This is a genomic window from Streptomyces sp. NPDC048191 (assembly GCF_040652655.1).
In the GTDB taxonomy this organism is placed as follows: domain Bacteria; phylum Actinomycetota; class Actinomycetes; order Streptomycetales; family Streptomycetaceae; genus Streptomyces.
Genome location: NZ_JBEZMO010000026.1, coordinates 1 through 114,257 on the forward strand (window position 1 = coordinate 1; position 114,257 = coordinate 114,257).

85 protein-coding genes and 7 pseudogenes are annotated in these 114,257 nt (G+C 71.3%); 61 read left to right on the forward strand and 31 right to left on the reverse strand.

All coding sequences use genetic code 11. The features are described from left to right. Positions 1 to 72: 72 nt before the first annotated feature. Positions 73 to 1,704: a S53 family peptidase gene (locus AB0D93_RS31405; RefSeq protein ID WP_362126611.1), complete on the reverse strand. Its 1,632-nt coding sequence runs from the start codon at positions 1,702 to 1,704 to the stop codon at positions 73 to 75. A gap of 121 nt (positions 1,705 to 1,825) precedes the next feature. Then, positions 1,826 to 4,726 (reverse strand): AAA family ATPase, encoded by a 2,901-nt coding sequence (locus AB0D93_RS31410; protein WP_362126614.1) that lies wholly within the window; start codon positions 4,724 to 4,726, stop codon positions 1,826 to 1,828. A 1,143-nt stretch (positions 4,727 to 5,869) separates the two neighbouring features. Between AB0D93_RS31410 and AB0D93_RS31415 the strand changes: the two genes are divergently transcribed. From AB0D93_RS31415 to AB0D93_RS31435, 5 genes are read left to right on the forward strand one after another with little or no spacing between them, the layout of a single operon-like run. Further along, on the forward strand, positions 5,870 to 6,766 hold the full coding sequence (locus AB0D93_RS31415; protein WP_362126617.1) for a TauD/TfdA family dioxygenase: 897 nt from the start codon (positions 5,870 to 5,872) through the stop codon (positions 6,764 to 6,766). Further along, positions 6,763 to 7,656: an ABC transporter permease gene (locus tag AB0D93_RS31420; RefSeq protein WP_362126620.1), complete on the forward strand. Its 894-nt coding sequence runs from the start codon at positions 6,763 to 6,765 to the stop codon at positions 7,654 to 7,656. Before AB0D93_RS31415 ends, AB0D93_RS31420 begins: the two co-directional genes overlap by 4 nt. Further along, on the forward strand, positions 7,653 to 8,384 hold the full coding sequence (locus tag AB0D93_RS31425; protein WP_362126623.1) for an ABC transporter ATP-binding protein: 732 nt from the start codon (positions 7,653 to 7,655) through the stop codon (positions 8,382 to 8,384). Before AB0D93_RS31420 ends, AB0D93_RS31425 begins: the two co-directional genes overlap by 4 nt. A gap of 54 nt (positions 8,385 to 8,438) precedes the next feature. Further along, on the forward strand, positions 8,439 to 9,470 hold the full coding sequence (locus AB0D93_RS31430) for an aliphatic sulfonate ABC transporter substrate-binding protein (RefSeq protein WP_362126625.1): 1,032 nt from the start codon (positions 8,439 to 8,441) through the stop codon (positions 9,468 to 9,470). 38 nt (positions 9,471 to 9,508) lie between these two features. Continuing rightward, entirely contained in the window at positions 9,509 to 10,837 is a 1,329-nt protein-coding gene (locus tag AB0D93_RS31435) for an LLM class flavin-dependent oxidoreductase (protein ID WP_362126628.1), read from the forward strand. Positions 10,838 to 11,253: 416 nt separating this feature from the next. On the opposite strand, the gene AB0D93_RS31440 is transcribed toward AB0D93_RS31435, so the two are convergent. The 4 genes and pseudogenes from AB0D93_RS31440 to katG all read right to left on the reverse strand — a co-directional run bounded on the left by AB0D93_RS31440 (position 11,254) and on the right by katG (position 19,065). Beyond that, on the reverse strand, positions 11,254 to 12,078 hold the full coding sequence (locus AB0D93_RS31440) for a DUF1684 domain-containing protein (protein WP_362126631.1): 825 nt from the start codon (positions 12,076 to 12,078) through the stop codon (positions 11,254 to 11,256). 139 nt (positions 12,079 to 12,217) lie between these two features. Then, positions 12,218 to 12,385: pseudogene (locus tag AB0D93_RS31445) on the reverse strand (LLM class F420-dependent oxidoreductase); the annotation flags it as partial. 137 nt (positions 12,386 to 12,522) lie between these two features. Next, entirely contained in the window at positions 12,523 to 16,692 is a 4,170-nt protein-coding gene (locus AB0D93_RS31450; RefSeq protein ID WP_362126634.1) for a beta-galactosidase, read from the reverse strand. Positions 16,693 to 16,872: 180 nt separating this feature from the next. Continuing rightward, positions 16,873 to 19,065 (reverse strand): catalase/peroxidase HPI, encoded by a 2,193-nt coding sequence (katG, locus tag AB0D93_RS31455; protein ID WP_362126637.1) that lies wholly within the window; start codon positions 19,063 to 19,065, stop codon positions 16,873 to 16,875. 534 nt (positions 19,066 to 19,599) lie between these two features. Here katG and AB0D93_RS31460 point away from each other — a divergent pair. Then, entirely contained in the window at positions 19,600 to 21,843 is a 2,244-nt protein-coding gene (locus AB0D93_RS31460; RefSeq protein ID WP_362126640.1) for an RICIN domain-containing protein, read from the forward strand. 215 nt (positions 21,844 to 22,058) lie between these two features. Here the strand turns inward: AB0D93_RS31460 and AB0D93_RS31465 are convergent, their stop codons facing one another. Next, entirely contained in the window at positions 22,059 to 22,718 is a 660-nt protein-coding gene (locus AB0D93_RS31465; protein ID WP_362126643.1) for an MSMEG_1061 family FMN-dependent PPOX-type flavoprotein, read from the reverse strand. 253 nt (positions 22,719 to 22,971) lie between these two features. Then, a pseudogene (locus AB0D93_RS31470) lies at positions 22,972 to 24,753 on the reverse strand (glycoside hydrolase family 15 protein). Positions 24,754 to 25,021: 268 nt separating this feature from the next. Here AB0D93_RS31470 and AB0D93_RS31475 point away from each other — a divergent pair. The 6 genes from AB0D93_RS31475 (at position 25,022) to AB0D93_RS31500 (ending at position 35,572) form a co-directional block, all read left to right on the forward strand. Continuing rightward, complete coding sequence (locus tag AB0D93_RS31475; RefSeq protein WP_362126646.1) at positions 25,022 to 26,404, forward strand: SigB/SigF/SigG family RNA polymerase sigma factor; 1,383 nt, start codon at positions 25,022 to 25,024, stop codon at positions 26,402 to 26,404. Next, positions 26,401 to 27,555, forward strand: a complete 1,155-nt coding sequence (locus AB0D93_RS31480; protein WP_362126649.1) for an enolase C-terminal domain-like protein — start codon at positions 26,401 to 26,403, stop codon at positions 27,553 to 27,555. Before AB0D93_RS31475 ends, AB0D93_RS31480 begins: the two co-directional genes overlap by 4 nt. A 479-nt stretch (positions 27,556 to 28,034) precedes the next feature. Continuing rightward, the gene (locus tag AB0D93_RS31485) at positions 28,035 to 30,128 is read left to right on the forward strand and encodes a SpoIIE family protein phosphatase (protein WP_362126652.1); all 2,094 of its coding nucleotides are present in this window, start codon (positions 28,035 to 28,037) and stop codon (positions 30,126 to 30,128) included. Positions 30,129 to 30,377: 249 nt separating this feature from the next. Continuing rightward, on the forward strand, positions 30,378 to 31,055 hold the full coding sequence (locus tag AB0D93_RS31490) for a flavodoxin family protein (protein ID WP_362126843.1): 678 nt from the start codon (positions 30,378 to 30,380) through the stop codon (positions 31,053 to 31,055). A 166-nt stretch (positions 31,056 to 31,221) separates the two neighbouring features. Continuing rightward, the gene (putP, locus tag AB0D93_RS31495) at positions 31,222 to 34,806 is read left to right on the forward strand and encodes a sodium/proline symporter PutP (RefSeq protein WP_362126655.1); all 3,585 of its coding nucleotides are present in this window, start codon (positions 31,222 to 31,224) and stop codon (positions 34,804 to 34,806) included. 172 nt (positions 34,807 to 34,978) lie between these two features. Continuing rightward, on the forward strand, positions 34,979 to 35,572 hold the full coding sequence (locus AB0D93_RS31500) for a hypothetical protein (protein ID WP_362126658.1): 594 nt from the start codon (positions 34,979 to 34,981) through the stop codon (positions 35,570 to 35,572). A 61-nt stretch (positions 35,573 to 35,633) separates the two neighbouring features. Here the strand turns inward: AB0D93_RS31500 and AB0D93_RS31505 are convergent, their stop codons facing one another. After that, positions 35,634 to 36,071, reverse strand: a complete 438-nt coding sequence (locus AB0D93_RS31505) for a glutaredoxin domain-containing protein (RefSeq protein WP_362126661.1) — start codon at positions 36,069 to 36,071, stop codon at positions 35,634 to 35,636. A 311-nt stretch (positions 36,072 to 36,382) separates the two neighbouring features. Between AB0D93_RS31505 and kdpF the strand changes: the two genes are divergently transcribed. From kdpF to lysA, 8 genes and pseudogenes are all read left to right on the forward strand, one after another. After that, positions 36,383 to 36,472 carry a K(+)-transporting ATPase subunit F gene (kdpF, locus tag AB0D93_RS31510; RefSeq protein ID WP_037770757.1) on the forward strand — a complete coding sequence of 30 codons (90 nt, stop codon included), beginning with the start codon at positions 36,383 to 36,385 and terminating at the stop codon, positions 36,470 to 36,472. 32 nt (positions 36,473 to 36,504) lie between these two features. Next, positions 36,505 to 38,169: a potassium-transporting ATPase subunit KdpA gene (kdpA, locus tag AB0D93_RS31515; RefSeq protein ID WP_362126846.1), complete on the forward strand. Its 1,665-nt coding sequence runs from the start codon at positions 36,505 to 36,507 to the stop codon at positions 38,167 to 38,169. Next, positions 38,166 to 40,289: a potassium-transporting ATPase subunit KdpB gene (kdpB, locus tag AB0D93_RS31520; protein WP_362126665.1), complete on the forward strand. Its 2,124-nt coding sequence runs from the start codon at positions 38,166 to 38,168 to the stop codon at positions 40,287 to 40,289. The genes kdpA and kdpB overlap by 4 nt, the downstream gene beginning before the upstream one ends. Before the next feature lie 24 nt (positions 40,290 to 40,313). Then, on the forward strand, positions 40,314 to 41,021 hold the full coding sequence (locus tag AB0D93_RS31525) for a potassium-transporting ATPase subunit C (protein ID WP_362126667.1): 708 nt from the start codon (positions 40,314 to 40,316) through the stop codon (positions 41,019 to 41,021). Positions 41,022 to 41,154: 133 nt separating this feature from the next. Next, entirely contained in the window at positions 41,155 to 41,838 is a 684-nt protein-coding gene (locus AB0D93_RS31530) for a response regulator (protein WP_362126669.1), read from the forward strand. Position 41,839: 1 nt separating this feature from the next. Further along, positions 41,840 to 41,967 (forward strand): annotated as a pseudogene (locus AB0D93_RS31535) (sensor histidine kinase KdpD); the annotation flags it as partial. A 319-nt stretch (positions 41,968 to 42,286) separates the two neighbouring features. After that, on the forward strand, positions 42,287 to 42,622 hold the full coding sequence (locus tag AB0D93_RS31540) for an SAV_915 family protein (protein WP_362126849.1): 336 nt from the start codon (positions 42,287 to 42,289) through the stop codon (positions 42,620 to 42,622). 14 nt (positions 42,623 to 42,636) lie between these two features. Continuing rightward, on the forward strand, positions 42,637 to 43,971 hold the full coding sequence (gene lysA / locus AB0D93_RS31545) for a diaminopimelate decarboxylase (RefSeq protein ID WP_362126852.1): 1,335 nt from the start codon (positions 42,637 to 42,639) through the stop codon (positions 43,969 to 43,971). A 137-nt stretch (positions 43,972 to 44,108) separates the two neighbouring features. Here lysA and AB0D93_RS31550 read toward each other — a convergent pair whose 3' ends face one another. Both AB0D93_RS31550 and AB0D93_RS31555 read right to left on the reverse strand, forming a co-directional pair. Next, on the reverse strand, positions 44,109 to 46,079 hold the full coding sequence (locus AB0D93_RS31550; protein WP_362126672.1) for a potassium transporter Kup: 1,971 nt from the start codon (positions 46,077 to 46,079) through the stop codon (positions 44,109 to 44,111). 319 nt (positions 46,080 to 46,398) lie between these two features. Continuing rightward, positions 46,399 to 47,403 (reverse strand): GlxA family transcriptional regulator, encoded by a 1,005-nt coding sequence (locus AB0D93_RS31555; RefSeq protein WP_362126675.1) that lies wholly within the window; start codon positions 47,401 to 47,403, stop codon positions 46,399 to 46,401. A 541-nt stretch (positions 47,404 to 47,944) separates the two neighbouring features. Here AB0D93_RS31555 and AB0D93_RS31560 point away from each other — a divergent pair. Further along, entirely contained in the window at positions 47,945 to 49,024 is a 1,080-nt protein-coding gene (locus AB0D93_RS31560; RefSeq protein ID WP_362126678.1) for a TDT family transporter, read from the forward strand. Between the two features lie 123 nt (positions 49,025 to 49,147). On the opposite strand, the gene AB0D93_RS31565 is transcribed toward AB0D93_RS31560, so the two are convergent. From AB0D93_RS31565 to rpmB, 3 genes are all read right to left on the reverse strand, one after another. Further along, positions 49,148 to 50,560, reverse strand: coding sequence for a YibE/F family protein (locus AB0D93_RS31565; protein WP_362126855.1), 1,413 nt, complete (start codon positions 50,558 to 50,560; stop codon positions 49,148 to 49,150). A 490-nt stretch (positions 50,561 to 51,050) separates the two neighbouring features. Beyond that, positions 51,051 to 51,356: a 30S ribosomal protein S14 gene (rpsN, locus tag AB0D93_RS31570; RefSeq protein ID WP_362126681.1), complete on the reverse strand. Its 306-nt coding sequence runs from the start codon at positions 51,354 to 51,356 to the stop codon at positions 51,051 to 51,053. Beyond that, entirely contained in the window at positions 51,356 to 51,592 is a 237-nt protein-coding gene (gene rpmB / locus AB0D93_RS31575) for a 50S ribosomal protein L28 (protein ID WP_362126684.1), read from the reverse strand. The genes rpsN and rpmB overlap by 1 nt, the downstream gene beginning before the upstream one ends. A gap of 81 nt (positions 51,593 to 51,673) precedes the next feature. Between rpmB and rpmG the strand changes: the two are divergent. The 6 genes and pseudogenes from rpmG to AB0D93_RS31605 all read left to right on the forward strand — a co-directional run. After that, positions 51,674 to 51,790 (forward strand): annotated as a pseudogene (rpmG, locus tag AB0D93_RS31580) (50S ribosomal protein L33); the annotation flags it as partial. Positions 51,791 to 51,843: 53 nt separating this feature from the next. After that, positions 51,844 to 52,101, forward strand: a complete 258-nt coding sequence (locus tag AB0D93_RS31585; RefSeq protein ID WP_362126687.1) for a type B 50S ribosomal protein L31 — start codon at positions 51,844 to 51,846, stop codon at positions 52,099 to 52,101. After that, positions 52,098 to 53,276, forward strand: a complete 1,179-nt coding sequence (locus AB0D93_RS31590) for a GTP-binding protein (protein WP_362126689.1) — start codon at positions 52,098 to 52,100, stop codon at positions 53,274 to 53,276. Before AB0D93_RS31585 ends, AB0D93_RS31590 begins: the two co-directional genes overlap by 4 nt. A gap of 20 nt (positions 53,277 to 53,296) precedes the next feature. Continuing rightward, positions 53,297 to 53,539, forward strand: a complete 243-nt coding sequence (gene rpsR, locus AB0D93_RS31595; protein ID WP_362126692.1) for a 30S ribosomal protein S18 — start codon at positions 53,297 to 53,299, stop codon at positions 53,537 to 53,539. Positions 53,540 to 53,583: 44 nt separating this feature from the next. Beyond that, positions 53,584 to 53,715, forward strand: a pseudogene (locus tag AB0D93_RS31600) (transcriptional regulator); the annotation flags it as partial. After that, a pseudogene (locus tag AB0D93_RS31605) lies at positions 53,682 to 53,905 on the forward strand (hypothetical protein); the annotation flags it as partial. The pseudogenes AB0D93_RS31600 and AB0D93_RS31605, both read left to right, overlap by 34 nt. A gap of 5 nt (positions 53,906 to 53,910) precedes the next feature. Here AB0D93_RS31605 and AB0D93_RS31610 read toward each other — a convergent pair. The 7 genes and pseudogenes from AB0D93_RS31610 to AB0D93_RS31640 all read right to left on the reverse strand — a co-directional run bounded on the left by AB0D93_RS31610 (position 53,911) and on the right by AB0D93_RS31640 (position 60,660). Continuing rightward, positions 53,911 to 54,369 carry a Fur family transcriptional regulator gene (locus AB0D93_RS31610; RefSeq protein ID WP_362126695.1) on the reverse strand — a complete coding sequence of 153 codons (459 nt, stop codon included), beginning with the start codon at positions 54,367 to 54,369 and terminating at the stop codon, positions 53,911 to 53,913. Between the two features lie 13 nt (positions 54,370 to 54,382). Further along, positions 54,383 to 55,267, reverse strand: a complete 885-nt coding sequence (locus tag AB0D93_RS31615; protein WP_362126698.1) for a metal ABC transporter permease — start codon at positions 55,265 to 55,267, stop codon at positions 54,383 to 54,385. Then, entirely contained in the window at positions 55,264 to 56,175 is a 912-nt protein-coding gene (locus tag AB0D93_RS31620; RefSeq protein WP_362126701.1) for a metal ABC transporter permease, read from the reverse strand. Before AB0D93_RS31620 ends, AB0D93_RS31615 begins: the two co-directional genes overlap by 4 nt. Next, a complete protein-coding gene (locus AB0D93_RS31625) occupies positions 56,162 to 57,103 on the reverse strand; it encodes a metal ABC transporter ATP-binding protein (RefSeq protein ID WP_362126704.1) in 942 nt (313 codons plus the stop codon). The genes AB0D93_RS31620 and AB0D93_RS31625 overlap by 14 nt, the downstream gene beginning before the upstream one ends. A gap of 9 nt (positions 57,104 to 57,112) precedes the next feature. After that, the gene (locus tag AB0D93_RS31630; RefSeq protein ID WP_362126707.1) at positions 57,113 to 58,090 is read right to left on the reverse strand and encodes a zinc ABC transporter substrate-binding protein; all 978 of its coding nucleotides are present in this window, start codon (positions 58,088 to 58,090) and stop codon (positions 57,113 to 57,115) included. Between the two features lie 181 nt (positions 58,091 to 58,271). Next, positions 58,272 to 58,562 (reverse strand): annotated as a pseudogene (locus tag AB0D93_RS31635) (SCO5389 family protein); the annotation flags it as partial. Between the two features lie 121 nt (positions 58,563 to 58,683). Continuing rightward, positions 58,684 to 60,660 (reverse strand): heavy metal translocating P-type ATPase, encoded by a 1,977-nt coding sequence (locus tag AB0D93_RS31640; RefSeq protein WP_362126711.1) that lies wholly within the window; start codon positions 60,658 to 60,660, stop codon positions 58,684 to 58,686. 96 nt (positions 60,661 to 60,756) lie between these two features. Between AB0D93_RS31640 and AB0D93_RS31645 the strand changes: the two genes are divergently transcribed. Further along, positions 60,757 to 61,155 carry a metalloregulator ArsR/SmtB family transcription factor gene (locus AB0D93_RS31645; protein WP_362126714.1) on the forward strand — a complete coding sequence of 133 codons (399 nt, stop codon included), beginning with the start codon at positions 60,757 to 60,759 and terminating at the stop codon, positions 61,153 to 61,155. Between the two features lie 218 nt (positions 61,156 to 61,373). Here the strand turns inward: AB0D93_RS31645 and AB0D93_RS31650 are convergent, their stop codons facing one another. Then, a complete protein-coding gene (locus AB0D93_RS31650; RefSeq protein WP_362126717.1) occupies positions 61,374 to 62,621 on the reverse strand; it encodes a S53 family peptidase in 1,248 nt (415 codons plus the stop codon). Between the two features lie 533 nt (positions 62,622 to 63,154). Between AB0D93_RS31650 and AB0D93_RS31655 the strand changes: the two genes are divergently transcribed. From AB0D93_RS31655 to AB0D93_RS31665, 3 genes are all read left to right on the forward strand, one after another. Beyond that, a complete protein-coding gene (locus AB0D93_RS31655; RefSeq protein ID WP_362126720.1) occupies positions 63,155 to 63,997 on the forward strand; it encodes a trypsin-like serine protease in 843 nt (280 codons plus the stop codon). A 433-nt stretch (positions 63,998 to 64,430) separates the two neighbouring features. Continuing rightward, a complete protein-coding gene (locus AB0D93_RS31660) occupies positions 64,431 to 64,919 on the forward strand; it encodes a GNAT family N-acetyltransferase (protein ID WP_362126723.1) in 489 nt (162 codons plus the stop codon). A 766-nt stretch (positions 64,920 to 65,685) separates the two neighbouring features. Then, complete coding sequence (locus AB0D93_RS31665; protein ID WP_362126726.1) at positions 65,686 to 66,030, forward strand: MerR family transcriptional regulator; 345 nt, start codon at positions 65,686 to 65,688, stop codon at positions 66,028 to 66,030. Between the two features lie 142 nt (positions 66,031 to 66,172). Here AB0D93_RS31665 and AB0D93_RS31670 read toward each other — a convergent pair whose 3' ends face one another. Both AB0D93_RS31670 and AB0D93_RS31675 read right to left on the reverse strand, forming a co-directional pair. Continuing rightward, on the reverse strand, positions 66,173 to 67,858 hold the full coding sequence (locus AB0D93_RS31670; RefSeq protein WP_362126729.1) for a ribonuclease J: 1,686 nt from the start codon (positions 67,856 to 67,858) through the stop codon (positions 66,173 to 66,175). Between the two features lie 462 nt (positions 67,859 to 68,320). Beyond that, positions 68,321 to 69,658 carry a PLP-dependent aminotransferase family protein gene (locus AB0D93_RS31675; protein ID WP_362126731.1) on the reverse strand — a complete coding sequence of 446 codons (1,338 nt, stop codon included), beginning with the start codon at positions 69,656 to 69,658 and terminating at the stop codon, positions 68,321 to 68,323. An 88-nt stretch (positions 69,659 to 69,746) separates the two neighbouring features. Here AB0D93_RS31675 and AB0D93_RS31680 point away from each other — a divergent pair, with 88 nt between their 5' ends. Further along, positions 69,747 to 70,370 (forward strand): DJ-1/PfpI family protein, encoded by a 624-nt coding sequence (locus AB0D93_RS31680; protein WP_362126734.1) that lies wholly within the window; start codon positions 69,747 to 69,749, stop codon positions 70,368 to 70,370. Positions 70,371 to 71,152: 782 nt separating this feature from the next. Continuing rightward, the gene (gene panD / locus AB0D93_RS31685; protein WP_362126737.1) at positions 71,153 to 71,572 is read left to right on the forward strand and encodes an aspartate 1-decarboxylase; all 420 of its coding nucleotides are present in this window, start codon (positions 71,153 to 71,155) and stop codon (positions 71,570 to 71,572) included. Positions 71,573 to 72,248: 676 nt separating this feature from the next. Here the strand turns inward: panD and gndA are convergent. After that, positions 72,249 to 73,688: an NADP-dependent phosphogluconate dehydrogenase gene (gndA, locus tag AB0D93_RS31690; RefSeq protein ID WP_362126740.1), complete on the reverse strand. Its 1,440-nt coding sequence runs from the start codon at positions 73,686 to 73,688 to the stop codon at positions 72,249 to 72,251. A gap of 271 nt (positions 73,689 to 73,959) precedes the next feature. On the opposite strand from gndA, the gene AB0D93_RS31695 reads away from it, so the two are divergent. Further along, a complete protein-coding gene (locus tag AB0D93_RS31695) occupies positions 73,960 to 75,162 on the forward strand; it encodes a transglycosylase family protein (RefSeq protein WP_362126743.1) in 1,203 nt (400 codons plus the stop codon). Here the strand turns inward: AB0D93_RS31695 and AB0D93_RS31700 are convergent. Further along, on the reverse strand, positions 75,152 to 76,339 hold the full coding sequence (locus AB0D93_RS31700; RefSeq protein WP_362126746.1) for a DMT family transporter: 1,188 nt from the start codon (positions 76,337 to 76,339) through the stop codon (positions 75,152 to 75,154). The two genes, AB0D93_RS31695 and AB0D93_RS31700, sit on opposite strands and share 11 nt — an antisense overlap. A gap of 230 nt (positions 76,340 to 76,569) precedes the next feature. Here AB0D93_RS31700 and AB0D93_RS31705 point away from each other — a divergent pair, with 230 nt between their 5' ends. The 7 genes from AB0D93_RS31705 (at position 76,570) to AB0D93_RS31735 (ending at position 85,900) form a co-directional block, all read left to right on the forward strand. Further along, positions 76,570 to 77,331 carry a (2Fe-2S)-binding protein gene (locus AB0D93_RS31705; protein WP_362126749.1) on the forward strand — a complete coding sequence of 254 codons (762 nt, stop codon included), beginning with the start codon at positions 76,570 to 76,572 and terminating at the stop codon, positions 77,329 to 77,331. A gap of 40 nt (positions 77,332 to 77,371) precedes the next feature. Then, the gene (gene glgA, locus AB0D93_RS31710) at positions 77,372 to 78,523 is read left to right on the forward strand and encodes a glycogen synthase (protein ID WP_362126752.1); all 1,152 of its coding nucleotides are present in this window, start codon (positions 77,372 to 77,374) and stop codon (positions 78,521 to 78,523) included. A gap of 50 nt (positions 78,524 to 78,573) precedes the next feature. Then, on the forward strand, positions 78,574 to 79,794 hold the full coding sequence (glgC, locus tag AB0D93_RS31715; protein ID WP_362126755.1) for a glucose-1-phosphate adenylyltransferase: 1,221 nt from the start codon (positions 78,574 to 78,576) through the stop codon (positions 79,792 to 79,794). Between the two features lie 33 nt (positions 79,795 to 79,827). Beyond that, positions 79,828 to 80,112: a hypothetical protein gene (locus AB0D93_RS31720; RefSeq protein WP_362126758.1), complete on the forward strand. Its 285-nt coding sequence runs from the start codon at positions 79,828 to 79,830 to the stop codon at positions 80,110 to 80,112. 126 nt (positions 80,113 to 80,238) lie between these two features. Beyond that, positions 80,239 to 82,560 (forward strand): GH92 family glycosyl hydrolase, encoded by a 2,322-nt coding sequence (locus tag AB0D93_RS31725; protein ID WP_362126761.1) that lies wholly within the window; start codon positions 80,239 to 80,241, stop codon positions 82,558 to 82,560. A gap of 146 nt (positions 82,561 to 82,706) precedes the next feature. Next, a complete protein-coding gene (locus AB0D93_RS31730; RefSeq protein WP_362126764.1) occupies positions 82,707 to 84,038 on the forward strand; it encodes a wax ester/triacylglycerol synthase family O-acyltransferase in 1,332 nt (443 codons plus the stop codon). Positions 84,039 to 84,397: 359 nt separating this feature from the next. Further along, positions 84,398 to 85,900, forward strand: coding sequence for an SDR family NAD(P)-dependent oxidoreductase (locus AB0D93_RS31735; protein ID WP_362126767.1), 1,503 nt, complete (start codon positions 84,398 to 84,400; stop codon positions 85,898 to 85,900). Positions 85,901 to 86,137: 237 nt separating this feature from the next. Here the strand turns inward: AB0D93_RS31735 and AB0D93_RS31740 are convergent, their stop codons facing one another. Then, entirely contained in the window at positions 86,138 to 86,533 is a 396-nt protein-coding gene (locus AB0D93_RS31740) for a hypothetical protein (RefSeq protein WP_362126770.1), read from the reverse strand. A gap of 494 nt (positions 86,534 to 87,027) precedes the next feature. Here AB0D93_RS31740 and AB0D93_RS31745 point away from each other — a divergent pair, with 494 nt between their 5' ends. Together AB0D93_RS31745 and AB0D93_RS31750 are read left to right on the forward strand one after the other, a co-directional pair. Further along, on the forward strand, positions 87,028 to 87,201 hold the full coding sequence (locus AB0D93_RS31745; RefSeq protein ID WP_362126773.1) for a hypothetical protein: 174 nt from the start codon (positions 87,028 to 87,030) through the stop codon (positions 87,199 to 87,201). A 62-nt stretch (positions 87,202 to 87,263) separates the two neighbouring features. Then, a complete protein-coding gene (locus AB0D93_RS31750) occupies positions 87,264 to 87,749 on the forward strand; it encodes a GNAT family N-acetyltransferase (protein ID WP_362126776.1) in 486 nt (161 codons plus the stop codon). A gap of 7 nt (positions 87,750 to 87,756) precedes the next feature. On the opposite strand, the gene AB0D93_RS31755 is transcribed toward AB0D93_RS31750, so the two are convergent. Continuing rightward, positions 87,757 to 89,106 carry an amidase family protein gene (locus AB0D93_RS31755; protein ID WP_362126779.1) on the reverse strand — a complete coding sequence of 450 codons (1,350 nt, stop codon included), beginning with the start codon at positions 89,104 to 89,106 and terminating at the stop codon, positions 87,757 to 87,759. Positions 89,107 to 89,335: 229 nt separating this feature from the next. On the opposite strand from AB0D93_RS31755, the gene AB0D93_RS31760 reads away from it, so the two are divergent. After that, positions 89,336 to 91,699, forward strand: coding sequence for an alpha-L-fucosidase (locus AB0D93_RS31760; RefSeq protein ID WP_362126782.1), 2,364 nt, complete (start codon positions 89,336 to 89,338; stop codon positions 91,697 to 91,699). Positions 91,700 to 91,805: 106 nt separating this feature from the next. Here AB0D93_RS31760 and AB0D93_RS31765 read toward each other — a convergent pair whose 3' ends face one another. Beyond that, positions 91,806 to 92,873, reverse strand: coding sequence for a LacI family DNA-binding transcriptional regulator (locus AB0D93_RS31765; protein ID WP_362126785.1), 1,068 nt, complete (start codon positions 92,871 to 92,873; stop codon positions 91,806 to 91,808). A 222-nt stretch (positions 92,874 to 93,095) separates the two neighbouring features. Between AB0D93_RS31765 and AB0D93_RS31770 the strand changes: the two genes are divergently transcribed. The 7 genes from AB0D93_RS31770 to AB0D93_RS31800 all read left to right on the forward strand — a co-directional run bounded on the left by AB0D93_RS31770 (position 93,096) and on the right by AB0D93_RS31800 (position 103,103). Next, positions 93,096 to 94,382 carry an extracellular solute-binding protein gene (locus tag AB0D93_RS31770; RefSeq protein ID WP_362126788.1) on the forward strand — a complete coding sequence of 429 codons (1,287 nt, stop codon included), beginning with the start codon at positions 93,096 to 93,098 and terminating at the stop codon, positions 94,380 to 94,382. 6 nt (positions 94,383 to 94,388) lie between these two features. Then, positions 94,389 to 95,276: a sugar ABC transporter permease gene (locus AB0D93_RS31775; protein ID WP_362126791.1), complete on the forward strand. Its 888-nt coding sequence runs from the start codon at positions 94,389 to 94,391 to the stop codon at positions 95,274 to 95,276. Between the two features lie 5 nt (positions 95,277 to 95,281). Beyond that, positions 95,282 to 96,178, forward strand: a complete 897-nt coding sequence (locus AB0D93_RS31780; RefSeq protein ID WP_362126858.1) for a carbohydrate ABC transporter permease — start codon at positions 95,282 to 95,284, stop codon at positions 96,176 to 96,178. Positions 96,179 to 96,204: 26 nt separating this feature from the next. Next, entirely contained in the window at positions 96,205 to 97,461 is a 1,257-nt protein-coding gene (locus tag AB0D93_RS31785) for a glycosyl hydrolase (RefSeq protein ID WP_362126794.1), read from the forward strand. Beyond that, positions 97,458 to 99,491: an endo-beta-N-acetylglucosaminidase gene (locus tag AB0D93_RS31790; protein WP_362126797.1), complete on the forward strand. Its 2,034-nt coding sequence runs from the start codon at positions 97,458 to 97,460 to the stop codon at positions 99,489 to 99,491. Before AB0D93_RS31785 ends, AB0D93_RS31790 begins: the two co-directional genes overlap by 4 nt. Before the next feature lie 36 nt (positions 99,492 to 99,527). After that, entirely contained in the window at positions 99,528 to 102,548 is a 3,021-nt protein-coding gene (locus AB0D93_RS31795; RefSeq protein ID WP_362126800.1) for a glycoside hydrolase family 38 C-terminal domain-containing protein, read from the forward strand. Positions 102,549 to 102,635: 87 nt separating this feature from the next. Next, on the forward strand, positions 102,636 to 103,103 hold the full coding sequence (locus tag AB0D93_RS31800; RefSeq protein ID WP_362126803.1) for a DUF4231 domain-containing protein: 468 nt from the start codon (positions 102,636 to 102,638) through the stop codon (positions 103,101 to 103,103). A 13-nt stretch (positions 103,104 to 103,116) separates the two neighbouring features. Here AB0D93_RS31800 and AB0D93_RS31805 read toward each other — a convergent pair whose 3' ends face one another. Next, positions 103,117 to 103,821: a FadR/GntR family transcriptional regulator gene (locus AB0D93_RS31805; protein ID WP_362126806.1), complete on the reverse strand. Its 705-nt coding sequence runs from the start codon at positions 103,819 to 103,821 to the stop codon at positions 103,117 to 103,119. A gap of 162 nt (positions 103,822 to 103,983) precedes the next feature. On the opposite strand from AB0D93_RS31805, the gene AB0D93_RS31810 reads away from it, so the two are divergent. The 9 genes from AB0D93_RS31810 to AB0D93_RS31850 all read left to right on the forward strand — a co-directional run bounded on the left by AB0D93_RS31810 (position 103,984) and on the right by AB0D93_RS31850 (position 112,317). After that, a complete protein-coding gene (locus tag AB0D93_RS31810; RefSeq protein ID WP_362126809.1) occupies positions 103,984 to 105,048 on the forward strand; it encodes a sugar ABC transporter substrate-binding protein in 1,065 nt (354 codons plus the stop codon). Next, positions 105,045 to 106,535, forward strand: a complete 1,491-nt coding sequence (locus tag AB0D93_RS31815) for a sugar ABC transporter ATP-binding protein (protein ID WP_362126812.1) — start codon at positions 105,045 to 105,047, stop codon at positions 106,533 to 106,535. The genes AB0D93_RS31810 and AB0D93_RS31815 overlap by 4 nt, the downstream gene beginning before the upstream one ends. Continuing rightward, positions 106,528 to 107,556, forward strand: coding sequence for an ABC transporter permease (locus tag AB0D93_RS31820; protein WP_362126815.1), 1,029 nt, complete (start codon positions 106,528 to 106,530; stop codon positions 107,554 to 107,556). The genes AB0D93_RS31815 and AB0D93_RS31820 overlap by 8 nt, the downstream gene beginning before the upstream one ends. A gap of 35 nt (positions 107,557 to 107,591) precedes the next feature. Continuing rightward, positions 107,592 to 108,932 carry an L-fuconate dehydratase gene (locus AB0D93_RS31825; RefSeq protein ID WP_362126819.1) on the forward strand — a complete coding sequence of 447 codons (1,341 nt, stop codon included), beginning with the start codon at positions 107,592 to 107,594 and terminating at the stop codon, positions 108,930 to 108,932. After that, positions 108,929 to 109,684: an SDR family oxidoreductase gene (locus tag AB0D93_RS31830; RefSeq protein ID WP_362126822.1), complete on the forward strand. Its 756-nt coding sequence runs from the start codon at positions 108,929 to 108,931 to the stop codon at positions 109,682 to 109,684. Before AB0D93_RS31825 ends, AB0D93_RS31830 begins: the two co-directional genes overlap by 4 nt. Beyond that, the gene (locus tag AB0D93_RS31835) at positions 109,681 to 110,652 is read left to right on the forward strand and encodes an aldo/keto reductase (RefSeq protein ID WP_362126825.1); all 972 of its coding nucleotides are present in this window, start codon (positions 109,681 to 109,683) and stop codon (positions 110,650 to 110,652) included. Before AB0D93_RS31830 ends, AB0D93_RS31835 begins: the two co-directional genes overlap by 4 nt. Next, complete coding sequence (locus AB0D93_RS31840; RefSeq protein ID WP_362126828.1) at positions 110,649 to 110,963, forward strand: L-rhamnose mutarotase; 315 nt, start codon at positions 110,649 to 110,651, stop codon at positions 110,961 to 110,963. Before AB0D93_RS31835 ends, AB0D93_RS31840 begins: the two co-directional genes overlap by 4 nt. After that, positions 110,960 to 111,799 carry an amidohydrolase family protein gene (locus tag AB0D93_RS31845; protein WP_362126831.1) on the forward strand — a complete coding sequence of 280 codons (840 nt, stop codon included), beginning with the start codon at positions 110,960 to 110,962 and terminating at the stop codon, positions 111,797 to 111,799. Before AB0D93_RS31840 ends, AB0D93_RS31845 begins: the two co-directional genes overlap by 4 nt. Positions 111,800 to 111,939: 140 nt before the next feature. Continuing rightward, positions 111,940 to 112,317 (forward strand): SH3 domain-containing protein, encoded by a 378-nt coding sequence (locus tag AB0D93_RS31850; protein WP_362126834.1) that lies wholly within the window; start codon positions 111,940 to 111,942, stop codon positions 112,315 to 112,317. Positions 112,318 to 112,372: 55 nt separating this feature from the next. Here the strand turns inward: AB0D93_RS31850 and AB0D93_RS31855 are convergent, their stop codons facing one another. Beyond that, positions 112,373 to 113,794: a lipase maturation factor family protein gene (locus AB0D93_RS31855; RefSeq protein WP_362126837.1), complete on the reverse strand. Its 1,422-nt coding sequence runs from the start codon at positions 113,792 to 113,794 to the stop codon at positions 112,373 to 112,375. Positions 113,795 to 113,924: 130 nt separating this feature from the next. On the opposite strand from AB0D93_RS31855, the gene AB0D93_RS31860 reads away from it, so the two are divergent. Further along, a complete protein-coding gene (locus tag AB0D93_RS31860; protein ID WP_362126840.1) occupies positions 113,925 to 114,212 on the forward strand; it encodes a hypothetical protein in 288 nt (95 codons plus the stop codon). The last annotated feature ends 45 nt before the right edge of the window (positions 114,213 to 114,257 follow it).

Here is a 114,257-nt window from a genome sequence, read left to right on the forward strand (position 1 = left end):
CCCCAGCTCGTTCTGTTCCCGGTGCGGCGGGGGGGGGGGCCCCCCCCCGGCCCACGCTGCGGCGGTCGGTCGTCAGCCGAGCAGCTTGCTCGCCAGCGTCGCGGCGTTGTACGAGCCCCAGCCGCTGGTGAAGTCCCAGCCGGTGGCCGCGGAGTAGGCGCCGTTGCTGCCGCTGGTGATGTCGTGGAAGCCGGTGCCGCTCGCGGAGTAGAGGGCGGGGTTGGCGAAGCCGAGGCCGGCCTTGCCGGCCGCCGCGGCCTGCTGGTTGTAGAGGGCCGCGAACGCCGCCCACTCGGGGGCCGCGGCGCTGGTGCCGCCGACCGAGCTCCAGGAACCCTGCGAGTAGATCGAGACGCCGGGGCTGGGGTTGGCGTGGGCGGAGACGTCCGGCACCTGGCGGTAGCCGCCGCCGGCGCTCTTCTGCACCGCCGTCTGCCAGCTCGGGATCTTGAAGACGGAGGACTTGCCGCCACCGCCTCCGGACCAGGCCACCTCCTTGCTCCAGGTGTTCGACGAGGTCACGGTCAGCTTGGTGCCGCCGACACCGGTGACGTACGGGTCGCTGGCCGGGTAGTCGACGGAGGTGCCGCCGTCGCCCGCGTCGTCGGAGCCGTCGTCGCCGGAGGCCGCGTAGAAGCCGAGGCCCTCGGCGGCGCCCTGCTTGAAGACGGCGTCGACCGCGTTGATGCCGGAGGTGGTGCGGGCGCTCTCGGCGGCGCCCCAGCTGATCGAGGTGGTCGGGATGCCGCTGTCGACGATGGCCTGGTACGTGTCGACCTCGCCCGCGTCGGAGTTGGGGCCCTCGAACACGGTGACGTTCGCCTTGGGGGCGATCGCGTGCAGCACCTCGATGTCCAGCTCGACCTCCACCTGGCCGTCGCCGAGCGCGCCGGAGCCGCCGTCCACCTTCTGCACGGTCGGGGTGGGCGAACCCAGGCCGTAGTGGTTGTCATACGTGGTGATGTTGGACTGCTGGAAGCCGTCGAACTCCAGCAGCGCGATCTTCTGACCGCTGCCGGTGTACGTACCGGAGACGTTGTAGCCGCCCTTGAGCTGTGCCGGCGTGTACCCGCCGCCCGGGCCGTTGTGCGGGCTGACGGTGTGCGGCGTCGCCTGGTGGTGCAGCTGGACGCGGTTGTTGAGGCCCGCCACGTCGCTGACGATCGAGGCGATGGCGGCCGGCAGCGACGGCGCGCTGTCGTTGGCGTAGAAGGAACGCCCGGTCCTGGCGTCCTTCCAGGTGGACAGCCTGGTGCCGAAGGCCTTCTCCAGCTGGGCGGCGGTGCCTTCGGCGTCGACCAGCAGGTTGCCCGAGTGGACCCTGCCGACGGTCACGCCCTGGGCGCGGAGGTAGTCCTTGAGCTGCTTGATCTCGGCGTCGGTCCGGCCGAAGCGTGCGGCGAACTGACGCTTGGTCAGGTAATGGCCGTAGGAACTCGAGTGCGGGTCACTGACTTTGGCGACGAAGGTGTCGAGCGCCTTGCCGCCTCTGGGGGTCAGGCTGATCGCCACCGATATCCGCTTGCCGGCCGCGACGCTTCCGGTGCGGGCCGCGCTCTGCTTCAGGCCCGGAAGGACATCTCCGGCGACGGCGGCACGGGTCGCGTGCGGCTGCGCGGCGTTCGCGGCATAGGCGGCCGGGACGACGGCGGTGACCAGGGCGGGCGCGGCGATCAGACCGAGCAGTTTCAGACGTGACTTCACTGAAGTCCTCCGGGGAGTGGGGGAGTTGTTCCGGAAGCGGAACGACTTCACCGTAGAAAGACCGGCCCCACCCCCATAAGCGGGGGAACCCTTGCCTCACGTGTTAACAACCGGTGTCACGTCAACGGCGTGTGTCGAGAGCACCCCGGGCCTGCGAACGGCTGGGCGGGCTCACCAGCACGGCCCGCTCCGGGACATCCGCCCGGCCGTCGTCGCCGGCGTCCACGACGGCCCCGGAGGCGAGGACCGCGACCGCCATCGCGTGGGCGAGCGCGGTGCGCGAACGGACCCCGACCTTGCGGTAGACCCGCGACAGTGTCCCTTCCACCGTCTTGACGCTGATGAACAGCTTCGCGGCGACCTCCCGGTTGGTGGCCCCGCCCCCGACCAGCTCGGCGACCCTGGCCTCGGTGGGGGTGAGTCCGGGTCCGCCCGCGCCCGCCTCACCGCTGCGCTCTCCGGAGTCCAGCCGCGACAGCTCGTCCCTGGCCCGTGCCGCCAGCGGAGCGGCGCCGATCCGGGTGGCGGTCTGAAGCGCCTCGCCGAGGGCCGCCCGCGCCGCGCTCCTGCGGCGCGAACGACGCTCCACCGCGCCGAGCGCGATCAGAGTGCGCACCAGCTCGACGGGCAGGGGGAGTTGACGCAGACGGTCCACGGCGGCCCGCAGCCGCGCCGCCCCTTCCTTCGCCCGGCCGATCCCCGCCTCGCGCAGCCCCTCCGCCCGTTCCAGAGCCGCCAGTACGCTGCCGGGCGTATCAGCGGTCACCCGGGCGCAGGCCTCGCGGACGACGGCCTCGGCCTCGTCCGGCTCCCCGAGGAGCACCAGCGCTTCGGCCAGGTCGCCGTACCAGTGCAGCAGGGGCGGGTCGGCGGCACACATGGCGTCACCGAGTTCTCTCACGCGCTGCAGCGCCTCGACCGCGGACGCGGCCCCCCGTGGGTCGCCGGCGAGCAGTTCGGCCTGCCCGAGCACGGCCAGCGCGCGCAGCAGGAACAGCCGGTCGCCGTCGGCCTCCGAGGCGCGTACCGCCCGCTCTGCCAGCTGCCGGGCCTCTTCGGCGGTGCCGCCGGCGGTGGCCGCGAGCGCGGCCGCGTACAGCGCGGGGGCCGCCTGGGCCATGGCGCGTGAGCAGCGCGCCGCGGTGTGCAGTGCCTCGCGGCAGTGTCCGGCGCGCACCTGGATCCGGGTCAGTGACACCAGCGTGGCCACGACCTCCTCGACGCCGGCGAACTCTCCGATCGCGTCGAGGAGTTCGGCGACCTGCTCCCGTGCCTCGGTGACCCTGTCGGCGTCCAGGGCGAGGATCGCCCGCATCCGGATCAGCCGCCAGCTCTGCGGACCACCGTCGGTGCCGCCGGCCAGCACGAGCGCCTCCTCCAGCGCGGCGTCCGCCGCGACCGGCTCGCCGGCCAGGGACCGCACCCGGGCGTAAGTGGCGAGTGCCCCGATCCGGGTCTCCGTGTCGCCCGCCACGGCCGCCTGCCGTGCTGCGCGCCGGGCATGCGCGGCCGCCTCCTCCAACTCCCCGCAGAGCAGGCCCCGTACGGCTGCCCAGTGGTGCAGCCAGGCCTCGGCCTCCGGATCGCCGGCGGCGTCCCGGAGGCCGTCCTGGATCAGCGCGTGGGCACCCTCCAGCGCCTGCCCGGCGTTGCGCAGCAGGATCAGGCGGGCCCGCACCCGACGGCGTGCCGAGCCCGAGGCGGCGAGGACCGTCTCGGCGGCTTCCGCCGCCTCGTCCAGTTGTCCGGCGTCGCACGCGTACTCGGCCGCGGCCAGCAGCCGGTCGTCCCGGTCCGCCGACCGGTCGCCGGGGGTACGGCGGGCGGCCAGCCCGGCCAGTTCGCACGCGGTGCCGAGCGCGCCGTCGCGGCGCGCGGACTCCGCCGCGGACATCAGGGTCCGGGCGGTGTCCTCGTCCGGATGCGGGCGGGCGTGCGCCAGATGGCGGGCCTGTTCGACAGGCTCGCTGATCGCGCGGGCCAGCAGTGCGTGCGCCTGCCGGCGGTCGTGCTCCGGGGCGTCGGCATAGACGGCGGCCCGGAGCAGCGGGTGCCGGAAACGTATGGTTCCGCCGGCGTCGGTCGTCGCCACGCCGAGCCGTTCCGTCTCCGCCAGGTCCGCTGCGGGCTCGGGGAGCCCGGCGGCACGCAGCAGGGTGAGGTCGGGGCGGGCGGCGGCGCTCATGACCAGGAGCGTGCGCCGGGTCGTCTCCGGCAGCGCGCGCGCCCGGCCCAGCAGCAGGGTGCGCAGTCTTCGGGGCACGGGCAGCGTCGGTCCGAAGGCCGTGGACGCCGGCCCGCGCAGCGCGGCCGCCCGGCCCAACTCCAGTGCGTACAACGGGTTTCCGGCCGCGGTGTCCAGGACGGCCCGCAGCGTTCCCGAGGGCAGTTCGGCACCGGTGCCGGCGCGCACGAGGCGGGCCACCTCGTCGTCCGTCAGCGGCGGCACCGGGAGTTCGGTGGTGCCCGGCGGGCAGCACCGCAGTCGCTCGGGCTGTTCACCGTCCACCACCCGCTCGGCGGCGACCACCCGCACGTCCAGGGCGCCGAGGCGGCGTACGACGAAGGCCAGCACGTCGGCGGTGCACTCGTCGAGCCACTGCAGACCGTCGAGGACCAGCACGACGGGGCCGGCGGCGGTCAGATCGCGCACCACTTCGAGGAAAGCGAGTCGCACAGCGAGGCGGCCGCGGCCGTTCGCCGGTTCCGTACCACGCAGCAGGGCAGCCCTCAGTGCCGCACGGGGTTCGGGTGCGAGGGTCTCCAGGCAGCTCTCCGGCACCTGTGCGAACAGGTCGACGAGTCCGGCGAACGGGAGCCGGGCGTCGTCCTCCGCGGGCGAGCAGTGCAGCACGGTGGCGGCCGACGGGGCCTGCGCGGTCAGTGACGCCGTGAGGGCTGCCACGAGTGTGGACTTGCCGATCCCCAGGGGGCCGTGGAAGAGCACTCCGGGACGGGCCGTCAGTTCGGCCCGGGCGACGTCGAGCAGCTCGTGGCGGCCGGTCAGTGGCCGTGCTGCCACGTCAGCCGCCCACGCATGGCATCCGTGGCTTTCGTCCTCGGTCCGTCCGGCGCCGGGTTACACCCGGGGCCGAGCGCACAACCATCGGTACGGCGAGTGCGGCGGGCCCCGGGACGCATGATCATGTGTTCATGACAACTCGGGCGGATACGCCTTGTCAATGGCCGCTGGGGGCGGCACGCCGCTGTCCCGGCAGACGATCAAGGCCGCCGGCCCCGACCGTGGGACGAGACGGCGGCGGGCCCGGGTTCCCGCCCGGCCGCGTCTCGATGTGCACGCCCGCCGCGACGTCTTGACACGTGTCGGTGTCCAGGCGCGATGCGGGGGCGGGCCGGCCGGGGTCGCCGCGCAGGCTCCGGCGGCTCCCGGACCGGTCCCCGCGCGTGCGGTTCGGCCGTGTGCCGCGAAACGGCAGCCGCACTCAGCCCCGTCTCCCGGATGATCGCGGTGCGAGCCGGCGGTCCCCGGTGCAGTACGGCACGCAGCACGGCAGCCGCGCCGTCGAGCCGCTCGGGAACCGGATGCCGGCCCGGCGTCCCGATGAGCGCCGGCACCATCGGTGATCCTTCGTCCGGAGTCGGCCACACGGCGGCGCGGCAGCCCCGTACCGGGGGCCGACCGGGCCCGGGGACATGTCGACAACGTCGTGCCCCGATGCTGACAAGCACCACGGACCCGGTCAATGGACCAGCGTTACGGGCGCATGGCGGTTCTGCGAAGCGCCGGGCGCCCGTGTCCGCGATGCAAGACTCGTCCGGGAAGCCCTTGACCGGCGCGACGGACCTCTGCTGAACTCCGGTCCCATGAACCCGCGCGTGGACCTCACTCGGCGGCGCCACATCGATCTGGCGCACGCCTCCAGCGCGTTCTGTTGTAGCTGAGCCGGCACACCGTCGTACGGTGCCCTGCGGGACGGTCGGGTCCGCTCCCTGACCGTCTCCTTCTCCGGTCCTTCTCCACGATCGGATGAGCGGTCGGCCTGAGCTGCCTCCGGCGCTCTCAGCGCCTTCGTTCCGTCCCTCCCGCATGGCGACCTGACGACCACCGCGATCCCGGTGGGCCGGCCGCGCGCGTCACCCCTTCACCGCCACTTCTCACCCAGCCCCCCTGTGCTGCGCCCGCCCCCTCCAGAAGGACTTCCGCATGCCTGTGTCCATCCGCAAGCTGACCGGCCGTATCGGCGCGGTCGTCGAGGGCGCCGACCTCACCGCGCCGCCCGACCCGTCGACTGTCACGACGCTCCGTCAAGCCCTCAACGAACACAAGGCCATCGTGTTCGACCGCGTGAACCTCGACGACGCCGGTCAGGAGCGCGTGGCCGCCTGGTTCGGCGAACTCACCACCGCCCATCCGACCGTTCCGGCGGCCGACGGCACGACGAACGTGCTCGCCGTCGACAGTGAGACGTCCAAGGCCGACGAGTGGCACACGGACGTCACCTTCGTGGTGAACCCGCCGCAGGTCACCACCCTCCGGTCCGTCACGGTCCCGCCGTACGGCGGCGAGACGCTCATCGCGAACGCGGCGGCGGCCTACCGCGACCTGCCCGGACCGCTCCGCGCTCTCGCGGACTCGCTGCGCGTCGTGCACACCAACCAGTACGACTACGCCCGGCCTCCGGCCACGACGGCACTGCGCCAGGAGTACGACCGGGTCTTCGTCTCGACGCCGTACGAGGCGGAGCACCCCGTGGTGCGGGTGCATCCGCTGACCGGTGAACGAGGCCTGTTCATCGGCGGGTTCGCCCAGCGGATCGCCGGCCTGCCGAGCGGCGACTCGGCCGATCTGCTGCGCATTCTGCAGTCGTACGTGACGCGTCCGGAGAACGTCCTGCGCTGGACCTGGTCGCCCGGGCAGCTGCTGATCTTCGACAACCGGATCACCCAGCACTACGGGGTGGACAACTACGACGACCACCCGCGTCGCCTCCACCGGGTGACGGTGGCGGGAGACGTGCCGGTCGGGGTCGACGGCCGCCGCAGTGAGCAGCTCGTCGGCGACGCCTCGCACTTCACCGGCGTCCTGGAGGCCGTCGCATGACCGGGATCCGCATCGCGGCGTCGGCCGTCACCACGACCGCCGAGGCCGAGCCGGCGAGCGCGCGGGAACGCGAGGTCTTCCTGCCCCGCGGCGCCCGCCGCCGGACGCCGTTCAGCACGCTCCGCGAGCGCCTGCGCTGGCCGCTCGGGATCTACACGACCCCGGTGGTGGTCCTGCTTGCCTGGGAGGTTCTCGCCAGGGCCGGTGTGCTGGCGAAGACGTACGCTCCGGCGCCGACCTCCATCGTGAAGTCCGCCGCCGACCTGTGGCAACAAGGTGTCCTCGGCCCGGACGTGGCCGTCTCGCTGCAACGGGCCGGCATCGGGCTCCTGCTGGGCCTGACCGTGGGCATCGTGACGGGGGTGCTCGGGGGGCTGCTGCGCAGCGGTGAGTACCTGTTCAACGGCGTGGTGCAGGTCTTCAACACCATCCCGCTGCTGGCGGTGCTGCCACTGATGATCGTGTGGTTCGGCATCGACGAGCTCACGAAGGTGCTGCTGATCTCGTTCGGTGCCGGCGTCCCGATGTATCTCAACCTGTTCGCCGCGATCAGGGGCGTCGACCAGCGCCTGATCGAGATGGCGCGGACGACCGGCGCGGGCACGTGGCGCGTCGTGACGCGGGTGCTGGTGCCCGGGGCCCTGCCGGGCTTCCTGGTCGGACTCCGGTTCTCCCTCGCCTACAGCGTTCTGGGCCTCGTCGCCGCCGAGACGGTCAACGCCGACAAGGGCCTCGGCTTCCTCATCACTCAAGGGCAGACCTATCTGCAGACCAACCAGGTCTTCGTGGGGCTGGTGATCTACTCGGTCCTCGGTCTGCTCGCCGACCAGTTCGTCCGGGTACTCGAGCGGGTGCTGCTGCGGTGGCGGCCCAGTTATGAGGCGTCATGAGCAGCGCAGTCGCGACCGAGCCGGGTCGGCGGACCGGGGTCGTCGCCGAGCAGGTCGTCCGCCGGTTCGGAGACCGGGTGGTGCTCGACCACCTGGACCTCACCATCGCGGAGGAGGAACTGGTGATCCTGCTGGGTCCCTCCGGCTGCGGCAAGAGCACCCTCCTGAGACTGCTCGCCGGCCTGGACCGGCCCGACGGCGGGCGGGTGGAGGTCCCGGCGAAGCGGGCGATCGTCTTCCAGGCCGACCGGCTGCTGCCCTGGCAGCGGGTACTGCGCAACATCACGCTCGGCCTGTACGGGCCCGATGCGGAGCAGCGAGCCCGCGACGTGCTCGCCGAGGTCGGACTCGCGGGTCGCGAGAGGGCATGGCCCAAGGAGCTGTCCGGCGGCGAGGCCCAGCGGGTGTCACTCGCCCGGGCACTGGTCTCCGAACCCGAACTCGTGCTGCTCGACGAGCCGTTCGCGGCCCTCGACGCCATCACCCGGCTGCGCATGCACGACCTCGTACGCGCGCTGCGCAGCAAGCACCACGCGGCCATGCTGCTGGTCACCCACGACGTCGACGAGGCGATCGCCCTGGCGGACCGCATCGTCGTGATGCGCGACGGGCGCATCGGCGCCGCACATCTCGTCCACCTCTCGGCAGCGGACCGCGAAGCGAGCGTCGCCCGTGAGGAGCTGCGTTCCGCGCTCCTGAACGACCTCGGTCTCGCCGGTCACCACTGACGTCCTCCACCACCGCACATCAAGCCGGAGAAAAAAACCATGCACGGAAGAACCATGCCTCTCGTCGGCGCCGTCGGCCTGTTCGCCCTCACTGGCACCCTCGCCGCCTGCGGCGCGTCGTCCCAGGCGGCGCCGCTGAGCAAGTCGAGCGGCAGCGCGTCCGCGCACCCCGAGTGGAGCAAATACACCTTCACCATCGGCGACAACGGCGGTGACGGCAGCCAGGCACTGGCGAAGATCACCGGGGCGTTCGACGACGCGCCGTACAAAGTGAGGTTCGCCCGGTTCACCTACGGGCCGCCGCTGGTGCAGGCCGCCGCGTCGGGCGACATCGACCTGGGTGCCGTCGGCGACGTACCGCCGATCACCGGCGCCGCGAAGGAGTACGGCTTCAAGATCGTGGCCGTCAACCGCTCGCTCACACCCACCCAGTCGAACGAGAACATCATCGTCCCGAAGGGGTCGGGCCTGAAGACACTCGCCGACCTCAAGGGCAAGAAGATCGCCGTACCGCAGGGCAGTTCGGCCCACGGCCTGATCCTCAACGCGCTGCGCAGCGTCGGCCTCGGCCCCAAAGACGTCCACCTGGTCTTCCTCGACCCGGCGGCCGGCGCCACGGCGTTCAACACCGGCAAGGTGGACGCCTGGTCGATCTGGAACCCTCAGTCGGCGATCGCGGTCAGGAACGGGGCACGGATCCTGGCCAAGGGCCTCCCTCCGATCGACCAGACGAGCAGCTACTACATCGCCAGTGAGAAGTCGCTCGGCGACAAGACCAAGAGGGCAGCCCTGACGGACGTACTGCAGCGACTGGCACGCGAGTTCGCCTACGCGGTCCGGCACGAGGACAAGTACGTGCAGGCCCTCTCCGAGGAGGAGGGCATCCCGCCGGCCGACGCCAAAGCGTCCCTCAAGGCCTTCGAGACCCGGGTGACCCCGATCGGGAAGCCGGACATCGCGGCGGAGCAGAAGCTCGCCGACGCGTTCCTTCAGGCGGGCCAGATCACCAAGAAGGTCGACGTCCCGTCGATCACCGACAACCTCCTCCCGTCCGGCTACGACAGCTCGAAGCTGACGCTCGGCTGAGTTCCGCCGTTCACCTCGACACGCAAAGGAGACAGACCATGAGCACCGGACGGCGGCGACTCCACCTCAACGCCTTCCTCATGGAAGCGGGGCACCACGAAGCGGCGTGGCGGCTCCCCGACAGCAACCCGCGGGCCGACTTCGACCTGCGGCACTGGATCGAGCTGGCCCGGCTCGCCGAGAGCGCCAAGTTCGACTCGCTGTTCCTCGCGGACGGACCGGCCCTCACCGGAACCGGTGAGTTCCGGCCACCGGGCCAGCTCGAACCGCTGACGCTGCTGACCGCGCTGTCCCAGGCGACCAGCAGGATCGGCCTCATCGCGACCGTGTCCTCGACGTACAACGAGCCGTACGACCTCGCTCGTCGACTCGCGTCCGTCGACCACGTCAGCGCAGGCCGCGCCGGATGGAACATCGTCACCTCCGCAGGGGCCGACGAGGCGGCCAACTTCGGCCTCGACGACCGTCCCGGCCACGCCGAACGCTACGCCAGGGCCGACGAGTTCCTCCGGGTCGCCAAGGCACTGTGGGACAGCTGGGAGTCCGAGGCCGTCGTCGCCGACAAGACCACCGGGCGCTACGCCGATCCCGCCCGGCTGCATGGACTGGGCCACCGTGGCCGGTACTTCAAGGTGGCCGGTCCGCTCAACGTCCAACGTCCTCCGCAGGGCCACCCGCTGCTCGTCCAGGCCGGTTCCTCCGAGGACGGCAAGGACTTCGCGGCCCGGCACGCCGAGGCGATCTTCACCGCGCACACGACGTACGAGCGAGCCGCCGCCTTCTACGCCGACATCAAGGCACGGACCCGGGCCGCGGGGCGTGACCCGGACGGCGTGATCGTCCTGCCGGGAATCGTCCCGTACATCGGGTCGACCGAGGCCGAAGCGCGTGCGCTGGCCGACCGGTTCGACCGCCTGCGCATCCCGGAGTACGGACTGCGTCAGCTGGCCGCGGTCTTCGAGACCGAGCCGTCGGTCTTCCAACTCGACGAGCCGCTACCGGACTTCATTCTAGCGCGGCCGAAGCTGGAGGGGTCGCAGAGCCGTTCCGACCTGATCATCGAGCTCGCGGTGCGCGAGAAGCTCACGGTGCGGCAGATCATCTCCCGACTCGGGGGCGGACGCGGGCACTTCGAGTTCGTCGGCACACCCGAGCAGGTCGCGGACACGCTCATCACCTGGTTCGAGGGCAGCGCCGCGGACGGGTTCAACATCATGGCGCCCGCCCTGCCGTCGGGCCTGGTGGCGTTCATCGAGCAGGTGCTCCCGATCCTGCGTGGCAAGGGGCTGTTCCGAGAGGAGTACGAGGGCACCACCCTGCGCGAGCACTACGGTCTCCCGCTACCGGCGAACCAGTTTCACGCCTGATCCATCCGAATCGCCTCGTATTCCGCTCCGTGCGCTAGGGCAACATGTCGACCTCGTGGCGGCGCCGGGCAAAACCTGGTGCCGCGGCCGGGACGCCTCCGTCCCCGAAGGTGACCGCGCCTCGGCATCCGAACTCTCCGCCGGAGGTGCTACGCAAGACCCGGCCGGGCGGGGGAAGCACGGCTGCCGGCCGTCGTCACCTCGGCCACGGGCCGGGCGACCTGGCGGCGGACCGGCGGGCCGGGCACCGGCGGCCGGGCGGGGCCCGTCGCGGACGCGCGGCCGACGACGTCTCGCCCGGCGCAGCGCCGCCGGAGGCATCGCCGCCCCCGCGTCACCGTCGGCGCCCCTCCGCCCCAGCCGGCCGGCGCCGAGCCGTCGACGGCATGCGAGGTGCGGTCCGGGGGCCGAGCGCCTCAGGATCCGGCGCGCTCGCGGGGGATCTTCTGACCCGCCTCGATCGCCACGGGCAGCCGGTTCTCGGCCGGCGGCAGTGGGCAGGTGGCCAGGTCCGTGTAGGCGCACGGCAGGTTCGCGGCGCGGTTGAAGTCCAGGAGGACCGTGCCGTCGGCGGCGGGTGGCTCGACCGCCAGGACCCGGTTGGCGGCGTAGGTGGTGACCCCGGAGGTGGCGTCGGTGAACAGCACCATCAGCCGGCCCGTACCAGGTCCGGGGAACGCGGTCAGGGACAGTCGGCGCCCGTGCAGCTCGAACTCGATCCTGCCCGGAGCGTCGTACACATGCTCAAGGCCCTCGACGGCCGCGCCCACGGTGGTCGGCCGCGGCTCGTCGAACGGGACGTACCGGCCCGTCACGGCCCAGCGCGGGTCGGGGGCGTAGGCGGGTGTTCCGGTGAAGGCCGTGCGCAGCGGCGCGTCCGGGTGCCGAGGGCGCACGATGTCGTAGCCGCCCCGCTTGGCGACCTCGATGACGGCGTCTCCCCAGAGGGCGTCGACGCTGCCGCGCTCGGGAAGCACGCCGAAGTGGTGTTCGCCGCGCACCGGCGTTCCGTCGACGGTCAGTTCCTCACCGTCGTCGAGGTGGACGACCACCCCGTCGGGGCCGGTGTGCCACGCACCGGGCGCGTCGGGGAAACGCTGCGGCCGGTCGTCGAGCCAGTGCAGGCCGGTGATGGCCAGGAAGCCGTGCGGGTCGGCGAGCCTGGCCTCCTGGGCGCGGTGCCAGTCCAGCCAGTTCTCGGTGAAGGCCTGGAGGTCTGTCGTGGTGGCGTCAGTGGTCATGCGTTCTCCTTGGTCACGTGAGACTCGGCCTCGCACGGTGGTGCGTCGGCGTTCCGCGTCTCCCGTTCGCCGGCTCACCGCTCACCCGCAGCGCCTGCGGCCCCATCGCGGAGACCAGCACGGGTACGCCGTTCTCGGCGCCCGGAACACGCCCGACGATCGCGGCGAGCTGGGGCGAGTCCGCGCCGAATGCCGGGCCGAACCAGGCCGACCGCAGACCGGCGGCCGCGGCCTCCTGGGCCAGCTGCACGGTGGCGTCGACGTGGTTCCGCGCGGCGGACGCGTCGAGTACCACTCCCACGGTCATGCCGGTCAGAACGGTCGTCGGCCGGATGCGCATTCCGGTCCGCGTGTGACAGCTTCTTGTCAGTCATGTGTACAGGAGCCGGCATGCGCGGCCGGGGCGGGGTTTCCCCACGCCCCCGCCGTTCGTCAGCCGCGCCGCTAGCCGCACGTCAGCGTCGGCACGCCCCAGTCGCCGTGGTCGTTGCCGTTGCCGTCACCGGCGTCACCGACCTTGAGGTCGACCACCTGGGCGCCGCTGACGTCGACGTCGACCGGCACCGCGGCCTGTTTGCCGCGGAGCACCGGCGTGGTCACCAAGGTCCTGCCGTCGGCGATCACGGAGAACGTCACCGTTCCCGCGCCACCGGTCTCGTCGTCGACACCGACGGCCGCCGTCAACCGCGAGCACCTGCCGGCGAGGTAGAGCTCGACGTCGCTGACCGAGTTGGTGCCCAGACCCTTGGCGTAACCGACACCGGCGATGCTGATCGGACGGCCGTCCCCGGCCGCCTGCTCGCCGACGCTGCTGTTCCGCTCCACCGGACCCCACCCGTTGGTGGACGACAGGAACGGCAGGTCGCTCACGGCGGTCTTCCCAGCCGGCGGAGCCGGGGGGATCCCCACGACGACGCGCTCGTCACCGCCGGCGGCCTGCCGTCCGTTCTGCAGGTAGTGCACGGTGGCGGTGAGTGCCGAGGCGGACGGCAGCTTCCCGTCCGGCGGCTGGACCTTCCACGTGAAGGTGGCCGTTTCGCCGGGTTGCACGCGCTCGACCGACGTGGGGCTCGTGGCACTCACGCTCCAGCCGTCGGGAGCGGCGAGCGAGGCCGTCAGCCGGGAAGCGGACGGGCGGTCCTCCGGCACCCGCACCGCCGCCTCGGTCGTGAAGGCCTGGCCCGACTGCGCGGTGTTCGGCACGTCCAGGGTGACGTCCGCTCCGGGACGCTGCGGCATCGCGTACTTGCGGTGGTCGTAGCGGGGGCTGTCGTTCTGCGCGACGCGCAGGGACGAGGCATGGCTGCCGTAGTCCGTGAGCGAGACCCGGCCCAGCCCGCCGGTGCTGCCGTCCAGGTTCCACACGGCGATGGCAATGCTGTTCCGGCCGTTCGGATTCAGGATCCCGTCGGGAACCGGGAAGGTGCTCTGCGGACCGAGGTAGTTGACGTAGTTGCCGACCTGCCAGCCGTTCACGAAGAGCGTGGCACGGTACTTGCGCGACGGGTCGTCGGTGAAGGTCAGCCCCAGCGAGGTGTCCTGACCGCGCGGCAGGTCCAGGTTCACGTCGGTGCGGTACCAGGAGACGCCGGGACGCGTGTCGGTCGTCGGCAGGGACACCTGCTTCCAGTCGCCGTCCGGGTATCCCGGCAGAGACCAGCCGGCGCGCTCGCCGTACAGACCGCCGGTCGAGAGCGGGCCGCGCACCGGGTCCTGCAGGCCCTCGCCGCCCCGTACGCCCTGCAGCCGCCAGGTGACGGAGGTCAGCGGCGCCCCGACGAGGGAGGCGCTGGTCAGGCCGCGCGGGGTCTTGTTGCCGTTACTGGAGTCGTAGTCCTCCTCGTGCCCCATGTTCACGGTGAGCACGGAGATGACGTTGTCCCCCTTCGGCTTCACCGATCCGTCCGGGAAGGTGAAGTCGGCGCTGCCGGTGGTGGAACTGCCCAGGAAGTGGCCGTTGAGCCAGGCGGAGAACGCCTGCGCCTTGCCGCCGGAGTCCGAGACGAGGTGGATGCCGGTCTCCTTGCCGGTGGCGCGGAAGCGGCCGCGGTACCAGGTGTTGCCGGTGTGGAAACCGTAGTCGTCCGCGTAGAGCACCGGCAGCGAGTTGACGCCGGAGACGCTGTTGGTGGTGGTCTTGTCGGCCACCTGCCAGCCGGAGTCGTCGAAGGCGGGGGCCGCTTCGGGGGACTCCTCGGCGTGCTTCCAGTTCGTCAGCGTCGGCAGGTGTACCGGGGCAGCCACCGGGATCCGACCGGTGAGGCTCCCCGTGCCGGTGGCCCGGGTGGCCAACGTCCTGCCGTTCCAGGTGACATGGTCGGCGGAGGTGAACACCTCGATGTTCGGGTCGTCGGCGTTGTCGCCGGTGAGCGCCACGGTGTGGCCGCCGTCCAGGCCGGCCGCCGTGCGCAGCAGGTGGGTGCCGCGCACGAGCACCGGGCCGGTCGCCGTGTCCTGACGCCAGAACGTCTCCGCCGTGGCCTTGTCGCCGACGAGCAGTTGCAGCGGACGCTTTCCGCCGCCGCTGACGCCGATGCGGACCAGACCCTTGTGCGTGTAGTTCAGCCGCAGGTCACCGGTGGCCTCGTCCCAGGTGGTCGTGACCGTGCCGCCGCTGCTGGTCACGGTGGGCCTGGAGGAGTAGCGCAGCACGGTCTCGCCGTCGCTGCCCGGGTCGCCGTAGAGCACGGCGACGTCCCGGTCGCCGATGGCCGCGTGGGTCATGATCTCCGACGTCGAGTACTGCAACTGGGAGCCCCCGAGCCGGTAGTCGGCCACGACGACGTGCGAGTCGCGTCCGTCGAGGGTGATCGCGGTCCCCGGCTGCTGCGGTACGACCGGGTAGGTCGGCGTCGCGGTGGCGGCCGTCGGTACGTCGATGGCGTCGATGGACACGTAGTTGTCCGTGGACCCCGAGCCGTGGGTCCCGTTGACGACGATCTTCAGCGTGTGCGCCCCGGGTGCCAGGCCGGACTTCTGGAAGATCACCGCCTGGTCCTCGCCGCCGGAGTCGTCGGCGGTCGCCACCTTGGCGCCGTCGAGGTAGACGTCGGCGTTCCCGTGGTTGTTCGTCTTCGAGCCGATCCAGCGGATCGCGGTGCCGTCGAAGGGGACGGTGACCGAGTCACCGGCCTTGTCGGAGAACGACTCGGTGTGCTTGTAGTCGCCGCCGGTGTAGCTCTGGTCGGCCACGTGCGACCACGAACCGGTGTACTGCACCGCGGAGTCGGCGTCGTCCCAGGTGTAGGTGGTGTCGGCGGACGGCTGGGCGTTGAAGTCCAGCGAGATGTGGGTCCTGTCGACCGCCGTGGACGTGGAGTTCCCGTGCCGCAGGACGTGGAACTGCGTCTTGGTGTCGGGGTTCATCCGGGCGGTGTCGACGACCGCGGAGTCGTCCGGTGGTGTCGCCCTGATCGCCTCGGTCTTGGTCAGGGGGGCGACCGACTGCGTGAAGTACCCGATCAGCTTGTCCTCGTAGTACTTCGGATCGAGCTGGCGGTTCTCGCGGATCGCGGCCCCGTAGTCGTACGACGTGTAGTTCTCCGGCATGCCCAGCCAGCCCCAGTTGGTGCCGCCGTAGGTCATGTAGAAGCTCTGCGCGGTGGCGCCGACGGCTATGTTCTGCTTGTAGAAGACGTTGGCGAACCGGTCGTTGATGAGCTGGGCGCACTTGTCGTAGCCCGGCCCGCCCCAGGGGTCGAAGGCGCCGCCCTGGAACTCCGGTGAGTACAGCGGCCTGCCGTCCGGGTGGTCGTAGCCGATGTCGGGAACGCCGTTCCACTTCGAGGGGTTCGAGCAGTTGAAGCCCTGCGGGTAGGAGTCCGGACCGTCGACGTCCAGGGCGCCGGTACCGGAGTTGAAGGTGCCGTTGTTGTTGCCGGTCAGCGGTACGGTGATGCCGTCGGCGCGGGCCTTGTCCTCCAGGTGCTTCATGTAGGAGCGGCCGGCGGCAGAGCCGTTGTAGTACTCGTTCTCCACCTGGTAGGCGATGACCGACCCGGTGCCGTTGGTCAGCTGGTGACGGGCGATGATCCGGTCGATCCGCGTGAGCCACTCGTCCGCGTACTTCAGGAACTGCGGGTCGTCACTGCGGTTGTGCCCGGCCTTGGTGGTCAGCCAGCCCGGCAGGCCGCCGCTGTCGACCTCCGCGTTGATGTACGGCGCCGGGCGCGCGATCACGTAGAGTCCCGCCTCCTGGGCCATGTCGAGCAGCTTGTCGACGTCACGCACCCCGCTGAAGTCGTACACACCCGGCTTCGGCGAGTGGTAACCCCAGTCGAAGTACAGCGAGGTGGAGTTGAACCCGGCGGCCTTCATCTTCTGGAAGATGTCGCGCCACAGGTCCGGACTCGGGAGCCGGAAGTAGTGGAACTCGCCGGACCACAGGTAGGTGCGCCTGCCGTCGACGAGGAACGAGTAGCCGTCGAGACTCACCGTGTGCGCCCCCGTGCCGGCGGACGCGGCGGCGGGTGCCCGCCCGCCGACGTCCCGCGCCGCGGCGGGCGCGGTCATGCCCGCGGCCAGGGCGACGGTCGCGGCCGTGGCGAGGACGGCCCTCCACCACGGGCGGCGTCCGGGTCTCGCACGTTCTGAACCGATCCGATCACTCCGCACTGCGGCCTCCATACCGACTGAGCAATCAGCATCAAACAGACTCAGGCAAAGTCGAACAGTATGGGGGCACACGGCACAACACAATGGGGCGGGAGCACACGAAAGGGCGCGATGCGCAGAGGGGCGACATGACTGACTGGCGGTCCCGGTCGGCCGCTGTGGCCGACCGGGACCTCGGGGTCAGGCGAGGTCGAACCGGTCGAGGTTCATCACCTTGTTCCACGCTGCCACGAAGTCACGTACGAACTTCTCTGCGGCGTCCTGGGCCGCGTAGACCTCCGAGACGGCTCGGAGCTGGGAGTGCGCACCGAAGATCAGGTCGACGGCGGTGGCGGTCCACTTGAGCTCGCCGGTGGCGCGATCCCGGCCTTCGTACACGTTCTCGTCCGTGGCCGACGCCTTCCACTCCGTGCCCATGTCGAGCAGGTTGACGAAGAAGTCGTTGGTCAGGACTTCCGGCCGGTGGGTGAGGACACCGTGGGGAGTCCCCCCGAAGCCGGTGTTCAGCGCCCGCATGCCGCCGATCAGCACCGTCATCTCGGGAGCGGTCAGCGTCAGCAGGTTCGCGCGGTCCAGCATGAGGGTCTCCGGCGACAGCTTCTCGCCCGCCGGAAGGTAGTTGCGGAAGGCGTCCGCCTTGGGCTCCAGCACGGCGAACGACTCCGTGTCGGTCTGCTCCTGCGAGGCGTCCGTACGCCCCGGTGCGAATGGAACCGTGATGTCGTGCCCGGCGTTCCTCGCGGCCTGCTCGACGGCCGCGCACCCGCCGAGGACGATCAGGTCGGCGAGGGAGACCCGTGTCCCGCCGGTCTGGGAGAGGTTGAAGTCCTGCTGGATCCGCTCGAGCGTGCGCAGTACCTCGGTCACCTCGGGGAGGTCGTTGAGCTCCCAGTCCTTCTGCGGCGCGAGCCGGATGCGTGCTCCGTTCGCCCCGCCGCGCTTGTCGGTGCCGCGGAAGCTCGCCGCCGACGCCCAGGCGGTGGTGACCAACTGGGGGATGGAGAGGCCCGAGGCGAGGATCCTGCCCTTGAGGGCGGCGATGTCCTCGTCGCCGACCAGTTCGTGATCGACGTCGGGGACGGGGTCCTGCCACAGCTGCGGTTCGGGGATCCACGGGCCGAGGTAACGCGAGACGGGTCCCATGTCGCGGTGCAGCAGTTTGTACCACGCCTTGGCGAACGCCACCGCGAGTTCGTCCGGGTTCTCGTGGAACCTCTTCGTGATCGGGCCGTAGACCGGGTCCACCTTCAGCGCGAGGTCCGTCGTCAGCATCATGGGTGCGTGCCGCTTCGACGGATCATGGGCGTCGGGTACGGCGGTCCTGGCCGCGGGATCCTTGGGGGTCCACTGGTGGGCACCGGCGGGGCTGCTCGTCAGCTCCCACTCGTACCCGTAGAGATTGTCCAGGTAGCCGTTGTCCCACTTGGTCGGCTCGGTGGTCCACGCACCCTCCAGACCACTGGTGAGCGCGTGCGGGCCGGTGCCGCTGCCGTATGTGTTCCGCCAGCCGAGGCCCTGCTGCTCGATGGCGGCGGCCTCGGGTTCCGGGCCGATATAACTGGCGTCGACCGCGCCGTGACACTTGCCGAAGGTGTGGCCGCCGACGATGAGTGCGACCGTCTCCTCGTCATTCATCGCCATGCGCCCGAACGTCTCCCGAATGTCCCGGGCGGCCTCCATCGGGTCCGGGTTTCCGTTGGGCCCTTCCGGATTGACGTAGATCAGTCCCATCTGTACGGCGGCGAAAGGACCGGTGAGTTCCCTGTCGCCGCTGTAGCGCTCATCTCCGAGCCAGGTGTCCTCGGGCCCCCAGAAGATCTCCTCGGGTTCCCAGATGTCCTCCCGCCCGAATCCGAACCCGAACGTCTTGAACCCCATGGATTCCATGGCACAGTTTCCGGCGAAGACCAGAAGGTCGGCCCAGGAGATTTTCCGGCCGTACTTCTGCTTGACCGGCCAGAGCAGACGGCGCGCCTTGTCCAGGCTCGCGTTGTCCGGCCAGCTGTTGAGGGGGGCGAAGCGCTGTGCGCCGCTGCCGCCACCGCCGCGGCCGTCCGCGATGCGGTACGTTCCCGCGGCATGCCAGCTCATCCGGATGAAGAGCGGCCCGTAGTGACCGTAGTCGGCAGGCCACCAGTCCTGGGATGTCGTCATCACCTCGAAGACGTCACGCTTCAGCGCGTCGACGTCGAGGGTCGCGAATTCTTCCGCGTAGTCGAAGTCCTCGTCCATCGGATTGGACCGCGACGAGTGCTGGTGGAGAACCTGAAGATCCAGCTGATTCGGCCACCAGTCCCGGTTCGTCCTGGGCCGCCGAGTCGGTGTGGGCGTCGGTGAAGGGATTGCCGGATTCTCGCTTTCACTGCCGGACATGCCCGTCCTTCTTTCCTGTCTCGGTGTTCCTTCCGCCGGCCGCCGCTCTTGACGTCGTCGGCTTTTCTGGTGTCGAGCGCCCACCGGCTGGAAATGTGCGGTACCGCGTCCGTATGGTCGCGCACCGCAGGCCACACCTCTATGAAACACGCAGAGCACCCCGCATGACAGAGGTGGAGAAGGGGCCGCTTACGGGATACGGGACAATGCGCTCGAGTGTCCGGCGCGGATCCACGGGGAGAAAAGGAGGACGGCGCCGATCACCGGCGTGGCGGAATGGAACGGGGCGCGAGAGTCCGTCGAGGAGACACCGCCGACCCCGCGCGGGCGGACCGCGGCGACGGCTCCGGCCGAGGCGTGCAGGCCGGCGGCGGAGCCGGCCCACGGCGCCCGTCCGTGGGGGCCGGGCTCGCGCAACTCCCCTCTCCCGCCATATATTTCACGCCTTATATTTTGATGAGTATTGACGACCGGACGGGCTGTCCCTACCGTCCGATCCGCATCGCGCCCCACATCGCGACCAAGGAGACACGTGTGACCGACGTTCCCGCCGCGCTCGTCCGCGCACCCCGTCAGCGCAGACGCACGGCCGCCCTCACGACCGCCTTCCTGCTGCCGGCCGCCGCCGGTATCGCGCTGGCTTCCGCCCCGAGTGCCACCGCCGCGACCATCCCCACCGCTCCCACCACCGTCGTCAACGCGGGCAGCGGCAAGTGCGTCGACGCGAGCGCCGGTGCCACCGGCAACGGCACCGCCGTGCAGCAGTACACCTGCAACGGCACCGGCGCGCAGTCCTGGCAGTTCACCCCGACCGACAGCGGCTACTACCGGATCGGCGTCGCCTCCGTGCCGGACCAGGTGTGGGACGAGACCGGCGTCTCCACCGCCGACGGCGCCCCGACCCAGCTGTGGCTCTACGGCGGCGGCGCCAACCAGCAGTGGCTGCCGGTCGCGGAGGCCTCCGGCGCGTACCACTTCGTCAACCGCAACAGCGGCAAGTGCCTCGACGTGCCGTCGGCGTCCACCGCCGACAGCGTCCAGCTGCAGCAGTACACGTGCAACGGCACCGCCGCCCAGTCCTTCTCCCTCTCCGCCGGCGTCACCCCGCCGGTCGGCACCCCGGACTTCGGCCCCAACGTCACGGTGTTCGACCCGTCGATGCCGGCATCCACCATCCAGTCGAAGATCAACTCGGTCTACGGCACCCAGCGGACCAACGAGTTCGGCACCCAGCGCAACGCCCTGCTGTTCACCCCCGGCACGTACGACGTCGACATACCCGTCGGCTACTACACCCAGGTCGCCGGGCTCGGGCTGTCACCGGACGATGTGTCGATCACCGGCGGCGGCGTGCACGTCGAGGGACACACCGGCGACGGCAACGCCACCCAGAACTTCTGGCGCGATGCCGAGAACATGTCGGTGAGCCCCAGCTCGGGCAGCACCATGTGGGCCGTCTCGCAGGCCGACCCGTTCCGGCGCATGGACGTGCACGGCACCATGAAGCTGTGGGACGACACCCACGGCACCAGCACCAACTGGTCCAGCGGCGGCTACATCGGCGACTCGCGGGTCTCCGGCCAGATCAACTCCGGGACCCAGCAGCAGTTCCTCACGCAGGACACCGCCATGAACGGCGGCTGGACGGGCCACAACTGGAACATGGTCTTCGTCGGCGACACCGGCGCCCCGGCGACCAGCTTCCCCAGTCCGCAGTACACCACCGTCGCCCAGAGCCCGGTGATGCGCGAGAAGCCGTTTGTCTACGTCGACGGCTCGGGCAACTGGCAGGTGTTCGTCCCGTCGGCGCGCACCCATGTGCAGGGCCCGGACTGGACGAACGGCACCGCCCCGGGCACCTCGCTGCCGATCAGCCAGTTCTACATCGTCAAGCCCGGTGACACGGCCACGACGATCAACAACGCGCTCGCCGCGGGCAAGAACCTGATCGTCACCCCGGGTGTCTACCACCTGTCCGCCCCGCTGAACATCACCCGCCCCGACACCGTGGTCCTCGGCCTGGGCCTGGCCACTCTCGTGCCGGACAACGGCGTCACCGCGATCACCACCGCCGACGTCGACGGCATCGACATCGCCGGGCTGCTGATCAGCGCGAACACCACCAACTCCAGCACCCTCATGCAGGTCGGCCCGAGCGGTTCCAGTGCCGGCCACACCGCCGACCCGATCGTGCTGCACGACGTGTTCTTCCGCGTCGGCGGAGACATCGCCGGCAAGGCCACCCAGACCCTGGTGGTCAACAGCAACGACGTCATCGGCGACGACCTGTGGCTGTGGCGCGCGGACCACACCAACGGCGTCGGCTGGACGACCAACCCGGCCGCGGGCGGACTGGTCGTCAACGGCGACAACGTCACCATGTACGGCCTGGCGGTCGAGCACTACCAGAAGTACCAGACCACCTGGAACGGCAACGGCGGCCGCACCTACTTCTACCAGAGCGAGACCCCCTACGACGTGCCCGACCAGTCCAGCTGGACCACCAGCGGAGGAGACCTGGGCTACGCCTCGTACAAGGTCGCCAACTCGGTCACCTCCCACGAGGCATGGGGTGTGGGTGTCTACGCCTATCTCCGCGACAACCCGTCCGTCGTACTCGGCCACGCCATCGAGGTGCCCACCACGTCCACGGTGAAGTTCCACAGCATGGTCACCACGGTGCTGGGCGGCGACGGCACCATCAACCACATCGTCGACACCACCGGCAACCAGGTCACCCCCAGCAGCAACGTGGCGTACCTGGTGAGCTATCCGTGAGTCCGGCCCGGCGCCCGTGCCGAGGCGGCCCGGGCGCCGGACCGACATCTCCATTCCGCCGTGTCCGGCGGTCAGCTCGTCGAACATCCGGAACCCGTCGAGGTCGCCCGGCGCCACCCAGCGGCTGTCGCGCCCGCCCGAGCCGCCCGACGCCAAGGGGCGTGCCGCGCCGAGGGTTCGGCCGGCTGCTGGTTCGGCAACCGCTGGTCGGCCGGTTACTCGTACCGGTACTTCAGCGAATCCGCCTCCGCCCGCTCGATGTCGGCGATCGTCAGCTCCGGCATCCTCAGCTGGGCCAGCGTCACCTCGGCCGAGGTCGGCTGGGCGTCCGCCGGCAGCCACTGCTCCGGCTTCCAGGCCCCGCCGCGCAGGAGCGACTTGGGGCAGTGCGGGTAGACCTCCTCGATCCCCAGCACCAGCGCGCTGGCCGGCGGCTTGCCCACGGCGGTCAGCTGCGACAGCAGTTCCGGCCGGGTGGAGACGCAGGCCCGGCCGTTCACCCTGAGCGTCGTGGTGCGCCCCGGGATGACGAACAGCAGCCCGGCCCGTCCGGTGGCGACGACGTTCTGCAGGGTGTCCAGACGCTTGTTGCCGGTCGCGTCCGGTATCGCCACCGTCCGTTCGTCCAGGACGGCGACGAACCCGGCGGGGCCGCCGCGCGGGGAGACGTCACAGTTGCCTTCGGCGTCCGCGCTGGCGACCAGGACCAGCGATGAGCAGCCGATCAACCGCCGGGTCTGCTCGGTGAGTTCTGTCATCTGCTTACGCACGGCCGCGTCGCCGGGGAGTGCGTACACCCGGCGCAACGCCTCCTGGTCGGGCACGGAGTCGAGGCGGAGCGAGTCGAAGGCACTGCCGGCCAGGGGTGGTGTCATGCCCCTGACTCTAATGGGCCGGCCCTGCGATTGATCTTGGTCGGTCAGTGCGGGGGACCGCCGCACGTGCACCAGGCCCAGGGCGCGTGCCAGCTGCACCGACCCGGCAGTAGCGCATGATCGCCAGGTTTCCCTCGACGACGGGGCGCACGGGCGCAGCGTCCACCCGTGGGCCTCCCGGCACCGGCGCCCGCTCGCGCGCGCTCGGCGCCGCCGCGGTCGCGGTGTTGGCCGCCGGGCTGCGGCCCCTGGCTCAAGGGGGCAGCGTCGACGCGTCGTTGAGGCGCACGGCGCACTCCAGCAGGAGGGCGTGGACGAACGCCTGGGGCAGGTTGCCGCGCAGCTGGCGCTGGCGCACGTCGTACTCCTCCGCGAACAGCCCGGACGGCCCGCACGCCGCCCGCGTCCGTTCGAACCAGCGCAGCGCGCCGGTCCGGTCGCCGAGGCGGTCGGTGGCCAGCGCCATGGTGAACCCGCAGAGCAGGAACGCCCCCTCGGCCCCGCCCAGGGGGATGCCCGGGCGACGGAAGCGGTAGAGGTAGCCGTCCTCGGCCAGCTCGTCCTCGATGAAGCGGCGGGTGACCGCGCCGCTCGGGTCGTCGGCGGACGGGCAGCCCCGGGCCAGCGGCGTCAGCAGAGCGGCCTCCGGCCCGTCGTCGTCGGCGGCCCGGCGCCAGCGGCCGTCGGCGCGCAGACAGCGGCGCCGGGTCTCGGCGAGGACGGCCTCGGCGAGGTCGGCGCCGCGCCGTGCCGTCCGCCCCGGGACCACTTCAGCGATCCGGCGCAGACCGCTGACCACGCTCAGCCGGGACTGGGTCCACCACCGGTCCTCCAGTTCCCACAGCCCTGCGTCGGGCCGCTTCCAGTTGCGTTCCACCGCGTCGACCGCGACGGCGACCGCCCGCTCGGCGTCGGGGGTGAGCCGGTCGTGGTGCGCCGCGGCGGCGAACAGCTGGAGCGCCTCCCCGAACGCGTCGAGCTGGAACTGTTCGGCCGCCCGGTTCCCGATCCGGTCGTTGCCTCCCGGGTATCCGGGGAGGGGCAGCCCGCGCTCCCGCGGGACCCGTCCTCCGCCGACGTCGTACGCGGGGTGCAGGCCCTCGCCGTCGGCCAGGATGCGTTCGGTGGTGAAGCACACCGCGGAGTCGAGCAGGTCGTGCGGGCCGTGGGCGGCGACCGCGAGGCCCGCGTAGCTCTGGTCGCGGATCCAGGCGAAGCGGTAGTCGTAGTTGCGGCCGGTGTTCGAGCGTTCGGGCAGCGAGGTGGTGGCGGCGGCGACCATGCCGCCGGAGGAACTGGTCAGGCCGCGCAGGACGGCGTAGGCGTGCCGGGCGTCGCGAGGGGCGGCCAGGGCGGAGTAGTCGGGCACGGCCCGCCGCCAGGCGTCCTCCGTCGCCTCCCACAGCCGATCCGGCTCCAGGCGCTCGGTGCGCTCCCGCTCCGACAGCTCCAGGACGAGGTCGTGGCGCTCGCCCTCGCGCAGTCGGAACTCACCGCGCAGCCCGGTCCCGGGGCTCCACGCGGCTTCGTGGGCGCCGACGAGCCGCAGCCGCAGACCGTCGGCGTCCGCGGTCCACACCTCACCCTCCAGGCGCGGGTCGCGCACCCGGCCGGAACCGAAGCCGGGCCGCGGGTCGAGGGTGAGGCGCAGCACGGCCTCCCCTTGTTCGACGCGCATCCGGCGCAGCAGTACGAGCCGGTCCACCGAGCCCGGCATCGCCAGCGCGTCGCGGCACTCGACCACGGAGTCGGCGGTCACCCATCGACTGACCCGGATCAGCGTGCCGTCCTCGTAGTAGCCACCCCACACGTGCCAGCGGTCCACCGGTTCGACACCGAAGTACCCGCCGCCGCCGATCAGGGCGGAGAACACCGCGTCGCTGTGCTAGCGCGGTGCGCACAACCAGACGATCCGCCCCTCCGGATCCACCACGGCGCCGCGTTCGCCGTCGGCGAGGATCCCGTACTCCCGCAGCACCCACGGCCGGCAGACGCCGTCCGCCGGCTCGGCCCGTTCTCCGGCTCTCTCGTTCATGGCACGGGAGTTTCCCGGCCGCCGTGTCGGAAAACGAAGCGGGCGTCGGCAGGTCATCACCCAGCGCCCGTGCGGTGGGCCGGAGCGGATCGCCGCCGGATCCGCGAGCGCGTCCGGCACGGGGCCGCCGAGCACGCGAAACCGGAATCATCCATTTCCCCCCGCGGCTCCACCCGAAGTCGTGGCCGAGCGGGTGACCTTTGCATGGGCCAAAGGAATCGGGAAACCCATGGTGCAGCCCAGCAAGCCCTCCAGCGCAGAGGCTCACATGAATCCCCCGACCACCCTCCGCCCGCCGGGGAGGCACGAGCCCGACGGCGCGCTCACGTCCCCGCGCATCGACGAGGTCGTCAGGGGGATCGGCCGGCACCCTCCGGGGCGCGAGCGGGACGCGGCCCGGGAGCGGGCCATCCGCACCCTGATCCCCGTGGCCCGCCGGATCGCCGCCAAGTACCGCAACAGCGGCGTCGAGGAGCAGGACGACCTCTTCCAGGTGGCCTGCGTGGGCCTGGTCAAGGCCGTCGACGGCTACGACCCGGGACACGGACACGCCTTTCTGTCGTACGCGGTGCCGACGATCACCGGGGAGCTGAAACGCCACTTCAGGGACCGGACCGGACTCGTGCGACTGCCCCGGGCCGTGCAGGAGGCCGGGCAGCAGGTGCGGCGCGTGCGGCGGGAGCTCGAACAGAGGGGTGGCGGCCGCCCGCCCACGCTCGGGGAGATCGCCCGGGCCTGTGGTCTCTCCGAGGACGCGGTGGCCGAGGCCGTCCGTTCCCAGGACGCGGTGCGGCCCCGCTCGCTCGACGCGCCGCCGGAGGGACGGCAGGGGGCCCTGCCCGCGTTCGGCGAGGTGTTCGGCGACCGGGACGCCCGGATCGAGACCGTCGCCGAGCGAGTGCCGCTCGTCGACGCGTTGAGACGGTTCCCGGAGCGGGAGCGGCGCATCCTGGTGCTGCGCTTCTTCCACGACCGGACACAGCAGCAGATCGCGGCCACGGTGGGCATCTCGCAGATGCATGTGTCCCGGCTGCTCACCCGATGCCTGGCCCAGCTGCGCGAGACGGTCGGGCATCTCGGCCCCGCACGCCCCGCTGAGGGCCGTGCCGGCCCGGAGGCCGCGGCAGAGGGTGCCGGGCACGAACCCGCGCGGGCCGGTGACGGCCACGGCCGTGTCCGGGGCAAGGGGCCCGCCCGCGAAGACGTCGACGGCCGGCGACGACAGAGCGCAGCCTCTCGGTCACGTGGCAGCGGCCCCGGGAGGCAGGAGCCCCTCCGCCTCGCGCGAGGTGTCTCTCGCCGTCCGATCCGGCGGAGCCGCTCGGACGAGCACGTCACCGACCGGACGGGGGAGCCGGACCGCCGGTCGTTTACGTGGTGCCGCCTCGGGTCACCCCCTGCGGAGGGCACAGGTGCGCATCCGAGGGAGCACGTCATGACGCTGGTGGCCGACCATGTACGGCAACGCCTGGAACGCGGGACCGAGCGGGTCTACGAGTGTCCCGGCGACGGGATCGACGGGCTGCTCGGCGCCTTCGACCGGGCGCCGGGCGAGCCGGAGTCCATCCAGACGCGCCATGAGGAGACGGCCGCGTTCACGGCCTGCGCCCACGCGAAGTTCACCGCCGGCAGCCCGGGACGGCACTCATGAGCGGCGCGCGGACCGGCGCCGGACCGGATCCCCTGACCTGCCGCATCGACGCGGTGGACGTGCACGCCTTCAAGGTGCCGACCGACGGCCCGGACGGCAAGGAACAGGACGGCACCCTGGAGTGGGACTCCACCACCATGGTCCTGGTCGAGGTGCACGCCGGAGGTCGCAGCGGCCTCGGCTACACCTACGGGGACGTTTCGGTCGCCTCGTTCGTCGACTCCGAACTCGCGCCGCTGATCAACGGCCGGGCCGTCACGGCACCTTCGGCCCTGTGCCGGCTGATGGGGCGGCAGATCCGCAACGCCGGCCGCCCCGGCGTCGGTGCCATGGCGGTCTCCGCCGTGGACGTGGCGCTGTGGGACCTCAAGGCCCGGCTGCTCGGCCTGCCGCTGGTCCAGTTGCTCCCGGCGTACCACGACCGGGTGCCGGTGTACGGCAGCGGCGGCTTCACGAACTACTCCCTGGACCGCCTCACCGACCAGCTCACCGGGTGGGTGGAGCAGGGCATCCCGCGCGTGAAGCTGAAGACCTCCCGGGACCCCGAAGGCGACCCGCGGCGCCTGGCGGCGGTCCGTGAGGCCGTCGGCGACGAGCCGGAGATCTTCACCGACGCCAACGGGGCCCTCGGCCGCAAGCAGGCGCTGTACTGGGCGGGCCGGTTCCACGAGGAGTGGGACGTGCGGTGGTTCGAGGAGCCGGTCAGCTCCGCCGACCTGGAGGGTCTGCGCCTGCTGTGCGAGCGCGGCCCCGCCCGGCTGGAGATCGCGGCCGGAGAGTACGCCTACACCACGCGGGACTTCGTCAATCTCGTCCAAGGCCCCGCCGTGGACTGCCTCCAGGCCGACGTCACCCGCTGCGGAGGCATCACCGGCGTACTGGAGGTGGCCGGCCTGGCGGCGGCCCACCACCTGGACCTGTCCGCCCACTGCGCGCCGGCGGTCTCGGCCCACGCCTTCTGCGCCGTGCGCCGGCTGCGGCACCTGGAGTACTTCCACGACCACGTGCGGTTCGAGCGGCTGCTGTTCGACGGCACGCTGTCACCCGACGGCGGCGTCCTGCACCCGGACACCTCGCGGCCCGGCCTCGGCCTGGAGGTCAAGTGGGCCGACGCGGAGCGCTACCGCGTCTACGGAACACGGACCACCTGACCAGGCCGGCGAAGGAGAGCTGACGCCGATGGCGAGGCCCCGGCGCCGGACGTCCCGCGAGATCCCGGCCAAGCCCCACCCGCATCCCCGGAGCACCACGGGCCCGCGAGACGCTCCACGTCGGCGCCCTGGAGCGCACGTCGACGCCTCGTCCCCGACACGTCCGGTACACGACCGCACCCCTGCGTCATCGCTCAGCTGTGGGCCCCCGGCGCACCGGCGGCCGAGACCCTGCCGCGGGCAAGGTCTGCGCGGACGAACGGATCGGCGCACGACACGAGTCGTGCGCCGATCGATCGGGTGCGGCGCCTTCTTCTGACAGGCCTCCGGTACCGCTCGACCAGCTCCCCATCGTCTCCTCCCCGCGGGCCGTCTGCGGCGAGGAGGGGTAGGAGTGGAGTGATGACCGAAGCGGAATCGAGGTCGTACTGGTCACCGACATGCCCGGGTGAGGTCAGCAGGTGAAAGGAGCCGGTGCGATGACTTCAGCGGAACAGCGGCCGGACCGACCGGGCCATCCGGACGACGCCGCCTCGGGCCCGAGCGGCTTGATGGATCTGCTGGGCGTCGCTGCGGTGCTGCTGGAGGCCGACGGCCGGGTCGACATGTGGAGCCCGCAGGCCGAGCAGCTCTTCGGCTACACGCACACCGAGGCGCTCGGGCAGTACGCGGCCTCGCTCCTGCTGCACCCGGAACACCGGGATGCGGCGATCATGCTGTTCGCCCAGGTGATGGAGACGGGCCGGGGGTGGGCAGGGGCGTTTCCCGTGCGGCACAAGGACGGCAGCACCCGGATGGTCGAGTTCCGCAACATGCGGCTGACGGACAACGCCGGCGATCACTACGCACTGGGGCTCGCCACAGACAGCACCACATTGCGGAAGGTGGAACGCGGCGTCGCGCTGTCCAGCCGGCTGGTCACCCAGGCGCCGATCGGGCTGGCGATCCTGGACACCGACCTGCGGTACGTGGTGGTCAACCCGGCCCTGGCGGCGATGCACGGCGTCCCCGAGGCCGACCACGCCGGACGCGGATTCGCCGAGGTCCTGCCCGGTGCGCCCTTCCAGGCCGTGGAGGCAGAGATGCGGCAGGTGCTGGCGTCGGGAGTCCCCGTGGTGGAGCAGCAGGTGGTGGGCCGTACGCGCGCCGCCCAGGAAAGCGATCACGCCTGGGCGGTGTCGTTGTACCGGCTGGAGGACCAGCACGGGAACGCGCTGGGCATCGCCAACGTGGTGGTGGACGTCACCGACCGGTACGAGGCGGCCAGGAGGGCCGACCGGGCACAGCAGCGCCTGCGCCTGGTGGCCAACGGCTCGGCCCGCATCGGCACGACCCTGGAGGTGGAGCGGACCGCGCAGGAACTGGCCGACGTCGTCGTGCCCGACATGGCCGACATGGTCGCCGTGGACCTCCTGGACTCGATCCTGCAAACGGGCCACCCGGACATGGGCAAGGGCCCGTCCCTGTTCCGCGCCCTGGCGGTGAAGACCGCGTACCCCACCGCCGCCGCCCAGGCGATCGTGCCGCCCGGCCGGCTCGTCACCTACCATGCCGACCACCCGGCGGCCCATGTCGTACGGACCCGCAAGCCCCACCTGATCAGCCACCTGGACAGCGGCGACCACGGTCGGATCGCCGCCGACTCCGAGGCCGCCCGTCTGTTCGCCGAGGCAGGTGTGCACAGCGACCTGGCGGTCCCCCTCATCGCCCGGGAAAAGGTCATCGGCGTCATGGGCCTGGCGCGCGCCCGCAACTCCCTGCCCTTCGACGACGACGACGTCGCCCTCGCCTGCGAACTCGCCTCCACCGCGGCGCTGAGCATCGACAACGCCGTCCTCCACCATCACATCCGCAGCGCCGCCGAAACCCTCCAGCGCAGCCTGCTCCCGCAGCTCTCGCCCCGGCACCCCGGCCTGGAGGTCGCCGCCCGCTACCTGCCGGCCCAGGCGTTCAGCGAGGTCGGCGGCGACTGGTACGACGTCATCCCACTCGGGGACGACCGCACCGCCCTCACGGTCGGCGACGTCATGGGCAGCGGCATCAGGGCGGCCACCACCATGGGCCGGCTGCGTACCGCCACCTCGACCCTCGCGGGCCTCGACCTCGACCCTGCCCGCATCCTCACCCACCTCGACGAGATCATCCTCGGCCTGGACCCGTACTTCGCCACCTGCCTGTACGCGGTGTACGACCCCCACCACGCCCGCCTGCAGGTGGCCTCCGCCGGCCACCTGCCACCCGTCCTGACGCGGCCCGGCAGACCACCGGAGCTTCTCGACCTCCCGACCGGCGCCCCACTGGGCGTCGGTGGCGTCCTCTTCGAGACCTCCACCCTCGACATGGAACCCGGTGATCAACTGGTCCTCTACACCGACGGATTGGTCGAAACCCGTGGTGACGCCATCGACGAACGCCTGGACGACCTCGTACGTCTGGCACGGCTGGGCCACTCCACGGAAGACACCTGTGACCGCCTGCTGCAACAACTCCGGCACCCCGGAGGCCACGACGACGTCGCCCTGCTCATCGCACGGGCACAAGGACCGCCGACCGTCTCCGGGACCGAGCGGTGACGAGCCCCCCGCGGAGTCGGTGGAACGTCGCCTGCGCAGGTCGCGACGCGCCGGCGGCGATCAAGGCGGAAGGGCCGCTGTGGCCGTTTGGAGGTGTTGTGGTGGCGGCTGCCGCGGTCGGACCGCACGCTGGCGAAGTGAGAACGAGCCGCCATGCACACAGCGGCGGCGGAACTCCGGGAGGACCGTGTGACCACTTCGTCGCCCGACACCGACGCTCCACCGGCCCGGTACGACGACCTGCGCGCGATGGTGATCAACTGCACCCTGAAGCGCTCGCCGGAGACGAGCAACACCCAGGGCCTGATCGACCGCAGCACCGCCATCATGGACGCGCAGGGCGTGCACGTGGACGTCGTACGGGCGGTGGACCACGACATCGCGACCGGTGTGTGGCCCGACATGAGGGAACACGGCTGGGAGACGGACGCCTGGCCTGAGCTGTACCGGCAGGTCATGGCCGCCGACATCCTGGTGCTGGCCGGCCCGATCTGGCTGGGCGACAACAGCTCCGTGACGAAGCAGGTGATCGAGCGCCTCTACGCCTGCTCCAGCCTCCTCAACGAGTACGGCCAGTACGCCTATTACGGCCGTGTCGGAGGCTGCCTGATCACCGGCAACGAGGACGGCGTCAAGCACTGCGCCATGAACGTCCTCTACAGCCTGCAGCACCTGGGCTACACCATCCCGCCCCAGGCCGACGCCGGATGGATCGGTGAGGCGGGTCCCGGTCCCTCCTACCTCGACCCCGGCTCGGGCGGCCCGGAGAACGACTTCACCAACCGCAACACCACCTTCATGACCTGGAACCTGCTGCACCTCGCCCGGGCGCTGAAGGACCTGGGCGGCATCCCGGCCTACGGCAACCAGCGCACCGCCTGGGACGCCGGCTGCCGCCGCGACTACGAGAACCCCGAGCACCGGTGACCTGATGCCGAGGCAACCGGCGGGCGGCCGTCGTGCCCACTGGACGGCACCGGCACCGGCACCGGCCGCCGACGGCGACCGGAATCTGTACATTTGTGCAGTAGGGATCACGACTGTCGGTCGTGAGTTGTAGGCCCGTGCTCATGAACCTCGCGAGCGAGGCAGTATGTCCGACTTGAGTGCGCCGATCGTGGCCACGTTCCTCGTGTACGTGGCCGTCATGATCGGAACAGGTGTCTGGGCCTACCGCCGTACGCACACCTTCGCCGACTTCGCCCTCGGCGGCCGCAGGCTCCCCGCGTTCGTCGCCGCCCTGTCCGCAGGGGCCAGCGACATGTCCGGCTGGCTGTTCCTCGCCTTCCCCGGAGCGGTGTACGCCGCTGGTGTCGGCGCCAGCTGGATCGCGGTCAGCCTGGTGCTCGGTACGTACCTCAACTGGTTGTTCGTCGCGCCGAGGCTGCGCACCTACACCGAGCGCGCGGGGAACGCGGTGAGCCTCTCGTCCTACCTGGAGGAGCGGTTCGAGGACCGCACACGGATGCTCCGGATGGTCTCGGCCGCGGTGACCCTCGTGTTCTTCACCGTGTACGTCGCCAGTGGACTGGTGGCCGGCGGGCTGCTGTTCGGGCACATCTTCGGCGCCGGTTTCCGGCTCGGGGTGGCCCTGACCGCCCTGGTGATCGTCGTCTACTCATGTCTGGGCGGCTTCCTGGCCGTGAGTCTGACGCACGTCATGCAGGCCACGCTGATGTTCCTCGCCCTGCTCGTCCTCCCCATCGTGGGTATCGCGAGGCTCGGCGGCTTCGGTGCGCTTCGTGACTCCCTCAACGACAGGACGCCCAGCCTGCTGGACATGGGCGCCAAAGTCGACTTCGTGGACGGACGGTGGTCGGGAGCCGGCGGATCGCTCGGTGCCGTCGCGATCATCTCGTTGCTCTCGTGGGGCCTCGGCTATTTCGGGCAGCCGCACATCCTGGCCCGCTTCATGGGCATCCGCAGCACCAGTGCCGTACCCGCGGCCCGACGTATCGAGACCGGGTGGGTGGTCGTGGTGCTGGCCGGGGCCACAGTGGTCGGCCTGCTGGGCATCGCGAAGTTCGGCACCCCGCTCCATGACCCGCAGACGGTGTACATCGCTCTGAGCCGGACCCTGTTCAGTCCGTGGGGCGCCGGTGTGATGCTGATCGCGGTGCTCGCCGCGATCATCTCGACCGCGGACAGCCAGCTCCTCGTGTCGTCGGTCGCACTGACGGAGGACTTCTACCACGCGTTCCTCAAGCGGCGCGCCTCGGACGAGGCACTGGTGTGGGTGGGGCGTGCCGCCGTTGTCGCCGTGACGCTGGTGGCCTCCCTGATCGCGCTCAGGGGCGGCGGGCTGCTGGGCATCGTGGGCTACGCCTGGGCGGGCTTCGGCGCCGCCTTCGGCCCGGTCGTCCTGCTGTCGCTCTACTGGCCCCGCATGACCTGGGCGGGAGCCATGGCCGGGATCGTGTCCGGCGCCACCACGGTGCTCCTGTGGCGTGTGGTCAAACCGCTGCACGGCCCCTTCTGGTCGGGCGTCTACGAGATGATTCCGGGCGTCCTGGCCGCCACCGTCGCGGCCCTGATCTTCGGCAGGTTCGTCGGCCGGCCTCCGAAACGGGCCTTCTGGCGGATGCCGGGCGGCGGCGTGAGCCAGCTGATGCTCACCCCCTTCCTCAGCCACGCACCGGTCGGCATCGCCGTCCTCGACACGGACCTGCGGTACGTCTGGGTGAACGAGCCACTGGACCGCCAGATCCCCCTCAAACGACGGCTGGGGCGGCGGATGGCGGAGATCCTGCCGCAGGCCGAGGCCGACGCCTTCGAGGAGAAGATGCACGAGGTGCTCCGGACCGGTGCGCCGGTGATGGACTTCGAGTACCGCGGCGCCGGCTACACGGTGCACGACCGCAGCCGCGCGATCTCCGCCTCCTTCTTCGCGATGAAGGACCGCCACGACCGCAACGTCGGCATCTGGTACATGACCATCGACGTCACCGAGCGATGGCGGGCCCAGGAACGCCTGGCCCTGCTCAACGACGCCGCCGCGCGCATCGGCAGCACCCTGGACGTCACCCGGACCGCGCAGGAACTGGCCGACGACGCGGTGCCGGCCGTCGCCGACTTCGTCGCCGTCGACCTGCTGGACTCGGTCATGCGGGGCGAGGAACCGGCACCCGGGCCGGTCGGCATGGCACCCGTCATCCGCCGGGCGGCCCAGCAGTCGGTCCGCGAGGGCTGCCCCGAAGCGTCACTGGCCGTGGGGGAGACGGTCCGACGCGCGCCCGCAACGCCCGTGACCCGCTGTCTTCTCGAGAGCAAGACCCTGGTCGAACGGGTCCTGGACCGCACCAACAGTCCATGGGTGACCGTGGACGAGACGCTGGGCGCCTCGTTCCTGGACTACGACTTCCGCTCGGTCATGGTGGTCCCCGTGACGGCGCGCGGGGTCACCCTGGGAGTGGCGACGTTCGCCCGGTCCCGGCGGCTGGGCCCCTTCGAGGACGACGACGTGCGTCTCGCCGAGGAACTCGTCTCCCGTGCGGCGGTGTGCATCGACAACGCACGCCGTTTCACCCGTGAGCGCACCGCGGCCCGCTCCATGCAGCGCTACCTGCTGCCGCAGGACCTGACGGGAGGGTCCGCGCTGGCGGTGGCTTCGTGGTACCTGCCGGCGGATGCCCCCAGCGGTGTGGGCGGCGACTGGTTCGACGTGATTCCGCTCTCCGGAGCGAGGGTCGCGCTGGTCGTCGGGGACGTGGCCGGGCACGGCATCAACGCGGCGGCGACCATGGGGCGCCTGCGCGTCGCGGTACGCACGCTCGCCAACCTCGACCTCTCCCCGGACGAACTGCTGGCCCAGCTGGACGACCTGGTCATCGGCCTCATGGGGGCGCACGACAGTGAGACTCCGTCGGCGGCCGAGGGCGAGGCGACGGGCACGGCGTTCCTGGGCGCCACCTGCCTGTACGCCGTCTACGACCCGGTCAGCAGGCGGTGCAGCATGGCCCGGGCCGGTCACCTCCCGCCGATGATCGTCGCTCCCGACGGCGCCGCCGACATCCTGGACCTGCCCGCCGGCCCACCACTCGGCCTCGGCTACCTGCCCTTCGAGTCGATCGAGACCGAGGTGGAGGACGGCAGCCTCATCGCCCTCTACACCGACGGCCTCATCGAGTCCGTCGACCGGGACATCGACGTCGGGCTCTCCCGGCTGGGCGCTGCCCTCGCGGCGCCCCTTCCGACGCTGGCGGAGACCGGCCGGCGAGTGATCGACAGCCTGCTGACGGGCCCGCCCGCCGACGACGCGGCCCTGCTCCTCGCCCGCACCCGGGTCCTGGCTCCGAACCGCGTCGCCTCCTGGGACCTGCCCAGCGATCCCGCTGCCGTCGCGCACGCCCGCGACCTCGCGGCTCAGAAGCTGACGGAGTGGGGCATCCCCGATCTGACGTTCACCACGGAACTCATCGTCAGCGAACTGGTGACCAACGCGATCCGCCATGCGACCGGGCCGGTCTGCCTGCGCCTCATCCGGGACCGCGGCCTGATCTGCGAAGTGTCCGACGCCAGCAGCACCTCGCCCCGCCTGCGCCACGCGCGGACCACCGACGAGGGGGGACGGGGTCTGCTGATCGTCGCCCAGATGGCCCGTCGGTGGGGCACTCGTTACACGAAGACCGGCAAGATCATCTGGACGGAGCAGGTCATTGCGGCGGACGCGATCGGCTAGGGCCGGTCGTTTGGATCAGGTCGCCGGACGGCACCGTCGGCATGACCCGGCACAGCCTGACCGGCATGGGCCGATAACCGCTGCCCAGGTCTTTCGGTCAGCGGCCGCTTTCCTTACGGTTCCGGACAACACCACGGAAGGGTGCTGGTGCTCGCAAGGGGAGGGTCCGTCCATGGCGATGAGGTGGGGACTGCGCGGGACGCTCCGCAGGAGGCTGTGGCGGTGGCGGCGCAGTCCGCTGCGGCGGACCAGTGACCTGATCGAGGCGTGGCTGCTGCTCGTCGCGTGGGTCGTGGGCGTGCTGGGTGGCGCGACAGCGGGCGCATTGGCCGCAGCGGCGGCCGACCAGGGCTTCGAAGAGGACCGCTCCAGCCGCCGACAGGTCGTCGCGGTCGTCCTGGAGCGCGCCAGGGAAGCGGGCCCCACGCACGCGGACGTGAGCACCAACGCCAGCGCGCCGGTCCGGTGGACGACGCCAGACGGCCGGATACGCACCGGCCGGGCCGCCGTGCCCGCGCACACCCCTGCTGGGACACGCGTGCGGGTGTGGACCAGTTTCCGGGGGGACCTGGCCTCCCAGCCTCCGGGCCGATCCGACGCGGTGCTGAGGTCCTCTCTCGTCGGCGCGGGCGCGGCCGTGGCTGCGGGAGGCGCGGTCTGGGGCTCCGTACGCGCCGTACTCGCTCTTCTGGGCCGGCACCGGATGAGGCAGTGGGCGCTGGAGTGGGAGCGCGCGGACGCCCGGCGGGGTGGCGCGACGGCTTGATCCACCGGCCTCGCCGAGCCCGGCCCCCGGTTCGGTGCGAGCAGCGGTTCGGACGATCTGGTCAGGGGGCGGTGGAGAGCTGTTCGCGCACCCATGCGGGATCGGGGTTGGTGTGCGGACGGCCTCCCACGACGACGGTCGGCACGGTCTCGTCGCCGTCGTTGGCTGCCCGCACCGCTGCCGCCCCGGCCGGGTCCCGCCAGATGTCGACCCAGTGCAACCGGTGCGCGCTGCGGCCCAGCCGCATCCGTAGGCGCAGACAGTACGTGCAGCCCGGCCGCCAGTAGACGACCGGCCGGCCGTCGACCGCGCTGCGGCGTCGTGCCTCCACCGCACCGATCGACCTGGGGAAGACCAGGGGCGAGTTCACCACGGCCAGCATCACGAACACCAGCAGGAATGCCAAGGCCGAGCCGGGTTCCTCCCTGAGGACCAGACCGGTCGCAACGGCTGAGCCGCACAGCACGAGCATCAGGGGCGGGAACCAGACGCGCTTCATGGTGACGCAGGCTATCGCTGTGCCCTTCACCGCTCCGTTTCCGGCTGCTGTGAGCCGGCCCACCACCGGTCAGGGCCACCTACTGGCCGGTGCGGACCAGGGGCCGTAAGGGTCCCGTCAAAGGTGACCGGGCGGCCGTAAGAGGGCCGTCAACGGACGACCGGAACCGGCCAGGGACGCGCTTTCCTCTTACACGTCCGTTTCAACCGAACCTCACTCCAGGAGTTCGTGATGGCCGATCTGGCCTTCGTCGTCACCGTGCTCGCGGGTTTCGCGCTGGTGGCCCTTGTCGCCAAGGGGGTGACGAAGCTGTGACCGTCGAAAACGTCGTCGGCCTGGTCGTGGCCGTCGCCCTGCTGGGCTATCTCGTTCTCGCCCTGATCTTCCCGGAGAGGTTCTGACGGTGACATCAGCTGCCACCGCGGCGGGCGACATGGGTCCCGTACTCGCAGGCGTGCTCCAACTGCTGGCCCTGACAGGCGCGCTGGCGCTCGTCCACGTCCCCGTCGGCAACTACATGGCCAAGGTCTACTCCGCCAAGAGGCATCTCCGGGTGGAGAAGTGGATCTACAAGGCCATCGGCGCCAACCCCGACTCCGAGATGACCTGGCCCGCGTATCTGCGCGGCGTGCTGGCCTTCTCCGCCGTCAGCGTGCTGTTCCTGTACCTGCTGCAGCGGCTGCAGGGTGTGCTGCCGGGTTCGCTGCACTTCTCCTCGGTCAACCCGGCGCAGTCGTTCAACACGGCCGTGTCGTTCGTGACCAACACCGACTGGCAGTCGTACTACGGCGAGCAGACGATGGGGCACGTCGTGCAGACCGCCGGTCTCGCCGTGCAGAACTTCCTCTCCGCCGCGGTGGGTGTCGCGGTCGCTGTGGCGCTGGTGCGCGGTTTCGCGCGCTCGCGCACCGGTGAACTGGGCAACTTCTGGGCCGACCTGGTGCGCGGCACGCTGCGCATCCTGGTGCCGGGTGCCGCGATCGCCGCCGTCGTGCTGGTGGCCTGCGGGGCGATCCAGAACTTCTCCGGTATCCACGAGGTCGGTCAGTTCATGGGTGGCTCGCAGCAGTGGAACGGCGGCGCGGTGGCCTCGCAGGAGGCCATCAAGGAGCTGGGCACCAACGGCGGCGGCTACTTCAACGCCAACTCCGCCCACCCCTTCGAGAACCCCACCCCGTTCACGAACCTCTTCGAGATCTTCCTGATGCTGGTCATCCCGTTCTCGCTGACCCGCACGTTCGGTGTGATGGTCGGCTCGGTGAAGCAGGGTTACGCGATTCTCGCCACGATGTTCACCATCTGGCTGGGCTTCGTCGCGTTGATGATGTGGACCGAGTTCGCCCACCACGGCCCGGCGCTCCAGGCCGCGGGCGGGGCGATGGAGGGCAAGGAGGTCCGCTTCGGCGTCGGCGGCTCCTCGATCTTCGCGGTCACCACGACGTTGACGTCGACCGGTGCGGTGGACTCCTTCCACTCCTCCTTCACCGGCCTCGGCGGCGGCATCACCATGCTGAGCATGATGCTGGGCGAGATCGCGCCCGGCGGCACCGGCTCCGGTCTGTACGGCATCCTGATCATGGCCGTGATCGCGGTGTTCATCGCCGGTCTGATGGTCGGCCGTACACCCGAGTACCTGGGCAGGAAGATCGGCGGCCGCGAGATGAAGCTCGCCGCCTGCTACATCCTCATCACCCCCGCCCTGGTGCTGGTCTTCACGGCCGCCTCCATGGCGCTGCCGACCCCGCCGCACTCCGTGCTCAACTCCGGCGCGCACGGGTTCTCCGAGGTGCTGTACGCCTTCACCTCGGCGGCCAACAACAACGGGTCGGCCTTCGCAGGCCTGAACGCGAACACCGACTGGTTCAACACCATGACCGGACTCGCGATGCTGCTCGGCCGTTTCCTGCCCATGATCTTCGTCCTGGCCCTGGCCGGCTCGCTCGCCGAGCAGAAGCCGGTCCCGGTCACCGCGGGCACCCTGCGCACCGAGAAGCCGCTGTTCACCGGCTTGCTGGTCGGCGCGATCCTGATCGTCACCGGTCTGACCTACTTCCCGGCCCTCGCGCTGGGTCCGCTGGCCGAGGGGCTGGCGTCATGACCACCCGAACGGAAAACCACGAGGACTCCATGTCCACTCCCACCCTCGCGCCCCACCAGGACGTACCGACCGGGCACAACCCCGCCGAGGGCCGTGTCGGCGGCGGCCTCTTCGACCCCAAGGCGCTGCTCAAGTCGTTGCCGGAGGCGTTCCGCAAGCTGGACCCGCGGGTGATGGTCAAGTCCCCCGTGATGTTCGTGGTGTGGATCGGCTCGGTCCTGACCACCGTTTTCTCCTTCCAGCACCCCGGTGACTGGTTCGGCTGGACGATCAGCGCCTGGCTGTGGCTGACCGTGGTCTTCGCCAACCTGGCGGAGGCGGTCGCCGAGGGCCGCGGCAAGGCGCAGGCCGACACCCTGCGCAGGGCCAAGACCGGCACGATCGCCCGCCGCCTGGTGGGAGACAGCGAAGAGCGGGTCCCGGGCACCGCGCTGACCATCGGCGACCTGGTCGTCTGCGAGGCCGGCGACCTCATCCCCGGTGACGGTGACGTCGTCGAGGGTGTCGCCTCGGTGGACGAGTCGGCCATCACCGGCGAGTCCGCCCCGGTCATCCGCGAGTCCGGCGGCGACCGCAGCGCCGTCACGGGCGGTACGAAGGTCCTCTCCGACCGGATCGTCATCAAGATCACGACGAAGCCCGGCGAGACCTTCATAGACCGGATGATCAGCCTGGTCGAGGGCGCGGCCCGGCAGAAGACGCCCAACGAGATCGCGCTGAACATCCTGCTCGCCTCGCTGACCATCGTCTTCCTGCTGGCCTGCGCCACCCTGCCGCCGCTCGCGGACTACGCCGGCACCCACCTGACGATGGTCGTTCTCGTCGCCCTGCTGGTCTGCCTGATCCCGACCACCATCGGCGCCCTGCTCTCCGCGATCGGCATCGCAGGCATGGACCGCCTCGTCCAGCGCAACGTGCTCGCCATGTCGGGCCGGGCGGTCGAGGCCGCCGGTGACGTCTCCACGCTGCTGCTGGACAAGACGGGCACCATCACCCTCGGCAACCGTCGGGCCGCCGAGTTCCTGCCGGTGCACGGCGCCACCGAGGCCGAGGTCGCTGACGCCGCCCAGCTGTCGTCCCTCGCCGACGAGACCCCCGAGGGCCGCTCCGTCGTCGTCCTGGCGAAGGAGAGGTACGGCCTGCGCGAACGCCGCCAGGGCGAGCAGGCCGGGGCCGAGTGGATCGAGTTCACCGCCCAGACCCGCATGTCCGGCGTCGACGTCGACGGCCGCAAGATCCGCAAGGGCGCCACCGCCTCCGTCATCGCCTGGGTCCAGGTGCAGGGCGGCGAGGTCGCCGCGGACGCCCAGGCGTTGACCGACCGCATCTCCGAGGCCGGCGGCACCCCGCTGCTGGTCGCGACCGAGGACGCCGACGGCGCCCGGGTGCTCGGTGTCATCCACCTCAAGGACGTCGTCAAGGAGGGCATGCGGGAGCGGTTCGAGGAGCTGCGCCGCATGGGCATCAAGACGGTCATGATCACGGGCGACAACCCGCTGACCGCGAAGGCGATCGCCGAGGAGGCGGGCGTCGACGACTTCCTCGCGGAGGCCACTCCCGAGGACAAGATGGCCCTCATCAAGCGGGAGCAGGCGGGCGGCAAGCTGGTCGCGATGACCGGTGACGGCACCAACGACGCGCCCGCGCTCGCGCAGGCCGACGTGGGCGTGGCGATGAACACGGGTACGTCGGCCGCGAAGGAGGCCGGCAACATGGTCGACCTCGACTCCGATCCGACCAAGCTCATCGAGATCGTCGAGATCGGCAAGCAACTCCTCATCACCCGCGGCGCGCTGACCACGTTCTCCATCGCCAACGACGTCGCCAAGTACTTCGCGATCATCCCGGCGCTGTTCGCGGCGGTCTACCCCGGCCTGGACAAGCTGAACATCATGCACCTGTCCTCGCCCGACTCCGCGATCCTGTCGGCCGTCGTCTTCAACGCGCTGATCATCATCGCGCTGGTGCCGCTGTCCCTGAAGGGCGTGCGGTACCGGCCGATGAGCGCCGACCGGATGCTCCGCCGCAACCTCGGGATCTACGGCATCGGCGGCCTGGTCGCACCCTTCGTCGGCATCAAGATCATCGACATGCTCATCTCCCTCATCCCCGGGCTGTGACTCCGCAAAGGCGTGCTGATCACCATGAACAACTCCGTAACGAACACCGCCCGGTTGCTCGGGGCGGGCCTGCGTGCCCTCCTCGTACTGACCCTGGTGACCGGCGTCATCTACCCGCTGGTCGTCACCGGCATCGCCCAGGGGCTGTTCAGCGACCAGGCGAACGGCTCCGAGATCAGGGCGGACGGCAAGGTCGTCGGCTCGTCCCTGATCGGGCAGTCGTACGACCTGCCACTGAAGAAGGGGCGGCAGACCCCGGACCCGGACCTGAAGTGGTTCCAGGGCCGCCCGGCCAACGGCCTCGGCAGCAACAGCCTGAACACGCGGTACGAGCTGATCCTGTCCGGCGCCACCAACCTGGCCGCCGACAGCGGTGCGGTGAACGGCAAGTGCCCGGCCCAGCCCGCCGACGGCACGCTGTGCGCCCAGGTGCTCGCCGCCAAGGCCGCCGTCGTCAAGGACAATGCGGTCCCCGGCTACACGGTGACGCCGTCCCAGGTGCCCGCCGACGCCGTCACCTCCTCCGGCTCCGGCCTGGACCCGGCCATCTCCCCGGCCTACGCCGAACTCCAGGCCCACCGGGTCGCCGCTGAGAACGGCCTGTCCGTCGCGCGGGTCGAGCAACTGGTCAGGGACCACACCACTGGCCGAACCCTGGGCTTCATCGGCGAGCCGCAGGTCAACGTCCTCCAGCTCAACATCGCGCTCAAGGACCTCACGGCGAGGCGATGACGGCCTTACGCGATCCACGAGGGAGTCGGCGGTCCGGGTGGCATCCCGGTTCCGCCGGCTCCCGCCGCCATGACACCGGCCGCCCCGCTTCCGGCGGCTACGGCCCGACGCACGACAGGAGGGGCACACGCCCATGACCAGGGTGCTCGTCGTGGAGGACGACCCGCAGCTCGTACGGGCCCTCGTCATCAACCTGCGGGCACGTCACTACGGCGTGGACGCCGCCCCCGACGGTGCCACCGCCCTGCGGCTGGCCGCCGCACGTCAGCCCGACGTGGTCCTGCTCGACCTCGGCCTGCCCGACATGGACGGCGTCGACGTCATCAGGGCGCTGCGTGGCTGGACCCGTGTACCGATCATGGTGCTGTCCGCCCGCCAGGCGTCCGACGAGAAGGTCGCCGCCCTCGACTCCGGCGCCGACGACTACGTCACCAAACCCTTCAGCATGGACGAGTTGCTCGCCCGGCTGCGGGCCGCCGTCCGCCGCACCGAGGACACCCCGCTCGTACGGGAACCGACCCTGGTCGGGACGGAGGACTTCAGCATCGACCTGTTCGCCAGGAAGGTCCTGCGGGACGGCAAGGACGTCCGGCTGACCCCGACCGAGTGGCATCTGCTGGAGATCCTGGTGACCAACCCCGGTCGGCTGATCACGCAGCGGCAACTGCTCCAGGAGGTGTGGGGAGTCGCCCAGCGCAACAAGACCAACTACCTGCGGGTCTACATGGCCCAGCTCCGCCGGAAACTGGAAACCGACCCCTCCCACCCGCGCTACCTGATCACCGAACCCGGCATGGGCTACCGCTTCGAAGCATGACATGGCACGCGGCAGGCCCCGGATCCACCTCGGCGCGGCACCGGGCGTCGGCAAGGCCCACGCGCTGCTCTCGGAGGCCACCGCCGTATCGAACGCGGCACCGACCGCGTCGTCGCCTTCGTGGAACACCGCCTCCGCCTTCTGCACGCGCCGGCCGAAGAGACCCCGGTCGGCGGTCCTTCTCGGAACCGCTCCGTCCCACCTCCGTTCCAAGGCCCTCGGACAGTCCACGCGCCAGTTCCTGGCGCCCTTCTGACGCCCCGTCCCATACCCTCCCACCAGGACTGTCAACGTCCCGTCAAGGTCGTCGGGATCCTCGTCAGCGTCCCGTCAGGACCGGTCCGGAAACCGGGGACCCGGGGCATATCGTCGACAGCGAGCCCCGGTCCGCCTCCCCGCGTCCGGGGTCTCCCAGATCCCACGCTCACCGCCTTCACGGAGGCATCCGATGGCAGAACTCCTCTACGGCGACGACCCCGAGCCCTCCGATCGACCCCCGGCCGGCCCTCTGTACGTCCCGGTCCGGCCGGGCCCCTCCGGATGCGCGGCGCGTCTCTTCCGCACCCCGCTCGGCGAACGCACCGCCGTCGCCTTCACCTCCGAGCACCGGCTGACCGCCACCCTCGGCCCCGGCCAGGCGTGGATCCGTCTCGCCGAGCCCGCTCTGCGCGCACTGACCGCCCCGCTCGGCGTCACCGTGCTCACGGTCGATCCGCAGCTCACCGCCCCGGCCGCGAGGCCGACGCCCGCACCGGCACGCGTTCCCGCGCTGCGGACCGCCTGAGAGGGGACACCACGATGACCACGGTTCACGAACCCACCACCGCCGTCACGGCGGCCGACCTGTCGGTCTGGCCGGCCTCCACCACCGAGCCCCGCCCGGGCGACCTCGCCGTGGGCGGCGTACCGCTCGCCGAGGTCGCCGACCGCTTCGGCACCCCCGTCTACGTCCTGGACGAGGCCGAGGTCCGCGACCGCTGCCGCACCTACCACGACGCCTTCCCCGACGCCGAAGTCCTCTACGCCGCCAAGGCGTTCCTGTGCCGGGCCATGGCCCACTGGACGGCCGAGGAGGGCCTCGGCCTCGACGTCTGCTCCGCCGGCGAACTCGAACTCGCCGTCACCACAGGCTTCCCACCCGAGCGGATCGTCCTCCACGGCAACGCCAAGTCCCCGCGCGACATGGACACCGCACTGCGTCTGGGCGTGGGCCGGATCGTCATCGACAGTCCCTCCGAGATCGCCCGGCTGGCCGCGGCCGTCGGACCGGACGGGCACCAGAAGGTGATGGTCCGGGTCGTCCCCGGGATCGGCGCGGGCGGTCACGACAAGATCCGCACCGGCACCGAGGACCAGAAGTTCGGCCTGTCCATCGCCGACGGCTACGCCCAGCACGCCATCGCCCGCATCCTCGACCAGCCGCAGCTGGAACTGACCGGGCTGCACTGCCACTTGGGCTCCCAGATCACCTCCGTGAAGCCCTATCTGGTCGCGGTACGCCGCATGGTCGGCCTGATGAGCCGCCTGCACGAGCAGCACGGCCTGGTCCTGCCCGAACTCGACCTCGGCGGCGGCCACGGCATCGCCTACCGCCCCGGCGATCCCGCCCTCGACCCGACCGCCCTCGCCCGCAAGGTCCGCGCCGAACTCGCCGACGCCTGCACCACGGCCCAACTCCCCGTGCCCCGCCTCGTCATCGAACCGGGCCGGGCTATCGTCGGCCCCGCCGGCATCGCCCTTTACCGCGTCCTCTCCGTGAAGCACACCGGCGACACCGTGTTCGTGGCCGTGGACGGCGGCATGAGTGACAATCCCCGGCCGGCGCTCTACGGCGTCCGCTACGCACCCCGCCTGACCGGCCGGGCCAGTACCGCGCACCGCACGCGAGCGACCGTGGTGGGCCGCCACTGCGAGGCCGGTGACATCCTCGCCGCCGACGTGGACCTTCCCGCCGACGTGCGCCCCGGCGATCTGCTCGCCGTCCCCGTGGCCGGCGCCTACCACCTGTCCATGGCCTCCGGTTACAACCTCGTCGGCCGCCCGCCCGTGGCCGCCGTACGCGACGGCCACGCCCGTCTCCTCGTCCGCCGGGAACTGCTGGAGGACATCCGCCGCCGCGACGTCGGCTTGTGATCCGCCCGCACTCCTGAGCTCCCGGGCGGGCCGGTCCTCCCTCCCTCGCCGACCGACCCGCCCGGGCCGTACCAGGAAGTGCGGCAGCGTGCCGGGGTCGCCGGGCGGGGCCTGTGCGGGCGGTCACCGGCCGGCGCCTACACCTCGATGTGCGAGCCCATGATGACCGTGCGCTCGCGGGGGAGCCCGAAGTACTCGGCGGCGTCCGCGGTGATGTACGAGGTGGCGATGAACAGGCGCTTGCGCCAGGGTGCCATCGTCGGTTCCCGGCCCCGCCGGAGATCGATCTTGGAAAGGAAGTAGGACGCCTGGTCGAGCCGCAACGGCCCTTCGGTCCGGGCCGGTTCGAGCATGGCCAGGGTGCTGGGTACGTCCGGTGTCTCCATGTAGCCGAACCGGCCGGTGACGTGAATGATCCCGTCGTCGGCGTAGCCGAGGTCGTCGACGACGAGCCGCCGGTCGGCCGCGACGCGGGGCACCGGCTCGGTCTCGAGGGACAGGATGACGACCTGGTCGTGCCGCACGTGGTTGTGTTCGACGTTGGCCCGCATGGCCAGGGGCGTGGTCTGCTTGCCCCGGTTGAGGAAGACGGCCGTGCCCGGGACCCGCAGCGTCGGCACCTCGCCACTGCGCAGGCGGTCGATGAACTCGGGCAGCGGGCCCTCCTGGCGCACCCGTTCGGCGGTGACGAGTTCGCGGCCGCGCTGCCATGTGGTCATGACGGTGAACGCGGTGACACCGATCAGCAGCGGCAGCCACGCGCCGTGCACGAGTTTCGTCAGGTTGGCCGCCACGAAGAGCAGGTCCACGAAGAGCAGCACGGTCGCGCCGACGACGATCAGCCACTTGGGCGTGCCCCACTTGGCACGGGCGACGTAGAAGAACAGCAGCGTGGTGATGGTGATGGTCCCGGTGACCGCCATGCCGAACGCGAAGGCCAGCGCCGTGGAGCTGCGGAAGGCGAAGACCAGGGTGAGGACCGAGACCATCAGCAGCCAGTTGATCCACGGCACGTAGATCTGACCGATCGTGGATTCGGAGGTGTGCGCGATGCGCAGCCTCGGCAGATAGCCGAGCTGGGCGGCCTGGGAGGTGACCGAGTACGCACCGGTGATCACGGCCTGCGAGGCGATCACCGTGGCCGCCGTGGCCAGCAGGACCAACGGCCACCTGCCCCAGTCCGGCACGAGCAGGAAGAAGGGGCTGCTGATGTTGCGAGGATCGGCCAGGATCAGCGCGCCCTGGCCGAAGTAGCTCAGAACGCACGCCGGGAGGACGAGGAACATCCAGCCGCGCGTGATGGCCCGGCGGCCGAAGTGCCCCATGTCCGCGTAGAGCGCCTCCGCGCCGGTGACCGAGAGCACGACCGCGGCCAGGGCGAAGAAGGCGGTACCGAAATGGCCGACCAGGAAACCCAGGGCGTACGAAGGCGACAGCGCCCTGAGAATCGCCGGATGGCCGACGATGCCGGTCACGCCGCACGCCCCGATGGCCACGAACCAGGCGACCATGACCGGCCCGAACATCCGGCCCACCGCCGCGGTCCCTCTGCGCTGCACGACGAACAGCAAGATGATGATCACCGCGGTGATCGGGACGACCGCGCTTTCCAGCGACGGCTGGACGACCTTGAGTCCCTCGACGGCGGAGAGCACCGAGATCGCCGGGGTGATCATGCTGTCGCCGAAGAACAGCGAAGCGCCGAAGACGCCGAGTGCGGCCAGCACGGCCGTGGCCCGCCGGCCACGCCGCGAGCCCCACCGCCGTACGAGGGTGATCAGCGCCATGATGCCGCCCTCGCCCTGGTTGTCGGCGCGCATCGCCAGCAGCACATAGGTGACCGTCACAATGATCATCACAGACCAGAACACGAGCGACACCACGCCGTACACGTTCTGGGTGCTGACCGGGACGGGATGCGGGTCGCTCGGATCGAACACGGTCTGGAGGGTGTAGATCGGGCTGGTCCCGATGTCACCGAAGACGACGCCGAGGGCACCGACGACCAGGGCGAGGCGCACCGCGTCGTGCGCGCTCGGGCCGTGATTCTCCGGCTGCCGCGACGCGGATCCGCCGCCCGACGTGGCTCCGTGCCGGGGATCGGCCATGGCATTCTCCTCAGCTCGACCCGCTGTGTCGCAGGCCAGGTACCTTGCGCCGCGACGATACCGATCACATGCACAACCGTTCGCAGCGCACGCCGCTGCGTTCGAACCTGGCCACCTCGTCTGGCCCCCGGTGAGGGTCACAACGAGCGCGAGCAGCGCCGGTGGAGCCGCCGGGCTCGCGGGGCGCGCCACGCGATGCTGGACCACCGGCAGTCGGGCGAACGTTTCCCGGGCTGCGGGACAACACGGCGGGCATCCGGCACGGCCGGCCTGTCGGATTTCGGCGATTGGCTGTGCTCGCCCGGATTACCTCCAGGGCTCAGGCGCCCTTGCCGTCGACTGCGGTGTGCGTGGTGCGGAAGCGTGCCCGGTAGGCGCCCGGCGTGATGCCGAGGTTGCGCGTGAAGGCCCGACGCAGGGACTCCGGTGACCCGAAGCCGGTGCGCCGGGCCACCGTGGCCATGGGGTCGTCGCTGTCTTCCAGCATCGCCTGGGCGGCCTCCATGCGGACCTGCTCGACGTAGCGGGCCGGGGTCGTGTGCATCTCGTCGTGGAACAGGCGTGTCATGTGGCGGGTGCTCACACCTGCCCGGCGCGCCATGGCGGCAAGGGTGTGCGGGGCGGACGGGTCCTCGGCGACCGTGTCCAGGACCCGGCGCAGCATCTCCTGTCTCGCGCGCGGGGTGTGGGTGCGGACACTGAACTGGGACTGGCCGCCCGGCCGCTGCATGAACACGACCATGTCCTTGGCCACGGCGCGGGCGACGTCGGCGCCGAGGTGCTCCTCGACCAGGGCGAGCGAGAGATCGATGCCCGAGGTGACGCCTGCGGAGGTCATGATGTGGCCGTCGCGTACGAACAGGGCGTCCGCTTCCACGGTCACCTTGGGGTAGCGCAGGGCGAGCTGGTCGGCGAAGCGCCAGTGCGTTGTCGCCTTGCGCCCGTCGAGCAGTCCGGCCGCGGCGAGGAGGAAGGCGCCGGTGCAGATGGACGCCGTGCGGCAGCCGCGTGCGTCGAGCTCTCTCATGGCGTCCAGCAGCGCGTCGTCCTTGATGAGGGAGGGCCACTCCGGGCCGCCGGGGATGACGACCACGTCGCTGGCCGTCTGTACCTGCGCGGCAGCGAGGTCGACGCGCAGTCCGGTGCCGGCTGCGGTGACCACGTCGGCGCCGTCAGGGGAGACCGTGCGTACGCGGTAGCGGCCGCCGAATTCGTTGGCTGTCGTGAACACCTCGATCGGGCCGGTGACGTCGAGCAGCCGTACGCCGGGGAAGACCAGCACGGTCACCAGGAGCGGCTTCCTGCCTGACGGCCTGTCCTTCATCGTGCGCCTCCCGGACGGACTGGGGCCCACATCGGAGGACACCATCATCCGCCCGGCGATGCTCTGCCGCTCCCGTGCCGATTGTCGTCCGCGTCCCTGCGGCATGCTGCTGCCTTCCGTGGTGTGGAACGAGGCACCGGGCTTTGGTGCCTCGCCCGTGTTCAGCGGTCGCGTGCCGTCTCGTCATGGCCACAGATGTGGCCACAACACGCTCGGACAAGGACATCGGGGCATCCGGCCGGCACCCGGCAACGGGCCTGCACGGTGCTCGATGTCCTGGTGTGAGGGCGTTATGGCGCGTGCTGTTCTGTGGCGGGAGCCGCGCTTCGCCCTAGCGTCGAGGGCGCCAACGGGCCGACGGTCTCGGCCGCGCCCCTGAGCTGCTGGGTGTGGCCCGGCCAGTCGGCCGGCCCGTCACCGTCTCTGGTCGTGGACGGTGACGAATCCGACCCCCCAAGAGAAGGCACTCCGCGCCGTGACACCCCACCCCAGTCCCAGCCGAGCGGTCCCGTCCCAGGCCGGCCCGGCCCCGGGAACGTCCGTGCATGTACGTGACCAGCCGGACGAGGGGAACGGCAGGGAGCGGAGCCGGCTCGGTCCCGGCTGGTTCGCGGCCGTCATGGGCAGCGGGATCGTCGCCGTCGCCGCGGCCACGCTGCCGCGTGGTTTCCCCGGGCTCGGCGAGGCAGCCACGGTGGTCTGGGCAGGGACCGCGCTGCTGCTGATCGTGCTCGCCGTCAGCTATACCGGGCAGCGGACGCTGCGGGTGCATGCCGGTGATCCGGTACTGGCCCAGTTCTTCGGGGCGCCGCCGATGGCTCTGCTCACCGTCGGGGCCGGGACGCTGCTGCTCGGCCGGCGGCTGATCGGGGAGCGTGCGGCGGTGGATGCGGACTGGGTGCTGTGGTCGGTCGGTACGGTGCTGGGTCTTGCCAGCGCCTGCACCGTGCCGTATCTGATGGTCACGCGGCACCGTTTCACGCCGGACGCGGCGTTCGGCGGCTGGCTGCTGCCGGTGGTGCCGCCGCTGGTCTCCGCCGCGACGGGCGCGCTGCTCGTCCCGCGGGCGCCGGTCGGGCAGGTGCGGCTGGCCCTGCTGCTGTGCTGCTACTCGATGCTCGGGCTCGGCTTGGTCGCCGTCCTGCTGGTGCTGGCCATGGTCTACAGCCGCCTGGTGCACCATGACGCGCCCGGCGGTGCGGTGGTGCCCACGATGTGGATCGGCGTCGGAGCGGTGGACCAGGCGGTAACGGCGCTGGGGACGCTGGCCACGGCGGCGCCGAGCGCGCTGCCCGCCCCGTACGCGCGCGGAAGTGCGGTCGTGGCGCTCCTGGGTGGGCTCGGGATCTGGGGCTTCGCCGTGCTGTGGCTGGTGCTGGCGACGGCGCTGACCGTACGGGAAATCCGCAGAGGGATGCCCTTCGCAGTCACCTGGTGGTCCTTCATCTTCCCCCTCGGTGCCTGCGTCACCGGCACCAGCGCGCTCGCCGCCCGTACCGGCTCGGAGCTGCTCGTCTGGATCGCCGTCGTCCTGTACGCCGTGCTCGTCGCCGCCTGGGCGGTGGTCGCCTGGCTCTCCCTGCGCCACGCTGTCCGGCAGCGTGTGCGCGCCCGCCGCTGACCAGGCCCGTGCACCGCTTCGCATGACACGGAGACAGCGCGAACCCCGCTGCCCGCCGGGGGCAGCGGGGTTCGCGCTGCACCGGCGCCCGTGCCGTCCCTGGCGCGCTTGGGGAGTTGGCTCTCAACGCTTCCGTCGACGTCCGCCCCGACTGACAGGTGCTCGGCCGGTAGCCGGCCCGGCCGCTGCGGCCGGGTCCGTCTGCGGACCGGGCCGGTCTGCTGAGACGACCAGGGCGGCGAGGAGCGTGGTGACCGGCACTGAGGCGACCAGGCCGATCGAGCCGACCAGCGTGCGTACGATCTCCTCGGCGACCAGTTCGCTGTTGGCGACCGTGCCCACGCCGCTCTGGGCGATGGAGAAGAGGAGCAGGAGGGGGAGTGCGGCGCCGGCGTAGGCGAGGACGAGGGTGTTGACCACGGAGGCGATGTGGTCGCGGCCGATGCGGATGCCCGCCCGGTACAGCCCGCGCCAGCCCATCGTGGGGTTGGCTTCGTGCAGTTCCCAGACGGCCGAGGTCTGCGTCACGGTGACGTCGTCGAGTACGCCGAGGGAGCCGATGATGACGCCGGCGAGCAGCAGACCGCTCATGTCGAGCTTCGGATAGAGGCCGTGGATCAGGCCAGTGCTGTCGTCGGTGTTGCCGGTGAGCGCGGCCCAGCCGATGAACGCCGAGCCGAGGACGCCGATGAGCGCCAGTGAGAGCAGGGTGCCGAGCACCGCCACCGAGGTGCGGGCCGACAGGCCGTGGCACATGTACAGGGCGATCAGCATGATGGCGCTCGAGCCGACCACCGCCACCAGGAGCGGGTTCGAGCCCTGGAGGACCGCGGGCAGGACGAAGAAGTTCAGCACCAGGAAGCTGATGGCCAGGGCGACGAGCGCCATCACGCCGCGTAGTCGGCCCACCACCACGACGGCGAGCGCGAAGATGCCGGCGAGCAGGCCCATGGGGAAGCGTCGGTTGACGTCGGTGACCGAGTACTGCAGGTCCCTGGGCGCGGAGGGTTCGTAGGCAGTGACGACCTTCTCGCCCTGGTGCAGCTGTCGTGCCTGGTCGGGCTGCACGATCTCGGTGAAAGTGCGTCCCTTGTCCTTGCCGGTGTCGATCCGGATCGTTGCCTTGTGGCAGGTGCCGTTCGCCTCTTGCTGCGCGGAGTTGCCCTCGGCGGTGGAGGTGTCGCCGGTGGGGGTCTCGCCGGAGGCGTTGACCGACTTGCAGCTCACCTCGAGGACCTTGGTGACCGTGGCCTGCTGGGTCTGCTGGTCGAAGCCGACGCCGGTGCGTTTGTGCGGTGGGGCTCCGCCCGGCCACAGCACGACGAGCCCCACCACGACGGCGGCGGTGAACGGGATCAGGATTGCCGCGATGACCTTGCGCAGGTGTCGGGAAACGGGAGCGGCGGGCCCGTGACTGTGGCTGTGTCCGTGGGTGTGCGCCTGTCCATGACCGTCGGCCTTCGCTCCGGGGCCGTGACCAGAGCCGTGATCGGAGTCGTGTCCGGAGCCGGCCGCTGGTGCATGTCCGTGGCCCATCTCGTGAGAGCGGACGTGGCCGGCGCCGGCATCGGGTCCGTAGCCGGGGTGGGGAATCGACTCGGGAGGATCCCCGTACCCGTACCCGTAGTCATGGCCGTACTCGCTGGCACGACCACCTCTGGGCCGGGGCTCGCCGACCCGGTTCCAGTCCCCGGCGCTCTGCCGGTCAGCGGTTCCCATGCCGTCTCCCTCGCGGTTGTCCGTGCCCCCTCCGGAGCCGGTCCTGCGCGGCGGCTCTGGGGAAGAGTACGGGAACGGCTGTGCCGTGGTCTCAGTCGGAGTGCTGCCGGAAGATCGAGCGTTCTGCTCACCATGCCTGGATCATGAACCTCTTCGCCGGCCGCACTTTCCGCGCGGCTCGGGGTGGGGGCCGCGAGCCGCTGCCGCCGCCCGCCCGCCGTTCAGAGTGGCAGAAGGCGCATGCGAAACCGGGCTCACAACGGGCCGCGTCGCTGACGCGCCCGTTGTGAGCCCCTGGCGTGCCGGGTCACCAACTGCTGTTGGTCACGCCAGGGAGCTCGCCCGCGTGGGCCATCTCGCGTGCGCGGATGCGGGACAGGCCGAAGGCGCGCAGGTAGCCGCGGGGGCGGCCGTCCACGGAGTCGCGGTTGCGCAGGCGGGTGGCGCTGGCGTCGCGGGGATGCCGGCGTAGTTCCCGCTGGGCGGCGGCGCGGTCCTCGTCGGAGCTTCCGGGGAACGCGATGATCGCCTTCAACGCGGCGCGGCGCGCGGCGTATCGGGCCACGACGAGGCGCCGCTGGTCGTTCTTCGCGATCTTGCTCTTCTTCGCCATCAGGCCTTCCCTCCCTGGGCGCGGATGCGGGCCACCGCGGCCTCGATGCCGATGGTGTCGACCGTCTTGATGCCCTTGGCGGAGAGCGTGAGCCGGACGTGGCGGCCTTCGCTCGGCAGCCAGTAGCGCTTGCTCTGGACGTTGGGGTCGAAACGGCGCTTGCTCCGCCGGTGCGAGCGGGAGATGCGGTGCCCGAAGCCGGGCTGTCGGCCGGTGAGTTGGCAGTGGGCGGACATGGCTGTTCCTCCTTGGGGTGGATGCGGCAGTACACTAGCGCTAGATGAAAATGAAAACCAATCTCTTGTATGGTGCTGTCCATGGCCCGTAATGAACTGCGCCCGATCATCAAGCTGAGGTCCACCGCCGGCACCGGCTACACCTACGTGACCCGCAAGAACCGCCGTAACAACCCCGACCGGCTCACCCTGCGCAAGTAGGACCCGGTCGCCGGCCGCCACGTCGACTTCCGTGAGGAGCGCTGAAAGCCGTGAAGCCCGGAATCCACCCCGAGTACCGCCCGGTCGTCTTCCGTGACCGGGCCGCCGACTACGCCTTCCTCACCAGGTCCACGGCTACCAGTGACAAGACCGTCGAGTGGGAGGACGGCAACACCTACCCGGTCATCGACGTCGAGATCTCCTCGGCGAGCCACCCCTTCTACACCGGCACCCAACGGGTCCTGGACACCGCCGGACGGGTCGAGCGCTTCGAACGGCGGTACGGACGCGGTCGGAGCAAGCGGTGAACGGGGACGAGGCACGGCTGCCGGTCGCGATCGTCGGCGGATTGCATGCCGACGCCCGCCGGGCCGCCGTAGAAGAGATCCTGCGTACGGTCCCCGGCTCTGTCGCCCTGCACCACGACCTGACGTCCGCTGTCGACAGCGCGGTGCACTGGACGGTACGCGATGCTGACGGCCTGCTGGGCAGTGGTGACGCACCCCTGGTTCATGACTGCGCGTGCTGCGCGCTGCGCGAGGATCTCGTCCCCGAACTGCTGCGGCTCGCCCAGGACGGAACGTACCGGCTGGCCGTCGTGGAACTGTGGGACTCCGTCGAGCCCCAGGCCATGGCTGGAGTCATCGCCGCCGCCGGCGCACCGCTGGCCCTGACCGGGGTCGCCACCGTGGTCGACCCCGCACTCGTCCTGCCGTACCTGTCCAACGGCGACGACCTGGCCGAGGTTGGCCTGGCCGCGGCTCCGACCGACCAGCGCACGGTCGCCGACACTTTCGCCCGGCAACTGGAATACCCCACGGTCATCGCCCTCGTGGAGGACAGTCCCCACAATGCGGGCGTCGAGGTCGCCGACGACACCGACCACGCGCTGCTCGCCCAGCTCACACCAGGCGCACGAAGCGTACGGGTGGCGAGTGACGATGCCCTGGCGGCAGCGCTGTTGGCGGGCTTCGACGTGGCAGCGGCCGCCGCCCGTGTGCATCCTGCGTGCGCGCTGCTGCCGCAGGAGTGCGACGCACACGGCGTGAGCACCTTCGTCTGGCGGTGCGAGCGGCCCTTCCATCCGCAGCGCCTGTACGCGGCGCTTGAGGACCTCACTTGTGCCGCCGCGCGCAGCCGGGGGCGGTTCTGGCTGGCGGACCGCCCCGACACACTGCTGTCCTGGGAGGCCGCCGGCGGCGCGCTGTGCGTGGAGTCGGCCGGCCCCTGGCTGGCCGCACTGCCCGACGCCGCCTGGGAGATGGTGGCCGCCGAGCGCCGACTCGCCGCCTCCGTGGACTGGCACCCCGAACACGGCGACCGCTGCCAGTACCTCACCTTCACCTCGCCCGGGCTCGACCGCGACGGCCTGTCGGCCCTGCTCGACTCGTGCCTGCTCACCGACGACGAGTACGCGGCGGGCAGGGACCGCTGGCAACAACTCCCGCACACCTTCGACGACTTGCTCGACCCCGTGACCTGAAAGAGAGGACCGACCTCCCCATGACCCGACGCACAAGCATCCGGCGTCAGACCGCCAAGCGTCCGCGCACCAACCCGCTGGACGCCGCCGGCATCACCAGCATCGACTACAAGGACACCGACCTGCTGCGGAAGTTCATCTCCGACCGCGGAAAGATCCGCAGCCGCCGGGTGACCCACATGACGCGTCAGCAGCAGCGGCAGATAGCGCAGGCCATCAAGAACGCACGCGAGATGGCGCTCCTGCCCTACGGCTCCCGATAGGCGGAACAGCCGTACGGACAACCGCGGCTCGTCAACGCTTCTCCGACGGCCGACGCCCCCGCTACGAACTCGCCGATGAACGCCTCGGCCACGCGCTCGACGATCTGCGCACCGCGGTGGTCGCGGTCGAGGGCGACCGCACATGCGTCGATGCCGACGACAAGCAGTGCTGCTGATCACGAGCGCAGAGATGTCCCTGTCCCTCGGCCCGGACCCGGCCAGGCGCGGCGTGCTTGCCCGGCGGATACGGCTGCTGGTCGCCACGACCATCACCTACAACGCCGTCGAGGCGGCCGTCGCCCTCACGGCCGGGACCCTGGCCTCGTCACCGCGTTGATCGGCTTCGGCCTCGACTCGGTCATCGAGGGCGTTCACCGGCGCTCGTCCGCCCCCTGCCGTTGGCCGCAGTCCGGGCACACCCCGGACAGCTCCACCGTGTGCCGGACGTTCGCGAATCCGGAGGTCTGTGCGATGGTGTCGGCCCAGTCCTCCACCGGGCCGGAGTCGACGGGCCGGCTCAGGCCGCAGTCGGTGCAGATGAGGTAGTGGCGGTGTTCGGGGCCGGGGCGGTAGCGGAAGAGGCGTTCACCGCTGGTGTCGCGGACCATGTCGGCCCGGCCGACACCGGCCAGGGCGGTCAGCGTGCGGTAGACCGTGGAGAGGCCGACCGGTGAGCCGGCGGCGGCGAGTTGGTTGTGGAGGGATTGGGCACCGACGAAGCCGTCGGCTCGGATGAGTGCCTCGACCACCGTGGTGCGTTGCTGGGTGAGGCGGCCGATCAGCGTGACGTCGTGCGACGGGGTGGGGGTGCACTGGCGGTCGGGTGCCATCGGGTGCCTTCGCTCATGTGCCGGTGGGGACGGCGGTTCGCGTAAGAGGATCAGCCGTACGAGGGCTGGAGGCGGGCCGTCGTATCAGGAACGTCGCGGCGTATACGGCCGTGGCGGCGGCCATGATGGCGAAGCTCGGCGGCATCTTCGGCACCGCGTACGAGGCGAACAGCCCCGCCCACATCTCCAGTACCGCCAGGCCGGCGGAGAGGGCGAGTGCCCGGTAGGGGCGGTCGGTCAGGCGGACCGCGGCACCCGCGGGGGCTGCGAGCAGACCGAGCAGGAGCAGGGAGCCGACCGCCTGGGTGGCCTCGGCGGCGCTGATCCCGGCCAGGGCGAGGAAGCCGTAGCCGAGCAGCCGGACCGGTACCCCACGGGCCGCGGCCACGGCCTCGTCGAGCGTGGCGAACAGCAGCGGCCGGGCGATGAGGACCACCAGCAGGCCGACCCCGGCTGCCACCAGGGCGGCGACGACCGCGCTGCCGGCGGAGATGCCGAAGACGGAGCCGAACAGCACACTCACCCCGGCGGTGCCGTTCGTGGTGCTGCGCGAGGTGGTGTAGAGCGTGATGAAGAAGGCGCCCAGGCCCAGGATCCAGGAGAAGACGCTTCCGATGACCACGTCGTCGGGCCGGGCCTTGCGGCCGAGGGCGCCGAAGAGCAGAGCCATGGCGATGGTGGCGGCGAAGAGGCCGAGGCGGAGGTCGGCGCCGAAGGCGAGCGCGGCCATCGCGCCGGTGAAGGCGACGTGGCTGAGCGCGTCGCCGGTGAAGACCTGGGCCCGCAGCACCAGGAAGTAGCCGACCAGTCCGCAGGCGGCGGCGATGGCGGTACCGGCGAGGAAGGCGTGCAGGAAGAACGGGTGGGACAGCGGGGAGGCGGCGAGCAGGACGGTCATGCGATCACCTCCTTGGCAGCGGGCGTTGCCCCGGGCCGGGTGCGACCGAGTACCTCGTGCAGCGAGCGCCGGCCCAGCGCGAGCAGGTATCCGGCGAAGGCGATGGTCGTCACGAAGAAGCCCAAGGGGTAGGGGGAGTAGTAGGCGGCGGTCAGCCCGAGCCAGGTGGCGGCGAAGGCCAGCAGGACGGCCAGGGCCAGGCTCAACGCGGGTCGGGCGGTGAGGACTTGGGCGGTGGCGGCCGGGATCACCATGAGGGCGAAGACCAGCAGGGTCCCGGTGATCTGGCTCGCCTCGGCGGTGGCCGCACCGAGCAGGACGAGGAAGACCACCGACAGGGCGCGGACCGGCACCCCGCGCCCGCCGGCGACCTGCGGGTCGACCGACGCGAACAGCAGCGGCCGTCCGATCAGCGCCAGCGCCGCGAGCACCACCGCACCGACCACCGTCAACACGGTCACCTGGGAGGAGGTGATTCCCAGGAAGGTGCCGAAGAGGATGGTCTGCGGTCCCTCCAGCAGCCCTCTGTACAGGGCGGTGAACAGGAACCCGGACGCGAGCAGGAACGCCTGCACGGTCCCGGTCAGCGCCGACTCCTCGTGCTCACCGCCACCCCGCAGGGCCGCGATGACCAGCGCGGCGGCTACACACAGCGTGAAGTAGCCGTAGACCGCGCTGAACCCGAGCAGGAGCGCCCCGGCGGCGCCGGGGAAGGCGACGGCGGAGACGGTGTGCGCGGCGAACGTCTGCCGGCGCAGCACCACGAACCACCCCACGACCGCCGAGACCACGGCCACGACCGCGCCCGCGCGGAACGCGTTGACCATGAAGGGGTAGGACCACATGTCCTGGAAGTCGGTCAGGAGGTTCCAGGACCAGGTTGGTGCCCCTGTCTCAGCCAGCAGCATGACCGCTCCCCGGGGTGTCGTGCCGGTCGGTGTGTACGGCCGGTGGCTCCGGCTGGCCCACCACGACCAGCCGCCCGTCCGAGGTCCGCAGCACCTCGACCGGAGTGCCGTACAGCCGGGTCAGCGTCTCGGAGGTGATGACCTCGGTCGGTGTGCCTGCGGCGGCGCCGCCCTCGGCCAGGTACACCACCCGGTCCAGGTGGTGGAGTATCGGGTTCACGTCATGGGCGACCATGACCACCGACACGCCCTCGTGATGGCAGATGCGCCCGATCAGCGCCGCGACGGCGCTCTGGTTGGGCAGGTCGAGGCTGTCCAACGGCTCGTCGAGCAGGAGCAGTTCGGGTCGGCGGACCAGTGCCTGGGCGATCAGCAGGCGCTGCTGCTCGCCGCCGGAACACTGTCCGATGGGCCGGTGTGCGTACGCCGACGCCCCGACCAGCTCGACCACCTCGTCCACCCGCGCGCGGGCCGACCGCCGACGCGCACTCGGGAAGGGCAGCGGCACCCCCCACCGGTCGCCGTCCAGGCCCATGCGCACCACATCGATGCCGCGAATGCGCAGGTTGGTGTCGAAGCTGCGGCGCTGCGGCAGGTAGCCGATGCGCTCGTTGGCCTGCCCGGGCCGGGCGCCGAGCACCTGAACCTCGCCGGCCGCCGCGGGCAGGGCGCCGAGCAGGACCTTGATCATGGTGGACTTGCCGACGCCGTTGGGACCGAGCACGGCGGTGAACTCGCCGGCCCCGATGCGAAGGTCCACCCCCGACCACAGCGTCCGGCCGCCGACCCGCACGGCAGCCCCGTGCAGGGCGACCACCGGATCGCTTCCTGTTCCTGTGGCCGTGTCGTGCCCCCCGCTTCGGCGGCCGGGGACGCTGTGGCCGCTGGTGTGTGTGACGGCTTCGCGGGCCTTCGCTGTCGGGTTCATGGCTTCAGCTCACTTCCCGGCGGCCTTGGCCAGGGCCTGCTCGATGCCCTGCAGCTGGGTGGTCTGCCACTGCTGGAAGGAGGCCCCGGCGGGGGTGAGGGTCTCGGTCACCGTGGCGACCGGGATGCCCTGGGCCTTGGCCTCCTTGACCTGCGCCTGCACGTCCGGGGTGGAGTTCTGGGAGTTGTAGACGTAGATCTTGATCTTCTTGTTCTTGATCTGCTGGTCGATGGTGGCCTTGTCCCTGGCCGTGGGGTCGGAGCCCTCGCTCATCGCGTTCAGGAACGTCTCCGGGGTGAGCATCTTCAGCCCCAGACCGTCCGACAGCGGCGTGACGATGGACTCGGAAGCACCGATCGGCGTGCCCGCGTACTTCGCCTTGATGTCGGCGATGAGCTTGTTGTAACCGGCGAGCGTCTTCGTCTCGAAGGTCTTCTTCTGCTGGTCGAAGTAGGCGGCGTCGGCCGGATCGATCTTCTTGTAGCCGGCGGTGATCTTCTCGATGACCTGGTGCACGTTGTCCGGGGAGTACCAGCGGTGCGGGTTGCCGCCCGGCTTGATACCGACCAGGTCGCCGACCTTGAGCTGGGCGCGCCCGCTGCCGGGGTTGGCGGCCAGCAGCTTGTCGGCCCAGGCGTCGTAGCCGACGCCGTTGACGATCGTGTACTGGGCACCGGCCACCGTGCGGGCGTCGGCCGCCGTCGGCTCGTAGTCGTGGGGGTCGGCGTCCGGGTTGTTGATGATGCTGGTCACCTTCACGTGGCTGCCGCCGAGCTGGGAGGCGATGCTGCCCCAGAAGTTTTCCGCCGCCACCACCTGGATCGTCTTGCCCGAGCCGCTGTCACTGCCGGTCGCGGCGGTGTCGGTGGCGTGCGAGGAGGAGGTCGAGCAGGCGGTCGCCGTCACGGCCGTCAGGGCGGCCGTCGCGGTGACCAGTGCGATCCTCGCGGTCGGCCGGGCGGAACGGGAGGCGGGGGCGGTGGACATGCGGGAGCTCCTTCGGGCGATACCGGGCGCGCGGCGCACACGCGCCGGCCGTGCGACGACACCTTCGACGCTAGATGGAAATGATTTTCAGATCAATGATAGATGAAAACCGTTGCCATCTTTTGACCGGGCGTACGACTGCTCGGGGCTGCGCGGGGAGGGGGCCCGGCGGATCCCGCCGGGACAGGGCGCGCAGGAGCTGACCGCGCCCCTTCTCGGAGGGTGGCGGGGTCTGGTTGTCGGCGAATTCCGCCGTGCCGGACCGCAGTTCCTCGGCCGGGCGGGCGATGAGGGCATAGGCGTACGGCAGGGACGTACGGACCGTTTCCACGAAGTCCCGCTCCCGTACCTCGCCGTTGTCGGCTTCGGCGAGCAGTTGTGGGGAGACATCGAGTGACGTGAAGGGCTGTCCCCGGGCCGTGCCGGAAGTCCGGGTCGACCTGGCCGGCGAGGTCCTGAAATCCATGTCCATGTGAACGCCCAGTCAGGTGCGGCTGATTGACGACCCCTGGTTCAGCACCGCTCTCGGAGCAAGCGGACGGCAACGGCCCGCCGCACCTGCGTGGGTACGGCGGGCCGTGGGATTCGCTGGGTCAGCGGCGGCCCTCCGCGCGGGCCCGCGTCCAGGCCGCCTCGCGCAGCAGCCGCAGGCCGTTGAGCCCGACGATGATGGTCGAGCCCTCGTGGCCGAGGACGCCGAGGGGGAGGGGCAGGGTGGCGCTGAGGTCCCAGACGGCCAGGCCCGAGATGAAGACGGCGGCGATGGCCAGGTTCTGCACGACCAGGCGGCGGGCCCGGCGGGAGAGGGCCACCACAGTGGGTACGGTGGCCAGTTCGTCGCGGACGATCACCGCGTCGGCGGTCTCCAGGGCGAGGTCCGAGCCGGCCCGGCCCATGGCCACACCGGTGTGGGCGGCGGCCAGCGCGGGCGCGTCGTTGACGCCGTCGCCCACGACCAGGACCTTGCGGCCCGCCTGCTCCAGTTCCGTCACTGCTGCGACCTTGTCCTGCGGGAGCAGTCCCGCGCGGACGTCGGTGATGCCGACCTCGGTGGCCAGGCGGACGGCGGCGCGCGGATTGTCGCCGGTGACCAGCGTCGGCGCGGTGCCCGTGAGCGCGGTGAGGGAGGCGACGGTGGCGGTGGCGTCCGGCCGCAGCCGGTCGGCGAGGCCCAGGACTCCGGCCGGCGTGCCGTCGGCCACCACCAGGACCGCGGTGCGCCCACCGTCCTCGAGTTCGGCGGCGACGGCGGTGTGCGCGCCGTCGGCACTGGACAGCAGTCGGGCTGGGGAGCCGACCGCGATCTTGCGGCCGTCCACGGTGGCGGTGACTCCGGCGCCGGGGGTGGAGGTGAAGTCCTCGGCGCCGGGCAGTGTGAGCCCCCGGGCGCGGGCGGCGTTCACGACGGCGTGGGCCAGTGGGTGCTCGCTGGGGTGCTCGGCCGCCGCGGCCAGCCGCAGCAACTCCCCTTCCGTGAGCCCTGAGCCGGGCAACGGCCGGATGTCGGTGACACGCGGGGTGCCCTCGGTGAGGGTGCCGGTCTTGTCGAGGGCGACCGCGTCGATCTGGCCGAGGCGTTCCATCACTACGGCCGACTTCACGAGGACACCGTGGCGCCCGGCGTTGGCGATCGCGGACAGCAGCGGCGGCATGGTCGCCAGGACGACCGCGCACGGCGAGGCGACGATCATGAAGGTCATGGCCCGCAGCAGCGAGCCGGTCAGCGCGGCGCCGAACGCGAGCGGCACAGCGAATACGGCGAGTGTGGCCGCCACCATGCCGATCGAGTAGCGCTGTTCGACCTTCTCGATGAACAACTGCGTGGGCGCCTTGGTCTCCGACGCCTCCTCGACCATCTGCACGATCCGGGCGATCACCGAGTCGGAGGCGTCCCGCTCGACCCTGACGCGGAGGGCGCCGGTGCCGTTGAGCGTGCCGGCGAACACCTCGTCACCGGGTTCCTTCGCGACGGGCAGCGGCTCGCCGGTGATGGTGGCCTGGTCGACCTCGCTCGCTCCGTCCAGCACGCGGCCGTCGGCGCCGATCCGCTCGCCGGGCCGCACCAGCACGGTGTCGCCGACGGCGAGGTCGGTGCTGGGCACGGTCTCCTCACTGCCGTCGCCGCGTAGTCGGGTCGCGGTGGCGGGGGCCAGGTCGAGCAGGCCGCGCACCGAGTCGGCGGTGCGGGCGGTGGCCAGCGCCTCCAGGGCGCCGGACGTGGCGAAGATGACGATCAGCAGGGCGCCGTCCATGACCTGGCCGACTGCGGCGGCCCCGAGCGCCGCCACGATCATCAGCAGGTCGACGTCGAGGGTCCTCTCGCGCAGCGCCTGCAGCCCGGCCAGCGCGGGCTCCCAGCCGCCGGCGGCGTAGGCGAGCCCGTACAGCACCCCCCACGTCCAGGCGGGCGCGTCGGTCAGCCGCAGCGGCAGTGCGAGCAGGAACAGCACCGTGGCCGCTGCCGCCCAGCGGGCCTCGGGCAGCGCGAAGACCCGGGTCCGCCGCTGTGGGGTGGCATCCGGGTGCGCGGTCACCAGGGGCGCGGGCCGCTCGGTCAGGGTGGAAGACATGACGAAGAACCCTTCGGGAGGGCGGGACGGTTCGACCCGACCACCATACAGGTACATATGAAGACCTCTTCAAGTATCGCTTGTATGATGGCCCCCATGGGCCATGGAGCAGTTCCCGCGAAGAACCTCGTCCCGCACACCCGCCTGGACGCGGACAGCGCCGCCCGGGTGGCGACCACCCTCCAGGCCCTCGCCACCCCGTCCCGGCTGCTGATCCTCTCCCGCCTGCGGGAAGGCCCCTGCGCTGCCACCGAACTCGCCACCGAGGTCGGCATGGAGCAGTCCGCGTGCTCCCACCAGCTGCGCCTGCTGCGCAACCTCGGCCTCGTCGTGGGCAGGCGCCAGGGCCGCTCGGTGATCTACGCGCTCTACGACAACCACGTCGCCGAACTCCTCGACCAGGCCGTCTACCACATCGAGCACCAGCGCCTCGGGCTCAGCGACGCCGCGGACGCGGACCATGCGGAGGAGCCCACGCTCGGCGTGAACCGCTGACCGGCAGGCCGCGGCGATGCCGTTGCGGGCGATCGACTGGAAGTACGCCATCGGGTCAGCGACACCGGCGTGCTGAGCAGGTTCCGTATCCGACTGGCCAGGCCCTGCACGGAGCGTGTGGTCCACGGCCGACTGGAGGGCTGGGACGAGGCAGGGGCTGGGCCCGCGCCGCAGTGTGCGACGCGAGCCCAGCCCTTGTCGGCCAGAGGGCGCCGCCGTCAGAAGGCGCCGGTGCCGTTGGGCGTGCCGAGGCCGGTCGGGCCGTCGTATCCCGGACCGGCGGTGCACAGGTAAGTGCCGCCACAGAAGCCGTTGCTGCCCGACGTGACGTCGTTGAGCGCCGACGTGTGGCTGTACGGATATGCGCCGTTGGTGACCTGAGAGGTGTTTCCGGCCAGTGCGTAGACGCTCGCGATGATCGGCGACGAGACGCTGGTGCCGCCGACTTCGACCCATCCGTCGGCACCCTGGGCGAGACCGAGTTGAAGCTCGGTGTCGCACAACAACGGGCCGCCGCAGCTGTTGTACGTGTCGTAGACCGCTACCCCGGTGTTGGGGTCGGCGACCGCGGCCACGTCGGCGACGGTGCGCTTGGCGCATCCGGAGCCATGCTGCCAGGACGGCTTGGCCTCGTACGCCGAGCAGCCCGAGCCCGCGCCGCTCCAGGCGGTCTCGGTCCAGCCGCGCGAGTTGGACGCCTTGCTCAGCGAGGTGCCGCCCACGGCGGTGACGTACGGGGAGGAGGCCGGCCAGGAGACGCCGTAGCCGGAGTCACCCGAGCTCGCTGTGATCGCGACGCCTGGGTGGTGGAAGTGCGAGTCGAAGGACGTGACGGTGTTGTCCTCCGACCCGCCCCAGCTGTTGGAGATCGAGACGACGCCCGGTGTGGTGGCGGCGGTGTCCTCGGCCCTCATGAGATCCGGGACGTTCGCGGACTTTGCCTCGACCAGGAGGATGTGGCAGCCAGGGCAGGTGGCCGAGACCATGTCGAGGTCGAGGCTGATCTCCTCGGCCCATCCGTAGTCACCGGACGGCAGTGGCGATGCCTGGCCGTTCTGGTTCACCTTGCGGAAGCAGCCGTTGGCGGTGGTGCACGACGGCAGACCGTAGGCCCTGCGGTAAGCGGCCAGGTCGGCCTCGGCGTTCGGGTCGTCCATGGCGTCGACGATCGCCACCGTGCGGCCGGATCCCGAGGTGCCGCCCAGTTTGTAGGCGGAGCGCAGATCGGAGGGCACGAACCCCGTCGTGGTCGGGGATCCGGTGGTGAACGGTGACATGCGGCCCGAGCGGGTGCGATGGGCCTTCAGGGTGCCGAAACAGCGGGCTTGTCCCGCGTGCGAGGGATGGGCGCAGCCGAAGGCCGTCGTACTCGCGGAGGCGGTCGCGCGTGGGGTGGACGAGAGAGCGGCGGCCTGGACACCGGTGGCCAGGCCGACGGTGAGGGCAGTGACGGTGAGTGTGAGCATCGCCGTGAGGCCGGCTGCCGTCCTCCGCGTCCGGTGTCTCGGTCGGTGGCGGTGGATCACCAAGGATCCGGAGGGTATCTCGCGTCGGTGCATCAAGCCTCCGTGCGGTTTCAGACGGTTAGGGAGGGCCACATGACGAAAAACAGCGTTGACAGATGGCGTGTCAGGTCAGCTGCGGGCCGGTTGGTTCACCATGCGGCCGCCCTCTTCCGCTGGTCAAGGTCATGCCAATGCAGGTCTTGTGAGGCTGCCGAGGTGAGCGAGTGAACCGCCGTTGATGCTGGTGTGTCCGCATGTTCCTCGCTCCAGCCACGAGATGCGGACGGCCCTGAACGAGTCGTCGGGGCGCAGAGGGTGGTGAAGAAGCCGGTTGCGAGCCCGGCGATGACGGTGTCCAGGTCCTTGCGGGTGGGCTGACAGGCCGGTGCCGTCGGACGGGTGGATTGTGACGGGAGCCTCCCGGTGATGCACCTGCCGAACTCCCGGCCCGCGTCGATAATGACCTTGTGCGCTCGCTAGCCAGGAAATCCGTCTTGCCCCTGACGCTGGTCATCGTCGCGGCAGCCGCCGTGGCGGGCGACGCCACGGCGGTAACCCATGCGGCCAGAAGCAGCGGGCGCAGCGGTTTCGGCAAGTCCGGCGAGCCGGGCCAGTCCCCCCAGGACCAGGACCAGGCCCTCTCTGCGACGGCCCCGGCCAAGGACGGCACCGCGTACACCCCCCGCAGGACCGAGGAGAACGCCCGGATCGGCGCGGTCTTCGAGAAGGATGACCAGGGCGCCCATTTCTGCACGGCGAGCGTGGTGCGCAGTCCGGGCCGGAACATGCTGATCACCGCGGCCCACTGCGCCTTCGATGCCGACGCCGGACGGCCGGTGAACGACCTGGTCTTCGCCCCCGGCTACCGCAACGGCGACGAGCCCACCGGCCTGTGGAAGGTCAGCAAGGTGGTCGTCGACGACCGCTGGGCCAAGTCGCAGGACGAGGACCTCGACGTCGCCTTCCTCATCCTCGAACAGAAGGACGGCAAGGACATCCAGGACGTCCTGGGCGGCAACACCCTCGGTGTGGACCGCGGCTTCGACAACAAGGTCAAGATCACCGGCTATCCCAGCAGCCGTGACACCCCGATCTCATGCCAGAACCGCACCACGAAGTTCAGCGACACCCAGCTGCGCATCCAGTGCACCGACCTCGAGGACGGGACCAGCGGCAGCCCCTGGCTCGCCGATTACGACCCCAAGAGCCACACCGGCACGGTCATCGGCGTCCTCGGCGGCCACGAGGGCGGCGGTGACGAGGACGACGTCTCCTACGCCGCGTACTTCGACGACGACATCGCCAAGCTCTACCGACGCGCCCAGGACGAGGACTGAGCCGGTTTCATCCGCACCCCGCTCACGGCGAAGGACCGTACTCCGGTAGTGCTTCCGGCGGGCTTCCCCGCGCGGCGGGCTACGACGCGTGCGGCGTCCGGCTCCCGCTTTCGAGCACACGGAGCAAGGCCGCTGCAACGACACGTGTCTGTACGCCCCATGCCTATCACGCGGCACGGGACCCCCACCGAACCAGCTCGTAGCCCTCGGCCCGTGAGAACCCCAACGCCTTGCAGGCATCCTCTACGCTCCCCGTTCCGTCCCAGTGGTGGACTGCTCCAAACGGATTCGTTGCCCTGCCCCGTCTACGGCGAGGTGGGCGCGGTGGCCTGCCAGGCCGGAGGACTCGGCGGTGACGTCGTCCACGCCGGCGACCACGAGGGTGTCGCCTCCGCGTTCCGCACGAGGGTCCCCGGTGCGAAATACTCTCCCGATGAGTTCACGCACTTCCCCGATCAGTCAGCCGATCACCATACGGAGGGCCGTCGCGCGCGATGCCAAACGGCTCACACGGCTCGTGCGTGGCTCAGGCGCCTACGAGGGCAAGTACGCAGCCGCAGTCGCGGGCTACCGGGTGGGTCCTGACTACATCGAGGCCCACCGCGCCTACGTAGCCGTCGGCTCCGACGAGCATGGAGGCCGGATCCTCGGGTTCTACTCGCTCGTCCTCGCTCCACCGGAGCTCGACCTGCTGTTCGTCGCCGACGAAGCGCAGGGACGGGGTATTGGACGACTGCTCGTCGCGCACATGCAGTCCGAGGCCCGTGCCGCCGGGCTCGACCGTGTCGTGGTCGTGTCGCACGTTCCCGCCGAGGACTTCTACCACCGCGTCGGTGCGGTACGCGTCGGGACCGCCCTCGCGAACCCGCCCGCCGTCCTGTGGGACCGTCCCCAATTCGAGTTTCGCATTCCTTCGGAATGACGCGGTGCGCCGGTTCGCAGGACACCGGCTCACCGGCTTCGCCTGCATGGCGCGCTCCGTGTGTGCCGTCGTCTCTGCCCTGGCGAGGGGATCGCCTGCGCCGACACCGAGCCGTCGCTTTCCCCACCCGCGGCCACGCCGGTCACCCGATCACGTACGTGCCCGGCCCCGTCCTTGTGCGGCTGTGCTTGGTCGGCGGGGAGGTAAGGCGCATGGTCCGGGACACCGATCCCCTGCTGCCGGCAGCCTGGCGAGCAGACCCGCAGCGGGTGGGTCGGCACGGTCCGGAGATCGTGAGGCCATCGCACAGGCCGTCGATCGTGATGTACCTGCGGCAGAAGCAGACGCACACTCAATGGAGGAAAACTGTCATGGCGACAGTAGACATTCCGTCGTCGCAGGGTTAGCGTTGTCTTCGTACCCAGAGGTCGAATTGGGCACAGCAGGCACGAACTGCTGTGCAGGTAGAACAGAAGGACACAGCCCCAGTGGGCTGTGAGCGGTATCCGCGAAATCGAAAGGTAAGGAGCAGAACGCCATCAGGATCGCCCGGGCGAGGAAGCAGTCCGCCCGGGTACCGCAAGGCCCCGGATTGGAAGGTGGTCCCCGGTCACGCATTCGCGATCCCCGCAACCCCGCCCTCCCAGGCGGCACGTGCGGAAAAAGAAGGCCGGCGCAGCGCGCCGGTAGATGGTGTTGAAAGCTCGGGGCCCGGGTGCCAGTACGGCACCCGGGCCCCCCGACGCGTCCCCGAAAGAAGAGGTCTATGCCGCCTGCCGGTTCCCGTCCCGTCGGCCCTCTCGACGATGATGACTACCCCGCCTACACCATGGGCCGGGCCGCCGAGATGCTCGGCACCACCCCTGCGTTCCTCCGTGCCCTCGGTGAACACCGCCTGATCACCCCGCTGCGCTCCGACGGCGGCCATCGCCGCTACTCCCGGTACCAGCTGCGCATCGCCGCCCGCGCCCGCGAACTCGTCGACCAGGGCACCGCCATAGAGGCCGCCTGCCGCATCGTCATCCTCGAAGACCAGCTCGAAGAGGCGCAGCGCATCAACGAGCAGCTGCGCGCCGAGGGCGGCGAGGCTCAGCCGAGGACATCAGCCTGATCAGAACGCCCGAAGCCGAGGCAACCGATGCACTGCCGACGGTCGAGGCCGCTGAGGGACCGCGCCGCCGTTCCGGAGCTCAGGCGGGCTCAACGCTTCTGGGGGCCGCGGCCGGAACGGCACCGTGCTGCCGGGCTACGGCTCAGGCGTCGATGATGACAGGGATGATGAGGGGCTTGCGGCGATAGGTGCGGAACGCCCAGTTCGCCACGGCGCGGGCGAGGAGCTGTTCGAGTTGGTGCGGATCCCCGACGCCTTCCTCGGCTGCGGTGGCCAGGGTCTTCTCGATGACAGGGATGACCGGCTCGAAGGTGGCGTCGTCGTGGACGAAGCCCCGGGCCAGGAAGTCGGGGGCCTCGGCGAGGGCGCCGGTGTCCGCGTCGACGATCGCCACCACCGTGACCACGCCTTCGGCGGCGAGGGTGAGACGGTCCTTGAGGGACGCTTCGGTGGCGCCTCCGACTTCCATGCCGTCCACGTAGACGTTGCCGGCGGGGACCTTGCCGGTGATGGATGCGCGTCCGTCGACCAGGTCGACGACGACGCCGTCCTCGGCGATGACGACCCGGTCGGGGTCGACACCGGTACGGATGGCGAGGTCGGCGTTGGCCCGCAGATGGCGCCATTCGCCGTGCACGGGCATGACGTTCCGGGGCTTGACGATGTTGTAGCAGTAGACGAGTTCGCCGGCGCTGGCATGCCCGGAGACGTGCACCTTGGCGTTGCCCTTGTGGACCACGTGGGCGCCCCACCGGGTGAGTCCGTTGATCACCCGGTAGATGGCGTTCTCGTTGCCGGGGATGAGGGAGCTGGCGAGGAGGACGGTGTCGCCCTTGCCGATGCGGATCAGGTGGTCGCGGTTGGCCATCCGTGACAGCGCGGCCATCGGTTCGCCCTGGGAGCCGGTGCACACCAGCGTGATCTTGTGGTCCGGGAGCTTCTCCAGCTCCTTCGTGCTCACGACCAGACCGGAGGGGACCTTCAGATAGCCCAGGTCACGGGCGATGCCCATGTTGCGGACCATCGACCGGCCGACGAAGGCGACCTTGCGGCCGTGCTGGTGGGCGGCGTCCAGGACCTGCTGGATGCGGTGCACGTGGCTGGCGAAGCTGGAGACGATGACCCGGCGCGGCGCGGTGCGCATCACCTGCTCGATCGCCGGGTTGAGCTCACGCTCGGAGGTGGTGAAGCCGGGTACTTCGGCGTTGGTGGAGTCGGTGAGGAACAGGTCCACGCCCTCCTCGCCGAGGCGGGCGAAGGCGCGCAGATCGGTGATGCGGTCGTCGAGAGGGAACTGGTCCATCTTGAAGTCGCCGGTGTGCAGCACCATCCCGGCCCGCGTGCGGATCGCGACCGCGAGGCTGTCGGGGATGGAGTGGTTGACCGCCACGAACTCGCAGTCGAAGGGCCCGAAGCCACGCCGGTCGCCCTCCCGTACCCGCACCGTGCGTGGCCGGATGCCGTGTTCCTTGAGCTTGGCCTCCAGGAACGCCAGCGTCAGCTTGGAGCCGACGACGGGAATGTCGGACCGCTCGCGCAGCAGGTACGGCACGCCGCCGATGTGGTCCTCGTGACCGTGGGTGAGGACCACGGCCACGATGTCGTCCAGCCGGTCCCGGATCGAGGTGAAGTCCGGCAGGATCACGTCCACGCCGGGCTGGGTCTCCTCGGGGAACAGTACGCCGCAGTCGACGATGAGCAGCTTGCCCGCGTGCTCGAAGACGGTCATGTTGCGGCCGATCTCACCCAGGCCGCCCAGGGCGATGACCCGCAGCCCTCCTTCGGGAAGGGGCGGTGCGGCTTTCAGCTCGGGGTGCGGATGACTCATACCCTGACGGTACCCGGAGATCGGGACAGGGTGATCCACTGCCTGTGTGATCCAACGAGTGCTCGGTACGACCCGACGCCGGAGACGTACTGGCGCTCAGGTCGGCAACCGTCCCATCTGCCCCCTGCCCGGGCAGCATCAGGCCGGGCGGTGTCCGGCTTGCTGACCTGTACCCGCGGCAGTGACCTGCTGCGCCGCCCGGCGCCCGCTTCAGGCCGACTCACCGTCCGCACCCGTACAAGATTCGCCTGAGGGGCGACTTGATTTTGCCGGCGCCAGCCCCTCCGAACCCACCTCGCTGCCTCAGCACCGGGCCACGACGCCGCCGGGCCTGAGCGCCGGCCTGGGTGATTCGGCGTGGAACACCGCCGCGTCTGCCACCACCGCGGCCGAACCGCAGGCCGCCGGCTGGAGGGCGGCTAGAGGGGCAGTGCGGGAGGGAATCGGTCGGCCGAGTGGAGTTCAGGCGTAGGCGTCCTCGACAGCGACTCGTCGCACCGTGCGCAGCGTCGACTGGAGACTGTCCAGATCGGTCGAGCCGAGAGCGAGGCGGAGCGCCTGTGGTGTGTGCTTCGAGGTGGTGAAGGGCTCCGCCGTGCTTACGGAGATGTGCTGACGTGCGAGGGTGGCGGTCAGGCGATCGGCGCGTGCGTCGTCGGGCAGCGGAAGCCAGGTGAAGTAGGACGAGGGGTGGCTGATGAGTGGTAGGCCTGCCAGTTCCTGTCTGGCGAGTGCTTGGCGGGCCTTGGCGTCGTCGCGTTTCTGCGCTTCCAAGCGGTCCACCGTGCCGTCCTCGAGCCAGCGGCAGGCGATCGCGGTGGTGAGGGCCGGGGTGTTCCAGGTGGTTGCCCGAATCGCGCGTTCGAGCGACGGCACCCTGGACGGCGGGGCGACGACGAAGCCGACCCGGAGGCCGGTCGCGACGTTCTTGGACAGTCCCGAGACGTAGACGGTGAGGTCCGGTGCACTTGCAGCCAGCGGCGGTGGAGGGTCCTCGACCAGGTAGGCGTATGCGGCGTCTTCGATGATGAGCGGACCGTGCTGCCGAGCGATCTCGATCAGACGGGTGCGGTCGGTCGCCGACATGACCCACCCCAGAGGATTGTGCAAGGTCGGCATGGTGTAGATCGCGCGCACAGGGCGGGTCGCGCACAGCTTCTCGAGGGCATCGAGATCGGGCCCGTCGGTGGTTGTGGGTATGGGCTCCAGGTCGAGATGAAAGGCATGCGCGAGCACCTTGAAACCCGGGTAGGTGAGTGCGTCGACCGCGACGACGTCGCCGGCGTTGAGCGCGGTCATGACGGTGATGGCCAGGCCGTGCTGCGCACCGTTGACGATGAGGATCTGATCCGCGTCAGGAGTGATTCCCCGACGCCTCAGGTGCCGTGCGATCGAGGCTCTGTCCTGTGGGCGCCCTCGATGTGGTTGGTAGCGCAGCAGCGAGTCGAGTTCACCAGAGGTGGCCACCTCGCGCAGAGCCTGCCGTAGGAGATCGGCTTGGTCGGGCAGCGAGGGATAGTTGAAGTTGAGGTCGACCGCATCCGTGGCGACGACTTGCTGATCGATGCCGTGACCGGCGGGAACCGCGATGTCACGCACGAATGTCCCGCGGCCCTGTTCCCGGCTCACCAAGCCCATCGCTTCCAGCTCGGCGTACACCCGGGTCGCGGTCACCACGGCGATGCCCTCGCGGGCGGCGAGCCCGCGGTGTGTCGGCAGCCGCACGCCTGCGGCGAGCCGGCCTGTCCGGATGTCGGATGCGAGCGCGTCGACCAGGATTTTGTACCGCGAGGCTGCCATGCACCGGATTGTATCCATGACAATTCTTTGACTGTCCCGTCCGTGGGTCCTTACCGTCATGGCCCACTCATCCGGAAGGACAGTCGCCGTGCACATCGCCATCCTCACCTTCGAGGGCTACAACGAGCTGGACTCCCTGATCGCGCTCGGTGTACTCAACCGCATCAAGACCGACGGCTGGCGCGTCACCATCGCCACCCCCAGCCCCAAGGTGACGTCGATGAACGGGGTGACCATCGAGCAGATGTCCACTCTTGAGGAGGCGTGCGCCGCTGACGCCGTCATCGTCGGCAGTGGCATCGCTACCCGCGAGGTCGTCGAAGACCAGGCGATCATGAACATCCTGCGCGGCCTGGACCCGTCCCGCCAACTCATCGCCGCGCAGTGCTCCGGCGCGCTCGTGCTGGCCAAGCTCGGCCTGCTGAACGACATCCCCGCCTGCACCGACCTGACCACCAAGCCCTGGGTCATCGCCGCCGGCGTCGAGGTGCTCAACCAGCCCTTCTACGCCAAGAACAACATCGCCACCGCCGGCGGCTGCCTCGCCTCGCACTACCTCGCCGCCTGGATCATCGCCCGCCTCGAGGGCAACGACGCCGCCGAAAGCGCACTGCACTATGTCGCCCCGGTCGGCGAGAAGGAGGAATACATCGAGCGCGCGTGGCGCAACATCACCCCCTACCTGCCCGCTCCCGCACCGGCGCTCGTCTGAATCGACCAGGCGCAGGCAGTGACTGGCCAGGAAGCCGTGCCTCGGCAGCCTGCCTGGTCGTTCGCGGGCCGCCTGCGATCGTTTCGGCGGACTGGCCAAGGGCTTCACGTGGCACCAGTTGGCTGATGCCGAATTCGGTCCACCGGAAGTCTTTCGCCGGTGGCTACTGCCGCGCTTCTCGGCAAAGGCGCCGGCTCCCTCGCCATCGCCTTGGCGGCGGTCTCCATGGCGCCACCGAGGAATGCAGCCTGACGACGGGCCGACGGTCGACCGCGCTGCGGCGTTGTGCCTCCGCCGCACCGATCGAGCTCGGGAAAGGCAGGGGCGAGGTTCTCGAATCGGTCCTGCCCGCCTGGGCATTGGCTGGGCAGGCAGCCCTGATGCCTTGTCGCGCGCCGACGGCTCGGTGACGGCGCGCGTCGATCTCACCCAGCGGTCGGCTCGCCGCCGAGGCCGAGCCGGCCGACGACGGAGCCGTTCATCGACAGCCTGCCGCTGCGCCTGTCTAGCCTGACTACCCTCGGCGGGCTGTCAGACCTCCCTTCCAGGCAGACGACTTGGCCGCCGCCAGGAGGGCTTCGCGGCTCATCGGCGCAGGGAATGAGGGACTGGGGCGGTCTTGACGTCGATCTGATGCTCCGTTGGGAAAGTCAGCAACGGGTCAGTGTGAGTCCTGAAACACCCGGGGACAGCTGACCGAACATGCGAATCGTTGTACGCTCCGAAGACCGCCCTTGACCTGCAAAAAGCGGGCAGGGAGCAGACAAACCGGGAGTTTCTCCGTGCTTCGTACCATGTTCAAGTCCAAGATCCACCGCGCCACCGTCACCCAGGCCGACCTGCACTACGTGGGATCCGTGACCATTGACGCGGACCTGCTCGACGCCGCGGATCTACTGCCGGGCGAGCTCGTGCACATCGTCGACATCACCAACGGCGCCCGGCTGGAGACGTACGTCATCGAGGGCGAGCGCGGGTCCGGGGTGATCGGGATCAACGGGGCGGCCGCCCATCTCGTGCATCCCGGAGACCTGGTGATCATCATCAGCTATGCCCAGGTCACCGACGCCGAGGCGCGGACGCTGAAGCCGCGGGTCGTGCACGTCGACGGCGACAACCGGATCTTGTCCCTCGGCGCCGACGCCTCCGAGCCGGTGCCCGGCTCGGACCAGCGACGCAGTCCGCAGGCCGTCCACGCCTGACCGGGAGGCGGCATCGGACTGGGCGGGGGAGCGTAACGGACCCGGCCGGGAGCGTGCCGCAGTGAGCGGAGCGGCATCGAGTCCCGCGACGGCCGGGCGCGGGCTCCGGTTGTCGACGCGCCGGCCGGTATCGAACGGGCGGCGGCTCCTCCTGTCGGGTGAGTGTCCGCACGGGGGTCGGGTAGGCGGGGGAGTAGTCCAGAGGCGACGTCCAGCGACTGCCGGAGGACACCATGACGAACCCGCATCCCGACCCGGTCCCGCCGGGGCCGACACCGGGTCCGGGTCCTACTCCACCGGACCCCTACCCGAGCCCCGTCCCACCCCCCGAACCGGGCCCTCAGCCCACGCCACCCCCACCGGGCCCCGACCCGACCCCACCCCCGGCACCCCCGGCCCCGGGGCCGCCCGAGCCCTCACCGTCCCCGATCCCGCCGGGCCCGGAGCCCGTACCGAACCCCGAGCCGGGACCGCCCCTGTCCTGAGAACTCCGAGAGCAGCACAAAGGGGCGGGGCGGGGGGAGGACCTGCGCGACACGCCACAGGCCACACAGCACGCGGCCGCAGGACGGTGGTTCCCTGCCGCCCCACCTCGGGCGCATCGCCCGGCAACACCCGCGGCCGCAGGGCGACGGTTCTCCGCGCGGAAACTTGTCCCCTCGGGCGCGCCGACCGGCTAAGCGGAAACCTCCGACCGGTCCCCGCCCCACAGCGTGTGGAACGCGCCCTCCCGGTCCACCCGCCGGTACGTGTGTGCACCGAAGAAGTCCCGCTGCCCCTGGGTCAGAGCCGCCGGCAGGCGGCTCGCCCGCAGCGCGTCGTAGTACGCCAGCGCCGCCGCGAAGCCCGGCGTCGGCACACCCTGCCGGGTCGCCGCGATCAGCACCTCCCGCCAGTCGTCCTGAGCGTCGGCGATCTCCCGTGCGAACGTCTCGTCCGACAGCAGGCTCGGCAGATCGGCGCGGGCGTCGTACGCGGCGCGGATCCGGTCCAGGAAGGCGGCCCGGATGATGCAGCCGCCCCGCCAGATCGAGGCCACCGCGCCGAGGTCGACGTCCCAGCCGTACTCCTCGCTGCCCGCGGCGATCTCGTGGAAGCCCTGCGTGTACGACACGATCTTGGAGGCGTACAGCGCCTGCTCGACCCGGTCGGCGAAGGCCGCCGCCTCCTCCTTGCCGAGCGGCACGGCCGTCGGGCCCGCCAGCCCGTGCGATGCCTCGCGGAGCTTCGCGTGGCCGGACAGCGACCGTGCGAACACCGCCTCGGCGATACCGGACACCGGCACGCCCAGGTCCAGCGCGATCTGCACCGTCCACCGCCCGGTGCCCTTCTGCTCGGCCTGGTCCACCACCACGTCCACGAACGGCTTGCCGGTCGCCACGTCGACGTGCGACAGCACCTCGGCCGTGATCTCGATCAGGTACGAGTCCAGCCGGCCCTGGTTCCAGGTGCGGAAGATGTCCGCGATCTGCGCGGGCTCGTACCCGGCGACATCGCGCAGGAGCTGGTAGGCCTCGCCGATCAGCTGCATGTCGGCGTACTCGATGCCGTTGTGGACCATCTTCACGAAGTGCCCGGCGCCGTCGGGGCCGCAGTGCGTCACGCAGGGCGCGCCGTCCGCCGCCTTCGCGGAGATCTTCTCCAGCATGGGGCCGAGGGACTCGTACGACTCCTTCGAACCGCCCGGCATGATGCTCGGCCCGTGCAGCGCGCCCTCCTCGCCGCCGGAGATGCCCGTGCCGACGAAGTGGATGCCCCGCTCGCGCAGCTCCCGCTCCCGGCGCCGGGTGTCCGCGAAGTGCGCGTTGCCACCGTCGATGATCATGTCACCGGGCTCGAGGAGCGGTGCGAACTCCTCGATCACCGCGTCGGTCGGCTCGCCCGCCTTCACCATGATGATCAGCCGGCGCGGACGTTCCAGGGCCGCCACGAACTCCTCGGCGGTCTCGGCCGAGACGAAGTCGCCCTCGCTCCCGAACTCCTCAACCAGCGCCTTGGTCCGCGCCACCGTACGGTTGTGCACGGCGACCGTGTAGCCGTTGCGGGCGAAGTTCCGAGCGAGGTTGCGGCCCATGACCGCCAGGCCCGTGACACCGATCTGCGCTGAAGTGCTCATACCGCCTGCTCCCTAGCTGCCTCGTTACTACGGCTCCGTCAGTACGGGTCCTCGCCCATCCTGACGTGCCGCTACGGCGAGCGCACATCCGACCCGCCACGCTTGTGTACGCGGCGACGGCGCTTTCCGCCTCACTCTCCGGCGATTCATGTCAAGCGGGGGCCGTTCCCGGCCACTTGGGCGGAGCGGGAGGCCGGTTTTCCGTCTTGTCATGGCCTGTTCGCGGCGCTTACTTTTTCCCCTCCTGACGCATGCCGAGGGGAATTCGGACATGGCCGAACGCGGTCGGCACCGCCGGTACCAGCCGAACAGGATCAACCGCGCCTCACTCACCGTCACGGCGGGCGGCGCCGGCCTCGCGATCCCGCTGGTCGCCGCCGGCACGGCCGACGCGGCCGACGCCTCCACCTGGAACAAGGTCGCCGCCTGCGAGTCCAGCGGTGACTGGAGCATCAACACCGGCAACGGTTACTACGGCGGGCTGCAGTTCACCCAGTCCACCTGGGAGGCGTACGGCGGCACGCGGTACGCCCCGCGCGCCGACCTGGCGACCCGGGACCAGCAGATCGCCGTCGCCGAGAGGGTGCTCGACGGGCAGGGGCCGGGCGCCTGGCCCGTCTGCTCGGTGCGGGGCGGGCTGACCCCGCCCCACTCTCACCCGGGTTCGAGCGGGGGGACCCCCACGGACGCCGACCCCGGCGTGCACCCGGACAGCGCCGCCACCCGGCCCGCGCAGGCCGCGAAGAAGAGCTCCGTACGGGACGTACGGCCACAGACCACTCCGCAGTCGCGCGCCGGCCGGGCCGAGATGTACACGGTGGTGCACGGCGACACCCTCTCCGCGATCGCCGACGAGCACCACGTGCGCGGCGGCTGGCGCGGCCTCTACGCCGGCAACCGCGCGACGATCGGTGCCGATCCCGACCTGATCCTGCCCGGCCAGCGGCTCAGCCTGCACGGCGGGGCCGCCGCCGACACCGCGTCCCGCGCGAAGGCCGGCACCAAGTCCCCGAAACGGAAGGCCCCTTCGGAGCACAGGACCACCACGCACCGGACCAGGTCCACCGGCCGCACGCTCGTCGTCCCGGTCGACGCGCCCATCGGCACCGGCTACCGCGTCGCCGGCTCGCACTGGTCGAAGGGCTACCACACCGGCATCGACTTCCTCGTGCCGACCGGCACCTCCGTGCAGGCCGCGGAGGCCGGGCACGTGGTGGCCGCGGGGTGGGGCGGATCGTACGGCTACCAGGTGGTGATCCGGCACGCCGACGGCCGCTACACGCAGTACGGGCACCTGTCGGCGATCTCCGTGCGGATCGGGCAGAACGTCACCGCCGGGCAGCGCATCGGCCGCTCCGGGGCCACCGGAAACGTCACCGGTCCGCATCTGCACTTCGAGGTGCGGACCGGACCCGGCTTCGGTACGGACATCGACCCGCTCGCCTATCTGCGGGCCGGCGGCGTCAGGATCTGACGCGTGGACGCCGCCGGTCGAGGACCGGCAGCGGGACCTGGACACCCGAGGGCAGCGCGGTGAAGGAGGCGGGGAGCACGGCGTCGGTGGGGTCCCCGCCGCCGGGCCCCGGCACGATCAGCTCGCGCAGCACCGGCTCGCCGCGTGTGCCCTCGCCCTCGCCCCGCTCCGCCTCCACCGGTGCCGCCCCGCGCTGCTGCGGCACGCCGGGGAACGCGTCCGCGGCGGAAACAGCCGCGGATACCGGTTTCGTGACGTCGGCCGGCCGGGAGGGCGCCTTCGTGCGGGCGGTGGGAACGGCGGGGGAAACCGGTTCCGTGCCGTCGGCCGGCAGGGCGGGCGTCCCGGTGCGCTCGATCCGTTCGGTGGTCAGCATGATCAGGCCGCCCGCCGCGACCACCCCGCAGCTCACGGCGAGCACCGTGCCCGTGCCGCCGTAGCGGAACGTCTCGCCGAACATCAGAATGCCGACGGCGGCCGCCAGCACGGGGTTGACCACGGTCAGCGTGGCCAGCGGGGCGGCCAGCCCGCCGCCCCGGTAGGAGGCCTGGGACAGCAGGACACCGCCGACCGCGAACACCGCGATCGCGGCGAGGGCGGGCAGGTCGTCCAGGTCGATGCCGTGGGTCCAGTCGACGGCGACGGTCTTGGTGAACACCGACGACATGCCGAACGCTGTGCCGGAGGCGGTGGCGAGCAGGACGCTGCGCACCGCCGGGTGCCGGTGCGCGGCCCGTCCCGCGCACATCAGCGCCACGACCGCGCCACCGGTGACCAGCGCGACCGCCACCCGCTGGGCCGGGTCGAGGGAATGCGCGTCGGAGGAACCGACCAGCGACAGCAGACCGGCGAGGCCCACCGTGGCCATGACCGCGCCGCGCCAGGCGGTCGCCCCGGCCCGGCGGCCGACGAACAGCGCCGCCATCGGCAGCGCGAAGACGATGGTGAGCGCGCCGAGCGGCTGCACCAGGCTGAGCGGGCCGTAGGCCAGCGCCACCACGTGCAGCAGACCGCCGAGACCGTTGAGCGCCAGGGCAGCCCACCAACCCGGCCTGCGCACCGGCATGTACGCGCTGTCCGGGGAGGACACCGCCACCTGCTCCTGCACGATGGCCCCGGCCGCGTAGGCGAGGGCGGACACGAACGACAGCAGCACGGACAACGCGAGGGAGCTCATCGGCATCTCCTCTGCGTGAGGCGGGGGCCCTGAGCCCGGCGCGGCGTACGGTCGGCTTCCATGGCCAACACTCTGCCCGCCCGCGCTCTTCCCGTCGTCGTCCCTGAGCACGCAATGCCTCCTACTGCCGATGGAGTACACCAGCCGGGCGATCATCCTCGCGACGGGTGACGCGCGGCCGGACACCCCCGACGCCCGGCCCGGAAACGGGTCTGCTACCACTACGTGCCGTGGACCTCGACCCCGGCCTCGCCGACCTCCGCCCGCTCGGCGGCTTCTTCGTCCTGCGGACGGTCCCGGACCCGGCAGGAGCCGCCGGCGCACCGGACCCCGGGCGGCTGCCGACCCTCGCGGAGGCCTACGAACGGGTGCCACCGGACGCACAGCGCGACGCCCTGACGGCACGGGTAGCCGTGGTCGCGGACCGGCTCCGCACCGCCGAGCAGCGCGTCGCCGCCTCCATCGCCCAGCAGGGGCTGGCCGCCCGGCTGTGGTCGGCGGCCCTCGGCTGCGCCGTCCTGTACGGCCGGGTTCCCGACCTCGACCCGCGCCTGCTGCGCTTCGACCCCCTCGCCTCCGCCCCCGACGATCTGTGGCTCACCGGACCGCGCCCGCTGCCCGGCGATGCCGCCACCGTCGCCGGCATCGTGCTGCACGGACACCTGGAGCCCCTCGGCGAGGCCCTGATGGCCCGTTACGGCAGCGCACCCGGACTGCTGTGGGGCAACGCGGGCTCCGCGCTCGCCGGGGCCGCCCGGGAACTGGACCGCTGGGCCCGCGCCCACGGCCGTACCGACGCGGCCGGTCGCGCCCGCGCCCTGACGGACGAACTCTTCGCCCACCCCCTGCTGCGCACCACCGGCATCCGCACGGGCACCGCCTTCCGCCGTCGCAGCTGCTGCCTGTACTACCGGGTGCCCGGCGGCGGGGTCTGCGGCGACTGCTGTTTCCTCCGGCCGCCGCGCTCTTCCCCGGGAGCCGCTTCTGGGTGACCATGAGGGGAACCTGCCGCCGGTACAAGGGGGTTGTCGGGTGCGAGTGGGACTGCTGACCCGGGAGTACCCCCCGGACGTGTACGGCGGCGCCGGTGTCCATGTGGAGTTCCTGGCCCGGGAGCTGACCTCGCTGGTGGACCTCGAGGTGCACACCTGGGGCGAGGGCCGCGGCGTCGGCGTCGTCCGCCACCGCCCCTGGTCGGCGCTCGACGGCGCCAACGACGCGCTGCGCACCTTCTCCGTGGACCTGTCCATCGCCGCCGCCCTCGAAGGCCGCGAACTCGTCCACTCCCACACCTGGTACGCGAACCTCGCCGGCCACGTCGCCAAACTCCTGTACGGCGTTCCGCACGTGGTCACCGCCCACTCGCTGGAGCCGCTGCGGCCCTGGAAGGCGGAGCAACTGGGCGGCGGATACGCGCTGTCGGGCTGGGCCGAACGCACCGCGATCGAGGCGGCCGACGCGGTGATCGCCGTGTCCGGCGCCATGCGCGCGGACATCCTCGCCTGCTACCCGGCGCTCGACCCGGCGGCCGTGCACGTCGTGCACAACGGCATCGACACCCGCCTGTACCGCCCCGACCACGGAACCGACGCCCTCGCCCGGCACGGCATCGACCCCGCCCGCCCGTACGTCCTGTTCGTCGGCCGGATCACCCGTCAGAAGGGCGTGCCCCATCTGCTGCGCGCGGTACGGGAGATCGAACCCGGGGTGCAGGTCGTGCTGTGCGCGGGCGCCCCCGACACCCCGGAGATCGACCGGGAGTTCCGGGAGCTGTTCGAGGAACTGAGCCGGATCCGCGCCGGGGTGTTCTGGATCCCGCAGATGCTGCCGCGCCCGGAGGTCGTCCAACTCCTCACGCACGCGGCCGTGTTCGTCTGCCCCTCGGTGTACGAACCGCTGGGCATCGTCAATCTGGAGGCGATGGCCTGCGGCACACCGGTCGTGGCCTCCCGGGTCGGAGGGATCCCGGAGGTCGTGGCGGACGGCCGTACCGGTCTCCTGGTCGACGTGGACGACGGGTTCGAGGCCGAACTCGCGCGGGCGCTGGACACCGTGCTCGGCGATCCGCAGGCCGCCCGGCGGATGGGGGAGGCCGGACGGGAGCGCGCGGTGGGGGAGTTCGGCTGGGACGCCGTGGCCCGGCGCACGGCCGCGCTGTACGAGGAGATCCTCAAGCAGGCTTAGTCCCGTCTGCTCGGGGCAGCCATGGTTCAACCAGGGTGAGGGGAGCGGCCATGCGTCGTGGAGGGCCTTCCGTACTCGGGATCGTACTGGCGGGCGGCGAGGGAAAGCGTCTGATGCCGCTGACCGCCGACCGCGCCAAACCAGCCGTCACCTTCGGCGGCACCTACCGACTCGTCGACTTCGTCCTGTCCAACCTCGTCAACGCGGACGTGCTGCGGATCTGCGTGCTGACCCAGTACAAGTCGCACTCGCTGGACCGGCACATCACCACCACCTGGCGGATGTCCAGCTTGCTCGGCAACTACGTCACACCCGTTCCCGCCCAGCAGCGCCTCGGCCCGCGCTGGTACCTGGGCAGCGCCGACGCCATCCTGCAGTCCCTGAACCTCGTCCACGACGAACAGCCCGAGTACGTGGCCGTGTTCGGCGCCGACCACGTCTACCGCATGGACCCGCGGCAGATGCTCGCCCAGCACATCGACGGCGGCGCCGGTGTGACGGTGGCCGGCATCCGGGTGCCGCGCGTGGAGTCCTCGTCGTTCGGGGTGATCACACCCGGCACGGACGGCCGTACGGTGGAACGGTTCCTGGAGAAGCCGGCCGATCCGCCGGGCCTGCCGGACGACCCGGAGACCGTCTACGCCTCGATGGGCAACTACATCTTCACCACCAAGGCCCTCATAGAGGCCCTGCACCGGGACGCGGAGGACGAGCGGTCCGTGCACGACATGGGCGGCTCGATCCTGCCCCAGCTGACCGCGCGCGGCGAGGCCCAGCTGTACGACTTCAGCGACAACCACGTACCCGGCGAGACCACCCGCGACCAGGGGTACTGGCGGGACGTGGGCACCCTGGACGCCTACTACGAGGCGCACATGGACCTCATCGCCGAGCGCCCCGCGTTCAACCTCTACAACCGTCAGTGGCCCGTTTACACCCACTCGGGCCAGCTCTCCCCGGCCCGCTTCAACGGGGGCGGCATCGCGGGGGAGTCCATCGTCAGCGCGGGCTGCCTGATCCGCGGTCAGGTCACCCGGTCGGTCCTCTCCCCGGGCGTCCGGGTCGACCCGGGCGCGGTGGTGCAGGGCTCGGTGCTGCACGACAACGTGCGCATCGGCCGGGGCGCGGTGGTGCGTGGCGCGGTCCTGGACAAGAACGTGGAGGTCCCGCCCGGTGCGACGATCGGCGTCAACCCGGAGCGGGACGCGGAACTGTACACCGTGTCCAAGGGCGGGGTGATCGCTCTAGGGAAGGGGCAGCGGGTGCCGTAGGGCCGGGGTGCCCGGCATGCGTTGCGTTGTGGGATGTGCGGCGCCGGCCGGCCGGCCGAGACGGTCGGTGAACTCGCCCCGGGGGAGCGGTCGTACGAGCGACGCCCCGCACCCTGGGACGCGCCGATCTGCCCGCCGCCCTTGCCCTCGGCGGCGGTCGTCGGTTCCCGGGCTCGGCCGGACGCTGCCGAGCGGGCACGGCCGCGTGGCTGCGCGCTCGTTCAGGTCACCGGCGACAAGCGCCGTGCGGACGCGCACCGCTTCCGCACCGCGCCGGGCTTCGCCCGCGGCCACGCGCGCTTCGGGCCGGCGCTCTGACGGGCCGTCACCGTCGGCCCCTGCCGGGCGCGACGCGTTCGCCCGATAACCGTACCTTGCCCGGTTCTGAGTCGTTCGACCTTCAGGATGCAGACAACGACGTCGAACCTGCGGAGGTCATCCGACATGAGAGGGACCCGGCGCACACGGCTGTGCCTGGCCGGTGTGATGGCAGCGTCCGCGCTGATCGCCACGCCCACCGCACGGGCCGCCGAGCGGACCGACGGCCACCTCACCGACCTGGTCAACCCGTTCATCGGGACCCAGGACGAGGGCAACACCTTCCCCGGCGCGGCCGTGCCCTTCGGCATGGTGCAGCTCTCCCCGGACACCGGGCACATGACCGGCTACGACTACACGCAGAACCGTATCCGCGGTTTCTCGCTGGTCCATCTCTCGGGCGTCGGCTGCCGCATCGGCGGTGATCTGCCCGTGCTGCCCACCACCGGCGACGTCACGCAGACGGACTACACCCGGTACGCGGCCGACTTCTCGCACGAGGACGAGACGGCGAGCCCGGGCTACTACCGCGTCGGCCTGTCCTCGGGTATCCGTGCCGAGCTGACCGCGACCGAGCGCACCGGCGTGCAGCGCTACACCTTCCCGGCCACCGACAAGGCCAACGTCCTGCTGAACGCCGCCCAGGCGCTGCACAAGCCGGTCTCCAGCACCGTCGAGATCCTCGACGACCACACCGTGCGCACCGAGATCACCGGCCACGGCTTCTGCCGGGACACCGGCCCCTACACCGTCTACACGATCACCCGCTTCAGCCGGCCCTTCACCGCATACGGCACCTGGGACGGCCAGACGGTCACGCCGGGCTCGCGCAGCGGCCCCGGCGGCGCCTACGTCCGCTTCGACGCCACCAGGGACCGTACGGTCGAGGCGACCACCGCCCTGTCCTACGTCGACGCGCGCGGCGCGGCCGGGAACCTCGGTGCCGAGGGCGGCAGGCCCTTCGACGCGGTACGCGAACGGGCCCGCGAGGAGTGGGAGAAGCGGCTCTCCGCCGTCCGGGCCCAGGGCGGCACGAGCACCCTGCGCCGGACCTTCTACTCCTCGCTCTACCGGTCGTTCCTCGCGCCCAACCTCGGCAGCGACACCGACGGCCGGTACTTCGGCTGGGACCGCCGGGTCCACCACGCCCAGGGCTTCACGTACTACCAGAACTGGTCCCTGTGGGACACCTACCGCACCCAGGCCCAGCTCCTCGCGCTGCTCGCGCCCCGCGAGGCACGGGACATGGCCCGCTCGGTCCTCGCGATCGACGAGGACGGCGGCTGGCTGCCCAAATGGGGCTACGGCCCGGTCGAGACGAACATCATGAGCGGCGATCCGGTCACGCCGTTCCTGACCACGGCCTATCAGATGGGGCTGCTCAAGGGCTTCGAGGAGCGGGTCTACCGCGCGCTGCGGAAGAACGCCGACGGGGTCCCGCCCACCGACTACCCGGGCATCGGCCGGGAGGCCAACGCCGAGTACCTCGCGCACGGCTTCGCCCCGTACGACAAGGCCCGCCCCTACACCAAGATGGGCGACTCCGACTACCACCACGGCGCCTCCGTCACGCTGGAGTACGCCCTCGCCGACGCCATGCTGGCCCAGATGGCCCGCGGCCTGGGCCACCAGGACGACGCCGCCCGCTATGCCGCCCGCGCGCAGAACTACCGGAACATCTTCGACCCCGGCACCGGCTTCTTCCGCGCCCGTGACGCCTCCGGGGCCTTCGCCGGCTCGGCCGACCCGGCGGCCGGCGCCGGGTTCCACGAGGGCACCGCCTGGCAGTACCAGTGGCTCGTGCCGCAGGACGTGCCCGGCATGGTGCGGCTCATCGGCGGCGAGCGTGCGGCCAACGACCGCCTGGACTCCTTCTTCGCCTACGACCGGCTGCTCGCCGACCCCGCGAGGACGGCCCGCGAGGTGTGGGTGCACGGCGACGCGTACGCGTACTACAACGCCGACAAGTACAACCCGATGAACGAGCCCGACCTCATCGCGCCCTACACCTATCTGGCCACCGGTCAGCCGTGGAAGACCACCGACGTGGTGCACGCCGCCCTGACCCTCTTCACCGACGGACCCACCGGCATCACCGGCAACGACGACCTGGGCACGATGTCGGCCTGGAACGTGCTGTCGTCCATCGGGCTCTTCCCGATCCAGCCCGGCTACGACACCTGGGGCCTGTCCACCCCCGTCTTCGACCGCGTCGACCTCACCCTGGACCGCCGGTACTGGCCGGGCGGCCGCCTGACGATCGCCGCGCCCGGCACGTCCGCGACCGACCGCTACATCCAGACCGTCCGCACCGACGGAACACCGCACGGGCGTACGTATCTGACGACGGGTGGGCTGCGCTCCCTGCGCTCGCTCACGTTCACGGTCGGCCCGCGCCCGTCTGAGTGGGGTACGTCACCCGAGGCGGCGCAGCCAGTGCTGAAGTGACCTCACCTGTCACTTGGGTCCCGCCCCTTTCGGAGGGGCGGGTCTTAATCTGCTGTTAACTGAGCGTAGCCTGATCGTACTTGACCGTAATCGGGTGGCGGAGTTTGACTGCAGATCCACCCGTCGTCGACGCGCGAGGCAAGCCCTTGACTTCCGACCTGCTGGCTCCACTCGACCTGGCGTTCTGGAACATCGAGTCCGAGCGGCATCCGATGCACCTCGGTGCGCTGGGCGTCTTCGGTGCCCACTCACCGACCGCCGGCGCCCATGCCGCCGACCTGCTCGCCGCCCGGGCCGCCGCCGTGCCCGGGCTGCGCCTGCGCATCCGCGACGTCTGGCAGCCGCTCGCCTTCGGCGGCGCCACCCGGGAGACGGACCCGGACTTCGACCCGCTGAACCACGTGCGGCTGCATGCCCCGACCGACGACTTCCACGCGGTTGCCGGCCGGCTCATGGAACGGCCGCTGGAGCGCGGCCGGCCCCCGTGGGAGGCGCATGTGCTGCCCGGCGAGGACGGGGTGTCCTTCGCGGTGCTGTTCAAGTTCCACCACGCCCTCGCCGACGGGTTGCGCGCACTCAAGCTCGCCGCGGGCGTCCTCGATCCGGTGGACCTGCCCGAGCGGGCGCCCCGGGTCATCGAGCCGCCGCGCGGGCTGCTGCCCGACGTGCGCCGGCTGCCGGGGCTCGTGCCGTCACTGGTCAGGGGCGCGCTGTCCGACGTGGGCCGGGCCCTGGACATCGGTGCCTCCCTCGCCCGGTCCACGCTCGGCATGCGGCCCACCTCCGCGCTCACCTCGGCGCCGAGCGGCACCCGCCGTACGGCCGGGGTCGTGGTCGACATCGACGACGTGCACCGCGTGCGCAAGACCGTCGGCGGCACCGTGAACGACGTGCTCATCGCCGTCGTCGCCGGTGCGCTGCGCAGCTGGCTGGAGGAGCGGGGGGAGGGCACGAAGGGTGTGGCCCCGCGCGCCCTCATCCCCGTCTCCCGGCGCCGTCCGCGCACCGCGCATCCACAGGGCAACCGGCTCTCCGGCTATCTGATACGGCTCCCGGTGCACGAGCCCGATCCGCTCGGCCGGCTCGACACCGTGCGCACCGCGATGATCCGCAACAAGGACGCGGGGCCCAACCGGGGCGCCGGTGCCGTCGCGCTGCTCGCCGATCACGTCCCGGCCCTCGGCCATCGGCTCGGCGGACCGCTCGTCGGCCAGGCGGCCCGGCTGTGGTTCGACATCCTGGTCACCAGCGTGCCGCTGCCCGGGGTCGGGCTCAGGCTCGGCGGCCACGAGCTGAAGGAGGTCTATCCCCTGGCACCGCTCGCGCCGGGGCAGTCGCTGGCGGTGGCCATCTCGACGTACCGCGGCCGCGTGCACTACGGGCTGGTCGCCGACGCGCAGGCCGTGCCGGACCTCGACCGGTTCGCGTACGCGGTCTCGGCCGAGCTCTCGACGCTGCTGGCTGCCTGCCAGGTGTGACGTTCCGCCCCCGGCCACCAGGGGGTTTCCACCCGCACCACCGGTGCCGCTCGCGTCGCCGGGTGCGGGTGGCCCCTGCCGGGGGCGGACCCACCACCGGCGACCGCGGCCGCCGAGACGACCGAGGGACGCCTGAGCGGGGACGTGTGGTTTCGCGGGCCGGGGCGGCCCCCGCGAGGCGGCTTCGGACCGGCGGGGGAGGGGCGGGCGGGCGGTCTGGTGGGGGCGTGGCGGTGGTGAGTGGCTTCGTCGCTGGTCCGGGCGGGTTTGGCGGTGGGGCCGTGCGCTCCGTAAAATCCTCCGTTCGAAGCGGGCGCGAGTCGGAGCGCTGCGCGGGTGATCAGGGAAGCGGCAGCGCGATGACGGTGACAGAGGACGGCTCCATGGCCTCCATGACCACGGACGAGGTGGTCTACGGGCCGGGCATCGACCCCGAGCGGCTCGCCGTCTGCCTGAGCGTGCTCGAGGAACTCGACCGGATCGAAGTCGACCACCCGGACGCGATCAAGGTCCGCCGGGCCACCTCGCACATCTACCGCACGGTCAAGCAGCGCCGCCGCCAGGAGCGCCGGGCCGCCAAGACCGCGCACGACCGCGCCGTCACCGAGGCCACCGCCACCGGCTCCGCCGAGCGCATCGACGACGAGACCGAGGGCCTGCTGCCCTCGTCCAAGGTCGAGGAGGGCCGGATCGCGGGCATACTCCAGCGCCCCCGCTCCTGCTACACCTGCAAGGGCCGCTACGTCGAGGTCGACTACTTCTACCACCAGCTCTGCCCGGACTGCGCCCGCACGAACCGGGCCAAGCGCGACGCCCGCGCCGACCTCACCGGCAAGCGCGCCCTGCTCACCGGCGGCCGCGCCAAGATCGGCATGTACATCGCGCTGCGCCTGCTGCGCGACGGTGCGCACACGACCATCACCACGCGCTTCCCCAAGGACGCCATCCGCCGGTTCAAGGCGATGGAGGACTCGGCGGACTGGATCCACCGCCTGGAGGTCGTCGGCATCGACCTGCGCGACCCGGCGCAGACCGTCGCCCTGGCCGAGCAGGTCGCCGGGGCGGGCCCGCTCGACATCCTGATCAACAACGCGACCCAGACCGTACGGCGCCTGCCCTCGGCGTACGCGGCCCTGGTCGACGGGGAGACCGCACCGCTGCCCGCCGGCGAACTGCCCGCCCACTCGGTCATCGGTGCCTTCAACTCGGGCGCGGTCGACGGCATCGCCGCCCTGCCCGTCGGCACCAGCGGACTGGACGCACAGAAGGTCGCCGACCTCGCCCTCGTCGCGGGCAACGCCAGCGTCACCCGGCACCTCGACGGCACCGCCATCGACGCCGGCGGTCTCGTCCCCGACGTCGTCGACACCAACACCTGGGTGCAGACCATCGACCAGATCTCGCCCATCGAGCTGCTCGAGACCCAGCTGTGCAACTACACGTCGCCGTTCATCCTGATCAGCGCGCTGCGCCCGGCCATGGCCGACGCCGCGAGGAAGGCGGACAGCGGGCGCGCCTACGTCGTCAACGTCTCCGCGATGGAGGGCGTCTTCGGGCGCGGTTACAAGGGTGCGGGCCATCCGAACACCAACGCCGCCAAGGCCGCCATGAACATGGTCACGCGGACCAGCGCGCAGGAGATGTTCGACACCGACGGCATCCTCATGACCTCCGTCGACACCGGCTGGATCACCGACGAGCGCCCGCACTACGACAAGCTGCGCCTCGCCGAGGCCGGCTTCCACGCACCGCTCGACCTGGTCGACGGCGCCGCCCGCGTCTACGACCCGATCGTCCGCGGCGAGGCGGGCGAGGACCTGTACGGCGTCTTCATGAAGGACTACGCGCCCGGCAAGTGGTGACAGCCGCGGGCCCGCCGCCCGCTGCGGCGGCCCCCGCCCGGCTCGGGGGCGAGGCGGCCGTGCCGCACTCCCCGGCGGCCAGGTCACGCGTCCCTCCCGGTGCTGGGCCGGCGGCAGCCCCCGGCGGCACCGCGGGTCCCTCGCGGCGGACGCGCGGCCGACTGGGTGCCCGGGCTGCCCGCGCAGGCAGGATCGTCGCGGGGCCGTCAGCCCGCCCGACGCTCCGCGCCGGAGGTGTCAGTCAACGGCGCCCAGGCGTGAATTACGGGCCGCCACCAGCTCCAGTACCGTGCGCCAGTCCTCCAGGACGCCCGCGTCGAAGCCCGCCGCACGGCTCTCCTCGGCGGCCTGCCGCAGCCGCACCACATCGTCGTCGGCCGCTCCCGCGTCCCCGCGGACCAGCCGGAAGACCCGCTCCCCGAGCAGGGAGCGCACCGCCTCGGCCGCGCTGAGCGCCCGGCCGGGCTCGTCGCCGGGGCACAGCACCGGTCCCATGCCGTGGACCAGCCCCGCGACCTGGAGCTCCTTGTCGGCGGGGCGGCTGCGGCGCAGCAAAGCCGCCGTTTTCAGCGCGTGCTGGTGCCGGCCGGCGTACAGCAGATCCATCAGCTCCTCGACGCTGCGCAGCTCCATGCGTCAGTCCTTCCGCGAGACAGCCGTTGCCGCTCATCAGCAGATCATGGCGAGCTTGCGCCCCGGCCAACGGGACCTGAACTGCCTCGCGGTGACCGTGGACACCGGACCGATTCGAATAAAAGTTCGCAGCCATAGGCCGCGTGGGTGATTCGTCTTACTGGTCACGTGCTGCGCTTTGTTTCAAATAGCGGCATATTGAGGGTTATTGAGAGGGAGTGCGAAGCGCGATAGTTACACCTTGTTTGCACTCCCTATCGAGCGGCAGGCCGCTCATTTGGTTAATCTGGTAGGGACGGGCAGCAGCACGGGGTCCTACCCACACCCATCGTCCGTCCCGGGGCGAGCCGGCCGACAAGGGTCTGCTCCGCACGACGTACCGGCGCCACCGCGTCCGAACTGGCTTTTTATCCAGACCCGAGCGGGCGTTCAGTGCCGGAGCGCAGACTGTCCGGTACAGCCCCCGAGGGTGACCGACACATAAGGAGTGCGCGGTGACACCGGAGAAGACGAATCGCGAACAGCGCCCCAAGGAACGCACGGAGCGCTCGGGCCGGCAGCCCGGAGAACTCGGCAGTCTCGACGTGTGGGCCCGGTCCGCCCCGATCCGCCTGGCGGGCTACGAGGACGACCTCGCCGAACCCCACATCCTGCCCAGCGTGGACTGACCCCGCCGTCGGACCCTTCGTGATCGCCGCTCGCATGGGCGTGACCTGACAGACTCACGCCCATGCTGATCAGAGAAGCCGTGGCCGAGGACTGGCCGCGGATCTGGCCTTTCTGGCACCGGATCGTCGCCGCCGCCGAAACCTACGCCTGGGACCCCGGGACCCGCGAGCAGGACGCCCGCGCGCTCTGGATGGGCCCGGCCAAGCGTGTCTACGTCGCCGAGGACGCGACCGGAGCCGTGGTCGGCTCGGCCTACCTCACCCCCAACTACGGCGGCCCCGCCTCCCGCGTGGCCAACGCCGGCTTCATGGTCGACCCCGACCGCACGGGCGAGGGCATCGGCCGCGCCCTCGCCGAGCACGTGCTGGCCGAGGCCCGGGCCCACGGCTACCGCGCGATGGTCTTCAACGCCGTGGTCGAGACGAACCCGGCGGTCGGCCTGTGGACCTCCCTCGGCTTCACCGTCCTCGGCACGGTCCCGGAGGCGTACGACCACCCCCGGCACGGCCGGGTGGGGCTGCACATCATGTACCGGTCGCTCGAGTAGGCGCGGCTCAGCCGGCGGCCACCCGTGCCGTCCGCTGCCACGGACGCCGCTTCTCCAGTTCCTCCGCCAGCCCCAGCAGGGCCGCCTCCGCACCCGGGCGCCCGACGAGTTGTACGGCGCAGGGGGCGCCCGAGGGCAGGGTGCCGAAGGGGACCGACATCGCGGGCCAGCCGGTCAGGTTCCAGGGCGGGGTGAACGGGGAGTACGCGGTGTTGGCCAGGATGTTCCGCAGCCAGCCGCGTTCGTGCCACGGACCGGCCTCGGGGGAGCGCCGGGCCAGGGACGGGGTGAGCAGGACGTCGTGCTCGGTGAAGAACGGCGTCAGCCGGGCGCGCAGCCGCTCGCGGCCGTCACCGGCCCGGACCGAGCGCACGAACCGCCGGCCCACCGCCGCGTGCACCCGGGTCCGCCGGGCCAGCCGCGCCGCGTCCAGTCCCTCGGCGTCCACCGCCGTCCCCGCCGTCCAGTGCCGCAGCGCGGTCACCCCGAGGGAGAGCGGATACGGCGGCTCGGCCCGGCGCACCTGGTGCCCGGCCCGCGCCAGCACCCCGGCGGCCTCGCGGACCGCGGTCGTATACGACCTGCTCACGGCGACTCCGGCGAGCGGGCTGCGCAGGGCCACGGCGACCCTGAGCGACGAGGGCTCCTGTGCCTCGGCGGGACCGGTGTCCGCGAGTACCCCCAGCATCAGCCGCAGGTCCTCGACGGTGGTGGCCAGCGGGCCGTTCTCCGCCATGCCGAACCAGTCGCCGTTGCCGATCCCGGCCGGCACCACCCCGTGCCCCGGCTTCAGGGTGACCAGGCCGCAGTTCGCGGCCGGGATGCGCAGCGAGCCCATCCCGTCGTTGCCGAGCGCGAGCGGTACCAGGCCCGCGGCCACCGCGGCCGCGCTGCCGCCGGAGGAGCCGCCGGCCGTGCGGGAGAGGTCCCAGGGGTTGCGGGCGGTGCCGTACACGCCCTCCGTGGTGCCGAAGACGCACAGCTCGGGCACGTTGGTCAGGCCCACGACCAGGGCCCCGGCCGCCCGCAGCCGGGCCACCGTCGGGTGATCCGCCTCGGCCGGGGTGTCGGGGGTGGCGGCCGAGCCGTCCCGGTGCGACTCGCCGCGCACCGCCAGGTTGTCCTTGACGGCCAACGGCACGCCCGCGAGCGGCAGTTCATGCAGGTCCGAGCGGGAGGCCAGCTCGTCGGCCTCGGCGAGCGCGGCTTCGGCACGCACCTTGCGGAACGCCCCGATCCGACCGTCGAGCCGCTCGATGAGCGCGAGATGCTCGGCGGCCACCTCCCGTGGCGTCACCCGCTTCTCGCGTACGGCGGCGGCAATCTCGGCGGCGGTCCGCCCGGCCCAGTCACCCACGGGCACTCCTCGCTCGGTTCGCTCGGTCGTCGGCTACTCACTGGTACGAATGAAGGTGCGGGGAGAACTGTGCCCGGTCGGAGGCGGTACGTCGAGAGCCTCTCCGCAGTGACGTGTCGGTCGTCGGATCAATGTGTGAACTCGGGTTGCTCCGCAGGCCCGTTGACAGGTGATGAGCCCCGCCACAATCATCAGACGTCCGATGAATCGGAGTTTGTGGGAGCCGCTCATGAGCACGTATCCCAGACGTCTGATCCTGGGCGCGGCGGCGGGAGTGACCGCCGCGACCACCCTGCAGCTCACCGCCACGACACCCGCCCGGGCCGCCGGAGGGGCCGGACAGGCCCGACAAGCGGGTCGAGAAGGGGATTGGGCCGCCGTCCCCGATCCAGTACCCGTCCCGCTCGACGCCCTCTACGACAACGACGGCATCGACACCGCCTCCGCGCGCGGCGGCGACTTCGAAGGCTCCGGCTACACCTTCCCGGGCGAGGAACTCCCCGCGGGCCGTGTCGAGGTCGACGGCATCCCCTTCGACTTCCCCGCCTCGACGGCGGGCGCCCGGAACAACGTTGTCGCGCTCGGCCAGCGCATCGACCTGCCCCCGGGCCACTACCTGTCGGCCGTCTTCCTGACCGCCGGCAGCTACGGGGACGCCGCCGGCACGGCCACCGTCCACTACGCCGACGGCTCCACCACCACCGCCGGCCTCGGCGGCGCCGACTGGTACACGGCGGGCGGCGCGCTCTCGGCGCCGTACCGCTACAAGCCGGACGGCACCAAGGACGAACACGGCGTCGGGATCGGGACGTCGGAGGTGTGGACCGATCCACAGCGCGAGGCCGTCGCCATCACCCTGCCGGTCACCCATCCGGCGGCGGCGAACACGACGTCCCTGCACGTCTTCGCGCTCTCCCTGCAACCCGTCGCCCAGGGCCGGGCGTTGGTCCTGCGCGACGCGCACTCCACCGGCTCCCTCCTGGACCCCTCCGGCGCCCAGAGCGTCGAGGCCACCGTCGTCAACGCGGGCACCGTCGCGATCCTGAGCGGTGACGAGGTGTCCGTGCGCGTCGAGGTCCCCGGCGCCCGCACCGTCGAGCCCGCCCGCATCCGCCGCCTCGACCCCGGCGAACAGGCCCGCGTCCGCGTCGGCATCCGCAACCGCACCGGTACGGCCCCCGGAACCGAGCAGGACGGCACGGTGTCCGTGCGCGGCCGCGGCACCCAAGTCACCTCCAGCCGCAGCACGTTGAGGCTTGGCACCGCCGACTACCAGCCCACCGGCGACTCCCTGGCCGGCCATCAGGCGCCGTACTGGTTCCAGGGCGCCAAGTTCGGCATCTTCATCCACTGGGGCGTCTACTCCGTGCCCGCGTGGGCACCGGTGGGCGTGCAGTACGCCGAGTGGTACTGGGACCAGATGCAGGACCCCGGCAACCCCACGTACGCGTATCACCGGGACACCTATGGCGAGGACTTCGCCTACGACGACTTCATCCCCCGCTTCACCGCGGAGAGGTTCGACCCGCGCGCCTGGGTCGAGCTCTTCCGGGACGCCGGCGCCCAGTACCACGTACTGACCTCCAAGCACCACGAGGGCTTCGCGCTGTGGGACACCAAGGTCTCCGACCGCAACGCCGCGCGGCACGGCCCGAAACGGGACCTGGTCAAGGAACTGTTCGAGGCGTCCCGGCGGTACGCCCCCGGACTCCACCGCGGCCTGTACTTCTCCATGCCCGAGTGGTTCAACCCCGACAATCCCTGGATGGGCCACGCCCCGCGCAACCCCTACACCCTGGAGCCGGTCCCGTACACCGGATACGCCGCGGGCAAGGACTACGTGCGGGACTACCAGGCCCCGCAGATGCTCGAACTCATCCACGGCTACGACCCGGAGATCATCTGGTGCGACATCGGCGGCGCGAACGACAGCCTCCATGTCCTCGCCGAGTACTTCAACCACGCCAAGAACCGTGCCCGCCCGGTCGACGTGACCGTCAACGACCGCTCGGGGATCGCCTTCCACGACTTCACCACTCCCGAGTACACGACGTACGCCAACACGGTCGTCGCCAAGTGGGAGGCGAGCCGCGGCCTCGATCCGCGCAGCTACGGCTACAACCGGGCCACCCCGGACGGCGCCTACATGACCGCCGAGGAGGTCGTGCGCACCCTCGTCGACATCGTCTCGAAGAACGGCAACTTCCTCCTGGACATCGGCCCGCGCGCGGACGGCACCATCCCCGAGGTCATGCAGTCCCGGCTGCGTGAGACGGGGGAGTGGCTGAAGGTCAACGGCGAGGCGGTGTACGACACCACGTACTGGTCGCGGACGGCCCAGTCGGGGGAGGACCTGCGCTTCACGGTCCGCCCGGACGACGCCTTCTACATCCACTCGCTGTCCGAGCCGGGCGCGAAGCTGACCGTGCCGGCGCCGGTGCCGGTGCGGCCCGGGGACAAGGTGACGATGCTGGGCCACGACCGCCCCCTGACCTGGACCGTCACCGGCGGTTCACTGGTCGTCGACGTACCGCGGGCGGCCCGGAAGGCGGGCCGGCACGTGTGGGTGTTCAAGATCGACTGGCGGTCCTGAACGCGCCGGCGGGGCACACCCCGCGCACCCCGGGGACGAGGCGGAGCCGCGGCCGCCTTGATCCGCGGCTCCGCCTCCCGGCCACCGGCCGCGCCCCGAACGGCCCCTACAGCGACCCCCGTTCGGGTGGCCGGGCAGTCGCCTGAGCCGTGCTGCCCCGTCCCGTCAGCCGGGGCACCGGCACCCCCACCGAGCGGGCCGGGTCGCCGTCCAGCAGGACCAGCAGTTCGCGTGCCGCCGTCCGGCCGAACTCCGCGCTGTCCCGGGACAGCGCGGACAGCCGGGGGGTGACCATGCGGCACAGGGCCGAGTCCTCCCAGGAGACCACCGAGACGTCCTGCGGGACCCGGAAACCGAGTTCGGCCGCCGCCGCGAGGCCTGCCACGGCCATCACGTCGTTGTCGTAGATCAGCGCGGTGGGCGTGGGCGAGCCCCCGAGCACGCGGCGGGTCACGGCGGCGCCCTCGGTGTCGGAGTAGTCCGTGGTCACCGAGCGGACCTCGGTGAGCGAGCGCCGCTCCGCCTCCGCGCGCAGTGTCGCGACACGGCGCTGGGTGTGGGCCAGCTCCGGCAGTCCCGCGATGTGCACGATCCGGCGATGGCCGAGCGCGGTCAACTCGTCCACCACGGAGGCCATCGCGCCGGCGTCGTCCGCCCAGACCGTGGACAGTCCCGGATGGCGGACATCGGGTGCGCCGCCGATCACCACGGCGGGCAGGCCCAGTTCGTCCAGCAGCCCGGGGCGCGGGTCCTCGGCGCGCGGGTCGGCCACCAGCACCCCGTCCACCCGGTGCTCCGCCCACCAGCGCCGGTACACCACGCACTCCTCGGCCACGTCCCGCGCGACCTGGAACAGCAGGCCCAGATGCCGCTCCGCCAGCACCTCCTGGATGCCCGAGACGAGCTGCAGGAAGAAGGAGTCGACGCCCAGGGTGTGCGCGGGGCGGGCGAGGACGAACCCGACCGTGGCCGCGCCCTCGCCGGACAGGGCGCGGGCGGCCGTGCTCGGACGCCAGCCCAGCTGCTCGGCGACCCGCCGCACCCGGGCCCGGGTGGACTCCGAGACCCCCGGACGGCCGTTCAGCGCGAAGGAGACGGCGCTCTCGGAGACCCCGGCCCGCCGCGCGATGTCCTTCATCGTGGGCCGGCGCGCGGGAGACCGCTTGGTCGGCACGTTTCCCTCCCCGAAGCTGACGATGCTCGCTAATGCGCTTGAGTGTCAAGACCCTAAAGCGCATTAGTGATTGACCGCAAGGTCTCGGCCGAACATCTCTGACCTGCACTAATGAACTGCCTCTTTCTTTAGTTGAGAAGAACGCATTGACTTTCTTCGAATGGCGCGGGCAAGGTCTCTGGCGCCACCGACCGCCCGGCACAGCAAAGGAGCCGTGTCACCGTGCCCATGCCTCGCAGAGCCCTCGCCGCCGCTGCCGTCGCCCTCGTCCTGCCCCTGAGTTCCTGCGGATCGGGGGGCGACGACGGCGGCTCGACCGACGCCTCCGGAAAGGTCGAGGGCGACATCACCTTCCAGACCTGGAACCTGCGCGCCAACTTCAAGTCGTACTTCGACGGCCTCATAGCCGACTTCGAGAAGAAGTACCCCGGCACCCATGTGAAGTGGATCGACCAGCCCGCCGAGGGCTACCCCGACAAACTCAGCGCCGACGCCGGCGGCGGCACCCTCCCCGACGTCGTCAACGTCTCCCCGGACCTGGTCGCCCCGCTCGCCAAGGCGGGTCTCGCGCTCGACCTCGACAAGGCGGCCGGCACGTACAAGTCCGAGTACCTGGACGGGGCCTGGGCCAGCCACCAGGTCCCGGGCATGAGCGGCACGTACGCCTTCCCCTGGTACCTGAACACCGGCCCGCTCTTCTACAACAAGGCCCTGTTCAGGAAGGCCGGACTGAACCCGGACCAGCCGCCGAAGACGTACGGCGAACTCTTCGCCGACGCCCTGCAGATGGCACGGAAGAGCGGCGGCAAGGTCGCCACCCTCGCCAACGTGCCCACCATCGAGGACTTCGGGCGCTACGGCGTCACACTGATGAACGAACAGGGCACGGCCTTCGCCTTCAACGACGCCAAGGGGGTCGAACTCCTGACCAAGTACAAGGAGTTGTACGACGCCAAGGCGCTCGACCCGCAGGCGCTGACCGCGACCCCGGAGTCCTCCGGCAAGAAGTTCCTCACCGGCGCCGTCGCCATGAACCCCGGCAGCGCCCTCGACCTCGGCAACTTCAAGAAGAACGCGCCGAGCCTCTACCGCGACATCGGGATCACCGACCAGATCACCAGCACCGGGCACGTCAACATGTACGTCATGGGCGTGATGGTCAACTCCCGTACGAAGCACACCCCGGCCGCCGTCGCCTTCGCCCACTTCGTCACCGACGCCCAGAACCAGATGTCCTTCGCCAAGAAGGTCGCCATCTTCCCGAGCACCGCCGGCTCCCTGAACGACCCCTACTTCACCAAGGAGGACGGCACCGACGAGACCCGGGTGCGCATCGCCGCCGCCAAGTCCCTGAAGAGCGCGGTCAACTACACGCCCGTGCTGTTCAGCGACCAGATGAAGACCGCCCTGCGCAACGAGGTGGCCAAGGCGCTCCAGGGCAAGGAGAGCCCCAAGCAGGCTCTCGACAACGCTGTCAACGCCGCCAACCGCCTCCTTCAGCAGGGCTGACGGGCCATGGCCGCGCCCGTGCGCATCAGGCGCCAGCTTCCCTTCAGCCCCTGGCTGTTCGCCGCGCCCGGGCTGCTCGTCACCGGCGCCTTCGTGCTCTACCCCTTCGTCTCCACCCTGGTGAACTCCTTCACCGACCGCCGCACCCTGCTGCCGGGACACTTCGTGGGCCTCGCCAACTTCCGCGAGCTGCTCCACGACGACATGTTCTGGACCGGCCTGCGCAACAGCACCCTGTACATCGTCGGGGTCGTACCCGCCCTGGTCGTCCTGCCGCTGCTGCTCGCGCTGCTGGTGCAGAAGAACATCCCCGGCATCACGTTCTTCCGCTCCGCCTTCTACACCCCGGTCGTCGCCTCGATCGTGGTGGTCGGGCTGATCTGGGTGTGGCTGCTCGACGAACGCGGCCTGGTCAACTCGCTGCTGGAGACGGTCGGGATCGGCCGGGTCGGCTTCCTCAGCGACCAGTGGCTGCTCCTGCTGAGCGCGATGGCCGTCACCGTGTGGAAGGGCCTCGGCTACTACATGATCATCTATCTGGCCGCGCTGGCGAACGTGCCGCGCGAACTGCACGAGGCCGCCGCCGTGGACGGCGCGGGACCGGTGCGCCGCTTCCTGTCGGTCACCGTGCCCGCCGTGCGCTCCACCATGGTGCTGGTCGCCGCGCTCTCCTCGGTCGCCGCGTTCAAGGTGTTCTCCGAGGTGTACCTGATGGCCGGCCCGAGCGGCGGCCCGGCCGGCGAGGACACCACCCTCGTCATGCTCGTCCAGCGCACGGGCACCGGTCTGACCGGCCGCGTCGGCTACGCCTCCGCGCTCTCCGTCGTCGTGTTCGCCGTCACCGTCGCGCTGATGCTGCTGGTGCTGCGCGCCGACCGCCGGGAGGAGTCGTGAGCGTCCTGGAGAAGGTACGGCGGACCGAGCCGGTCACCGTGCCCAAGGAGCCGGGCGTCACCGACGAACACGGCCGCCGCGTCCGCCTCGGCGAGCTGGCCTGGCGCTATCTGCTGCTCCTCGGCGTCCTCGCGCTGACCGTGGGCCCCTTCCTGTGGCAGCTGTCCACCTCCCTCAAGGGCCCCACCGAGGACATCTACGGCTCGCCGCCCTCGTTCCTGCCCGCCCACCCCACCCTGCACAACTACACGCGGGTCGCCGACACCATCCCCGTCTGGGACTACGCGCTGAACTCCCTGAAGGTCGCCACCGCCAACGTCGTCACCAACTGCGTCGGCTCGGCGCTCGCCGGCTACGCCCTGGCCCGGCTGCGCTTCCGCGGCCGGCGCGTGACCACGCTGGTGTTCGTGCTGGCCATGCTCGTACCCGTCGAGGGCATCGTCATCGCCCAGTTCACCACCATGCGCGAACTCGGCCTGAACAACACGCTCATCGGGGTGGTCCTGCCCGGCGCGGTCGCCGCGATGAACGTGCTGCTGATGCGCAACGCCTTCCGCAACCTCCCCTACGAGATCGAGGAGGCGGCCTACGTCGACGGCGCCGACGTCTGGCAGCGGTTCCTGCGCGTCGCCCTGCCCTCGGTGAAGGGGACGCTGGCCGTCGTGGCGATCTTCGCCTTCATGGGCGCCTGGGACGACTTCCTGTGGCCGCTGATCGTGCTCAGCGACCCGTCCAGGTTCACCCTGACCATCGGCCTCAACTACCTGCACGGCACCTTCGCCAACGACGAACGCCTCGTCGCCGCCGGCACCGTGATCGCCGTGGCCCCGCTCATCGCCCTGTTCGCCTGCCTCCAGCGGTACTTCTTCCGCGGGGTCGGCGAGGGCGCCGTTAAGGGCTGAACACCCGTACGCCACAAGGACACTTCATGCCTCCTGCCGTGCGCTTCGGCGTCAACTACACCCCGAGCGAGGGATGGTTCCACCACTGGCTCGACTTCGACCTCGACTCCGTGCGCGCCGACCTCGACGCCATCGCCGCACTCGGCCTGGACCACGTCCGCGTCTTCCCGCTGTGGCCCTGCTTCCAGCCCAACCGGACGCTGATCCGCCCGCGCGCCGTCGAGCAGCTCGTGGCCCTCGCCGACGCGGCCGCCGAGCGCGGACTGGACGTCAACGTCGACGGCCTGCAAGGGCACCTGAGCAGCTTCGACTTCCTGCCCGCCTGGACCCGTACCTGGCACCGGCGCAACCTCTTCACCGACCCGGACGTGATCGAGGGCCAGGCCGCCTATCTGCGCACCCTCGCCGCCGCCCTCGCCGACCGGCCGAACTTCCTCGGCATGACCGTCGGCAACGAGGTCAACCAGTTCGCCGCCGGCCCCCACCCCGACCCCGACCGGATCACCTCCGGGGAGGCCGAGCGGTGGCTGTCGCGGATGCTGGCCGCCTGCACCGAAGGCGCCCCGGACCGGCTCCACCTGCACGCCTCCTACGACGCCGCCTGGTACCAGGACGACCAGCCCTTCACCCCCGGCCACTCCGCCCGCCTCGGCGCCGTCACCGCCGTGCACTCCTGGGTGTTCAACGGCACCGCCCAGATGCACGGCCGTACCTCGGTGCAGGCCGAGCACCACGCCGCCTATCTGGTCGAGCTGAGCAAGGCCTGGGCGGACGAACCGCACCGGCCGGTGTGGCTGCAGGAGGTCGGCGCGCCGGCACCACTCGTGCCCGCCGAGCACGCCGCCGCGTTCGCCGAGGCGACCGTCACCCATGTCCTCGACTGTCCCGACCTGTGGGGCGTCACCTGGTGGTGCTCCCACGACGTCTCGCGCGACCTCGCCGACTTCCCCGAACTCGAGTACGGGCTCGGACTGTTCCACAACGACGGACGGCCGAAGGACATCGCCCGCGCGCTCGCCGAGACCGCGCGCCGGCCGGGGCCCGCGCCCGCCGTGCGCGCCACGGCGCTCGTCGTGCCCGACGACCCGGCCCACCGCTCCCGCTGCGCCCCCGGCGGAGCCGTCTTCGACGCCTTCTTCCGGCTCACCGCCGACGGCGCCCGCCCCACCACCGTCCTCGACACCCGCGCGGACGACGAGGACCATCTCGTCGCGCGCGGTATCACCGAGGTCGTCACTCCCGATCAGGTACTCCCCACCCCACACGGAGGCACCCGCTCGTGAACCCCACCAGACGCACGGTCCTGGCCGCCGCCGCGGCCGCCCTCGCTCCCTCCCCGCCCGCCGCCGCGGCCGCCCGTCCCAGGACAGCCGCCACACCGCCGTACGCCTCCTACTGGTACCCGGACTCGCTTCCCTCCGGCAGCCCGGGCGCCGGCATCACCTGGCGCAGCCTGAAGAGCTGGCGGGCGGCGGACGACTCCGATCTCGCCTTCAACGCCGCGTCCGTGCCGCTCGCCGCCCGCTTCACCCCGGCCCCGGCGAACACCACGGCCCGCTCCGGTCAGGCCCGCATCCAGGCCCTGGTCTCCTTCGGGCCGACGTCGGGCAACCCTTCGCAGGGCTCGGCCTCCGCCGACTACTACGCCCTCACCCACTGGGCCTACCTGGACGAACTCGTCTTCTGGGGCGGCTCGGCCGGGGAGGGCCTGATCCTCGCGCCCAACGCGCCGATCGTGGACGCGGCGCACCGGCACGGCGTTCCGGTGCTGGGCAACATCTTCCTGCCCCCGGTGGCCTACGGCGGGCAGTTGCAGTGGACCCGCGACCTCGTGCAGCAGGACCCCTCGGGGCATCATCCGCTCGCCGCGCAGCTCGTCGCGGTCGCGTCGGCCCACGGCTTCGACGGCTGGTTCGTGAACGCCGAGACCGGTGGCGGCAACACCGCGCTCGGCCAGGCCATGCTCGGTTTCGTCACGGAGCTGAGGACACTCGCGGCGGCCCAGGGACAGCGGGTGACCTGGTACGACGCGATGACAGTCAACGGCACGGTCGGCTGGCAGGGGGCGCTGAACAGCCAGAACCAGGCGTTCTTCCAGGCGGCCGACACCATGTTCGTGGACTTCCGCTGGACCGCGGGCACGCTCGCCGCCTCGGGCACCAGGGCCGGTCAACTGGGCCGCAGCCGCTACGAGTTGTGGGCGGGCGTCGACGTGGAGTCGAACGGGTCCGGTACGCCGGTGGACTGGGACGCGATCGTGCCGGCGAGCAAGGGGCACGTCACCTCGATCGGCTTCTACCGGCCCGAGTGGACCCGCGACCACCTGCCCGCCGACCAGCGCGCTCCGGAGGACTTCCACGCCGCCGACGACCGGTTCTGGTCCGGGCGGTCGCTCGATCCGTCCCGGCCGGACGCCGGTGACCCGTGGCGGGCGCCCGCGGTGTCGGTCGCGGACCGGTCGACGGTGACCTCGGTGCCGTTCGCGACCGTGTTCAACACCGGGCACGGCCTGCGCTGGTACGAGGACGGGGCCGTCACCTCGGACACGGCCTGGAACCACCTCGGCCTGCAGGACCGGCTGCCGTCGCGGCGGTGGGCGGTGCGCACGGCGGGGGAGCGGCCGGCGGTCTCCTTCGACTTCGCCGACGCCTGGCGGGGCGGGAGCAGCGTGCTGGTCGCCGGTGCACCGGATCGACCGGTCGTGGTGGATCTGTACGCCACCCGGCTGCCGATCGGTGTGAACACGGCCGTCGAGCTGACCTCCCGGACCGACGAGGGCACCGTGAACGTCGAACTCGCCGTGGCGACGGCGGAGCCGAGCGGGGCGGGGGAGACTCCGCCGTACACGTATCTGGCCGTGAACCCGGTCAACAGGCATGCCTGCGTGAAGTCGGTCAACGGCTGGCGGACCGTGACGCTTCCGCTCGCCGGGACCGGGCTGAACGGCACCGTCCACGCCCTCGGTGTCCGGCTCACCGCCACCGCCGGCCCGGTGCGCTGGCGCCTCGGCGGCCTCGCCGTCCGGGAAGCCGTCACCGCCCCGGCGGCCCCCTCGGGCGCCCGCGTCACCGCGGCGAACGGCGGCGACCTCCGCCTCGCCTGGGACGCCGCCCCCGGCCCCGTGCGCCACTACGAGTTGCACCGCCTCCTGCCCGACGGCACCCGCCGCTTCCTCGGCGGCACCTGCCAGCGCGCCTGGTTCCTCACCGGACTTCAGCCCGAGCAGGGCGAGACCGCCGCACGATTCGAACTGCGCGCCGTGGGGGAGCTCTACAACGCCTCGACGCCCGTGACCGTCACCCACACCTGGTAACCGCCCGGAACCCGTGAACCGCAGGGAGCACCCCGCATGCATGACGACCGCACTCTGGTGGAAGCCCGCCTCAGGCGCGTCCTCGACGAACGCATCCGCCCCGCCGTGTACCCCGAGTCCGTGCCCCTGCGGGTCGCGGTGTGGCACGCGCCCGGAGAACCCGTACCGGTCGCGGAGGGGCTGGCCGCCGAGCCCGAGCCCATCGAGGTCGGCGCCCGGTGGGGTGCGCCCTGGGGCACGAGCTGGTTCCGGGTGTCCGGAACCGTGCCCCGGGCCTGGGCCGGGAAGACCGTCGAGGCCCTGCTCGACCTGGGCTTCGACGAGAACATGCCCGGCTTCCAGTGCGAGGGTCTGGTCTACCGTCCCGACGGCACCCCGGTGAAGGGCCTCAACCCCCGCAACCAGTGGGTGCGCGTCGGCGCCCCGGCGGCGGGCGGCGAGGAGGTCGTCCTGCACATCGAGGCCGCCTCCAACCCGGTCGTCCTGGACTACCACCCCTTCCGGCCCACCCGGCTGGGCGACAGGGAAACCGCGGGCCACGAGCCGCAGTACACCCTCACCCGCATGGACCTCGCCGTGTTCGACGAGTCGGTGTGGCAGCTGGTGCTGGACCTGGAGGTGCTCGGCGAGCTGATGGCCGAGCTGCCCGTGGACTCCGCGCGCCGGCACGACATCCTGCGCGCGGTCGAGCGGGCCCTGGACGCCGTCGACCTCCAGGACGTGAACGGCACGGCGGACCGGGCCCGGGAGCGGCTCACCGGTGTGCTGTCCGCCCCCGCCGTGCCCTCCGCGCACCGGATCAGCGCCGTCGGGCACGCGCACATCGACTCCGCGTGGCTGTGGCCGCTGCGCGAGACGGTCCGCAAGGTGGCCCGTACGACCTCCAACATGACCGCGCTGCTCGAGGACGAGCCCGAGTTCGTCTTCGCCATGTCCCAGGCGCAGCAGTGGGCGTGGGTGAAGGAGCACCGGCCCGAGGTGTGGGCACGGGTGAAGAAGGTCGTCGCGCAGGGCCGGTTCGTGCCGGCCGGCGGAATGTGGGTGGAGTCGGACACCAACATGCCGGGCTCGGAGGCGATGGCCCGGCAGTTCGTGCACGGCAAGCGCTTCTTCCTCGACGAGTTCGGCGTCGAGAACGAGGAGGCCTGGCTGCCCGACACCTTCGGCTTCGCCGCCGGGCTCCCGCAGATCATCAGGGCCGCCGGCTCCAAGTGGCTGCTGACGCAGAAGATCTCCTGGTCGCAGACCAACAGGTTCCCGCACCACACCTTCCAGTGGGAGGGCATCGACGGCACCCGGATCTTCACCCACTTCCCGCCCGTCGACACCTACAACTGCTCCATGAAGGGCAGCGAACTCGCCCACGCCGCCCGCAACTTCAGGGACAAGGGCCGGGCCCGGCACTCCCTCGCGCCCACCGGCTGGGGCGACGGAGGCGGCGGCACCACCCGGGAGATGGTCGCCAAGGCGGCCCGGCTGCGCGACCTCGAAGGCTCCGCGACCGTCGTCTGGGAGACACCCCGCGCCTTCTTCGAGCAGGCCCAGGCCGAGTACCCGGAGCCGCCTGTCTGGGTCGGCGAGCTGTACCTCGAACTGCACCGCGCCACCCTCACCAGCCAGGCGAAGACCAAGCAGGGCAACCGGCGCAGCGAACACCTGCTGCGGGAGGCCGAGCTCTGGGCGGCCACCGCCGCCGTACGCACCGGATTCCCCTATCCCCACGAGGAGCTGGACCGGATCTGGAAGACGGTCCTGCTGCACCAGTTCCACGACATCCTGCCCGGCTCGTCGATCGCCTGGGTACACCGCGAGGCACGGGCGACGTACGAGCGGATCGCCGGGGAACTGGACGGGATCATCGGCGCGGCTCAGCGGGCCCTGGCCGGAGCGGGGGACCGGGAACTCGTCTTCAACGCCGCCCCGCACGGCCGTGCCGGGATCCCCGCCGGTGGCGCCGGAGCCTGCCCGCCCTCCGGGCGAACGAGCCTCGCTTCCCGGGCCGGCGGCGGATACGTCCTGGACAATGGAGTGCTCCGGGTCGAGATCGACGCCCGGGGACTGATCGTCTCCGCCCTCGACATCGAGGCCGGCCGCGAGAGCATCGCCCCGGGCAGGGCGGCGGGTCTCCTCCAACTGCACCAGGACTTCCCGAACATGTGGGACGCCTGGGACGTGGACGAGTTCTACCGGAACACGGTCACCGATCTCACGGCCGCCGATGCGGTCCAGGCCGGCCCGGACGACCGGTCGGTCCTGGTCACCCGCTCCTTCGGGGACTCGCGGGTCACCCAGGTGCTGTCCCTGGCGGCAGGGGAGCGGCGGCTGGTGATCGACACCGAGGTCGACTGGCACGAGACGGAGAAGTTCCTGAAGCTGGCCTTCCCGCTCGACCTGCACGCCGAACGGTACGCGTCCGAGACCCAGTTCGGGCATGTCTTCAGGCCCACCCACACCAACACCTCCTGGGAGGCCGCCAAGTTCGAGGCGTGCAACCACCGCTTCGTCCACCTGGAGGAGCCCGGCTGGGGTGCGGCGGTCGTCAACGACTCGACCTACGGCCACGACGTGACCCGTACGGTGCGCACCGACGGGGACCGCGGCACGACGACCACGGTTCGCGTCTCCCTGCTGCGTGCGCCGCGCTTCCCCGACCCCGAGACCGACCAGGGTGTCCACCGCTTCCGGCACGCCCTGGTTCCGGGTGCCTCGATCGCCGACGCGGTCCGCGAGGGCTGGCGGATCAACCTTCCGGAACGGCGGCTGACCGGCGCCCACGACGTCGCGCCGCTGGTCTCGGCGGACAACGACGCGGTCGTGATCACGGCGGTGAAACTGGCCGACGACGGCAGCGGTGACGTGGTGGTCCGCTTCCACGAGGCCCACGGCGGCCGGGCCCGGGCCACCCTCACGGCCGGTTTCGCGGTCGCGGACGTGACCGCGACCGACCTGCTGGAACGGCCGGCCGGCGACACCGAGCCGCCGGAGCGCGACGGCGACCGGATCACCGTACGTCTGCGGCCGTTCGAACTGGTGACGCTCAGGCTGCGCAGGGCGTGACCCACGGTGGGCGAGGACGCCGGCGCGGCCGCTCCCGCCCACCGTCGGGGCTTTCCCCGGCGCGGGCACGGCCACCATGATGTGCCGATGAGACGAACAAGGGTCCCCGACAGCTCCTGGGCCGCGGAGCCGGATCCCCTGCTGGCCCTGGCCCGAAGGGATCTGACGTTCTACGCGAGGGCCTCCGACCGCGCCAGGCGGCTGCACCACGGGACCGAACTCGGCGCCCTCCTCACCACGTCGGTGACGGTCGTGGCCGCCGGTTTGCATGCTCCCGCCTGGCTGACCGCGCTGATCGCGGGCGGCGCCGTCTTCTTCACCGGTATGCGCCAGCTGTACGGCGCCGGCTCGCGCTGGGTGCTGGCCGCGCAGGCGCGGGAGTCGCTGCGCCGGGCACTGGACCGCTACGTGCTCCTGCCGGAAGCCGAACGTGACGCAGCGGCCCGGCAGGCGCTGCAGACGGTGATCGAGGAGGTCGGCGCGAACGAGCTGCGCGCCTGGTCCGAGGCACAGAGCGGACGCCCGGAACCGCCACTGCCCTCGGTGGGAGCCTGACCGAGGGGGCTGGTCAGGACCCCAGCTGCGTCCTGAGCCACTCCTCCACCTCGCCCACGTGGGCCGCTGCCGCCGCCCGTGCCGCCTCCGGGTCGCGGGCGGTGAGGGCACGGTGGATCGCCGCGTGTTCGTGGCGGGTGCGGGCGAAGGCGCCCTCCTCCTGGTAGCCGCGCCAGACGCGGGCGCGGAAGGTGCGCGAGGACAGGCCCTCCAGGATGGCGGCCATGGTCTCGTTGCCCGCCGCGGCCGCGATCTCGCGGTGGAACGCGAGGTCGTGGGCGAGGATCTCCTCGGGGTCGTCGGTGGCGTTCATCGCCGCCAAGTGCTTCCCCACCGCCGCCAGTTGGTCCTCGGTGATGCGCGCGGCGGCCAGCGCCGTCGCCGTCGACTCCAGGATCCGGCGCACCTCCAGCAGCTCCACCAGGCGCGGGCCCCGGGACAGGTCCGCGACCACCCCGAAGGTCTCCAGCAGGTCGCCGGCCTCCAGCGCGGTGACGTAGATACCGGAGCCGTGCCGGGCCTCCAGGACGCCCATCACGGTCAGGGCGCGGATCGCCTCCCGCATCGAACTGCGGGAGATGCCGAGCCGGGCCGCGAGATCCCGCTCGGTGGGCAGCCGCTGGCCCGGCTCCAGCCGGCCCCCGGCGATCATCGCCTTGATCTCGTCGATGGCCCGCTGGGTCACCGTGCCCTTCTGCGGCACTGCTTCCTCGTCCACGCCGTTCCTCCCTCCCCCGGTGCGCCGCAGTCTAGCCAGCCGAGTGGTCCGACCACTAGGGCTCATCTCCTCGAATTTTCCCTGCACGAGGGTGTTAACGCGGCCTATTGGTCTGATAAGTATGCGGCGTCTGCTCGAACACCCTCGACGAGGAGCCGCGAGATGCCCGCCAGCACTGTCAGGAAGCGCAGCAGGTCCCGGATCATCGGCGCGGCGGCTCTGGCCGCCGGCGCCTCACTCATGCTCGCCGCCTGCGGCAGCACCAAGGACACCGCGAGCGCGGGCGGCGGTGGCACCGGCAAGGTCGGGGTGATCCTGCCGCTGCTGACCTCGCCGTTCTGGCAGTCGTACAACGACTACGTACCCAAGATGGCCAAGTCCGAGGGCGTCCAGGTGCTGAAGACGGTCAACTCCAACAGCGACCCCTCGCAGCAGATCACCGACATCGACAACGAACTCACCCAGGGCGTCAAGGGACTGGTGGTCGCCCCGCTGGACAGCGCCGCCATCCAGGCCGGACTCGACCAGGCCGCGCGCAAGGGCGTCCCCGTCGTCGCCGTGGACGTCGCGCCCGACAAGGGCAAGGTCGCCATGGTGGTGCGCGCCGACAACGTGGCCTACGGCGAGAAGGCCTGCGACTACCTCGGACAGCATGTGAGCAGCGGCAAGGTCGTACAGGTCATGGGTGACCTCGCCTCGGTCAACGGCCGTGACCGCTCCGCGGCCTTCCGGTCCTGCGTGAAGAAGAAGTACCCGAAGCTGAAGGTGCTGGAGATCCCCGCCAAGTGGGAGTCCGACACCGCCGCCGCCAAGCTGGACACCCTGCTCAACGCCAACCCTGACATCAAGGGCATCTACCTGCAGGCCGGCGGTGTCTACCTCGCCCCGACCCTGCAGACCCTGAAGTCCAAGAACATGCTGAAACCGGCCGGGCGGAAGGGCCACATCGCGATCGTGTCGAACGACGGCATCCCGCAGGAGTTCGACGCCATCCGCAAGGGCCAGATCGACGCCACGGTCTCCCAGCCCGCCGACGCCTACGCCAAGTACGGCCTGTACTACATCAAGGCGGCGATGGCCGGGAAGACGTTCGAGCCCGGCCCGACGGACCACGGCTCCACGATCGTGAAGCTGCCCAGCGGCATCCTGGAGGACCAGCTGCCCGCGCCGCTGGTCACCAAGGCCAACGTCGACGACCCCAAGCTGTGGGGCAACACGGTCGGATGAGTACGCCGCTTGTTGAAGCCGAGGGCGTCGTCAAACGCTACGGCCCCACCCTCGCCCTCGCCGACGGCCGGCTCACCGTGCTGCCCGGCGAGTCCCACGCCCTGGTCGGCCGCAACGGCGCCGGCAAGTCCACCCTCGTCAACGTCCTCACCGGTCTTCAGGCCCCGGACGCGGGCACCGTCCGCTTCGACGGCGAGCCCGCGCCCCCGCTCGCCGACCGGGACGCCTGGCGCCGCAAGGTGGCCTGCGTCTACCAGAAGCCCACGGTCGTGCCGGAGCTGACCGTCGCCGAGAACCTGTTCCTCAACCGGCAGCCCACCGGCCGCGGCGTCATCAGCTGGCGCCGGCTGCGCCGCGAGGCCGCCGGCCTCCTCGACACCTGGGACGTGCGCGTCGACCCCGAGGCGCGCACCGCCGACCTCAGGGTCGAGGACCGCCAGATGGTGGAGATCGCCAGGGCGTTGAGCTTCGGCGCCCGGTTCATCGTGCTGGACGAACCCACCGCCCAGCTCGACAACCGCGAGATCGAGCGGCTCTTCACCCGCATGCGCTCGCTGCAGGACTCCGGCGTCACCTTCCTGTTCATCTCCCACCACCTCCAGGAGGTGTACGAGGTCTGCCAGACGGTCACCGTGCTGCGCGACGCCCGCTGGATCACCACCGCACCCGTCGCCGACCTGCCGAAGGCGGAGCTGGTGGAGGCCATGGCGGGGGAGTCCGTCGCCGAACTGGCCGTCCGGCCGAGGGAGGTCGACGAGGCCGCCCCCGTCCTGCTGGAGGCGCGCGGACTCACCTCACCGGCCTACGCGGACGTCGACCTCACCGTCCGCCGCGGCGAGGTCGTCGGGTTGGCCGGTTCCAGCGGCAGCGGCAAGACCGAACTGGCCGAGTCCTTCGCCGGACTGCACACACCGACCGGCGGCACCGCCCGACTGGACGGCACGGGCCTGCCGTTCGGGGACGTACGGGCCGCGCTGCGGGCCGGGGTCGGCTGTGTGCCGCGCGACCGGCACGAGCAGGGGCTGGTGTCCGCGATGAGCATCGGCGACAACGCCACGCTGAGCGTGCTGGACCGGCTCGGGCGGGCCGGTTTCGTCGCCACCGACGCGAGGCGCCGCTTCGCCGCCGAGCTGATCGCGCGCCTCGACATCCACGCCGAGGGCCCCGACCAGCCCGTGTCCGACCTCTCCGGCGGCAACGCGCAGAAAGTGGTCATGGCGCGCGCCCTCGCCTCCGACCCCCGCCTGCTGGTCCTGATCAACCCCACCGCCGGCGTCGACGTGAAGTCCAAGGAGTCGCTGCTCGCCCGCATGGACAGCGCCCGGGACGACGGCACCGCCGTGCTCGTCGTCTCCGACGAACTCGACGACCTGCGCCGCTGCGACCGCGTCCTCGTCCTCTTCCACGGCCGTGTCGTCGCCGAGCACCCGGCCGGCTGGCGCGACCACGAGCTGATCGCCTCCATCGAAGGAGTTGACCATGGCTGACACCCGGGCCGCCCCGCCGCTCGTGTCCCCGAAGCCCCCGGACGCCCGCTCGGCGAGGACCGTCCTGTTGCGCCGGGCTCGCGAACTCGCCCTGGTTCCCGCCCTGTTGCTGCTCATGGCGCTCGGCGCGGTGGTCAACGACTCGTTCCTCACCGAGCGGAACCTGATCTCGATCCTCGGCGCCTCCGCCGCGCTCGCGATGGTGGTCCTCGCCGAGTCCCTCGTGCTGATCACCGGCAAGTTCGACCTGTCCCTGGAGTCGGTGGTCGGTATCGCGCCGGCCGTCGGCGCCCTGCTGGTGCTGCCCGCGAGCCAGTCCGGCTGGGGCACCGGCTTCCCGACCGCGCTCGCCCTGTCGGCGATTCCCGTGGTCGGCGCGGCCATCGGCGCCTTCAACGGCGTCCTGGTCGTGAAGTTCCGGCTCAACGCCTTCATCGTCACGCTCGCCATGCTGATCGTGCTGCGCGGCCTGCTGGTCGGCGCCACCAAGGGCAAGACCTTGTTCGGCATGCCCGACAGCTTCTACTCCCTGGCCACCACCACCTTCCTCAACGTACCCATGTCGGTGTGGCTCGCCGCTGTCGCCTTCGCGGTCACCGGGTTCGTCCTGAAGTACCACCGCACCGGCCGCGCCCTCTACGCGATCGGCGGCAACGCGGACGCCGCCCGCGCGGCCGGCGTCCGGGTGGACCGGATCATGCTCGGCGTGTACGTCGTCGCGGGCGTGCTCGCCTCCGTCGGCGGCCTGCTGCAGACCGGGTACGTCGGCGCGATCAGCGCCAACCAGGGCCAGAACATGATCTTCACCGTGTTCGCGGCCGCGGTGATCGGCGGCATCAGCCTCGACGGCGGCAGGGGCACCATGTTCGGCGCGCTGACCGGCGTCCTCCTCCTGGGCGTCGTACAGAACCTGCTCACCCTCGCCCAGGTCCCGTCCTTCTGGATCCAGGCCATCTACGGCGGGATCATCCTCGTCGCCCTCGTGATCGCGCGCGTCACGACGGGCCGCGCCCAGGACTGACCCTCCTCAACCACCCGCCGACGGAAAGGTCTTCAGTGTCCCAGGCCCCCGCCCGCGTCACCGCGGTCGACACCCACGACATCCGTTTCCCCACCTCGCGCGAGCTCGACGGCTCCGACGCGATGAACCCGGACCCCGACTACTCGGCGGCCTACGTCGTGCTGCGCACCGACGCCGCCGACGGGCACGAGGGACACGGATTCGTGTTCACCATCGGGCGGGGCAACGACGTCCAGGTCGCCGCGATCGACGCACTGCGGGACCATGTGCTCGGCCGGGACGTGGCCCAGCTGTGCGCCGACCCGGGCTCGCTCTTCCGGGACCTGATCGGCGACAGCCAGCTGCGCTGGCTCGGCCCCGAGAAGGGCGTGATGCACATGGCCGTCGGGGCCGTCGTCAACGCCGTCTGGGACCTCGCCGCGCGGCGGGCCGGCAAGCCGCTGTGGCAGCTGCTCGCCGACGCCGAACCCGAGTGGCTGGCCGGGCAGATCGACTTCCGCTACCTCACGGACGCGCTCACCCCCGAGGAGGCCCTCGACCTGCTGAGGCGCGGCAGACAGGGTGCCGCGGAGCGCCGGGCCCGGCTGCTGGAGCGCGGCTACCCCGCCTACACCACCTCCCCGGGCTGGCTCGGCTACGACGACGACAAGCTCGGCCGGCTCGCCGCGCAGGCCGTCGCCGACGGCTTCACGCAGATCAAGCTGAAGGTCGGCGCCGACCTCGACGACGACGTCCGGCGCTGCCGGGTCGCCCGCGCGGTCGTCGGACCGGACATCCGGCTCGCCGTCGACGCCAACCAGCGCTGGAACGTGGACGAGGCGATCCGCTGGACCAAGGCGCTCACGGAGTTCGACCCCTACTGGATCGAGGAACCCACCAGCCCCGACGACGTCCTCGGGCACGCGGCGATCCGCCGCGCCGTGGCCCCGGTGAAGGTCGCCACCGGGGAACACGTGCACAACCGGGTCATGTTCAAGCAGCTGCTCCAGGCGGGCGCCCTCGACATCGTCCAGATCGACGCGGCGCGGGTCGCCGGCGTCAACGAGAACCTCGCCGTCCTGCTGCTCGCCGCCAAGTTCGGCGTCCCGGTCTGCCCGCACGCGGGCGGGGTCGGTCTGTGCGAACTCGTCCAGCACCTGTCGATGTTCGACTACCTGGCCGTCTCGGGCACCACCGAGGACCGGGTCATCGAGTACGTCGACCACCTCCACGAACACTTCGTCACCCCCGTCGTCATCCGCGACGGCCACTACACGGCACCCACCGCGCCCGGCTTCTCCGCCGCCCTGCGCCCGGAGTCCCTCGCGCGGTACACCTTCCCCGGCGGCACCTACTGGGCCGCCGACCCCGACACCCAGAAGGGACAGGCCGCATGAGCGACTTCGAGGGCCTCAGGGCCCTGGTCACCGGTGGCGCGTCCGGCATCGGCCGGGCCACCGCCGACCTCCTCGCCGCCCGCGGAGCCCGGGTCGCCGTCCTCGACCGGGACCCGTCGGGCGTCGACGAGCCGCTCCTCGCCCACCGCGCCGACGTCACCGACGACGCGTCGGTGCGCGCGGCCGTCGAGCGGGCGGCCGAGGACCTCGGCGGCCTGGACGTCCTGGTCAACAACGCCGGGATCGGGGCCCAGGGCACGGTCGAGGACAACGACGACACCGAGTGGCTCCGCGTCCTCGACGTCAACGTCCTCGGCATCGTCCGCGTCACCCGCGCCGCTCTGCCGCACCTGCGCCGCTCGGACCGTGCGGCGATCGTCAACACCTGCTCCATCGCAGCCACCGCCGGACTGCCCCAACGCGCCCTGTACAGCGCCACCAAGGGCGCCGTGTACTCCCTGACCCTCGCCATGGCCGCCGACCACGTCCGCGAGGGCATCCGGGTCAACTGCGTCAACCCCGGTACGGTGGACACCCCGTGGATCGGCCGGCTGCTGGACGCGGCCCCCGAACCGGCCGCCGAACGCGCCGCCCTGGAGGCCCGCCAGCCCACCGGACGGCTGGTATCCGCCGCCGAAGTCGCGGGCGCCATGGCCTACTTGGCCAGCCCCCTGTCCGGCGCCACCACCGGCACCGCCCTCGCCGTCGACGGCGGCATGCAGGGCCTCAGGCTGCGGCCGGCGGGCCGGTGACCGGGCTCGGCCGCAGCGGTGTCGAGGTCACCCCGCTCGGCTTCGGCGCCGCGACGCTCGGCAACCTCTACACCCCGCTGGACGACGAGCAGGCCCAGGACGCGGTCCGGGCCGCCTGGCAGCGGGGCATCCGGTACTTCGACACGGCCCCGCACTACGGCCTCGGCCTGTCCGAACGCCGGCTCGGCGCGGCCCTGCGGCAGTACGACCGCGCCCACTACGCCGTCTCCACCAAGGTCGGCCGCCGCCTCGACCCCGCCGAGGGCACGGGCGACGACCTGGCGAACGGTTTCGCCGTACCCGCCACCCACCGCCGTGTGTGGGACTTCAGCGCCGACGGCGTCCGCCGTACCCTGGAGGCGAGCCTCGCCCGCCTCGGTCTGGACCGCGTCGACGTCGTGTATCTGCACGACCCCGACGACCACGCCGAACAGGCCTTCCGTGAGGGCTACCCGGCCCTGGAGAAGCTGCGCGCCGAAGGCGTCGTCGGCGCGATCGGCGCGGGCATGAACCAGACCGCGATGCTCACCCGGTTCGTCCGCGACACCGACGTGGACGTCGTCCTGTGCGCGGGCCGCTACACCCTGCTCGACCACAGCGCCGCGGCCGAGCTGCTCCCCGCGGCCGCCGAGCGCGGAGTGTCGGTCGTCCTCGGCGGTGTCTTCAACTCGGGCCTGCTGGCGGACCCGCGCCCGGAGTCGACGTACAACTACAGCCGCGCACCACACCAGTTGCTGGTCCGCGCCCTGCGGATGAAGGCGGTCGCGGAGCGACACGGCATCACGCTGCGCGCCGCCGCACTCGCCTTCGCCGCCGCCCACCCGGCCGTCGCCTGTGTCCTGCCCGGACCCCGCTCCGCCTTCGAAGTCCACGACTGCGCCGACCAGTTCGCCTCCCCGGTCCCGCCGGGGTTCTGGCAGGAGCTGCGCGAGGCCGGCCTGCTGCCCCCGGAGGAGGGCCCGTCATGAGAGTCGCCCTGCACACCAAGGTCCACGCCGACCGGATCACCGCGTACGAGGAGGCCCACCGCGAGGTTCCCGAGGAACTCACCGACGCCATCCGCGCGGCCGGTGCCACCTCCTGGACCATCTGGCGCAGCGGGACGGACCTGTTCCACCTGCTGGAGTGCGCGGACTACGCCCGCCTGCTCGCCGCGCTGGAGGGGCTGCCGGTCAACGTGGCCTGGCAGGCCCGCATGGCCGAGCTGCTCGACGTCGTGCATGACTACTCACCGGCCGGCGCCGGAGCCGGGCTGCCCGTCGTCTGGGAGCTGCCGTGACCGTCGACGCCCACCACCACGTCTGGGACCTGTCCGTCCGCGACCAGGACTGGATCCGGGGCCCCGGACTGCGGCCGCTGCGGCGGAACTTCACCCTCGCCGACCTGGCGCCCGAGGCCCGCGCGGCCGGAGTGGACCGTACGGTCCTCGTCCAGACGGTCACCGTCGCGCAGGAGACTCCCGAGCTCCTCGCGCTCGCGGCCGGACACGAGCTCGTCGCGGGGGTCGTGGGCTGGACCGACCTCACCCGTCCGGACATCGCCGACGAACTCCGCCGGCTGCGCGCGCTCCCCGGCGGGTCCTTCCTGAAAGGCATCCGGCACCAGGTTCAGGGCGAACCGGACCCGAAGTGGCTGCTGCGGCCCGACGTCCTGCGCGGGCTGGCCGCCGTCGCCGACGCGGGCCTCGTCCACGACCTCGTCGTCCTGCCCCACCAGCTCCCGGCCTGCGCCGAGGCCGCCGCGTCGCTGCCCCGGCTGACCTTCGTGCTGGACCACCTGGGCAAACCGCCGATCGCCTCGGGGGAACGCGAACCCTGGGCCACCGCCCTGCGCGCACTGGCCGCCCGTCCCAACACGGTCGCCAAACTCTCCGGCCTGGTCACCGAGGCCGACCCGGCCTCCTGGACGACCGCCGACCTGCGGCCGTACACGGACACGGCCCTGGACGCCTTCGGCCCGGACCGGGTGATGTTCGGCTCCGACTGGCCGGTGTGCACCCTGGCCGCGCCCTACGCCCGGGTCGTCGAGACCGCCGGCGTGCTCACCGCGGGGCTGACCGCCGGCGAGCGCGAGCAGGTCTTCGCGGGGACCGCGACCCGGGTCTACGGCCTGTGAACGGACTACCGCGCAGGTTTACCCGGAGCCGAACCCTGGTTTGATGTGTCCCCGCCAGGCCGGTGCGTACCGTCGTCCCTGTCCACGGCCGAGCCGTCCGCACCGACCCGCGGACGGCACCGACAACACAGGGGGAAGTCATGGGTTTCGCACGCTGGAAAGCCGCCGTCGTGACGGCCGGCGCCGCCGGTGTCCTCGCCTCAGCGGTGGCCTTCGCACCCGCGGCCAGCGCCGACGCGTTCCGCTGCGGCTCCTTCGGCAGCGATCCGCGGGCCTGGTGCGCCTATGTGCAGAAGGCGCCGAACGGTCTGAAGGTGCGCACCAGGCCGAGCACCTCGGCCCCGGTCGCGTTCACGCTCGCCAACGGGGCCAAGGTCGAGGTGGACTGCTGGACCACCGGCAGCTCCGTCAACGGTTACAAGATCTGGGACCGCCTGTACTCGGCGGGCGGCGGCCACTACGTCAGCGACTACTACCTGACGACGGGGCACGTGCAGAGCTACGTCGACCACTGCTGACGGCACCGGCCCGGCGGGCGCCCACCGCCGCCGGGCCACCGGCTGCAGCCGCGGGCTACGACCGCTGAGCGACCCCCGCCAGCCGCGTGGGCGGCAGGTACTCGCGCACATAGGTGCGGTCCCAGCACGCGCCGGACTCCCGCAGCTCCCGCCAGGTGGTGTAGCGGTAACGGAACAGGCGGGCCCGCACGTAGCGGGGCGGGGTGTCCGGCGGGAAGGGGGAGCGGTGCAGCAGGCGCAGCGTGTCGCGGTCGTTCTCCAGCAGGCGTTCCACCAGGCCGCCGAACCAGTCGCCGGCATAGCCCGGGGACAGCGCCGCGAACCACATCAGCCAGTCCAGGCGCAGATGGTAGGGGGCGAACTGGCGCGGCCAGTGCCGGGTGTCCCCGGGCTTGCCCCGGAACTCGTACTCCCGCCACTCGGAGTCCTCGCGCGGTACGTCGTCCAGCGTGCCCTCGACCACCACCTCGTACCGGACCCTGCTGACGCTGCCGAACGCGCCGTAGGTGTTCACCAAGTGCAGCGGGTCGAAGGAGCGGTTCATGACCTGGCGGCGGGAGATCATGTTCAGCACCGGGCGGTGGCTCAGGAAGAGCAGCAGCGCGGCGAGAGCGAGCACCACGACCTCGTACCACAGCGGCGCCGCCGGCACGGAGGGCGCGGAGCCGGGAATCCGCAGCGCGGCCAGGGCCAGCACGATGGTGATCCAGTTCAGCCAGGAGAAGTTGCCGGACAGCACCAGCCACAGCTGGGTGACGATCATCAGGGCGGCGGCGGCCGAGGCGATCGGCTGCGGGGTGAACAGCAGGACCGGAACGACCAGTTGGGTCACGTGGTTGGCGGCCACCTCCACCCGGTGCAGCGGCGCCGGCAGATGGTGGAAGAACCAGCTCAGCGGCCCGGGCATGGGCTGCGTCTCGTGGTGGTAGTCGAGACAGGTCAGCTTCCGCCAGCACGCGTCGCCGCGCATCTTGATCAGCCCGGCGCCGAACTCGACGCGGAACAGGATCCAACGCAGCAGGAACAGGACGACGATCGGCGGTGCCACCTCGTCGTTGCCGAGGAACGCGGCCAGGAAGCCCGTCTCCAGCAGCAGCGACTCCCAGCCGAACGCGTACCACGTCTGGCCCACGTTGACGATCGACAGATACAGCGCCCACGGCACCAGCCACAGCAGGATCCCGGCCCACAGCGGCAGCAGGGAGTCCGCGCCGGCGAGCAGCGCCGCCGACACCGCGCACCCGGCCCAGGCGCAGCCCGCGAAGAAGCGGTCGGAGTAGTGCAGATGGAACAGGCTCGGCGCCCGCTTGAAGGGCGTCCACTCCAGGTAGCGGGGGATCGGCAGCATGCCGCGCTCACCCAGCAGCGCCCGGAACTGCAGCGCCGCCGTCAGGAACGCCACCAGGTACACGGTGGCCAGAGCCCGCTGGAAGACCAGCCGGGTGAGCCAGTAGTCGGGAGCGGTGAACCAGTTCACGGCGTGCGCGCCCTTCGTCGCGGCCGAAGCGCCGGTGGCCTCGTCATCGTCGCCGCCTCCCGAGTTGCCAGTCGAACGGGCGCAATGCACACAATGGGGAGAAGTCACCCACAGTGATGCGGAGTGTACGGTGCGGATACCCACCGGATCCATCGCCATGGCCTGCGCCCTCTCGGTGGCGCTCCTCGTCGTCGGCTGCGCGCGCCCCGGCGCCAAGGAGGCCGAGATGACCGAGGAGGTCTATCTCCTGCCCGCCGCGGCCCAGGGCCCCGAACCGTTCACCGGTTCCACGGTCACCGCGACCGCCACGGCCACGGCGCCCGCGGGTGCGAGTACCGGCCCCGGCGCACCGCCCGGCACCGGCACGGCGGACCTCTACGCCACCGGGCCGCTGCAGTACACCTCCGCCTTCACCTGAGTTCATTTCGTGTCCATGCCAGGGCAGTCTAGCGATCATGCTGGT

Coding starts and splice junctions, on each gene's coding strand:
- AB0D93_RS31700 (WP_362126746.1), bottom strand. CDS start 76,339: ATGAGCTCCCTCGCGTTGTCCGTGCTGCTGTCGTTCGTGTCCGCCCTC.
- AB0D93_RS31435 (WP_362126628.1), top strand. CDS start 9,509: ATGAGCACCGGACGGCGGCGACTCCACCTCAACGCCTTCCTCATGGAA.
- gndA (WP_362126740.1), bottom strand. CDS start 73,688: ATGAGCACTTCAGCGCAGATCGGTGTCACGGGCCTGGCGGTCATGGGC.
- glgC (WP_362126755.1), top strand. CDS start 78,574: ATGCGTCGTGGAGGGCCTTCCGTACTCGGGATCGTACTGGCGGGCGGC.
- AB0D93_RS31740 (WP_362126770.1), bottom strand. CDS start 86,533: ATGGAGCTGCGCAGCGTCGAGGAGCTGATGGATCTGCTGTACGCCGGC.
- AB0D93_RS31490 (WP_362126843.1), top strand. CDS start 30,378: ATGGTGATCAACTGCACCCTGAAGCGCTCGCCGGAGACGAGCAACACC.
- AB0D93_RS31840 (WP_362126828.1), top strand. CDS start 110,649: ATGAGAGTCGCCCTGCACACCAAGGTCCACGCCGACCGGATCACCGCG.
- AB0D93_RS31810 (WP_362126809.1), top strand. CDS start 103,984: ATGCCCGCCAGCACTGTCAGGAAGCGCAGCAGGTCCCGGATCATCGGC.
- AB0D93_RS31620 (WP_362126701.1), bottom strand. CDS start 56,175: ATGCTGCTGGCTGAGACAGGGGCACCAACCTGGTCCTGGAACCTCCTG.
- AB0D93_RS31500 (WP_362126658.1), top strand. CDS start 34,979: ATGGCGATGAGGTGGGGACTGCGCGGGACGCTCCGCAGGAGGCTGTGG.
- AB0D93_RS31675 (WP_362126731.1), bottom strand. CDS start 69,658: ATGGCAGCCTCGCGGTACAAAATCCTGGTCGACGCGCTCGCATCCGAC.
- AB0D93_RS31630 (WP_362126707.1), bottom strand. CDS start 58,090: ATGTCCACCGCCCCCGCCTCCCGTTCCGCCCGGCCGACCGCGAGGATC.
- AB0D93_RS31775 (WP_362126791.1), top strand. CDS start 94,389: ATGGCCGCGCCCGTGCGCATCAGGCGCCAGCTTCCCTTCAGCCCCTGG.
- AB0D93_RS31850 (WP_362126834.1), top strand. CDS start 111,940: ATGGGTTTCGCACGCTGGAAAGCCGCCGTCGTGACGGCCGGCGCCGCC.
- AB0D93_RS31430 (WP_362126625.1), top strand. CDS start 8,439: ATGCCTCTCGTCGGCGCCGTCGGCCTGTTCGCCCTCACTGGCACCCTC.
- AB0D93_RS31485 (WP_362126652.1), top strand. CDS start 28,035: ATGACTTCAGCGGAACAGCGGCCGGACCGACCGGGCCATCCGGACGAC.
- AB0D93_RS31640 (WP_362126711.1), bottom strand. CDS start 60,660: ATGTCTTCCACCCTGACCGAGCGGCCCGCGCCCCTGGTGACCGCGCAC.
- lysA (WP_362126852.1), top strand. CDS start 42,637: ATGACCACGGTTCACGAACCCACCACCGCCGTCACGGCGGCCGACCTG.
- AB0D93_RS31420 (WP_362126620.1), top strand. CDS start 6,763: ATGACCGGGATCCGCATCGCGGCGTCGGCCGTCACCACGACCGCCGAG.
- AB0D93_RS31555 (WP_362126675.1), bottom strand. CDS start 47,403: ATGAAGGACAGGCCGTCAGGCAGGAAGCCGCTCCTGGTGACCGTGCTG.
- AB0D93_RS31720 (WP_362126758.1), top strand. CDS start 79,828: ATGTGCGGCGCCGGCCGGCCGGCCGAGACGGTCGGTGAACTCGCCCCG.
- katG (WP_362126637.1), bottom strand. CDS start 19,065: ATGTCCGGCAGTGAAAGCGAGAATCCGGCAATCCCTTCACCGACGCCC.
- AB0D93_RS31565 (WP_362126855.1), bottom strand. CDS start 50,560: ATGGGCCACGGACATGCACCAGCGGCCGGCTCCGGACACGACTCCGAT.
- AB0D93_RS31610 (WP_362126695.1), bottom strand. CDS start 54,369: ATGGCACCCGACCGCCAGTGCACCCCCACCCCGTCGCACGACGTCACG.
- kdpB (WP_362126665.1), top strand. CDS start 38,166: ATGACCACCCGAACGGAAAACCACGAGGACTCCATGTCCACTCCCACC.
- AB0D93_RS31415 (WP_362126617.1), top strand. CDS start 5,870: ATGCCTGTGTCCATCCGCAAGCTGACCGGCCGTATCGGCGCGGTCGTC.
- AB0D93_RS31785 (WP_362126794.1), top strand. CDS start 96,205: ATGCCTCCTGCCGTGCGCTTCGGCGTCAACTACACCCCGAGCGAGGGA.
- AB0D93_RS31425 (WP_362126623.1), top strand. CDS start 7,653: ATGAGCAGCGCAGTCGCGACCGAGCCGGGTCGGCGGACCGGGGTCGTC.
- AB0D93_RS31475 (WP_362126646.1), top strand. CDS start 25,022: ATGAATCCCCCGACCACCCTCCGCCCGCCGGGGAGGCACGAGCCCGAC.
- AB0D93_RS31725 (WP_362126761.1), top strand. CDS start 80,239: ATGAGAGGGACCCGGCGCACACGGCTGTGCCTGGCCGGTGTGATGGCA.
- AB0D93_RS31480 (WP_362126649.1), top strand. CDS start 26,401: ATGAGCGGCGCGCGGACCGGCGCCGGACCGGATCCCCTGACCTGCCGC.
- AB0D93_RS31820 (WP_362126815.1), top strand. CDS start 106,528: ATGGCTGACACCCGGGCCGCCCCGCCGCTCGTGTCCCCGAAGCCCCCG.
- AB0D93_RS31815 (WP_362126812.1), top strand. CDS start 105,045: ATGAGTACGCCGCTTGTTGAAGCCGAGGGCGTCGTCAAACGCTACGGC.
- AB0D93_RS31800 (WP_362126803.1), top strand. CDS start 102,636: ATGAGACGAACAAGGGTCCCCGACAGCTCCTGGGCCGCGGAGCCGGAT.
- AB0D93_RS31530 (WP_362126669.1), top strand. CDS start 41,155: ATGACCAGGGTGCTCGTCGTGGAGGACGACCCGCAGCTCGTACGGGCC.
- AB0D93_RS31525 (WP_362126667.1), top strand. CDS start 40,314: ATGAACAACTCCGTAACGAACACCGCCCGGTTGCTCGGGGCGGGCCTG.
- AB0D93_RS31670 (WP_362126729.1), bottom strand. CDS start 67,858: ATGAGTCATCCGCACCCCGAGCTGAAAGCCGCACCGCCCCTTCCCGAA.
- rpsN (WP_362126681.1), bottom strand. CDS start 51,356: ATGGCGAAGAAGAGCAAGATCGCGAAGAACGACCAGCGGCGCCTCGTC.
- AB0D93_RS31795 (WP_362126800.1), top strand. CDS start 99,528: ATGCATGACGACCGCACTCTGGTGGAAGCCCGCCTCAGGCGCGTCCTC.
- AB0D93_RS31645 (WP_362126714.1), top strand. CDS start 60,757: ATGGGCCATGGAGCAGTTCCCGCGAAGAACCTCGTCCCGCACACCCGC.
- putP (WP_362126655.1), top strand. CDS start 31,222: ATGTCCGACTTGAGTGCGCCGATCGTGGCCACGTTCCTCGTGTACGTG.
- AB0D93_RS31550 (WP_362126672.1), bottom strand. CDS start 46,079: ATGGCCGATCCCCGGCACGGAGCCACGTCGGGCGGCGGATCCGCGTCG.
- AB0D93_RS31650 (WP_362126717.1), bottom strand. CDS start 62,621: ATGCTCACACTCACCGTCACTGCCCTCACCGTCGGCCTGGCCACCGGT.
- AB0D93_RS31505 (WP_362126661.1), bottom strand. CDS start 36,071: ATGAAGCGCGTCTGGTTCCCGCCCCTGATGCTCGTGCTGTGCGGCTCA.
- AB0D93_RS31750 (WP_362126776.1), top strand. CDS start 87,264: ATGCTGATCAGAGAAGCCGTGGCCGAGGACTGGCCGCGGATCTGGCCT.
- AB0D93_RS31695 (WP_362126743.1), top strand. CDS start 73,960: ATGGCCGAACGCGGTCGGCACCGCCGGTACCAGCCGAACAGGATCAAC.
- kdpA (WP_362126846.1), top strand. CDS start 36,505: ATGGGTCCCGTACTCGCAGGCGTGCTCCAACTGCTGGCCCTGACAGGC.
- AB0D93_RS31735 (WP_362126767.1), top strand. CDS start 84,398: ATGACGGTGACAGAGGACGGCTCCATGGCCTCCATGACCACGGACGAG.
- AB0D93_RS31830 (WP_362126822.1), top strand. CDS start 108,929: ATGAGCGACTTCGAGGGCCTCAGGGCCCTGGTCACCGGTGGCGCGTCC.
- AB0D93_RS31625 (WP_362126704.1), bottom strand. CDS start 57,103: ATGAACCCGACAGCGAAGGCCCGCGAAGCCGTCACACACACCAGCGGC.
- AB0D93_RS31465 (WP_362126643.1), bottom strand. CDS start 22,718: ATGACACCACCCCTGGCCGGCAGTGCCTTCGACTCGCTCCGCCTCGAC.
- AB0D93_RS31665 (WP_362126726.1), top strand. CDS start 65,686: ATGCCGCCTGCCGGTTCCCGTCCCGTCGGCCCTCTCGACGATGATGAC.
- AB0D93_RS31660 (WP_362126723.1), top strand. CDS start 64,431: ATGAGTTCACGCACTTCCCCGATCAGTCAGCCGATCACCATACGGAGG.
- AB0D93_RS31440 (WP_362126631.1), bottom strand. CDS start 12,078: ATGACCACTGACGCCACCACGACAGACCTCCAGGCCTTCACCGAGAAC.
- rpsR (WP_362126692.1), top strand. CDS start 53,297: ATGACCCGACGCACAAGCATCCGGCGTCAGACCGCCAAGCGTCCGCGC.
- AB0D93_RS31760 (WP_362126782.1), top strand. CDS start 89,336: ATGAGCACGTATCCCAGACGTCTGATCCTGGGCGCGGCGGCGGGAGTG.
- AB0D93_RS31615 (WP_362126698.1), bottom strand. CDS start 55,267: ATGACCGTCCTGCTCGCCGCCTCCCCGCTGTCCCACCCGTTCTTCCTG.
- AB0D93_RS31540 (WP_362126849.1), top strand. CDS start 42,287: ATGGCAGAACTCCTCTACGGCGACGACCCCGAGCCCTCCGATCGACCC.
- rpmB (WP_362126684.1), bottom strand. CDS start 51,592: ATGTCCGCCCACTGCCAACTCACCGGCCGACAGCCCGGCTTCGGGCAC.